The organism is Nonomuraea sp. NPDC050404, assembly GCF_040655495.1.
Classification (GTDB): domain Bacteria; phylum Actinomycetota; class Actinomycetes; order Streptosporangiales; family Streptosporangiaceae; genus Nonomuraea.
The window spans coordinates 279,261-394,603 of sequence record NZ_JBFAKB010000002.1 but is presented as its reverse complement, the minus strand read 5'-3'; the positions used below and the strand labels follow the sequence as shown (position 1 = coordinate 394,603).

The 115,343-nt window shown below is 71.7% G+C and carries 88 protein-coding genes and 1 pseudogene (2 of these 89 cut by a window edge); 50 read left to right on the top strand and 39 right to left on the bottom strand.

All coding sequences use genetic code 11. The features are described from left to right. From AB0I81_RS06990 to AB0I81_RS06970, 5 genes are all read left to right on the top strand, one after another. Window positions 1-1,423: the 3' portion of an SWIM zinc finger family protein gene (locus tag AB0I81_RS06990; RefSeq protein WP_360651263.1), read on the top strand. The gene continues 374 nt to the left of window position 1, outside the view; 1,423 of the gene's 1,797 nt are visible here — the last part of the coding sequence; its start codon lies beyond the left edge, outside the window; the stop codon is at window positions 1,421-1,423. Further along, window positions 1,420-2,901, top strand: coding sequence for a DUF5691 domain-containing protein (locus AB0I81_RS06985; protein WP_360651260.1), 1,482 nt, complete (start codon window positions 1,420-1,422; stop codon window positions 2,899-2,901). Before AB0I81_RS06990 ends, AB0I81_RS06985 begins: the two co-directional genes overlap by 4 nt. Next, complete coding sequence (locus AB0I81_RS06980) at window positions 2,898-3,962, top strand: AAA family ATPase (RefSeq protein WP_360651257.1); 1,065 nt, start codon at window positions 2,898-2,900, stop codon at window positions 3,960-3,962. Before AB0I81_RS06985 ends, AB0I81_RS06980 begins: the two co-directional genes overlap by 4 nt. 341 nt (window positions 3,963-4,303) lie before the next feature. Continuing rightward, on the top strand, window positions 4,304-6,832 hold the full coding sequence (locus tag AB0I81_RS06975) for a DUF5682 family protein (protein WP_360651254.1): 2,529 nt from the start codon (window positions 4,304-4,306) through the stop codon (window positions 6,830-6,832). A gap of 231 nt (window positions 6,833-7,063) precedes the next feature. Then, the gene (locus tag AB0I81_RS06970; protein ID WP_360651251.1) at window positions 7,064-8,242 is read left to right on the top strand and encodes a VWA domain-containing protein; all 1,179 of its coding nucleotides are present in this window, start codon (window positions 7,064-7,066) and stop codon (window positions 8,240-8,242) included. A 62-nt stretch (window positions 8,243-8,304) separates the two neighbouring features. Here the strand turns inward: AB0I81_RS06970 and AB0I81_RS06965 are convergent, their stop codons facing one another. Continuing rightward, entirely contained in the window at window positions 8,305-9,828 is a 1,524-nt protein-coding gene (locus AB0I81_RS06965; protein WP_360651248.1) for an MFS transporter, read from the bottom strand. A 13-nt stretch (window positions 9,829-9,841) separates the two neighbouring features. On the opposite strand from AB0I81_RS06965, the gene AB0I81_RS06960 reads away from it, so the two are divergent. From AB0I81_RS06960 to AB0I81_RS06950, 3 genes are all read left to right on the top strand, one after another. Next, window positions 9,842-10,585, top strand: a complete 744-nt coding sequence (locus AB0I81_RS06960; protein WP_360651245.1) for a TetR/AcrR family transcriptional regulator — start codon at window positions 9,842-9,844, stop codon at window positions 10,583-10,585. Between the two features lie 85 nt (window positions 10,586-10,670). Next, entirely contained in the window at window positions 10,671-12,056 is a 1,386-nt protein-coding gene (locus AB0I81_RS06955) for an MFS transporter (RefSeq protein ID WP_360651242.1), read from the top strand. A gap of 12 nt (window positions 12,057-12,068) precedes the next feature. Further along, entirely contained in the window at window positions 12,069-13,073 is a 1,005-nt protein-coding gene (locus AB0I81_RS06950) for an enolase C-terminal domain-like protein (RefSeq protein ID WP_360651239.1), read from the top strand. On the opposite strand, the gene AB0I81_RS06945 is transcribed toward AB0I81_RS06950, so the two are convergent. Continuing rightward, entirely contained in the window at window positions 13,059-13,820 is a 762-nt protein-coding gene (locus AB0I81_RS06945) for an ankyrin repeat domain-containing protein (RefSeq protein ID WP_360651236.1), read from the bottom strand. The two genes, AB0I81_RS06950 and AB0I81_RS06945, sit on opposite strands and share 15 nt — an antisense overlap. Window positions 13,821-13,830: 10 nt before the next feature. Then, a complete protein-coding gene (locus AB0I81_RS06940; RefSeq protein ID WP_360651233.1) occupies window positions 13,831-15,285 on the bottom strand; it encodes an LCP family protein in 1,455 nt (484 codons plus the stop codon). 191 nt (window positions 15,286-15,476) lie between these two features. Here AB0I81_RS06940 and AB0I81_RS06935 point away from each other — a divergent pair, with 191 nt between their 5' ends. Both AB0I81_RS06935 and AB0I81_RS06930 read left to right on the top strand, forming a co-directional pair. Continuing rightward, window positions 15,477-16,403: an enoyl-CoA hydratase-related protein gene (locus tag AB0I81_RS06935; RefSeq protein ID WP_360651230.1), complete on the top strand. Its 927-nt coding sequence runs from the start codon at window positions 15,477-15,479 to the stop codon at window positions 16,401-16,403. Window position 16,404: 1 nt separating this feature from the next. After that, window positions 16,405-17,325, top strand: coding sequence for an alpha/beta hydrolase (locus AB0I81_RS06930; protein ID WP_360651227.1), 921 nt, complete (start codon window positions 16,405-16,407; stop codon window positions 17,323-17,325). Here the strand turns inward: AB0I81_RS06930 and AB0I81_RS06925 are convergent. Continuing rightward, window positions 17,305-18,798: a prolyl oligopeptidase family serine peptidase gene (locus AB0I81_RS06925; protein WP_360651224.1), complete on the bottom strand. Its 1,494-nt coding sequence runs from the start codon at window positions 18,796-18,798 to the stop codon at window positions 17,305-17,307. The two genes, AB0I81_RS06930 and AB0I81_RS06925, sit on opposite strands and share 21 nt — an antisense overlap. A 107-nt stretch (window positions 18,799-18,905) precedes the next feature. Between AB0I81_RS06925 and AB0I81_RS06920 the strand changes: the two genes are divergently transcribed. The 3 genes from AB0I81_RS06920 (at window position 18,906) to AB0I81_RS06910 (ending at window position 25,061) form a co-directional block, all read left to right on the top strand. Next, the gene (locus AB0I81_RS06920) at window positions 18,906-20,015 is read left to right on the top strand and encodes an exonuclease SbcCD subunit D (RefSeq protein ID WP_360651221.1); all 1,110 of its coding nucleotides are present in this window, start codon (window positions 18,906-18,908) and stop codon (window positions 20,013-20,015) included. Further along, window positions 20,016-24,104: an AAA family ATPase gene (locus AB0I81_RS06915; RefSeq protein ID WP_360651218.1), complete on the top strand. Its 4,089-nt coding sequence runs from the start codon at window positions 20,016-20,018 to the stop codon at window positions 24,102-24,104. It abuts the gene before it with no gap. A gap of 66 nt (window positions 24,105-24,170) precedes the next feature. After that, a complete protein-coding gene (locus AB0I81_RS06910; RefSeq protein WP_360651214.1) occupies window positions 24,171-25,061 on the top strand; it encodes an NAD(P)-dependent oxidoreductase in 891 nt (296 codons plus the stop codon). Here AB0I81_RS06910 and AB0I81_RS06905 read toward each other — a convergent pair. Next, window positions 25,049-25,690, bottom strand: a complete 642-nt coding sequence (locus tag AB0I81_RS06905; protein WP_360651211.1) for a dihydrofolate reductase family protein — start codon at window positions 25,688-25,690, stop codon at window positions 25,049-25,051. The genes AB0I81_RS06910 and AB0I81_RS06905 overlap by 13 nt on opposite strands. A gap of 26 nt (window positions 25,691-25,716) precedes the next feature. Next, window positions 25,717-26,349: an HAD family hydrolase gene (locus AB0I81_RS06900; RefSeq protein ID WP_360651208.1), complete on the bottom strand. Its 633-nt coding sequence runs from the start codon at window positions 26,347-26,349 to the stop codon at window positions 25,717-25,719. A gap of 105 nt (window positions 26,350-26,454) precedes the next feature. On the opposite strand from AB0I81_RS06900, the gene AB0I81_RS06895 reads away from it, so the two are divergent. Next, the gene (locus tag AB0I81_RS06895) at window positions 26,455-27,741 is read left to right on the top strand and encodes an MFS transporter (RefSeq protein ID WP_360651205.1); all 1,287 of its coding nucleotides are present in this window, start codon (window positions 26,455-26,457) and stop codon (window positions 27,739-27,741) included. A gap of 8 nt (window positions 27,742-27,749) precedes the next feature. Here AB0I81_RS06895 and AB0I81_RS06890 read toward each other — a convergent pair whose 3' ends face one another. After that, window positions 27,750-28,964, bottom strand: coding sequence for a hypothetical protein (locus AB0I81_RS06890; protein ID WP_360651202.1), 1,215 nt, complete (start codon window positions 28,962-28,964; stop codon window positions 27,750-27,752). A gap of 71 nt (window positions 28,965-29,035) precedes the next feature. Here AB0I81_RS06890 and AB0I81_RS06885 point away from each other — a divergent pair, with 71 nt between their 5' ends. Further along, window positions 29,036-30,286, top strand: coding sequence for a citrate synthase (locus tag AB0I81_RS06885; RefSeq protein WP_360651199.1), 1,251 nt, complete (start codon window positions 29,036-29,038; stop codon window positions 30,284-30,286). On the opposite strand, the gene AB0I81_RS06880 is transcribed toward AB0I81_RS06885, so the two are convergent. The 3 genes from AB0I81_RS06880 to AB0I81_RS06870 form a co-directional block, all read right to left on the bottom strand. Further along, a complete protein-coding gene (locus AB0I81_RS06880) occupies window positions 30,279-33,419 on the bottom strand; it encodes a chromosome partitioning protein ParA (RefSeq protein WP_360651196.1) in 3,141 nt (1,046 codons plus the stop codon). The genes AB0I81_RS06885 and AB0I81_RS06880 overlap by 8 nt on opposite strands. Window positions 33,420-33,520: 101 nt before the next feature. Continuing rightward, window positions 33,521-34,810: a hypothetical protein gene (locus tag AB0I81_RS06875; RefSeq protein ID WP_360651193.1), complete on the bottom strand. Its 1,290-nt coding sequence runs from the start codon at window positions 34,808-34,810 to the stop codon at window positions 33,521-33,523. Continuing rightward, window positions 34,807-36,009, bottom strand: a complete 1,203-nt coding sequence (locus AB0I81_RS06870; RefSeq protein ID WP_360651190.1) for a hypothetical protein — start codon at window positions 36,007-36,009, stop codon at window positions 34,807-34,809. The genes AB0I81_RS06875 and AB0I81_RS06870 overlap by 4 nt, the downstream gene beginning before the upstream one ends. 163 nt (window positions 36,010-36,172) lie before the next feature. Between AB0I81_RS06870 and AB0I81_RS06865 the strand changes: the two genes are divergently transcribed. The 9 genes from AB0I81_RS06865 (at window position 36,173) to AB0I81_RS06825 (ending at window position 47,395) form a co-directional block, all read left to right on the top strand. Continuing rightward, window positions 36,173-38,308, top strand: coding sequence for a fibronectin type III domain-containing protein (locus AB0I81_RS06865; protein ID WP_360651187.1), 2,136 nt, complete (start codon window positions 36,173-36,175; stop codon window positions 38,306-38,308). A 13-nt stretch (window positions 38,309-38,321) separates the two neighbouring features. Further along, window positions 38,322-39,368 carry a MoxR family ATPase gene (locus AB0I81_RS06860; protein ID WP_360651184.1) on the top strand — a complete coding sequence of 349 codons (1,047 nt, stop codon included), beginning with the start codon at window positions 38,322-38,324 and terminating at the stop codon, window positions 39,366-39,368. After that, on the top strand, window positions 39,369-40,496 hold the full coding sequence (locus AB0I81_RS06855) for a DUF58 domain-containing protein (protein WP_360651181.1): 1,128 nt from the start codon (window positions 39,369-39,371) through the stop codon (window positions 40,494-40,496). Window positions 40,497-40,611: 115 nt separating this feature from the next. Beyond that, a complete protein-coding gene (locus AB0I81_RS06850; protein WP_360651178.1) occupies window positions 40,612-42,744 on the top strand; it encodes a DUF3488 and transglutaminase-like domain-containing protein in 2,133 nt (710 codons plus the stop codon). 40 nt (window positions 42,745-42,784) lie between these two features. Then, window positions 42,785-43,735 carry a winged helix DNA-binding domain-containing protein gene (locus tag AB0I81_RS06845; RefSeq protein WP_360651175.1) on the top strand — a complete coding sequence of 317 codons (951 nt, stop codon included), beginning with the start codon at window positions 42,785-42,787 and terminating at the stop codon, window positions 43,733-43,735. A 58-nt stretch (window positions 43,736-43,793) separates the two neighbouring features. Beyond that, on the top strand, window positions 43,794-44,372 hold the full coding sequence (locus AB0I81_RS06840) for an RNA polymerase sigma factor (protein WP_360651172.1): 579 nt from the start codon (window positions 43,794-43,796) through the stop codon (window positions 44,370-44,372). Beyond that, entirely contained in the window at window positions 44,365-45,132 is a 768-nt protein-coding gene (locus tag AB0I81_RS06835) for a CU044_5270 family protein (protein ID WP_360651169.1), read from the top strand. The genes AB0I81_RS06840 and AB0I81_RS06835 overlap by 8 nt, the downstream gene beginning before the upstream one ends. Window positions 45,133-45,159: 27 nt before the next feature. Further along, window positions 45,160-46,632 (top strand): heparinase II/III family protein, encoded by a 1,473-nt coding sequence (locus AB0I81_RS06830; protein ID WP_360651166.1) that lies wholly within the window; start codon window positions 45,160-45,162, stop codon window positions 46,630-46,632. Window positions 46,633-46,642: 10 nt separating this feature from the next. Next, window positions 46,643-47,395 carry an IclR family transcriptional regulator gene (locus AB0I81_RS06825; protein ID WP_360651163.1) on the top strand — a complete coding sequence of 251 codons (753 nt, stop codon included), beginning with the start codon at window positions 46,643-46,645 and terminating at the stop codon, window positions 47,393-47,395. On the opposite strand, the gene AB0I81_RS06820 is transcribed toward AB0I81_RS06825, so the two are convergent. Beyond that, entirely contained in the window at window positions 47,392-48,522 is a 1,131-nt protein-coding gene (locus AB0I81_RS06820) for an FAD-dependent monooxygenase (protein ID WP_360651160.1), read from the bottom strand. The two genes, AB0I81_RS06825 and AB0I81_RS06820, sit on opposite strands and share 4 nt — an antisense overlap. A gap of 62 nt (window positions 48,523-48,584) precedes the next feature. Between AB0I81_RS06820 and AB0I81_RS06815 the strand changes: the two genes are divergently transcribed. Then, complete coding sequence (locus AB0I81_RS06815; RefSeq protein ID WP_360651157.1) at window positions 48,585-49,037, top strand: MarR family transcriptional regulator; 453 nt, start codon at window positions 48,585-48,587, stop codon at window positions 49,035-49,037. Here AB0I81_RS06815 and AB0I81_RS06810 read toward each other — a convergent pair. The 4 genes from AB0I81_RS06810 to AB0I81_RS06795 all read right to left on the bottom strand — a co-directional run bounded on the left by AB0I81_RS06810 (window position 49,030) and on the right by AB0I81_RS06795 (window position 53,588). Further along, window positions 49,030-49,248 carry a hypothetical protein gene (locus tag AB0I81_RS06810; protein WP_360651154.1) on the bottom strand — a complete coding sequence of 73 codons (219 nt, stop codon included), beginning with the start codon at window positions 49,246-49,248 and terminating at the stop codon, window positions 49,030-49,032. The genes AB0I81_RS06815 and AB0I81_RS06810 overlap by 8 nt on opposite strands. A gap of 167 nt (window positions 49,249-49,415) precedes the next feature. Beyond that, a complete protein-coding gene (locus AB0I81_RS06805) occupies window positions 49,416-50,534 on the bottom strand; it encodes a magnesium and cobalt transport protein CorA (protein ID WP_360651151.1) in 1,119 nt (372 codons plus the stop codon). 19 nt (window positions 50,535-50,553) lie between these two features. Next, window positions 50,554-51,027: a nuclear transport factor 2 family protein gene (locus AB0I81_RS06800; protein ID WP_360651148.1), complete on the bottom strand. Its 474-nt coding sequence runs from the start codon at window positions 51,025-51,027 to the stop codon at window positions 50,554-50,556. Further along, window positions 51,024-53,588, bottom strand: coding sequence for an MXAN_6230/SCO0854 family RING domain-containing protein (locus tag AB0I81_RS06795; protein WP_360651145.1), 2,565 nt, complete (start codon window positions 53,586-53,588; stop codon window positions 51,024-51,026). The genes AB0I81_RS06800 and AB0I81_RS06795 overlap by 4 nt, the downstream gene beginning before the upstream one ends. A gap of 332 nt (window positions 53,589-53,920) precedes the next feature. Here AB0I81_RS06795 and AB0I81_RS06790 point away from each other — a divergent pair, with 332 nt between their 5' ends. Further along, window positions 53,921-54,619 carry a M50 family metallopeptidase gene (locus tag AB0I81_RS06790; RefSeq protein ID WP_360651142.1) on the top strand — a complete coding sequence of 233 codons (699 nt, stop codon included), beginning with the start codon at window positions 53,921-53,923 and terminating at the stop codon, window positions 54,617-54,619. A 47-nt stretch (window positions 54,620-54,666) separates the two neighbouring features. Then, on the top strand, window positions 54,667-56,415 hold the full coding sequence (locus tag AB0I81_RS06785; protein WP_360651139.1) for a protein kinase: 1,749 nt from the start codon (window positions 54,667-54,669) through the stop codon (window positions 56,413-56,415). Between the two features lie 90 nt (window positions 56,416-56,505). Here AB0I81_RS06785 and AB0I81_RS06780 read toward each other — a convergent pair whose 3' ends face one another. Beyond that, a complete protein-coding gene (locus AB0I81_RS06780) occupies window positions 56,506-58,728 on the bottom strand; it encodes a thiamine pyrophosphate-dependent enzyme (protein WP_360651136.1) in 2,223 nt (740 codons plus the stop codon). Window positions 58,729-58,925: 197 nt separating this feature from the next. Here AB0I81_RS06780 and AB0I81_RS06775 point away from each other — a divergent pair, with 197 nt between their 5' ends. Continuing rightward, window positions 58,926-60,257, top strand: a complete 1,332-nt coding sequence (locus AB0I81_RS06775) for a hypothetical protein (protein WP_360651133.1) — start codon at window positions 58,926-58,928, stop codon at window positions 60,255-60,257. Window positions 60,258-60,449: 192 nt separating this feature from the next. On the opposite strand, the gene AB0I81_RS06770 is transcribed toward AB0I81_RS06775, so the two are convergent. From AB0I81_RS06770 to AB0I81_RS06755, 4 genes are all read right to left on the bottom strand, one after another. Then, window positions 60,450-61,304: an ABC transporter permease gene (locus AB0I81_RS06770; protein ID WP_360651130.1), complete on the bottom strand. Its 855-nt coding sequence runs from the start codon at window positions 61,302-61,304 to the stop codon at window positions 60,450-60,452. Window positions 61,305-61,306: 2 nt separating this feature from the next. After that, the gene (locus AB0I81_RS06765; protein WP_360651127.1) at window positions 61,307-62,287 is read right to left on the bottom strand and encodes an ATP-binding cassette domain-containing protein; all 981 of its coding nucleotides are present in this window, start codon (window positions 62,285-62,287) and stop codon (window positions 61,307-61,309) included. Beyond that, window positions 62,288-62,779, bottom strand: a complete 492-nt coding sequence (locus AB0I81_RS06760; protein WP_360651124.1) for a PadR family transcriptional regulator — start codon at window positions 62,777-62,779, stop codon at window positions 62,288-62,290. A 132-nt stretch (window positions 62,780-62,911) separates the two neighbouring features. Then, window positions 62,912-63,514 carry a TetR/AcrR family transcriptional regulator gene (locus tag AB0I81_RS06755; protein ID WP_360651121.1) on the bottom strand — a complete coding sequence of 201 codons (603 nt, stop codon included), beginning with the start codon at window positions 63,512-63,514 and terminating at the stop codon, window positions 62,912-62,914. A gap of 61 nt (window positions 63,515-63,575) precedes the next feature. Here AB0I81_RS06755 and AB0I81_RS06750 point away from each other — a divergent pair, with 61 nt between their 5' ends. The 6 genes from AB0I81_RS06750 to AB0I81_RS06725 all read left to right on the top strand — a co-directional run bounded on the left by AB0I81_RS06750 (window position 63,576) and on the right by AB0I81_RS06725 (window position 72,973). Continuing rightward, window positions 63,576-65,147 carry a carboxyl transferase domain-containing protein gene (locus AB0I81_RS06750; RefSeq protein WP_360651118.1) on the top strand — a complete coding sequence of 524 codons (1,572 nt, stop codon included), beginning with the start codon at window positions 63,576-63,578 and terminating at the stop codon, window positions 65,145-65,147. A 3-nt stretch (window positions 65,148-65,150) separates the two neighbouring features. After that, complete coding sequence (locus tag AB0I81_RS06745) at window positions 65,151-67,154, top strand: biotin carboxylase N-terminal domain-containing protein (protein WP_360651115.1); 2,004 nt, start codon at window positions 65,151-65,153, stop codon at window positions 67,152-67,154. Further along, entirely contained in the window at window positions 67,154-68,059 is a 906-nt protein-coding gene (locus tag AB0I81_RS06740; RefSeq protein WP_360651112.1) for a hydroxymethylglutaryl-CoA lyase, read from the top strand. The genes AB0I81_RS06745 and AB0I81_RS06740 overlap by 1 nt, the downstream gene beginning before the upstream one ends. A 3-nt stretch (window positions 68,060-68,062) precedes the next feature. After that, a complete protein-coding gene (locus tag AB0I81_RS06735; RefSeq protein WP_360651109.1) occupies window positions 68,063-69,199 on the top strand; it encodes an acyl-CoA dehydrogenase family protein in 1,137 nt (378 codons plus the stop codon). 46 nt (window positions 69,200-69,245) lie between these two features. Next, the gene (locus AB0I81_RS06730; protein ID WP_360651106.1) at window positions 69,246-69,680 is read left to right on the top strand and encodes a GNAT family N-acetyltransferase; all 435 of its coding nucleotides are present in this window, start codon (window positions 69,246-69,248) and stop codon (window positions 69,678-69,680) included. A 131-nt stretch (window positions 69,681-69,811) separates the two neighbouring features. Further along, window positions 69,812-72,973 carry an AAA family ATPase gene (locus AB0I81_RS06725; protein ID WP_360651103.1) on the top strand — a complete coding sequence of 1,054 codons (3,162 nt, stop codon included), beginning with the start codon at window positions 69,812-69,814 and terminating at the stop codon, window positions 72,971-72,973. Window positions 72,974-73,012: 39 nt separating this feature from the next. On the opposite strand, the gene AB0I81_RS06720 is transcribed toward AB0I81_RS06725, so the two are convergent. Continuing rightward, on the bottom strand, window positions 73,013-73,594 hold the full coding sequence (locus AB0I81_RS06720; RefSeq protein WP_360651100.1) for a TetR/AcrR family transcriptional regulator: 582 nt from the start codon (window positions 73,592-73,594) through the stop codon (window positions 73,013-73,015). A gap of 370 nt (window positions 73,595-73,964) precedes the next feature. Here AB0I81_RS06720 and AB0I81_RS06715 point away from each other — a divergent pair, with 370 nt between their 5' ends. Next, entirely contained in the window at window positions 73,965-75,470 is a 1,506-nt protein-coding gene (locus AB0I81_RS06715; protein ID WP_360651097.1) for a serine hydrolase domain-containing protein, read from the top strand. 49 nt (window positions 75,471-75,519) lie between these two features. Here the strand turns inward: AB0I81_RS06715 and AB0I81_RS06710 are convergent, their stop codons facing one another. The 5 genes from AB0I81_RS06710 to AB0I81_RS06690 all read right to left on the bottom strand — a co-directional run bounded on the left by AB0I81_RS06710 (window position 75,520) and on the right by AB0I81_RS06690 (window position 82,243). Beyond that, entirely contained in the window at window positions 75,520-76,455 is a 936-nt protein-coding gene (locus AB0I81_RS06710) for a DUF5829 family protein (RefSeq protein WP_360651093.1), read from the bottom strand. 74 nt (window positions 76,456-76,529) lie between these two features. Beyond that, complete coding sequence (locus tag AB0I81_RS06705; RefSeq protein ID WP_360651090.1) at window positions 76,530-79,127, bottom strand: hypothetical protein; 2,598 nt, start codon at window positions 79,125-79,127, stop codon at window positions 76,530-76,532. A gap of 82 nt (window positions 79,128-79,209) precedes the next feature. Continuing rightward, the gene (locus AB0I81_RS06700; protein ID WP_360651087.1) at window positions 79,210-80,139 is read right to left on the bottom strand and encodes a PfkB family carbohydrate kinase; all 930 of its coding nucleotides are present in this window, start codon (window positions 80,137-80,139) and stop codon (window positions 79,210-79,212) included. Beyond that, on the bottom strand, window positions 80,136-81,062 hold the full coding sequence (locus tag AB0I81_RS06695; protein ID WP_360651084.1) for a pseudouridine-5'-phosphate glycosidase: 927 nt from the start codon (window positions 81,060-81,062) through the stop codon (window positions 80,136-80,138). The genes AB0I81_RS06700 and AB0I81_RS06695 overlap by 4 nt, the downstream gene beginning before the upstream one ends. Window positions 81,063-81,181: 119 nt before the next feature. Beyond that, the gene (locus AB0I81_RS06690; protein WP_360651081.1) at window positions 81,182-82,243 is read right to left on the bottom strand and encodes a putative sulfate exporter family transporter; all 1,062 of its coding nucleotides are present in this window, start codon (window positions 82,241-82,243) and stop codon (window positions 81,182-81,184) included. A 70-nt stretch (window positions 82,244-82,313) separates the two neighbouring features. On the opposite strand from AB0I81_RS06690, the gene AB0I81_RS06685 reads away from it, so the two are divergent. Then, the gene (locus tag AB0I81_RS06685; protein ID WP_360651078.1) at window positions 82,314-83,204 is read left to right on the top strand and encodes a LysR substrate-binding domain-containing protein; all 891 of its coding nucleotides are present in this window, start codon (window positions 82,314-82,316) and stop codon (window positions 83,202-83,204) included. Between the two features lie 42 nt (window positions 83,205-83,246). Further along, window positions 83,247-84,761 carry an NAD(P)/FAD-dependent oxidoreductase gene (locus tag AB0I81_RS06680; RefSeq protein ID WP_360651075.1) on the top strand — a complete coding sequence of 505 codons (1,515 nt, stop codon included), beginning with the start codon at window positions 83,247-83,249 and terminating at the stop codon, window positions 84,759-84,761. Window positions 84,762-84,775: 14 nt separating this feature from the next. Here AB0I81_RS06680 and AB0I81_RS06675 read toward each other — a convergent pair whose 3' ends face one another. Further along, window positions 84,776-85,333: a helix-turn-helix domain-containing protein gene (locus AB0I81_RS06675; protein WP_360651072.1), complete on the bottom strand. Its 558-nt coding sequence runs from the start codon at window positions 85,331-85,333 to the stop codon at window positions 84,776-84,778. 86 nt (window positions 85,334-85,419) lie between these two features. On the opposite strand from AB0I81_RS06675, the gene AB0I81_RS06670 reads away from it, so the two are divergent. From AB0I81_RS06670 to AB0I81_RS06640, 7 genes are all read left to right on the top strand, one after another. Then, window positions 85,420-86,622 carry a cytochrome P450 gene (locus AB0I81_RS06670; protein WP_360651069.1) on the top strand — a complete coding sequence of 401 codons (1,203 nt, stop codon included), beginning with the start codon at window positions 85,420-85,422 and terminating at the stop codon, window positions 86,620-86,622. 64 nt (window positions 86,623-86,686) lie between these two features. Beyond that, the gene (locus tag AB0I81_RS06665; protein ID WP_360651066.1) at window positions 86,687-87,385 is read left to right on the top strand and encodes a response regulator transcription factor; all 699 of its coding nucleotides are present in this window, start codon (window positions 86,687-86,689) and stop codon (window positions 87,383-87,385) included. Beyond that, a complete protein-coding gene (locus tag AB0I81_RS06660) occupies window positions 87,382-88,773 on the top strand; it encodes a HAMP domain-containing sensor histidine kinase (protein WP_360651063.1) in 1,392 nt (463 codons plus the stop codon). Before AB0I81_RS06665 ends, AB0I81_RS06660 begins: the two co-directional genes overlap by 4 nt. Before the next feature lie 24 nt (window positions 88,774-88,797). Next, the gene (locus tag AB0I81_RS06655; RefSeq protein WP_360651060.1) at window positions 88,798-89,985 is read left to right on the top strand and encodes a bifunctional glycosyltransferase family 2/GtrA family protein; all 1,188 of its coding nucleotides are present in this window, start codon (window positions 88,798-88,800) and stop codon (window positions 89,983-89,985) included. Next, window positions 89,982-92,201 carry a glycosyltransferase family 39 protein gene (locus AB0I81_RS06650; RefSeq protein ID WP_360651057.1) on the top strand — a complete coding sequence of 740 codons (2,220 nt, stop codon included), beginning with the start codon at window positions 89,982-89,984 and terminating at the stop codon, window positions 92,199-92,201. Before AB0I81_RS06655 ends, AB0I81_RS06650 begins: the two co-directional genes overlap by 4 nt. Before the next feature lie 259 nt (window positions 92,202-92,460). Beyond that, window positions 92,461-92,739 carry a hypothetical protein gene (locus AB0I81_RS06645; protein WP_360651054.1) on the top strand — a complete coding sequence of 93 codons (279 nt, stop codon included), beginning with the start codon at window positions 92,461-92,463 and terminating at the stop codon, window positions 92,737-92,739. A 167-nt stretch (window positions 92,740-92,906) separates the two neighbouring features. Then, window positions 92,907-94,154, top strand: a complete 1,248-nt coding sequence (locus AB0I81_RS06640; protein WP_360651047.1) for a DUF1266 domain-containing protein — start codon at window positions 92,907-92,909, stop codon at window positions 94,152-94,154. 13 nt (window positions 94,155-94,167) lie between these two features. Here the strand turns inward: AB0I81_RS06640 and AB0I81_RS06635 are convergent, their stop codons facing one another. The 5 genes from AB0I81_RS06635 to AB0I81_RS06615 all read right to left on the bottom strand — a co-directional run bounded on the left by AB0I81_RS06635 (window position 94,168) and on the right by AB0I81_RS06615 (window position 97,669). Beyond that, window positions 94,168-94,434, bottom strand: a complete 267-nt coding sequence (locus tag AB0I81_RS06635) for a hypothetical protein (RefSeq protein WP_360651044.1) — start codon at window positions 94,432-94,434, stop codon at window positions 94,168-94,170. A 70-nt stretch (window positions 94,435-94,504) separates the two neighbouring features. Beyond that, window positions 94,505-95,356 carry a helix-turn-helix transcriptional regulator gene (locus tag AB0I81_RS06630; protein WP_360651041.1) on the bottom strand — a complete coding sequence of 284 codons (852 nt, stop codon included), beginning with the start codon at window positions 95,354-95,356 and terminating at the stop codon, window positions 94,505-94,507. A gap of 57 nt (window positions 95,357-95,413) precedes the next feature. Continuing rightward, window positions 95,414-95,785, bottom strand: coding sequence for a hypothetical protein (locus AB0I81_RS06625; RefSeq protein WP_360651038.1), 372 nt, complete (start codon window positions 95,783-95,785; stop codon window positions 95,414-95,416). Further along, window positions 95,786-96,799 carry a phosphotransferase family protein gene (locus tag AB0I81_RS06620; protein ID WP_360651035.1) on the bottom strand — a complete coding sequence of 338 codons (1,014 nt, stop codon included), beginning with the start codon at window positions 96,797-96,799 and terminating at the stop codon, window positions 95,786-95,788. Window positions 96,800-96,862: 63 nt separating this feature from the next. Beyond that, on the bottom strand, window positions 96,863-97,669 hold the full coding sequence (locus tag AB0I81_RS06615; protein ID WP_360651032.1) for a GNAT family N-acetyltransferase: 807 nt from the start codon (window positions 97,667-97,669) through the stop codon (window positions 96,863-96,865). A gap of 73 nt (window positions 97,670-97,742) precedes the next feature. Between AB0I81_RS06615 and AB0I81_RS06610 the strand changes: the two genes are divergently transcribed. Further along, window positions 97,743-98,744 (top strand): ROK family protein, encoded by a 1,002-nt coding sequence (locus AB0I81_RS06610; RefSeq protein WP_360651029.1) that lies wholly within the window; start codon window positions 97,743-97,745, stop codon window positions 98,742-98,744. Between the two features lie 132 nt (window positions 98,745-98,876). Here AB0I81_RS06610 and AB0I81_RS06605 read toward each other — a convergent pair whose 3' ends face one another. From AB0I81_RS06605 to AB0I81_RS06580, 6 genes are all read right to left on the bottom strand, one after another. Then, the gene (locus AB0I81_RS06605) at window positions 98,877-100,970 is read right to left on the bottom strand and encodes an acyclic terpene utilization AtuA family protein (RefSeq protein ID WP_360651026.1); all 2,094 of its coding nucleotides are present in this window, start codon (window positions 100,968-100,970) and stop codon (window positions 98,877-98,879) included. A gap of 4 nt (window positions 100,971-100,974) precedes the next feature. Next, window positions 100,975-101,760, bottom strand: coding sequence for an enoyl-CoA hydratase-related protein (locus AB0I81_RS06600; protein WP_360651023.1), 786 nt, complete (start codon window positions 101,758-101,760; stop codon window positions 100,975-100,977). Beyond that, window positions 101,757-103,727, bottom strand: a complete 1,971-nt coding sequence (locus AB0I81_RS06595; RefSeq protein ID WP_360651020.1) for a biotin carboxylase N-terminal domain-containing protein — start codon at window positions 103,725-103,727, stop codon at window positions 101,757-101,759. The genes AB0I81_RS06600 and AB0I81_RS06595 overlap by 4 nt, the downstream gene beginning before the upstream one ends. A gap of 46 nt (window positions 103,728-103,773) precedes the next feature. After that, the gene (locus tag AB0I81_RS06590) at window positions 103,774-105,309 is read right to left on the bottom strand and encodes a carboxyl transferase domain-containing protein (protein WP_360652033.1); all 1,536 of its coding nucleotides are present in this window, start codon (window positions 105,307-105,309) and stop codon (window positions 103,774-103,776) included. A gap of 166 nt (window positions 105,310-105,475) precedes the next feature. Further along, entirely contained in the window at window positions 105,476-107,932 is a 2,457-nt protein-coding gene (locus AB0I81_RS06585) for a serine/threonine-protein kinase (protein ID WP_360651017.1), read from the bottom strand. A gap of 181 nt (window positions 107,933-108,113) precedes the next feature. Next, window positions 108,114-109,475, bottom strand: a complete 1,362-nt coding sequence (locus tag AB0I81_RS06580; RefSeq protein WP_360651015.1) for an FAD-linked oxidase C-terminal domain-containing protein — start codon at window positions 109,473-109,475, stop codon at window positions 108,114-108,116. 52 nt (window positions 109,476-109,527) lie between these two features. Here AB0I81_RS06580 and AB0I81_RS06575 point away from each other — a divergent pair, with 52 nt between their 5' ends. Continuing rightward, a complete protein-coding gene (locus AB0I81_RS06575; RefSeq protein ID WP_360651012.1) occupies window positions 109,528-110,109 on the top strand; it encodes a hypothetical protein in 582 nt (193 codons plus the stop codon). A 15-nt stretch (window positions 110,110-110,124) separates the two neighbouring features. Here AB0I81_RS06575 and AB0I81_RS06570 read toward each other — a convergent pair. Then, a pseudogene (locus tag AB0I81_RS06570) lies at window positions 110,125-111,339 on the bottom strand (aminotransferase class I/II-fold pyridoxal phosphate-dependent enzyme); the annotation flags it as partial. Between the two features lie 285 nt (window positions 111,340-111,624). On the opposite strand from AB0I81_RS06570, the gene ctaD reads away from it, so the two are divergent. The 4 genes in view from ctaD to sdhB are tightly spaced (at most 38 nt apart) and all read left to right on the top strand, a layout consistent with a single transcriptional unit that may run on beyond the window. Next, window positions 111,625-113,265 carry a cytochrome c oxidase subunit I gene (gene ctaD, locus AB0I81_RS06565; protein ID WP_360652030.1) on the top strand — a complete coding sequence of 547 codons (1,641 nt, stop codon included), beginning with the start codon at window positions 111,625-111,627 and terminating at the stop codon, window positions 113,263-113,265. 38 nt (window positions 113,266-113,303) lie between these two features. Continuing rightward, entirely contained in the window at window positions 113,304-113,537 is a 234-nt protein-coding gene (locus tag AB0I81_RS06560) for a hypothetical protein (protein WP_360651009.1), read from the top strand. 5 nt (window positions 113,538-113,542) lie between these two features. Then, on the top strand, window positions 113,543-115,276 hold the full coding sequence (frdA, locus tag AB0I81_RS06555) for a fumarate reductase (quinol) flavoprotein subunit (protein WP_360651006.1): 1,734 nt from the start codon (window positions 113,543-113,545) through the stop codon (window positions 115,274-115,276). Next, window positions 115,269-115,343, top strand: partial view of a succinate dehydrogenase iron-sulfur subunit gene (gene sdhB, locus AB0I81_RS06550; protein WP_360651003.1) — the start only. The gene runs 687 nt beyond the window's last position; 75 of the gene's 762 nt are visible here — the first part of the coding sequence; it begins with the start codon at window positions 115,269-115,271; the stop codon falls past the right edge of the window. Before frdA ends, sdhB begins: the two co-directional genes overlap by 8 nt.

Sequence of the window (115,343 nt, the reverse complement as noted above, 5' to 3'; positions counted from 1 at the left end):
GGCCGCCGCCTCCCAGCCCCCGAACCCGTCGGACCCGTCGGACCCCTCGGACGCCTTGGACCCCTCGGACCCGAACCTGGACTGCGACTCGGCCCTTGCCGGCAGCGGCCCGCAGCCGGACACCGACCCCCGTGCCGCTCAGCCGGGCGTTGGCTCCGGCGCCGCTCGGCCGGACTCCGGCTCCGGCGCTGATCAGCCGGACACTGGCTCCCGTGCTGCTCAGCCCGGCTCGGGCGGTTCGGGACCGGCCGTCGCGGGGCGAGGCTCCGAGGCCACGGCTGGAACCGCCGGAGGGCCGGTCGGGGCGGAGTCCGTGCGGCATGGGCGGGTGGCCGCCGGGCTGGCCGAGCTGGAGCGTTGGCTGGCCGACCAGTTGCGCCAAGGGCTGGCGGGGGCCGCTGAGCACGACTGGGACGGGCTGGCCAAGCGACTCATCGACGCCCAGGCTCCGGGCGTGGCGGGCATCGTGTCCCGGCTGGCCAGGGTCCGGGCCGAGGAGGGCTGGCCGGGTCGGCTGCTGGAGGAATACGCACTGATCAACCTGCTCGCCATCGCCTACCGCCGGCGGGCCGAGCTGCCGGAGCGCCTCGCACAGAGCGTGCTGATCCGCGTCGGCTTCCCCATCACGAGGGAAGAGGTGCTGGTCGGCCCTCCGGTGCGCGATCACTGGGACGTGCTGGGCAGGCGCGACGAAGCCCAGGACCGGCTGACGGCGCGCCGCGTCTGGCTCAGAGGCCGCCGCACCGGCAGGCCCGCCCTCATCCTGTCGTTCGCACCGCAGGGCCAGCCGCTGGACGCCTCCCTGGTAACGGGCACCACGATCGACGCCGACCTGACGTACTACCCGGGCGCCGCCCCACTGCGCGCCCTCGTCGCCACCCGCCACGCCCCCGCCACCGCGACCCCCGCCACCGCGACCCCCGCCACCCGGACCGCGACCACCGCAACCACCGCCACCGCCTCGACCACCACCCCCACCTCGACCAACCCCACCGCCCCGACCACCGCCACCGCCCCGACCACTCCCACCCCGACCACTCCCACTCCGACCGCCCCCACCGCCACGCTCGGAACGCCGCCCGGGGCGTTGCCAACCGCGCCGCCCGGGGCGTCGCCGCCCGTCGCGCGCCCCGCCACGTCGCCCGCTGTGCCTCCGGGGGTTTCGGCGGACGAGGCGCTCGACGAGGTGGCGCGGGCGCTGGGCGAGGATCCGTGGACCGAGTCATGGCCGCTGGTCCTGGCAGGTGTGGTGCCCGGACGGACCTCGATCGGCGGACTTCCGCTGCATCCCCGCGCGCACGATCTCTGGCGGCTGCTCGCCGTCTCCGGCGGCCACCCGCTCACGGTGGCCGTCGAGTGGACGCCGCAGGGCCTGCGCCCTCTGACCACCTGGGACGACGACGGAAGGGCGGTGATCCTGTGACCGGCTGGGACGACCTGGCCTCGACGGCGCTCGTGGGCACCGATCGCAGGCCGTACCCTGGCGACCTGCTTGAGACGGCGGCCGTCGAGGTGGCGCGGCGGCGAGCGGGACAATGCGTGCGCCAGACGGAGACACCGGCATCCGCGCCCGAACGGGAGAATGTGCCTTCGCCCGCCGAGACGCGTTCGCCCGAGACAGGCGAGGTAAGCGCGCCCGAGACAGGCGGGGCAAGCGCACCCGTGGCAGGCGGGGCAAGCGCGCCCGAGGCGGAGGGAGGGCGTGCGCCTGCGGAGGAGCAGGAGGCCGTTGGGAGGCGGGCGGCCGAGCGGCTGGTGAGGTTGCTCGGTGGTGAGCACGAGCGGCTGATCCCGGAATGGCTGGCCGCGGCTGCCGCCACCGGGCGGAGGGTGCCCGCGTACGCGCTGCCCGAGTTGCTGGATCGCGGCCGTCGAGACCGTTCGATGCGGGTGCATCTCGGGGTGCTGGCGGGGCGGCGCGGACGCTGGCTGGCCGGGCTCAACCCGGCGTGGGACTACCTCCTGGAGGAGCCCACCGGCGAGACGTGGGAGCTGGGCGGCGCCGCCGACCGGCGGGCGCACCTGCGGGCGATCAGGGCCGCCGACCCCGCCCAGGCCAGGCGGCTGCTGGAGGGCACGTGGGAGCGCGAGACGCCCGACGACCGGGCCGAGTTCGTCGAGGTGCTGGCCGACGGGCTGAGCATGGCGGACGAGCCGTTCCTTGAGCAGGCGCTCGACGACCGCCGCAGGGAGGTGCGCCAGGCCGCCGCCAACCTCCTCACCCGCCTGCCCGCCTCGCGCCTGTCCCAGCGCATGGCGGAACGGGTGCGCGCCTGCGTGACGATCGCCGGCGACGTCATCACCATCGAGGCCCCCACGACCTGCGACAAGGCCATGGAACGCGACGGCGTACGTCCCAAGCCGCCCCGTGGCACCGGCGAGCGCGCCTGGTGGTTGCAGCAGATCATCGCCCGTGCCCCGCTGTCCGTCTGGGACCGGCCGCCCGCCCGGCTGCTCGCGATGCGGATCCCCGACTGGGACGCCGAGGTGAAGGCGGCCTGGGTACGCGCCGCGGTGTTGCAACGGGACCCGGAGTGGGCGCGGGCGATGTTCGGCTGGGACCCGATCGCCGACCTGCTCGTCGCCCTCCCGCCCGCCGAACAGCAGGAGTTGGCGGCCCAGTTCGTCCAGAAACATGACCTGGACAGCCAGTTGATCATGGTGCTGGGCGGCGTATCGTCGCACTGGCACGAGGGCCTGGCGACGGCCGTGCTCCGCAAGATCGTGAAGGTGAACACCACGCAGCCGTGGAACCTCGGCGAGCTGGTCAAGCTGGCGGGCGAGCACATCGACCCGGCCCTGTTCGAGCTGGCCGAGGACTACTCGCCGTGCGAGCCCATCCAGAAGGTCGCCGCCCTGCTGCGTTTCCGTGCTGACATGTACAAGGAGCTTTCCCGATGACCGTTCTGCGCCCGCACGCGGAAGACCAGTACGCCGAGGAGCTGGCCGTCCTGGCCAAGGACGACGACCGGACCAGACCGCCGGGCTGGAAGCTGTCGCCGTGGGCCGTGACCGCGTACATCCTGGGCGACGGCGACCGCATCACCCCCAAATATGTGGGTGCGCGGCGCATCGTCGAGGTGGCGGTGGCGACGCTGGCGACCGACCGCGCGCTGCTGCTGCTCGGCGTGCCCGGCACCGCGAAGACGTGGTTGTCGGAGCACCTGGCCGCCGCGATCAGCGGCGACTCGACGCTGCTGGTGCAGGGTACGGCCGGTACCGCCGAGGAGGCCGTGCGGTACGGCTGGAACTACGCCAGGCTGCTGGCCGAGGGGCCGTCGTTCGAGGCGCTGACCCCGTCGCCGGTGATGCGGGCCATGGCCGAGGGCCGGGTGGCCAGGGTCGAGGAGCTGACCCGCATGCCGTCCGACGTACAGGATGCCCTGATCACCGTGCTGTCGGAGAAGACGCTGCCGATCCCCGAGCTGAACCGCGAGGTCCAGGCCCAGCGCGGGTTCAACGTGATCGCCACGGCCAACGACCGCGACCGGGGCGTCAACGAGCTGTCCAGCGCGTTGCGCCGCCGCTTCAACACGGTCGTGCTGCCGGTCCCGGCGACGGCCGAGGAGGAGGTCGACATCGTCTCCCGCCGCGTCACCCAACTCGGCCGCGCCCTGGAACTGCCGGAGACGACGACCGGCCTGACGGAGATCCGCAGGGTGGTGACGGTGTTCAGGGAACTGCGCACCGGCGTCACCGAGGACGGCCGCACGAAGGTCAAGTCACCCAGCGGCACCCTGTCCACCGCCGAGGCCATCTCGGTCCTGACCAGCGGCATCGCCCTTGCTGCCCACTTCGGCGACGGCGTCCTGCGCCCGTCCGACGTGGCCGCCGGGATCGTCGGCGCGGTGGTGCAGGAGCCGGTTTCGGATCGGGTGGTGTGGCGCGAGTACCTGGAGACCGTGGTCCGCGAGCGCTCCGACTGGCGCGACTTCTACCGCGCCTGCCGCGAGGTCTCATGAGCAGCCCCCCGACTCCCAACGAAGCCCCTACGAGCGGCGGCCTTCCAGGCGCCTCTCCGAGTGGCGCCCCTGCGAGCGGCGGTCTTCCGGGTGGCGGCTCTCCGGGTGGCGGCCATCCGAGCGGTGGCTCTGCGAGTGGCGGCTCTCCGGGCGGCGATTCCGCGAGTGGCGGTCTTCCGGGCGGTGGCTCTGCGAGTGGCGGTCCTCTGGGCGGCGGTCTTGCAGGTGACGGCGTTCCGGCTCTCGGCGGAGGCGCCCCGAGCGGTGGTGCCCCGGTTCCCGGTGGAGGCGTAACTCGTGGTGCGTCGACGCGGGGGGCGCGTGCTTCCGGCCGTGGCGACGTGTTCGTCCTGGGGGTGCGGCACCACGGGCCCGGTTCCGCGCGGGCCGTGCGGCGGGAGCTTGAGCGGTTGCGGCCCGATGTGATCCTCATCGAGGGTCCGCCCGAGGCCGACGCCCTCGTGACGCTCGCGCCCGGCCTGGAGCCGCCCGTCGCGCTGCTCGCCCACGTGCCGGGCGCGCCCGCCCGCGCCGCCTTCTGGCCGTTCGCCGCGTTCTCACCGGAATGGCAGGCCATCGTGTACGGCACCTCCGCCGGCATCCCGGTGCGCTTCTGCGACCTGCCCGCCGCCAACTCCCTGGCCGTCGAGCCCGAGGATCCGAATGCGGGATCGGCCGGGCAGCCCGAGGGGCCGGATGCGGGATCGGCCGAGCAGCCCGAGGTACCGGCCGGGACGCCCACAAGGCCGGCCACAAAACCGGCTGGGGTGCCCGAGGAACCGGCCGGGGTGCCCCAGGAACCGGCTGCCGTGCCGGGAAAGTCGGCTGTCGAGTTCGCCGGGGTGTCTGAGGATCCCATTGGCTCGCTGGCCGCCGCGGCCGGTTATGACGATCCGGAACGCTGGTGGGAGGACGTGGTCGAGCATCGGGGCGACACCCCGTTCGAGGTGATCGCCGAAGCCATGGCCGCCGTGCGTGAAGGGTACGAGCCGGGCGAACGCGAGGCCAGGCGCGAGGCGTACATGCGGAAGACCATCCGTGCGGCGCTGAAACAGGGCTTCGGCCGGATCGCGGTGATCTGCGGTGCGTGGCATGTGCCCGCGCTGGCCGGGCCGCTGCCGTCCGCTGCCGCGGACAACGCCGTGCTGCGTGGCCTGCCGAAGGTGAAGGCGGAGCTGACGTGGGTGCCGTGGACGTACGGGCGGCTGGCCTCCTGGAGCGGGTACGGCGCGGGGATCACCTCGCCGGGCTGGTACCACCACCTGTTCGAGGCCCCCGACAGGCCCGTCGAGCGGTGGCTGGCGCAGGCCGCGGGGGTGCTGCGGGACGAAGGGCTGGCCGTGTCGTCGGCGCACGTCATCGAGTCCGTACGGCTCGCGGAGAGCCTGGCGGTGCTGCGCGGACGGCCTTTGGCCGGGCTGGGCGAGGTCACCGAGGCGGCCAGGGCCGTGTTGTGCGAGGGCGACGACCTGGCCGTGGAGCTGATCCAGCGGCGCATGGTCGTCGGCGACCGGCTCGGCCACGTACCGGACGGCACCCCGATGGTGCCGCTCCAGCGGGACCTGCGTGAGCAGCAGCGGCGGCTCAAGCTCAGGCCCGAGGCGCTGGACCGGGAGATCGACCTCGACCTGCGCAAACCTCTCGACCTGGACCGCAGCCACCTGCTGCACCGGCTGCGGTTACTCGATGTGGGGTGGGGCACGCCGGGGCAGGCGCGCGGCAAGGGCACGTTCAGGGAGACGTGGACGTTGCGGTGGTCGCCCGAGCACGACCTCGCGCTCATCGAGCACGCCGCCCTGGGCACCACCGTGTCCGCCGCGTCGGCGCAGCGGGCGCGGGACCTGGCGGGGTCGGCGTCGGCGGCGCTGGCGGATCTTACGTCGCTGGTGGAGCAATGCCTGCTGGCGGAACTGCCGCAAGCGCTGCCCGAGGTGCTGGCGGCGCTGTCGGCCAAGGCGGCGCTCGACACCGACGTCACGCATCTGATGGCGGCACTGCCCGCGATGGTGCGCGCCCACCGCTACGGCGACGTGCGCGGCACGTCGGCGCTCGGGCTGGCGGTGATCGTACGTTCGATGCTGGAGCGGATCTGCGTCGGGCTGCCGGTGGCGGTGACGGGACTGGACGACGAGGCGGCGGGCGACCTGCTCAAGCATGTGGACGCCGTCCACTCCGCCGTCGCCCTCCTCACCGACGCTCCCGACCCGGCGGATGCCTCCCATGCGGCGGACGCCTCCGATGCGGCGGACGCCTCCGGCCTGGCGGATGCCTCCGATGCGGTGGGCGTCTCCGATGCGGCGGGCGTCTCCGGTCCGGCGGATGCCTCCGGCCCGGCGGATACGTCCAGCCCGGTGGGCGTTCCTGGGGATGGGCAAGGGAGTGGCGCGGGTGGTGCGTCGCCGCGGGGGCGGTGGCTGGCCACGCTGGGTGGGATCAGCGACCGGCAGGACCTGCACGGGCTCATCGAGGGGCGGCTGACCAGGATCCTGCTGGACTCCGGCGAGTTGCGGGACGCCGGCGACCGCATGTCCAGGGCCATGTCCAGGGGTCAGCCGCCGGCGCGGGCGGCCGCGTGGGTGGAGGGGTTCCTGGCCGGGGGCGGGCTGCTGCTGGTGCACGACCCGCGCCTGCTGAGCCTGGTGGACGGCTGGCTGAGCGGGCTGTCCGGCGAGCAGTTCATCGACGTGCTGCCGCTGCTGCGCCGCACGTTCGGCGGGTTCGCCGCGCCGGAGCGCAGGGCCATCGGCGAGCGCCTGCGCTCGGCCGGCCGGGATGAAGGCGACGGCGAGGGGGAGCCGGACGTGGACGAGCAGCGCGCCGCCGCGGCCGTCGCGACCGTCCTGTCGATCATCGGGAAGCCGGGCGGATGACGCGGGATATGCCGGGAACGCGGTCGGACGGGCGTGGCGGGTGAGCCGCCAGGCGGGTCGGATGGGCGCGGCGGGTGGGCGGTCAGGTAGTCGGATGGCCGTGGCAGGCGGGCGTCGCAAGTGGGTGGCTGGGCGGGCGCGGCAGGTGAGCGGCCAGGCCAGTCGGATGGGCGCGGGGGATGAGCGGATGGGCGGGTGGATGGGTGTGGTGGACGATGGAAGGGGAGGCTGATGGGTGCGGCGGATGAGCGGTTGCGGCGGTGGCGGCTGGTGCTCGGGGGCGGGGCCGCCGATGGCGTCGGGTTCGGGTTGGAGGGTACGGACGCGCAGATGGACGCCGCGCTGGCCGCCGTCTACGACCAAGGAGGCGGCGGCCAGGGCAGGGGAGACGGGGGCAGGAGCAGCAGGGAGGGCGGGCTGGGGGCGTCGGCGCCGCGGGTGGCGCGGTGGCTGGGCGACATCCGTACGTACTTCCCCTCTACCGTCGTCCAGGTCATGCAGAAAGACGCGATCGAGCGCCTGAACCTCACCAGGCTCCTCCTGGAACCCGAGATGCTGGAGGCCGTGGAACCGGACGTGCACCTGGTCGGCACCCTGCTCGCGCTCAACAAGGTCATGCCCGACCAGGCCCGCGAGTCCGCCAGGACCCTGGTGCGCAAGGTGGTGGCGGAGCTGGAGCGCAGGCTCGCGCAGAAGACGAGGACGGCCGTGAGCGGCGCCCTGGACCGTTCGGCCAGGACGCATCGGCCCAAGCGCGTGGCCGACATCGACTGGGACCGGACGATCAGGGCGAACCTCAAGAACTACCTGCCCGAGCGGAACACCGTAGTCCCCTCGCGGCTGGTCGGCTACGCCCGCAGGCAGCGGTCGGTGCAGCGCGAGGTGGTGCTGTGCATCGACCAGAGCGGGTCGATGGCGGCCTCGGTGGTGTATTCGAGCGTGTTCGGCGCGGTGCTGGCCTCGATGCGGTCGCTGAAGACGTCCCTCGTGGTGTTCGACACGGCGGTGGTGGACCTCACCGACCGGCTGCACGACCCGGTGGAGCTGCTGTTCGGCACCCAGCTCGGCGGCGGCACCGACATCAACCGGGCCATCGCCTACGGCCAGGGCCTCATCACCCGCCCGGCCAACTCGATCTTCATCCTGATCAGCGACCTGTACGAGGGCGGCGTCAGGCAGGAGATGTTGCGCAGGGTGGCGGCGATGACGCAGGCCGGCGTACAGGTGATCGTGCTGCTCGCCCTGTCGGACGAGGGGGCGCCGTTCTACGACCACGAGAACGCCGCGGCGCTGGCCGCGCTGGGCGTGCCCGCGTTCGCGTGCACGCCCGACGCCTTCCCGGACCTGATGGCCGCCGCGATCGAACGGCGCGACATCGCCCAATGGGCCGAACGTCACCTCTCGCATTGAGTTCACATTTCGGTTAAGCCCGGTGCGATTTACGAGACGTTCTTCTGCTGAACCGATGAACCTCAATGTTGTTGCGGCCTGGCGTGGCGCGGCAGCAGGTACGACAGCGCGAACGTCAGCGCCAGCAACCCCACCTCGACCCACACCGTGACCTGCATCGAGGAGCCGAAGCCCCACTCGCTCGCGAGCAGGTTGAAGAACAGCGTGCCGAGCACGGCGGTGCCGAACGCGCCGCCGAGCTGCTGGACCCCGGTCAGCGTGCCGGAGGCGGAGCCGGACTCGTGCGGCTCGACCCCGGCCAGCACGATGTCGAAGAACGGCGCCATGGTCATCCCCATCCCGATCCCGACCAGGGCGAGCCCGGGGGCGAGCTGCCAGGTGGTGACGTCGAGGCTGGTCAGGTGGATGGTCAGGGCGAGCACGGCGGCCCCCGCGGCCATCACGACGGTGCCGATCTGCATCAGGCCGCGGCCGAGCCTCTCCTGCAGCCCCGCCATCGCCACGCCGAAGCCGACGACGCCGCCGAGCGCCTGTGGCAGCGCGGCCAGGCCAGCTTCGAGCGGCGTGAACCCGAGGCCCATCTGTGTGTAGAGGCTGAAGACCAGGCCGAAGCCGGTGAGGCCGGCGAAGAAGGACAGCCCGGCCAGCAGGCCGCCGGTGAAGGCCCGCTTGCGGAACAGGGAGGGGGTGACCAGCGGGTCCCGGCCGGACCTGGCGCGGCGCGACTCGTACCGGCCGAAGAGGGCGAACACCACGACGGCGGCGGCCATCGAGACGAACGTCCAGGCCGGCCAGCCCTCCTCGCGGCCCTGGATGAGCGGGAAGATCAGCAGGAACGCGGCGGCCGAGACGAGCGCGACGCCGGGCAGGTCGAGCCTGGTGGCGTTGGACAGGCGGAATTCGGGCAGGAAGCGCGCGGCGGCCAGCACGGCGGCCAGGCCGAGCGGCAGGTTGATCAGGAAGATCATGCGCCAGCCCGTACCGAAGAGGTCGGCGTCCACCAGCCAGCCCGCCAGGACGGGGCCGCCCACGGACCCGATGGCCATGACCGGCCCGAACAGGCCGAACGCCTTGCCGAGCTCCTGCGGCGGGAACATCTCCTTGATCAGCCCCAGGCCCTGCGGGATCAGCACGGCGCCGAACAGGCCCTGCAGCACACGGCTGGCGATCAGCATCTCCGGGCTGACGGCCAGGCCGCACAGCAGCGAGGCGAGGGTGAAGCCGGAGGCGCCGATCAGGAACATGCGCTTCCTGCCGTAAAGGTCGCCGAGCCGTCCGCCGGTGATGAGCCCGACGGCCATGGCCAGGGTGTAGCCCGCGCTCAACCACTGCACGAGGCTTTCCGAGCCGCCCAGCTCCTGTCTGATCGTGGGGGCGGCGATGGTGGTCACGAGGGCGTCGAGCAGGTCCATGACCTCGGCGGCCAGGATCACGAAGAGCGCGACCCAGCGCCAGCGGTAGGGCTGGACCTCGGTTGCCGCCGCGGCTGCGGTGACGGCCATGAGGATCTCCTTCAAACGGTGTTCCATCAGACGAACGGCGTTCGTCACGAACACCGTTTTATAGACGAACACTGTTCGTGTCAAGTACGCTGTTCGTATGGATCGCAAGGAACGCAGCGAGGACGAGATCCCCGTCCCCCCGTGGCGCAGGTCGCGCAGATCGGCGCCGCCCAGGCGGCAGCTCAGCCAGGACCTGATCGTCGAGACCGGGCTGCGTGTCCTCGACTCCGAGGGGTTCGACGCGCTGAGCATGCGACGGGTGGCCCAGGCGCTCGACACCGGCCCCGCCTCGCTGTACGCGCACGTGGCCGGCAAGGAGGAACTGCTCGAACTGATCTACGAGCGGGTGCTCGGCGAGATCCGGCTGCCCGAGCGCGATCCGGCCCGCTGGAAGGAGCAGCTACGCGGGTACGCGCTGGAACTGCACGGCATGTTCCGCAAGCACCCCGACGTGGCCAGGGCGGCGCTGGCGAGCATCCCGATGGGCCCGTCCTCGCTGCGCGCGGCCGAGTTCACCTACGGGCTGCTGGTCGAGGCCGGCATGCCCCCGCAAGAGGCGTCCCTGGCGATAGACCGGCTCTCGCTCTACCTCGTCGGCGACGCCTACGAGGGCGCGCTGCACGTCGCGCGGATGCGCGCGGCCGGCATGCGGGATCAGGCGGAGTACTTCGAGTCGTTCGTCGCGCAGATCGTCTCCTACTATCGGTCGTTGCCGATGGAGCAGTTCCCGCACCTGGCCAACCACGTGGACGACCTGACCGCCGCCGACGGCGAGGACCGTTTCCACTACGGGCTCGCCCTGCTCCTGGACGGCATCGAGGCGCGCATGCCGAAGTCCTAGACGAGGCCGGGACGGGCCTTAGGCCGAATTGCCTAGGCCCCGGGCCCGATGTGCTGACCAGGTGCTTCGCCATAGTTTTCGGGTCATGACAACGACGATTGAACGACCCACGGCCAAGCCGGCCGGCGTGATGTCCGCGCGGTACCGGGCACTCAGCATCGGGCTGCTCGCGCTGGTCACGTTGCAGGCGTTCGAGGGCATGGCGGTGACCACGGCCATGCCCGTGGTGGCACGCGATCTTGACGGCATGTACCTGTACAACCTGGCCTTCAGCGCCACCCTGGCGGCCAGCGTGATCGCCACGGTGCTGGGCGGGCGCTGGAGCGACGTACGGGGGCCGCTCCAGCCCATCGGCGCCGGCGTGCTGGCCTTCCTGGCCGGGCTTTTGCTGGCCGGTTTCGCGCCGACCATGGAGTTGTTCGTGCTCGGCCGCTTCGTCCAGGGGCTCGGCATCGGATCGACCCAGGTGGCGCTGTACGTGCTGATCGCCAGGACGTACCCGGCCGCGTTGCATCCACGGGTGTTCGCCCTGTTCTCGGCGGCGTGGGTGGTGCCCTCCATGGTGGGGCCGTCCATCGCCGGCTTCGTCGCGGAGAGCTGGGACTGGCGCGCGATCTTCCTCGGCGTCACGGTGCTCGTCATCCCGGCCGCGCTGCTGCTCTGGCGCGGAACCACCGGCGGGGTCGTGGCCGAGGGCATCGACGCCGGTCCCGCCCCCGGCCTGGGCCGCAAGCTCGTCTTCGCCGCGCTGACCGCCGTCGCCGCCGCCCTCATCCAGTACGGCAGCGCACTGAAGCTGGCCGGCCTGCCCCTGCTCGCGGCCGGAGTCGTGCTGCTGGTCGTGTCCCTGCCCAAGCTGCTGCTGCCCGGCTCGCTCAGGGCCGCCCGCGGCCTGCCGACCGCGCCGCTGCTGCGCGGGCTGGCCTTCGGCTCGTACACGGCGGCCGAGGTGCTGATCCCGCTCATGCTGAAGTACGAGCGCGGCCTGAGCGTCACCGCGGCCGGCGTCGTGCTCACCATCGGGGCGCTCGGCTGGTCCACCGGCTCCTGGATCAAGGGCCGCGGCATGATCGGCAACATGGCGGCCCTGCGCGGCGGCGGGCTGCTGATCGCCGGCGGCATCTCGCTGGTGACACTCGTGCTGATCGACTCGGTGCCGCTCCTCGTCGCGCACGTCGGCATGGCGGCCGTCGGACTCGGCATCGGCGTACTGCACCCCACCGTGTCCGTACTGGTGCTGCAGTTGTCGAAGGAGGGTGAGGAGGGCAACAACTCCGCGGCCGTGGGCGTGGGGGAGTCGGTCTTCACCGTGGTGGCCGTCGCGGTCAGCGGCGCCCTGTTCACCGCCACCGCCGAGAACTACGCGTTCGGCCTCATCTTCACCGTCGGTCTCGCCCTTCTGGGCGCCGTGCTGGCCCCGCGTTTCGTGCACTCCGCGACAGCGGGCACTATGGAGACATCGCCGTCATAAAAAGGGGAGTACATGCCGCGCGTGCGGGAGCTAGAGGTGTTCCGGCTGGTCCTGCCCGCCGGCAGGAGGTCGGAGAGCCTGCTCGTCAAGCTCACCGACCACGGCGGCATGACCGGGTGGGGGGAGACCATCTCGCCACCGGTGAAGAGCTGGTCCCGCCTTGAGGAGTCGCTGGCGGCGCTGCTGATCGGGGCCGACTGGGAGCACCCCGACACGGTGGCCAGCGGCGACCCCGCGGTCGACATGGCCTGCTGGGACCTGTGGACCAGGATGCGCGGGGTGCCACTCGCCGAGGCGATCGGCGGCACCCGAACCTCGCTCATGGCGACCGTGCGGCTGGCTCCCGACCCGTCCGTCGAGAGCCTGGTGGCCCGGGTCAACCAGCAGGTCTGCGCCGGCTACGGGCACGTGACGCTGGACATCAGGCCAGGCTGGGACGTTGAGCCCGTACGCGCGGTGCGGCGGGCCTACCCGGCCCTGACCCTGGCCGTCGACTGCGACAACGCCTACACCGACCTCGGCCAGCTCGTCGCGCTCGACTCCTACGGCCTGGAGGTCATCGAGCGCCCCTTCGCCACCGCCGACGTCACCGCGCACGCCTCGCTCCAGGACCAGGTGACGGCCTCGGTCGCGGTCGAGGCCGGCTCGTCCGCCGAACTGGACGACTACCTGACGCTGCGGGCGGCGCGCGTGCTGCTGCTGCGTCCCGCCGCGTTCCCGTCGCTGTCGGAGGCCAGGCGCGCGCACGACCGGGCCGCGGCGGCGGGCTGGGACATCCAGTGCACGGGTGGCCAGGGCGCGGGGCTGGCCAGGGCGGCCACGGTCGCGGTGGCCAGCCTGCCGGGGTGCACGCTGCCCTGCGACGTCACCCAGCCGCCCCGGCAGAACCAGATCGTCTCGCCGATCGTGGGCGCGAACGCCGGGGTCATCGCGGTGCCGTTGACCCAGCCCGGGCTCGGGCACGACATCGACGAGGTGCGGTTGCGGCGGCTGGCCAAGGAGTCATTCCGTTCGTGAGCCCTCCAGCAGGCGCACGATCTCCGCGTGGCCGGTGCTCAGGAAGGTCTCCGAGCGGAGCTCGCCCGTGCTCTCGCGCACCTCGGCCACGACCCGCACGTCGCCGCCTTCGGTCTCCTCGCGCCGCACGCTGATCCGGGCCCCCTCGGGCGCGTACTCCCTTGCCCGCGCGCGTACCTCGGCCTCGATGTCGCGATCGGCGTAATGCCGGGCGCGGTCGATGGGCCGGAGGTCCTGGTGGTCGGTCGGCGCCGGGTGTGCGCCGGCGTCGAGCAGCGCCCGCACCATCGCCGTCGCGCCGCGTTCGGCGGCGTGGAAGAGCGGGGTGCGGCCGGTGGAGTCGCAACGGTCGGGGTCGGCGCCGCGGTCGAGCAGCGTACGCACCACGGCGAGGCGCTCGTTCGAGACCGCCCACACCAGCGCCGTCATGGCGGTGAGCGCCGCGTCCTCCCGCCGGTCGGGGTCGGCGCCCGCGTCGAGCAGCGCGCTCACCACGTCGTGGTGGCCCCAGCACGCGGCCGCGCACAACGGCAGCCCTTCGCTGTCGCCGCCGCTCTCCCGGTCGGGATCGGCGCCGGCGGCCAGCAACATCCGCACGATGGCGGCGTTGCCACGCACGGAGGCCCGGTAGAGCGCCGTGTCGCCGTACTCGCCGGGCTCGTCCGGTGGCGTGCCACCGTCCAGGAGTCGCCTGACGTCCGATTCTTCACCGAATGCCGCCGCCGACACCAGGTCTTCCGTGCTCATGTGCTCCCGTTCAGCCCTTCGCGGAAGAGGTCCCGCACCCCTCCGTGAGGCCCTTCGTCGGATCGTCACTGCCCTGCTTCTTCGCCGGAGTCTTCTTCGGCGAAGGCGACAGTGTGGAGGAGGGGGAGGTGGTGGGCGGGGCGGAGGCGGCGACGGGCGCCTTGGTACGTGCCGAGTCCCGCACCGCCTTGGCCGCGACGTCGCGGATCTTCTCCCAGTCGGGGTAGCCGGTGTTGATCAGCGGCGGTACGAACTGCACGCTCGCCACCTCGGCGTTCTTGACCTTCAGCGCCAGCGGCACCAGGTGCTGGAGCATCGGACGCGGGATGTCGGTCCTGATCAGCTCCTTGGTGGCCAGCGCGACCTGGTTGAACCTGGTGAGCACCGTCGCCGGGTCCGCCTGTTCGAGCAGCGCGCCGAGCACGCATCGCTGGCGGCCCATCCGGGTGTAGTCGTCGCTGTTGGTGCGCGAGCGGGCGTACCACATGGCGTCGGCGCCCTTGAGCTTGCGCGTGCCGGCCTTGACCAGGCCCTCGTTGTACTTGCCGAACACGACGTCCTGCTCGACGCTGATGGTGACGCCGCCGATGGCGTCGATGAGGCGGGCGAAGCCCCACATGTTGACCAGGGCGTACCAGTCGACCTTGAGGCCGAGGGTGTAGCCGATCGTGTCCATCAGGACCTTGGGGCCCTGGTGCTGCTTGCCGCCGAAGATCTCGGGGTGGGCGTCGGCGTACTCCCAGACGCTGTTGAGCAGGTCGCTGGAGCCGCCACCCGCGTCCTTGGGCAGGTCGAAGCCGGCCGGGAAACGGCGGGCCATCGGGGTGCCGGGGCGGAAGCGCACGTCCTCGAGGTTGCGGGGGAGGCTGAACAGGACGGTGTTGCCGGTCTTCACATCGACGCTGGCCAGGTTCATGCTGTCGGTACGCACGCCGGTCCTGTTGTCGTCGGCGTCGCCGCCGAGCAGCAGGATGTTGACCCGGTCGCGGCCGGCCCAGGGGTCCTCCGGCTTGGGTTCGGGGGCCGGGGTGCCCCCTTCGTTCTCGGGTGCCTGGAAGATGCCGTCGAGCGCCTGCCGCGAGGTCTGGGCGGTCTGTGCCGCCCACCCGAACGGCACCACGACGGCGACGGCCAGCAGTCCCGCGACCGTGCCGGTGAGGATCTGCCCGGCCTGTGCCAGCCGTCCCGGCCGCAGCACCACGAACGAGTGCACGATCAGCGTGAACCAGGCCAGTCCCAGGACGATCGTGCCGACCATGATGGCGGTGAGCGTGGAGTCCTGGGTCGCCGTGCCGGCCAGGGTGCCGAGGTCGTTCATGAGGATGAAGGCGAGCAGGGCCAGCAGCAGGGCGGCGTAGCAGGAGATCAGGGTGAGGCCGGTCTTGCGCCAACCGGCGCGCAGATGGGCGGACCCGGGTGCGAGTGCCGCGAGCACCAGCCACCCGAGGACCGCTCCGGCGCTCACTGAGTTCTTAGCCTGCCGCACGCCTTCCCCGTTTCCCCGCGCAAATCCACCATAGGCGCAAAGTCCGCAACCTGTGGTGAACCGCGGGAAACGCGGTCGCCTCAGGCGTCCATAGACGCGGCAGCCTACGCACTAGATCGAAATATGTCTTTATCGGAGGGTGAACATCTGTAACCGAATAAGATTCGGGCATGGGCTTCTCAGAGATCGAGTACCGGGTGATCGATCGCGTCGCCACCGTCACATTGAAGCGTCCCGAGCGGCTGAACGCCTTCACCTTTGCGATGCGTGGAGAGTTGATCGAGGCGTTCGACCTCGCCGACGCCGATGACGACGTGCGCGCGGTGGTGGTGACGGGCGCGGGCCGGGCCTTCTGCGCCGGGGCCGACCTCGGCGGCGGAGGGGGCACCTTCGGCCCCCGTGCGGCGGAGGAGACGGTGGACGGCGCGCCGCGCGACGGCGGCGGAGGAGACAGCTTCGGCCCCCGTCCGGCGGAGGAGACCGTGGACGGCGCGCCGCGCGACGGCGGTGGCACGGTCGCGCTGCGGATCGCCCGCTCGCTCAAACCCGTCATCGCCGCCATCAACGGCCCGGCCGTGGGCGTCGGCCTCACGATGACGCTGCCGATGGACGTCAGGCTTGCCTCCGACACGGCCAAGTTCGGGTTCGTGTTCGCCAGGCGCGGCATCGTCACCGAGGCCGCGTCGAGCTGGTTCCTGCCCAGGATCGTCGGCATCGCCCGGGCCATGGAGTGGGCGGCGACCGGCCGGGTCTTCCCCGCCGCGGAGGCGCTCGAAGGGCGGCTGGTCTCGCGCGTGTACCCGGCGGAGGAACTGCTGCCGGCGGCGTACGAGCTGGCGCGGGAGATCGCCGACAACACCTCCGCCATCTCCGTGGCCGCCGTCCGCAGGCTGATGTGGTCGGGCCTGTCGGCCGCCTCGCCCTGGGAGGCGCACGCGGCCGACTCGCGTCTCATGGCCGAGCTGGGCGGATCCGCGGACGCGATCGAGGGCGTCACGGCGTTCCTGGAGAAGCGGCAGGCCGAATTCCCGATGAAGGTCAGTGAGGATCTGCCGCCCGGTGTGCCGTCCTGGCCGGACGATCCCTATCGTGTCTAACATGTACGAGCTCACCGTGCTGCCCCTGCCCGACGACTTCGAGGGCGAGGTCGTGGCGACCCTGGTGACCAGGAGGGCCGAGGCCGCCTCCCGCAGGGCCGTGCTGTACCTGCACGGGTTCACCGACTACTTCTTCCAGGACCACCTGGCCGAGCACTACATCCAGCGCGGCATCGACTTCTACGCGCTCGACCTGCGCAAGTACGGCCGCTCGCTGCTGCCGCACCAGACCAGGGGCCTGATCAGGAGCGTCACCGACTACTTCCCGGAGATCGACGAGGCCGTACGGATCATCCGCGAGGACCACGACGAGCTGACCATCAACGCCCACTCCACCGGCGGCCTGATCGCGCCCCTGTGGGCCGACCGGGTTCGCGGCCGGGGCCTGGTGCAGGGGCTCGTGCTCAACAGCCCGTTCTTCGACCTCAACGTGCCCACCCCGCTGCGGCTGGCGGCCGACCTGCTCAGGACGCCGATGTCGTACACGAGCAGGGCGCTGCCGCTGGGCGCCAGCACCGTCTACGGGCAGACGCTGCACAGCAGCGAGGGCGGCGAGTGGGACTACGACCTGGAGCTCAAGCCGCTGACCGGCTTCTCGGTGCACGCCATGTGGCTGGCGGCGATCAGGCGGGCGCAGCGGCGGCTGCACGCGGGCCTGGCGGTGGACGTGCCGGTCCTCGTGCTCGCCTCCACCACCGGGCTGCGGGTACGCGACTTCGTGCCGGAGGCGCGCTCGGCCGACATCGTGCTCGACCCGCGGCACATCGCCCGCTGGTCCACCATGCTCGGCCCGCACGTGACGTGCGTGCGCATCCCCGACGGGCTGCACGACCTGGTGTTGTCGGCCGAGCCTGCCCGCAAGCAGGTCTTCGCCGAGCTGGACCGCTGGATGAAGGCGTATCTACCAGGGGAAGGAATATAGGCCGTAGTAGGCGGCGGCGACGAGCAGCAGGCCGGTGCCGCCGAGCACGCCGCCGACCGTCACGTGTTGCCACCGGCTCGGCTGCAGGCCCTCGCGCAGCGCCGACACGAACGCCGCCACCGCCGTGACCTCCTGGATCAGCATCAGCACGGCCAGCACGCGGATGACCAGCCAGCCGGCCAGCACGGCGGGCCAGGCGCCCGCCTGGTTGATCGAGAACAGCACCAGCAGCGTGATGAACGCCAGCACCGAGACCAGCAGGCCGAGCCCGGTCCAGGCCATCCTGCTGAGCCTGCGCCTGATCGGCGGCCACAACCTGGCGTTGGTCTCGACGGAGGTCTGCTTGCGGTGGCGCAGCCGTACGACCATGGCGGCGACCGGGCCGGCCACGTAGCCGACGGCGGCCAGGCAGATCGTCAGCCCGAGCATCGTGCCGCCGGCGTACCAGGGGGCGGCCGGCACGTCGCTGGCCTCGAACCGCTGGACGGGGGTGGCGCCGGCCATGTGCACGGTGGGTTCGGCGGTGCCGGGCAGGCCGAGTATCCAGTTGCCGAGAGTGTTGAGATAGCCCTCGGTGAAGGGGCCGCCGTGGATCCGCATGGCGTGATCGCCCTTGTCCATGAAGCGGATCGTGTAGTTGTCGTTGCCCGCCCTGTCCATCGCGGTGAGCAGCGCCTTGGTGGACTCGACGAAGGGGATCGAGGGGTCGGTGGTGCCGTAGAACGCCAGCACCGGCTGCTTGACCTGGCTTAACGCGGGCATCGCGTCGTAGCGCAGGAAGTTGAACCCGATCCCGCCCATCGCCCTGGTCAGCAGGTCGCGGGAGCCGGCGGGGGCGTGCAGCCGCAGGAGCTGCTCGTTCAGCGCCCAGGCGACCTGGCGCAGCGGGGAGACGTTCGGCGAGGACACCAGCACCATGAAGCCGACCGCCGAGCTCTTGGCCGCCGCGATCGGCGCCACCCAGCCGCCCTCCGAGACGGCCCAGATGCCGACGCGGGCCGGGTCCACCTCGGGCAGCGTACGCAGGTAATCCACCATCCGCAGCGCGTCGTCCGCCAGCAGCCCGAAGTCGCGGTCGCGGAAGTTGTAGCCGATCGTGCGCTTGTCGAACGCGATCGTCGCCACGCCCGCCTTGGCCAGGAACTCCGCCTGCGGCGTGAACTCCGTGCGCGAGCCGTTGCCCGAGCCCGACACGAACACCATCGCCGGATGCCGGCCGGGGGTGAGCGGCATCCGCAGCGTGCCGTGCAGCCGCTGGGCCTCCGCCGGGACCGAGATCTCCTCCCGGCGGATCGGATCGACCGCCACCACGGGCTTCAGCTCACCGGCCGGCTGCGCCGGGATGGCCTGGAACGCCGGATCGGCCTTGAGTGGTGGCGGGTCGAACGCGGGTGGCAACACGTATCCGACCGTCGCGAGCGCCACCAGCACCAGGCCGGCGGCGACGCTTAAAGTGCCACGGCCAGTGCGCATCGGCCTCCCCATGTGCGTTGATTTGCCCGCCGATCTTTAAGCCTACTCCCGGCGGGTGAGACAGGTGGGGCCACATTTGTCGGTGGGAGCTGTTAGCTTCCTGCGACATGCGGATCCTGCACACCTCCGACTGGCACCTCGGGCGTTCCTTCCATCGGGAGAGCCTGCTCGCAGGTCAGGCGGCGTTCGTCGATCACCTGGTGGAGACCGTGCGGGCCGAGCGGGTCGACGTGGTGGCCGTCGCGGGCGACGTCTACGACCGCGCGCTGCCCCCGGTGGACGCGGTGGCCCTGCTCGACGAGGCGCTCGGGCGGCTGCGCGCGGCCGGGGCGCGGGTGGTGCTGATCAGCGGCAACCACGACTCGGCGCTGCGGCTGCGGTTCGGCTCCGCGCTGTTCGAGGCGGCGGGGGTGCACGTACGCACCGCGCCCGAGCAGTCCTGGGAGCCGGTGCTGGTGGACGACGTGGCCTTCTACGGCATCCCCTATCTGGAGCCCGAGCTGGTACGCGCCCCGTGGGAGTTGCCCGACCGCAGCCACACCGCCGCGATCTCGCACGCGATGACCCGCATCAGGGCCGACGCCGGGCGGCACCGCGCCTCGGTGGTGTTGTCGCACTGCTTCGTGACCGGCGGCGAGGCCAGCGACAGCGAGCGCGACATCAGCGTGGGCGGGGTGGCGCACGTGCCGCTGCGGGTGTTCGACGGGGTGGACTACGTGGCGCTGGGCCATCTGCACGGGCGGCAGCGCATGTCCGAGACCGTGCGTTACTCGGGCTCGCCGCTGGCCTACTCCTTCTCCGAGGTGGGGCACGTCAAGGGGTCGTGGCTGGTGACGCTGGGTCAGGAGACGGAGTTCGTACGGGCTCCGGTGCCGCGCCCGGTGGGCCGGTTGCGCGGAGACCTGGAGGACCTGCTGACGCTTCCGCAGTACGCCGACCACGAGGACCACTGGCTGCAGGTGATCCTGACCGACGCGGTGCGCCCGAAGTCCGCCATGGAACGGCTGCGCGCCCGCTTCCCGCACACCCTCGCCCTCTCCTTCGACCCGGTCGGTGCCACCCCCGCCACCGCCCCCGTACGGGTGAACGGGCGCCCCGAGTCGGAGGTCGCGCTCGACTTCGTCAGGGAGGTGCGCGGCGAGCCTGCCGCACCTGAGGAGGAAGACCTGCTAAGACAGGCCATCGAGGCGTCGAGGGTGAAGGAGACGATGGCGTAGATGCGGCCGCACAGGCTTACGCTCACGGCGTTCGGGTCGTTTCCCGGCACCGAGACGGTCGACTTCGACACCCTGTCGCAGGCCGGCCTCTTCCTCGTGCACGGCCCGACCGGGGCGGGCAAGACCACGATCCTCGACGCGTTGTGCTTCGCCCTCTACGGTCAGGTGCCCGGGCAGCGCAACAGCGCCCGCAGCCTGCGCTGCGACCACGCCGCGCCCACCATCGGGCCGTCGGTCACGCTGGAGGTGTCGATCCGCGGGCGGTTACTGCGTATCCAGCGCTCCCCTGCCTGGCAGCGGCCCAAGCTGCGGGGGACCGGCGTCACGGAGGAGAAGTCCAAGGTCGTCCTGTCGGAGTGGCGGGAGTCCGACTGGCATGGCCTGACGACCCGCCTCGACGAGGCCGGTGATCTGGTGGGCGGGCTGCTCGGCATGAACGCCGATCAGTTCTGCCAGGTGGCGATGTTGCCGCAGGGGGACTTCGCGCGGTTCCTGCGTGCGGACGGGGACGAGCGGTCGAAGCTGCTGGAGCGGCTCTTCACCGTCAAGATCTTCACTACGGCTGAGTCGTGGCTGGCTGAGAACCGCAAGAGTGCTTGGCGGGAGGCGCAGGAGCTGCGGCGGCAGGTGGACTTCGCGCTCAAGCGGGTGGAGGAGGTGGCGGGCGACGACCTACCCACCGCCCTCACCACCTCACCGGCCCCGCCCACCACCTCACCGGCCCCGCACATCGCCCCACCGGCCTCGCACACCACCTCACCGGCCCCGCACACCGCCCCACCGCCCTCGCACACCGCCTCACCCGACCAGAACACCGACGCGGGGGACACTGATGCGGGGGGCCCGGGTGCGGGTGCGGCGTCGCCGACGCTGTTCGACCTGCCTGGTGCCGACGTGCCCAGTGCCGACGTGCCCAGTGCCGACTTGCCGGGTGCCTCCGACGGGCCTTCGGGTGCCTCCGACAGCCCTGGTGACGGTGGCGAGGTGCCCACGGCCGAGACCGACCCGCTGGGATGGGCGGGGGCGCTGCTGGAGGCCGCGCGGGCCGTCGTGAAGCGGACGGATGACGAGCACGTCGGGGCCGGTCACGCGTTGCGGGAGGCGCGGGTGCGCTTCGAGCGGGCCGCGGCACTGGCCGACCGCCAGCGCCGCCATGCCGAGGCACTCACCCTGCGCCGCACCCTCGACGAGCGCGCCGACGAACGCGCCGACCTGCAGGCCATCCTCGACGATGCCGCCAGGGCGGACCGCGTGGTCCCGCTCATCAGGGCCGCCAGACAGCGCGCGGAGATCGCCACCAAGGCCCGCACGATGGCCGCCGACGCCCTGGCCCGCGCCCGCCCACTCCTGACCACCACCTCCACGACCACCCCACCACCCACCATTCCCACGACCACCCCACCACCCTCCAGCTCCACGGCCACCCCGTCACCCTCCAGCTCCACGGCCACCCCGTCACCCTCCAGCTCCACGGCCGCCCCCTCAACCGGCAGCTTCACGGCCGTCACCCCCACGGCCGCCGAGTTGGCCGCACTGGAGCGGCGGCGGCAGGACGAGATCGCCCGGTTGTCGGAGCTGCTCACCGAGGAGGCCAGGCTGTCGGTGGTGCGCCGGGACCTGCTGCGGGTCGAGGCGGAACTGGCCGAGCTCGTACGCGCCGACGAGGCCCTGACCGAACGCCTGGCCGTACTGCCAGGGTTGCTCGAACGCGCGGAGGCCAGGCTCGCGGAGGCCCGGGTGGACGCCGCCAGGATCCCGGCGGCACGTGCCGTACGAGATGCCGCCGCGCACCTGATCGAGATCGACGGCGAGCTGGCCGGGCTGGCGGTGGAGCTCGACACGCTGGCCCAGCGGGAGGCCGAGCTGTCGGCCGCCGAGGCCGAACTGCCCGCCCGCCTGGCCGACGCGAACGCCGCGCTGGCCGAGACCCGGACACAGGCGGCGGCCATCCCCGCCGCGACCGCCGCCCTCGACGCCGCCAGGACCGCCCTGGAGGCCGCACACCGGCGTGAGGCGCTGGCCGCGGAGCTGGAGGCCGCCGTCGCCGCGCACCAGGTGCTCGTCGATCAGGCCCAGGCCGTCCGGGAACGCTGGCTGGACCTGCGGCAGGCCCGCATCGACGGCATGGCGGCGGAGCTGGCGAACGATCTGGCCGACGGGCAGCCGTGCGCGGTCTGCGGCTCGGAACACCACCCCGACCCGGCATCTCCGGCCCCGAGCGCCCCTTCCGCCGACGACGAGCACCAGGCCGAGAACGCCCACGAAGCCGCCCTGGCCGAGCGCGAGACCGCCGAGCGCACCCTCGCCTCGCTGGAGTCCCGGCACGCCGACGCGGTCGAGGCCACCGGAGGGCTGGACGTGGCGACGGCCGGCGATCGGGTGGAGCTGGCCGAGCAGGAGGTGGCCGGCCTTCAGACGGTGGCCGACCGCGAGTCCGCCCTGGCCGCCACGCTGGAACGCGTCGAGACCGAGCGCGAACGGGTCAGGGACCAGGCAAGGGAACTCGCCGAAACCCTCGCGGGCCACCGCGCCCAGCGCAGACACCTTGAGTCCGAACGCACTCGCGTACGCGACCAACTCGCCAACACCTTCCCGGGCGCCAACCACGAACCTCGGCCCGTCCCCTCGTCCAGCGACCCCGCTGCGGCGGGCAGCTTGTTCGACGGTCCTGGGCCCGACGTCTCGTCCGGCGGTCCTGCTGCGGGCGGCCTCCTCAGCGGCCCTGAGCCAAACGCCTCGGCCAGTGTCCGTCAGTGGGATGACTCGTCCGAGGGCCGTGAGTGGGATGACTTGTCCGAGGGTCGTGAGCCGGAGGCGAGTCCTGAAGAGCACGCCGAGATGCTGGCCACGGCCGAGCGGGAGTTGCGCAGGCTGGAGGCGTCGGCCGCGCGGGAGGCGGGGCTGGCCGAGGAGGCGGGGCGGCTCGGCCGGGAGCGGCAGGAGTTGGAAGAGCGCGGCCGAAGGGTGACGGCGCGGCTGGCGGCGGGACGTACGCGGCAGGAGGAGCTGAGCGGGGACGCCGGACGGCTCGGTGCGCGGCTGGACGCGGCGCGCGGCGGCGACGCCACCCTGACCGACCGCCTGTCCAGGCTCAGCGACGAGGCCGAACTGCTGCGCGAGGCGCTGGAGGCAGCCCAGGCGGAGGTGACGGCCGGCGAGGAGCGGGCCAGGGCGAAGGCGGCGGCGGAGGAAGCGGCGGCCGAGGCGGGGTTCGCGGATGTGAGAGAGGCGGAGGCCGCGTACCGGAGTCCGGCGGAGCGGGAGGCCAAGGCGGAGCTGCTGCGCAGGCTGGACGACGAGCATGCCGCCGTCAGCGGCGTGCTGGCCGACCCCGAGCTGGTGGCGGCCGCGGCCGAGCCCCCGCCCGGCCTGGCGGCGATCGAGGCCGAACGGGACGAGCTGGAAGCGGCGTACACGAGGCTGTCGAGCGCCCGCGACCGGGCGGCGGCCAGGGCGCGGCGGCTGGAGGAGTTGCACGGCGAGTTGTCCGCGCGCATCGAGCACTGGCGTCCCGCGGCCGACCGGCACCGGCTGGCCGAGCGGATGGCGGCGCTGGCCAGCGGCACCTCCAGCGACAACCAGTGGAGCATGAGCCTGTCGTCGTTCGTGCTGGGCGAGCGGCTGCGCCAGGTGGTGGCCGCCGCGAACGAACGGCTCGACCACATGTCGGGCGGGCGTTACCTGCTCCGTCACGACCTGCGGAAGACGGCGGGCTCGCGCGGGCGCGCGGGCGGCGGGCTGGGCCTGCGGGTGGCCGACGGGTGGACCGGCGTCGACCGCGACCCCGCCACGCTGTCGGGCGGCGAGAGCTTCATCACCTCCCTGGCGCTGGCGCTCGGGCTGGCCGACGTGGTGACACAGGAGGCAGGCGGTACGGAGCTCGGCACGCTGTTCGTGGACGAGGGGTTCGGCACGCTCGACGAGGACACCCTGGACGGCGTGCTGGACATCCTGGACGGGCTGCGGAACGGCGGCCGGGCCGTGGGCATCGTGAGCCACGTGGCCGAGCTGCGGTCGAGGATCACGGCGCAGCTCAGGGTCACCAAGACGCGCACTGGCTCCACGCTGGCCGCGACCGGCGTCGGCTGAGGCTCGTATTCCGGGAACAGACGTTCGCGTAGATTGCTCGCACCAGAACTTCCGTAAGGAGCGCTCATGCGCGTCGTTGTCACCGGAGCTCACGGCAAGGTGGGCAGGGCGGCCGTCAAGGCCCTGGCCGAGGCGGGTCACGAGGTGACCGCCACCGACCTCACCCGCCCGGTCTGGGAGCGGCCAGAACCCGGTACGCCCCGTTACGTGCAGGCCGACCTGACCGACGCAGGCCAGGCGTTCGCCGTGACGCACGGGGCCGAGGCCGTGGTGCACGCGGCGGCCATCCCCGACCCCAGCGCCAATCCGCCGCAGGTGGTGTTCCAGAACAACCTGATGGCCGCGTTCAACATGATCGAGGCCGCGGTGCGGTTCGGCGTCTCGCGGTTCGTGAACATCTCCAGCGAGACCGTGCCGGGCTTCTTCTTCCCCGAGCGGCCGTTCCTGCCGGACTACGCGCCGGTGGACGAGGAGCACGCGATCCGGCCGCAGGACCCGTACGCGCTGGCCAAGCACTTCGGCGAGCAGCTCATGGACGCCGCGGTGCGCCGCTCGGACATCAGGTGCATCTCGCTGCGCCCGAGCTGGGTGCAGCACGAGGGCAACTACGAGCGCAACCTCGGCCCGCAGGTCCGTGACAGCTCCGAGGTCGGGGCGGGGTTGCTGAGCTACATCGACGTGTACGACCTGGCCGACGCGATCGTGCTGGCCACCGAGTCCGCCCTGCCCGGTCATGAGGTGTTCTACATCGCCTCCCCGGACAACGCGGGCGGGCACGACTTCGCCGTCGCGCTGCGCCGGGCCCACGGTGATCGGATCGAGTTGCGGGCGCTGGCCCGTACCGACGCGTCGGGCATCTCGTGCGCCAAGGCCCACCGGCTGCTGGGCTGGGAACCGAAACGGTCGTGGCGCGACTACCTCGACGAGGACGGCCGGGCCCGCCGTCAGGAGGCGTGATCCGGCTGGTAGCGCAGCCAGACCAGACCGTCGGACAGGCTCTGCGCGGCGACGAGGGTGAGCGGGGCGGCGGCCGGGCGGTCGCCGTACCAGAAGCGGGTGGCCTGCTCACCGGCGAGGTACGGGTGCACGAGGAGGCTGATCTCGTCCACCAGCCCGGCCGCCAGCAGCGCCCCGATGAGCCGCCCGCCGCTGTCCACCCGTACGACGCCGATCCCTTCGTCGCGGACGAGGGTGCGCAGCGCGTCGGCGAGGTCCACCCGGTCGGGGCCGGCCACCAGCTCGCGCACCGGCCGGCCGGGCGGGCGCGCGGGAGTGTCGCGGCAGTGCAGGGCCACCACCTCCGACCAGTGACCGGCCTCGCGCAACTCCCGCCACTGGCTGACCCGGCCGCGCCCGTCCACGACGGCGAGCAGCGGCCCGTCGGCGGCCGGGCCGGGACGCTCCGCCTCGGCCAGGACCTGCGCCTGGGCGAGGATGGTGTCGGCCCCCGCCAGTGTCAGGTCTTCCTTCCAGGTCTGGGCGAGCTGGTAGAACCGGGCGACGTCCGGCCGGAATCCCGTGGTAGCTCCGTCGATGGACACGGCCACGTGCGCCACCACGTAAGGACGTTGCGTACCTGAAGGCATGGCTTCACGGTACTTAACATGCGGCCTCAGTCGAGAGAGGCGATCAGCCCGGGAAGTTCGGCGGGGTGGTGGAAGAGCGTCGCGCCCAGGCCCCTCAGGCGGGAGACGGGCGTGAGGCCGCCGGCGAAGGCCAGGCAGCGCATGCCGGCGCTCATCGCCGCCGTCACGCCGAACGGGCTGTCCTCCACCACCACGCACCGCGCCGGCTCGACGCCCATCGTGGCGGCGGCGTGCAGGAACAGGTCGGGCGCGGGCTTGCCCCGGGTCACGTCCTCGGCGCTGAACACCCGCCCGGCGAACCGTTCGGCCAGACCAGTCATCTCCAAGCTGTGGCGAATCGTGTGGTGGCGGCCGTTGGAGGCCACGCAGAAGGGCAGGCCGAGCCGGTCGATCGCCTCCTCGATGCCCGCGACCGTGCACAGCTCGGCCTTCATGGCGGCCGTGTAGTCGGTGCGGATCTGCTCGCGCCACCCCGGCGGGGTCTGGCCGATCTGCTCGTCCCAGTACTCGTTGCTGCAGCCGACGAACCGCTCGATGTACTCGGCCTCGTCGATCGTCCAGCCGAGTTGCCGTACGGCGGCCAGCCCCACGCGTACGGAAATGCGCTCGCTGTCCACGAGCACGCCGTCACAGTCGAAGATCACCAGGTCGATGGCCAAATCGTGTTCCTTTCAGGATGGATCATCAGGTGAAACGTAACATTACGCAGGTGGTAGCGTCTTTGTATCGCTTCACAAGACGCTAGTCCGCATAGTGAGACATCGATGACATCATCCCCCCAGACGGCGGCGCCCAGCCGATCGCGGATCGCCGCGGCCAGCCTCATCGGCACCGCGATCGAGTTTTACGACTTCTACATTTACGGCACCGCCGCGGCCCTGGTGCTCAACGCCGCGTTCTTCCCCGGCATGGACCCGGTGGCGGGCACGCTGGCGGCGTTCTCGACCTTCGCCGTGGCGTTCATCTCGCGCCCGCTCGGCTCGGCCGTGTTCGGACACTGGGGTGACCGGGTCGGCCGCAAGTCCATGCTGGTCGTGTCGCTGCTGGTGATGGGGCTCTCGACGGTGCTGATCGGGCTGCTGCCCGGCTACGCCGCGATCGGCGTGGCCGCGCCCGTGCTGCTGGTGCTGCTGCGCTTCACCCAGGGCATCGGGCTCGGCGGCGAGTGGGGCGGCGCGGCGCTGCTGGCCACCGAGCACGCGCCACAGGGCAAACGCGGCCTGTACGCGATGTTCCCGCAGCTCGGCCCGGCGGTCGGGTTCATCGTGGCCAACGGACTGTTCCTCATCCTCGGTGAGACGCTGACCGAGGAGCAGTTCGACAGCTGGGGATGGCGGCTGCCGTTCGTGGCCAGCCTGCTGCTGGTGGTCGTCGGCCTGTACGTGCGGCTGAAGATCTCCGAGACGCCCGTCTTCCGGGAGGCGATGGAGGAGCGCAGGATCGCCAAGGTGCCGCTGGCCGGGCTCATGCGCCACCAGTGGCGCAGGGTGCTGCTCGGCGCGGGCGCCATGACGATCGCCTACACGCTGTTCTACACCGCCACCACCTACTGCCTGTCCTACGGCACAGAAACCCTGGACATCCCGCGGACCACGATGCTCGGGCTGACCATGGTCGGGGTGCTGTTCATGGCGGCGGGCACGGTCGTCTCGGCCATGGTGTCCGACCGGCTGGGCCGCCGCCGCACGCTCATCACCGGCACGGCCGTCGCCATCGCGTGGGGGCTGGTGATGTTCCCGCTGATGGAGACCCGCTCGGTCGTCCTGGTCGGGCTGGCGCTGGCCGGGGCGCTCGGGCTGATGGGCCTGGTGTTCGGGCCGATGGGCGCGTACCTGCCCGAACTGTTCAAGACCGAGTACCGCTACACCGGCGCGTCCGTCGCCTACAGCCTCGGCGGCGTGCTCGGCGGCGCGGTGCCGCCGCTGGTGGCGACCGGCATGCAGGCCGGCGGGCTGGGCGTGATGGCGATCGGCGGGTACGTCTCCGCCATGGCGGTGCTGAGCCTGCTCTGCCTGCTCGCCCTGCCCGAGACCGGCGACCAGACCCTCTGACCCACCGCTCAGTAGCCGGGGAACATCAGCGACAACTCGCGCGGGTAGGCCGCGATCAGGCGCAACTCGTCGTCTGTGAGCGGCCTGCCCGTCATCGCGTTGCCGAGCTGGACCAGCCGGAACGACAACTCCTCGTCGGCCACCTCGGCGCCGAGTCCCTCCATGACGTGGCGGAAGCCGGCCTTGCCGCCGTACTCGCCGCTCAGCACCACCCGCCCCTGCCGGGCGTGCCAGTCCTCGGGGAACGGGCCCAGCGTCGCCTCGTCGTACAACTCGTAGTTGCCGTGATCCTTCAGCGCGCCGTCGGCGTGGATGCCCGACTCGTGCGCGAACGCGTTGCGCCCCACCCCGACCTGGTTGTACGGCAGCGGCTGCCCCAGCGCGTAACTCGCCCACAACGCGAACCTGCGCGCCCACTCCATGTTCAGCGCGTCCCCGATCTGCGCCCCTTCCAGCCCGAACCCGTGCCGGAAGGCCAGGATCGTGGAGAGCAGGTCGGCGTTGCCCGAACGCTCGCCGATGCCGTTCACGCAGGTGTTGATCCACGCGTCCTGACCGGCGTCGAGGTCGCCGAGCGCGCCCGACACCGAGTTGGCCACGGCCATGCCCAGGTCGTTGTGGCAGTGGGTCTCGACCGGCATCGCGGTGCCCGCCGCCAGCTTGGCGAAGCGCTCGCGGATCCGGTCGGGCGTGTCGCCGCCGATGGTGTCGCAGTAGCGTACGCGGTCGGCGCCCGCCTGCTTGGCCGCCAGCGCGAACTCCAGCAGGAACCCGTCATCGGTACGCGAGCCGTCCTCGGCGTTCACCCCCACGGTCAGCGCGCCCGCGTCCTTGGCCACCCGTACCGCGGCCGTCATCTCCCTGATGATCGCGTCCCTGTCCAGCCGGCCGCGGAACTTGTTCTGGATCATGTAGTCGGACGTCGAGATGGACAGGTTGTAGTGCTTCAGCCCGAGCGGCGCCGCCTTCTCCACGTCCTGCGGCACGCCCCGGCACCACCCGGACAGCCGCAACTCCCCGAACGCCCCCGCCTCCGCCAGCGCCACCTGCGCCCTCACGTAGGGGACCTCGTGGAACAGGAACGGGAAGCCGATCTCTGACTGCGCCACCCCGAGCTTGGCCAGATAGAAGTTGACCATGGTCTTGCCGAACTTCGACAGGCCGGTGCGCGCGGTCTGCACGCCGTCTCGGTTGGTGACGTCGAGGAAGTGAACTTTTGGCATGTCCTCACGTTGACACGCCCTTTCAACGTGGATCAATATTGATTTTCATCAACTATGGAAGGGTGGTCGGGGTGGAGTGGATCGACGCGGCCACGGCGGCGGAACGGCTCGGGATCAAACCCGCCACGCTGTACGCGTACGTCAGCCGGGGCGTGCTGCGGCGGCGGCACGGCGAGGACGGACGGCGCAGCCTCTTCTCGGCCGAGGAGATCGAACGCCTCGCCCGCCGCGGCCGGCCCCGCAGCCAGCCTCCGGAACTGGTCATCGAGTCGGCCGTCACGGCACTCGGCGTGGACCGGCCCTATTACCGGGGGATCGACGCGCTCGGGCTGGCGGGGACGGCGTCGTTCGAGACGGTCGCGGAATGGTTGTGGACGGGCGACCGCGACGTCTGGCAGGCCCACCCCCGCGAGCCGTGGCGCTGCGAACCCGAGGACGGGCTGCGCGCCGCCATCGCCGCCCAGCGCGCACTTCCCCGCGACCTGCTACCCCTCGACCGCCTCCAGGTGATCGCCACGGTCCTCGGCGCCTCCGACACCCTCCGCTACCAACTCGACTCGGCCTCAGTCGCCGCCACCGGCCGCCGCCTCATCGCGGGCCTCGTAGACGCACTACCTCCACCCACACCCCCCGGGCCCGCCTCGGCCACCGCTTCCGGGCCCGGTTCGCCCGCCGACTCCAGGGGTGGCTCGATCGCCGAGCGGCTGTGGTCCCGTCTGTGTCCGCGGCCCGCCACGCCCGCCCTGCTCGGCGCCCTGCAAGCCGCGCTCGTGCTGCTCGCCGACCACGAACTGGCCGCCTCGACGCTGGCCGCCAGGGTCGCCGCCTCCGCCAGGGCCGACCCGTACGCCGTGGTCCTGACCGGGTTCGGCGTGCTCGGCGGTCCGTTGCACGGCGGCGCGTCGTACGGCGCGGAACGCCTGCTGGCCGAGATCGCCGAGCCGGGCCAGGCCGCCCGCGCCATCGCCGAGCGGGTACGGCGCGGCGAGCGCATCCCCGGCTTCGGCCACAGCATCTACAAGAACGGCGACGCCCGCGGCGCCACCCTGCTCGACCTGGTCAACCAGGCCGCGCCGGGACACGAGCGCATCGCCGCGGGACAGGCCGTGCTGGCGGAGATGCGCCGCCGCCACCTGCCCGACCGCAACATCGACTTCGCCCTGGCCATCCTCGCCGCCGTCAGCGGCATGGTGCCGGGCGCGGGCGAGGCCATCTTCGCCGTGGCCAGAACGGCGGGCTGGCTCGCACACGCGATGGAGGAGTACGAACGCGGCTCCCTCCTCCGCCTGCGCGCCTCCTACACAGGCCCGCCCATCACGTGAGGGCGGGGGCGCCCCGGTCCACGTATGCGGCCAGGGCACGCACCCGCTCGGCATGCTGATCATGCCCGACGATCACCGGCGGCTCGTTGTACGGCATAGCGTCCGACGAACGCCGCAGCTTGACGTACTGCCCGCAGGCGTCGATCGCGTACGGCTCCATGTCGTCCTGCAACGCCCCGATCACCGTGATCCCGTACGTCTCCCCGATCCTCCTGAACAGCGCCACCGCCTCCCGGCGATGCTCCTTGCCCAGGTTGCGCCCCAGCTCGTCCAGCACCAGGCACAGATGCCCGCCCCCGGACGAGGCGATGGCCGCCGCGCACACCAGCTTGACCGCCTTCTCGTCCATGAGCGCCGTGTTGGCCCGCCGGTTGTACGGCACGAACCCCTGCCCCTCGCCCCGCCGCCACTTCGGCGTCACCCGCCACTGCCAGCGCTGCTCGGGATCGGCGGGAGCGGGCGGCACCGGGAACTCCAGCGTCGCGCCGTACCCGCCGTAGGAGGTGTCGAGCTTGTCGAACTCCTCGGCCACCCGCGTCAGCCGCGCCTTGATCGCCGCCGTCAGCGCCGCCCGGTGCACGGCCGTCGACTGCGCCGCCTCCTCCGCGCCCGTGGCGGCCGCCGCCAGGTCCCGCTGCCGCGTGACGATCTGCGCCTCGATCTGCCGCCGCTGGTGCCGTTCGTACTCCTCCTGCCCCCGCAGATACGACCCCAGCGCCCCGCAGACCGCCGCGAACGTCGCCTGCTCGCGCGCCGTGCTGCCCTCCCGCTCGCTCAGCAGGAACCGCAGCTCCTCCGGGATCTCGCTCTCCTCCTCCGACGGGAACGTGTCGCGCCGCGCCTGGTCGAGGTGGCGCTCGGCAACCCGCCACCACTCCTCGGCCGCACGTGGCCGCTCCTCCTCGGGCAGCGCCTGCAGCCATTCGCGGGCGGTCTCGACCGTGCCGCCCCAGTCGGCGGCCAGCGCGCCGAGCTTGAGCGCCTCACGCTCCGCGCCGACCTTCGCCTCCTGCCCGCTCGCCTGCGCCCGCTCGGCGTCGTGCCGGTGCCTGCGGCCCTCCAGCCGCTCGACCTCCATGTCCCTGGTACGCGCCCGGAAATCCAGCGCACCCGTCTGCCGCTCGGTCTCGGCGACCTTCGGAGCCAGCTCCTCGATGGCCGCGTTCAGCTCGCCCAGCCTGGCCCGCCGCTCGGCGAGCTTGGCCTCCAACTCGGCCAGCCGCACCCCTGCCCTGGCCCCCTCCAGCCGCCGCTGCGCCTCCGCGACGGCTTCCTCCCCATCCCGTACGGCCTGCGCCGCCGTCTCCTGTACGTCCTTGGCCCGGTTCAGCCGCTGCTCGGCGGCCTTGATACGGGCCTCCCGCCCGGTCGCCACCCCGTCGAACGCCCCGACCACGCTCACCCCGGCCGCGCTCACCAGCACGGACCCCGGCAACCCCGCCAGGGCGGCGGCGGCCGCGTCGAGCTGCGCGCCATCCACGATCACGGCGTGCTCATTGGGCCACCCCCGCAACTCCCCGAGCGCGAACCCACCCGGCCCCCCGCCGGCCACCTTCCCAAACCGCGCCCGCAACGCGTCCCCCAGCGCAGCCCCACCCTCCGCAGGTCCGCCGCCCGAGGGCCTGGCATCCGAGGGCCCGAGGCTCGCGCGGCCACCTCCGGACACGGGTATGTGGGCGTCGTCGCGGGCCTGTTCGGCCACGTCGAGGGCGTCCAGCAGGCCGGTCGCACCGATTCCGGCCGCCGCCAGGGCGTTGAGCTGGGCCGCGGCCGGGCCGCCCTCGGCGTCGTCGAGCGCGGCCTGGGCCGAGGCGACCTCCTGGTCGGCCACGCCCAGCGCCTTGAGCGACTCGTTGAGCCGCAGCCGTACCTCTCCCAGCTCCCGTTCGGCAGTCGGCACGTCGCGCCCGTCGGCGAACCGCCGCGTCTCCTCCAGCGCCGGGATCCTCCCGCGCAGTTCGTCGGCGGAGTTCTCCGCGACGGCGCGGTCGGCGTCGAGCTTGGCCGCGCGCGCCTGCATGGTGGCCAGCTCCTTGCGGGCCTGCGAGACCTGCCTGTCGAGCGTGTCCTCGCGCAGCGTGGCGATCTCCGCCTTCACCATGGCGATCGCCTCGGCCGCCGCCTCACCGGCCGCGCGGTGCCGCTCCAGCTCGGCGGCCAGCGCCTCGTCCTTGCCCGCGGCGTCGGCCAGCTTGCGCGCCTGCCGCCCGCGCCAGCACCGCAGCGCGTCCGCCAGCCGGATCCGCGCCTGGTCCCGCCGGTCGAACGTGGTCAGCAGCGCCTTCGACTCCGCCTCGAACTCGGCCAGCCGGTCGGCCGCCTGCGCCGCCCGTACCCGCTTGGCGTGCTCGTCGCGGCGGGCCTCGCGCTCCTGCTCCAGCTCGGCGTCCAGGGCGGTGAGCGCGGCGATCGCCTCGAAGACCCGCTCGGGGGAGATCTCGTTGAGCGGCTGGGAGAGCAGGTTGGTGGCGACCTTGCTGCGTACGGACGTGGACAGGAACGACACGCACCGGACCCTGTCGCCGTAGAGCACCTTGGTCAGGTCGCGGGCCACGACATCGCGCCGCCCGGCGGACCTCGGCAGCGACGCCCAGATCTCATCGGCCCGCGCCACCCGCTCGGCCTCGGACGGCGACGCCGCCAGGTGCACGCCCTCCCGCCAGCGGATCTCCAGGTGCGGCGCCTCCTGGTTGACCTTCAGCCACACCGTGAGCGCCCCGCCCGAGGTGTCGGGCACCTCGAACAACTCCCCGTCCTCCCCGGCCTCACCAGGCTCGGTCTCGTCGGCGGGAGGCTCGAAGCCGTCCATGCCGGGCGGGCCGAAGACGCCCACGATGTACCCGTGATCGGCGCTCGCCCACTGCCGGGCGCCCGCGCCGCTGGCCAGCTCGGCGTTGAAGAGCAGCTCGGAGACCGCCTTGGCCCCCGAGGCGAAGCGCCACTGCTCGTCACCCAGCAGCGCCGTGATCGAGGCGATGAACGAGGACTTGCCCGCCCCGTTGGAGTCCTTGGGCCCCGCACCCGCCACGACGATCAGCGTGCCGGGCACGGTGGGCACCGGATGGGTCGAGAGCCGAGAGATGTTGACCGCCTGCATGGCGATCAGCACCCGGTCCCCGACGACGTTCTCCACCTGCGACACCTCTAACCCCCGTAACCCTTCCATCCGAAAAACCCGTGACTGCCGTGAGAGCCGCGCGAAGGCCGCGACGTACCCTGGCCTACGTCGGTGCCTCATCTGGCCGATCTTCGAGCCAGTACGGCCGCCGCCAGCGGCGTGTTCGGCCCCGCTGCCAGGATCAGCTCCTCCTGCAACCGCCGCCGCGCAGCCGGGGTGAGCCGGTGGAACTGCGGCCCCGGCACGTAACCACCCGCCTCCTCACCCGCCTTCACCTGGCCCAGCAGCCCCGCGTGCCGCAACGTCCGCAGCGCCGCTTCCAACTCGCCGATCGGAAGCTGGGTGTGGCGGCGCAACTCGTCCGCCGGGGTGGGATGCGGCGACAACCACGAGTCCTCCGGTAGCAGCCCCTCGGCCCTCGGGATGGCCACGGAATGCACCAGCACCAGCGCCAGCACCGCCCGCTCCCCAACCCCGAGCCGCCCACCGGCCACCTCATCGGAGTCCGGCGTCTCCAGCGCGCCGATCGTGGCGGCGACGGCGTCGTCGTAGCCGGAGGTCCAGCGGTCGCGGTGCTGGATCAGCGTGCGGCCCCTCCTGGCCAGCATCTCGCTCAACGTGTGGCGCAGGGCGGGGTCGCGCAGGGCGGCGAACCGCACCTCCTGTACGGGCTCGGCCGCATGCTCGACCACCATGAACGCCGCCACCAGCTCAGCCCGCCGCCGCTCGTCATAACCACCCAGCAGGTCGTCGAACTCGGCAGCCCCACCCTCGACCCGCCCCCCGACCACGACGGCCTCGGCAGCCCCGGCGGGCTCGGACACCGAGGTCGTCGGGGTCGCGGAGGCCGCTGAGGCCGCGACGATGTCGGCGTCGCCCACCAAGGTCAGCTCGGGTCGTTCCGGCTCGGGCAGGCGGCGTACCAGCTCCTGCAACTGAGCGTGCGCCTCCACCGGCCACAATGCGCAGCGCGGGCCGAGCAGCACCACCCCGTCGTCCATCACCACCCAGGCCGAGTCGTGCAGCCGCCGCAGCGCCCCGCGCGCCCAGTTGCGCATCAGGTCGTCGGTGCGCCCGATCAGCTCCCGGTAGGTGTCGAGCACCAGCTCCACCGGCGCCGGCTCGCCCGGCCACGGATCCACCGACAGGTCGCGCCAGCAGCACTTGAGCACGGCGGCCAGCACCCGGCGCGTCTCGCCGGACCGCTCCACGGGCACGGCCGCCACCTGATGCTCCTCCAGCAGGGAGGGCGTCACCCCGTCCGGCCACCCCGGCAGGGCGTCGCCGGTGGCGTCGGGCCTGGTCAGCCGCAGCATCCCGGGCTCCGCGGGCACGCCGGCCGCCAGCCGGGCCGGCCCGTACGCGCGGACCAGGGCATGTCCGACAGCCGCTCGCCGCATGTTCATGAGGTGGTCCGCTCCAGATGGCCGTGGGAGAGCCAGGAGGGCTCGTGGGCGGGGTCGATCGTCAGCCCGTCGGACCAGACGAGCCGGTAGGGCAGCTCGGGCCGCAGGTCCACGGTCGTCAGGTCGGCGAGCACGCGCCGCGCCACGACCCAGTCGGAGCCGAGCACGTCGCCCAGCGCCACCCGCGAGGCGTCGCCCAGCAGCGACTCGGCCACCTGGGTGAGCCGTTCGACGGCCGCGCTGGGCGAGGAGTCGAGTGCGGAGCCGGGCCCGGGGTCGGGGAGGTTGGAGCGCGGGGGAGTGGGCTGGGCGGGGACGGGGCGCGGGGCCTCGTCCACGGCGCGGGCGATGGCGGCCGGATCGTGCCACGGCGCGGGCGCGTCGAAGACGAACCCGTCGAGGACCGCCGCCAGCCGCTCCTTGGACGCCGTCTGCGCGAACGTCCGCCACGTCTCCGTCGGCAGCAGCGTCAGGTTGCGGGTCATGCCCGCCGAGTCGGCCAGCCGCCCCGCCGCGCGGCGCGAGGCGTCGCTGTAGGCGTAGATGGCCGCGCGCAGGTCGGTGCAGACCCGGTCGAGCTCGGGCCAGCGGGTCAGGATCGTGCCGTGCAGGCTCTGCGCCCGCCGCGCGATCTCCTCGGTGCCCCACAGCTTGGGCGCCTGCTCGCGCAGCTCCTCGATCGTGCCGGTGGTGAGCGTGATCAGCTCCAGCGCCCACAGCCGGAAGGCCCGCGCCAGGTTGAGCGCGCTCTGCCTGGCCTCCTCCATCGTGGTGCGCGGGTCGGCGACGTTGAGGTCCTCCAGGGCCAGCAGCCGGTGCATCTCGGACTGGCCGCCGTCGTCCATCATCCGCCGGATGAACATCAGCCCCACGACGCTGGTGAACGAGGCGCGGTAACGCAGCTGGTTGGGCTTGGGAAACACCTCGCGGATCGCGCCGAGCCCCTTGAGCACGCGCAGCCGGTTGTCGAACTGGTCGGTGGGGTAGGCCCGGCAGGCGAAACGCATCTGCTCGTGGGTCAGCCACTCCTCGCCCGCCTCCGCGAACGCCCCGAACAGCGTCTCGGCGATGTCGACCAGGGCCGGGTCGTCGACCACCGCCCCGCTGTCGCGCGCCAGCGCGGCGAACATGCGGCGGTAGGTCGACAGGACCGCCTCGTCGGTGAGGACGGAGTCGAGGGTCAGGGGCTGTTCGGACACGGGCACTAAGGTACGGCGTCGCACCGACACTCTTGGCACCCGCGCCCCGTCACCCCCATGGCTACCAGCCAGTACGTCAGCGTAAGGGACTCTTGGGCGCTAGTGTGATGCCCGTTAACGTGCGGGCGAAAATCTGCGTAATCGTACAAACAGGTGGGTAACGGTGCGGATTCGCGTGCTCCGAGGCGATCGGACCACGGCGCTGGTCGCCGGCGCGACAGCCGTGGTGCTGGTCGCCGCGGCGGCGTGGCTCGGCGTGGGCGTCTCCAGCGCCAATCCCAAGCTCGCCGACGTCGGGGCATGGTTGTGGACCAAAGCCCGCGGCAAGGTCGTGCACGTCAACGGCCTGTCCGGCGAGGTGGACGGCTACCTCGACGACAAGGCGGGCCGCCGCCTGCGCGTCGTGCAGGACGGCGGCAACGTGCTGCTCGTGGACGACCGCACCGGCTACGTCAGCCGCGTCGAGCCGAGCCAGCTCAAGGTGGCCCAGACCCGCGACTTCGGCGCGGCGGGGCTGCAACTGGCCGTGTCCGGCAACATCGGGTACGCCGTGGACCCGGCCTCCGGCAAGATCCAGCAGATCGACCCCGCCACGCTGAACACCCTCGGCACCCCGGTCACCCTGCCGGCCCCGCTCGGCGCGGCCCGCATCGACGGCGGCGGGCGGCTGTGGGTTCCGGTGACCGCCAGGGGTGAGGTCGTACCGGTGTCGGCCGGCGCCGCGGCGGAGCCGGTCAAGGTCGGCGAGCCCGGCGAGGAGTTGTCGGTCACGATCGCCGGCGGGCTGCCCGTCGTGGTCAACAGCCGCGCCGCCACCGCCACGATCATCGGGGAGGACGGCGGCGTCGGCGAGATCACCCTGCCCAAGGGTGTCGCCCAGGCCACCGAGGGCGGCGCGCTCACCCCGCCCGCCACCGAGGGCTCCCTGGTGCCGATCCTGACGCCCGGGGACTCGGGCCTGCTCGTGGTGATCGACACCGCGTCCAACTCCGTGCTCAGCACCAAGATCGCCGCGGACGACCCCGCCAAGCTGGGGGTGCCGCAGACCCTGGGCTCCAAGGTGTACGTGCCCGACCAGGGCAGCGGCTCGCTGATCGTCTGGGACAGCGCGGCCGGCGGCCGTCCGACCACGCTGCGGGTGGCCCAGCGCCCGGGACCGGTGGACGTGTTCGTCAAGGACGGCCTGCTCTGGGCGAACGACGAGAACGGCGACAAGGCCGTCGTCATCGACCCGGAAGGCCGCAAGCACGACATCGACAAGGACGACTCCGACGTACCGGGGCCCAGTAACACCCCCAAGCCCAAAGAGACCCCGCGCACCGACCCCACGCGCACCGACACCCCGCCCGACGGCACCACCTCGGACCCGAACCCGGATCCGGTGCCCGACCCGGTCAGGACGACCGAGCGGCCCCGCCCCACCCCGACACGCGAGCCGTCGAGGACCCCGACGCCCACGTCAACGCCCACGAAGCAGGCGAGCGCGCCGTCCGCGCCCGGCGCCGTCACCGCCAGGTCGGGCCCCGGCAAGATCACGGTCACCTTCAGCCAGTCCAGCGGGGGAGAGGTCGAGCGGTACACGCTGCGGACCTCGGGCGAGGGCAACGCCGTGCCGCAGTCGGTGGAGCCCGGCGGGCCGTTCAGGTTCGAGTTCACCGGCGGGAACTGCGCCAACGAGTACACCTTCACCGTGGTCGCGCACTGGTCGGGTGGCGAGGTGGAGTCCGAGCCCAGCGCCGGGATCAGGCCGTGCGTGGCGCCGGGCGCGCCGAGCGGCTTCGCGGCCAAGGCCAAGAACCGGGGCGCCGAGCTGACCTGGTCCGCCCCGGAGGGGGCCGACGACGCCACCACGTACGAACTGACCGGCGCCGCCACCAACAGCGGCATCAAGGGCGAGTCGTTCACCGTGGAAGGGTTGAAGAACAACCAGAAGCACAGCTTCACGCTCAAGGCGAAGAACGCCGCGGGCGAGAGCCCCGAGGCGGTCACGGCCGACGTCGACCTGGCCTACCCGCGCCAGCAGTACCAGAACGCCAGCAATGAGGACACCAACACCATCATCCGCCCCGGGCCGTCGGGCAGCGGCGAAGCAGGCAAGATCCCTGCCAAGCAGTACATCACGCTGACGGTGATCTGCCAGGTCAAGGGCACCTCCTACAAGGACCCGTCGACCGGCAAGACCAGCGACATCTGGAACAGGATCGAGAGCCAGTACGGCAACGGCTATCTGAACGACACTCTGGTGGCCACTCCGGACGGGGGCTTCCCCGAGGGACCGCTCTTCGAGTGCACCGACTGAGAAGGGGACTCAGTTGACCCAGTACAACTACCAGGACCAGTTCGAGCTGCAGCCATACCAGCAGCCGCAACAGCAACCGCCACAGCAGCCGTCGCCGCCGCAGCAGTCCGCGCAGCTCGCCGGCCAGTTCGCGCAGCGTTTCCAGCTCCTGGCCGGCAACATCGAGCGCATCATCCGGGGCAAGCACGAGGCCATCGAACTGGCTCTGATCTGCCTGTTCTCCGAGGGGCACCTGCTGCTGGAGGACGTCCCGGGCACCGGCAAGACCACCCTGGCCCGCTCGCTCGCGGCCAGCGTGGACGCGGAGTGGCGGCGCATCCAGTTCACGCCCGACCTGCTGCCCAGCGACATCACCGGTGTGTCGATCTTCAACCAGGCGCAGCAGAAGTTCGAGTTCCACCACGGGCCCGTCTTCGCCAACATCGTGCTCGCCGACGAGATCAACCGCGCCTCCCCGAAGACGCAGGCCGCGCTGCTGGAGGTCATGGAGGAGCGGCGGGTGACGGTGGACGCCGAGCCGCATCCGGTGCCCAGGCCGTTCCTGGTGGTGGCCACGCAGAACCCGGTGGACATGGACGGCACGTACCCGCTGCCCGAGGCCCAGCTCGACCGGTTCCTGATGAAGATCTCCGTCGGGTACCCGGACCACGTGTCCGAGGTCGAGGTGCTCAAGGGCATGCCGACGGGGCCGCAGGTGGAGCGGCTGCCGGTGGTGGCGCGGGCCTCCGATGTGGCCGGGATGATCGACTTCGCCTCGCGGATCCACGTGGCCGACCCGGTCTACGACTACATCGTGGCGTTGTGCGGCGCGACCCGTACGAATCCGCACCTGCGGCTCGGCGCCAGCCCCCGGGGCAGCCTCGCGCTGCTGCGGGCCGCGCGGGTCAAGGCGGCCGCGGCCGGGCGGCACTACGTGGTGCCCGAGGACGTCAAGGCGCTGGCCGTGCCGGTGCTGGCGCACCGCCTGATCCTCACGCCCGAGGCGGAACTGCGCGAGGTCACCGCGGCCGCCGCGCTCGGCGAGATCCTCGCCGGGATGCCGGTGCCGCAGGCGGCCTAAGTGCGAGCCCACCCACCCACCGCCACGCCCCGGCTGCCCACGGTGCTCACGCCGCTGGGCTGGGGCACGCTCGCCGGGGCCGTGGTGCTGTACGCGACGGGGTTCGCGCTCGGCTACCCCGAACCCGTCGTGCTCGCCACCGGCGCGCTGCTCGCCCTGGCCGCCGCCCTGGCGTGGACCGCTCCGAAGCCCAGCCTGGAGGTGCGTAGGGAGGTCACGCCGCTCAAGGTGCCGCGCGGCGAGGCCGCCGTGGCCGTCCTGAACGTGACCAACCTCGGCCGCCGCGCCCTGTCCGGCCTGCGCGCCCAGGACCGCATCGGCGCCTCCGAGCACACGATCGACCTGCCCAGACTGCCCAAGGGCGCGGTGCGCACGGTGTCGTACCCGCTGCCCACCGACGCGCGCGGACAGATCCCGGTGGGGCCGCTGGTGCTCGTGCGCGCCGACCCGTTCGGGCTCACGCGCCGCGTGCGCGCGTACGGCCTGCCCGCCACCCTCCTGGTACGCCCCCGCACCGTCCCCCTGCCGGTCCCGCCCTCCGGCAAGTCCCACCACCTGGAGGGCCCCACCAGCGACAACGCGCCCAGCGGCACGGCCACCTTCCACACCCTGCGCGAGTACGTGGTGGGCGACGACCTGCGGCACGTCCACTGGCGTTCCAGCGCCCGCACCGGGACCCTGATGGTCCGCCAGCTCATCGACGCCAGCCTGCCCACCACGACGGTCGTCCTCGACACGCGCGCCCTGACCGAGCCCGCGGTGGACGCCGCCGCCTCGGCCGCCGTGGCCGCCGCCAGGGCCGGCTTCCCCGTACGCGTCCTCACCGGCGACGGCCCCCTGTCCGACGCCAGGACGGACGCCGAATCCATCCTGGACCGGCTCGCCCTGGTCGGCCCCGGCACGCCGGGCGTCGCCGAGGCGCTGCGGATGGCGCGCGGCGGCGGCTCGCTGGTGCTGGTCACGGGCGACCCGCAGGAGGCGGGACGGGCCGCCGCGGTACGACGCCGCTTCGACCGCGTCATCTGCGTGTACGTGGGCACCGGCCCCACCCCGGCCGGCGCGCCCGGGGTGACGGTCATGGGCATCTCCTCCCTGGACGACCTGCCGCCGGCGTGGGGCACCCGATGAGCAGCGGCCAGAACGCCCCGGTTTGGGGCGCCCGATGAGCCAGGGGGCCTGGAGCGGCCAGGACTTTGGGGCGCCCGATGAGCCAGGACGCGCGGACGCCGGCGTGGGGCGCCCGATGAGCCAGGCGTTACGGACCGGTGCGCCGTCGCGTTCCGCCCGCCACAACCGGCGGGCCGCGAAGACCCGGGCGCCCGGTGAGCAGGCCGGGCCGGGGTGGCGGTGGGGGGCCGGGCTGGCCGTCGTCGCGGTCGTGTGCGGGGTGGCCGGGTGGGGGTTTCATCGGGTCTTCCCCGGCACCGAGCTGCTCCTGGCCATCGTGCCCGCCGCCATCGCCCCCGCCGTGGTCGCCGCGTTCACCCGCACCCGCCCCCTCTGGCTGGCCCTGGCCCTGGACCTGGTCCTCTGGCTGGCCGGCACCATCCCCCTCTACGGAACCCTCTCCCCGGCGGTCGCGGCGGACGTGGCCAACTCCTGGCACGCCCTGCTGACCACCCTCCTGCCCGCCCAGCCGGACCCGGAGCTGCTGGTCCTGGTCCACACCCTGGTCTGGGCGGCGGCCACCGTCGGCGCCGAGACCCTGACCCGCACCCGTACCAGGATCGCCGCCGCCGTCCCAGCCCTGGCCGTCTATGGAATGGCGCTGCTGCTGGGCGTGGACGGCGAGGGCTCGAACCTGCCGGTGGCGGCGGCCCTGTTCGTGCTGATCGCCGTGCTCGCCCTGCTCCGCGACGACCGCTCGCCGCTGTGGCTGCTGGCCGGCATCCCGGCGGCCGCGGTGCTGGCCGCGCTGGCGCTGGTGGCGGGCCCGCTGTTGCCGATCGCCGCCGAGCCGTACAACCCGAGGGCGGACGCCGACCTGCCGCCGCCGAAACGCGTGGACAGCGTCAGCCCGCTCGACCGCGTCTCGGCGTGGTTGCAGATCCCCGACCGCGACCTGTTCACCGTCAAGGCCGGCAAGCCGCTGAACTGGCGGCTGGCCGTGCTCGACCGCTACGACGGCGTCCGCTGGACCTCCGGCGCCCGCTTCCAGCCCACCGGCGGCCGGGTGCCGGAGGGGGAGTGGACGGGCAAAGCCGACGTCGTACGCCAGTGGGTGACCTTCAACGGACTGCCCGGCACCTGGCTGCCCGCGGCCGAGCGGCCGCAGGAGGTCACCGGCGTGCGCGGGCTGGCGGTGGACCCCGCCAGCGGGTCGCTGCTGGCAGGATCGAAGCCGGTCAAGGGGTTCAGGTACGAGGTGGTCTCGCGGGTGCCGAGGCCGTCCAAGCAGGACCTGCTGGCCGCCGTCCCCGTACCGGACAAGGACCTGACCGCCTTCCCCGACAGCCCTCAGGAGCAGCTCTTCGGCAGGCTCGCCCGGCAGGCCACCAAGGGCGTGAACTCGCCGATCAGGCAGGCATACCGCCTGCAGAACTACCTTCGCACCAACGCCCGCTACGACGTCACCGCGCCGCCCGGGCACTCGCTCAAGGGGCTGGAGTTCTTTCTGGAGACCACGCGCAGGGGGACGTCGGAGCAGTTCGCGGCCACGTTCGCGCTCATGGCCAGGACGCTCGGGCTGCCGTCGCGGGTGGTCGTGGGGTTCCGTCCGGGGCAGACGTCCGGGGGCATTTATCACGTTAAATCGGGGCATGTGATGGCGTGGGCGGAGATCAAGTTCGAGGGGCTGGGCTGGCGGCCGTTCTATCCCACGCCGGGCCGCAGCGGGGCCAAGGACGACCACGAGGTGGCCTCCTCTGCGATCGAGGAGAGCGAGCAGTTGGAGGGCGAGTTCTCCCAGGGCGGCAGTGACCGGCCCAAGACCTCCCGGCCGCAGGCCACGGGCGAAGGTGAGCAGGCCACGGGCGGGGTGAACCCGTGGCTGGTGGCGTCGTCGGTGGCGGGCGGGCTGCTGGTGGCGTACGCGGTGGCGATGGCGGCGGTGCCGTGGTGGCGCAGGCGCAACCGCCGCACGGCGCCGGGGGCCGGGCAGCGGGTGCTGGGCGCGTGGCGGCAGACGTGCGACGACCTGGGGCTGCGTGGCGAGCACGCGCTGACGGCGGGCGACGTGGTGTCCGGCCAGCCGGGCGAAATTTCAACACATCTCACTCCATTGGCTGAAATTTCCAATTTCGTCCGGTACGCGCCCGAGTCCGTCACCGAGTCCGCCGCCACCGACGCCTGGCGGCACAGCGACGCCATCCGCCGCGCCGTACGCGCCCGCACCCCCTTCACCACCCGCCTGCGCCACCGCCTCCTCCTGCGATAACGCGACAGTGCGACAGTGCGATGATGCGATGATTCGGGCCATGAGAAGCGTCGAGGCCCAACTCCTGCACCGCCCGCCGGGCCTGACCGCCGGCGAGATCGTCAGGAGCCTGGCCGCGATGCAGGCCCAGGACGTGCCCGCCGCGCTGCTCGCCTTCCGCGCCCGCTCCACCAGCCTCACCCCCGCCGACGTGGAGGCCGCCTGGCAGTCCCGCGAGATCGTCAGGACGTGGGGCCCGCGCGGCACCCTCCACTTCGTACACGCCGACGACCTCCCCTGGATCCACGCCCTCGCCGGCCCCGCCACGAACACCCTGCGCCGCCTCGCCGAGGAGGGCGTCACGGGCGATGACCCGCTCCCGCTGATCACCCGCGCCCTCGAAGGCCAGGGCCCGCTCACCAAGGCCGACCTGGAGGAACGCCTCGGGGGCCGGGCCCGTGGCCAGGGCGTCGTGCACCTGGTGGCGCTGGCCGCCCATCACGGGCTGGCCGTGCTGGGCCCGTCCCGCGCGGGCAAGCCCACGTACGTGCACGCCGCCGACTGGCTCGGCGCCCCCATCACCCCCGAGCCCGACCGCGAACGGGCCCTGCGCGAACTCGCCACCCGCTACCGCCGCGCCCACCACCCCGCCGACCTGGCCGCCTGGTCGGGCCTGCCGCTCGGCGAGGCCCGCACCGCCTGGGGCCTGAGCGCCGCCCACCCGCCGCCGCGGCCGGAGGAGCCGCTGGTACGCCTCGCGCCCGCCTTCGACGAGTACGTGATGGGCTGGCGGAGCAGGGACCCCGTCCTGGCGCCCGAGCACGCGAGGAAGGTCTTCCCCGGTGGCGGCATCCTGCGGCCTGTCGTGCTGGTGGACGGCCTGATCAGGGGCGTGTGGAGCCGCAGGGGCACGCAGGTGACCGTCCAGCCGTTCGACGACGAGGTGCCCCCGCTGGAGGAGGAGATCGCGGACGTACACCGTTTTCTGCGGAAATTTTCCCGCAAAGCGTGAAAGTGAATCGATGTATCGGGTGATACGACATGACCACTGATACGTCGGAAGGTGGCACATGACGGGGGAGAGCATCGCGGCCACGGTGCCCTGGGCGGCGCGCGCGCCAGGAAGGGCCCTGGACGACGCGGACGCGTTCGCCGCCGTCTTCGACGCCCACTTCGGGGAGATCCACGGCTACGTCGCCCAGCGGCTCGGCCCGGACCACGCCGAGGACATCGTGGCCGAGACGTTCCTCACCGCGTACCGCAAGCGTGCCCAGTACGACCCGTCCCGCGCCGCCGTGCGCGCCTGGTTGTACGGCATCGCCACGAACCTCATCGGCAAACACCGCCGCCTGGAGGCCCGCACCCTGCGCGCGCTGGGCCGCTGCGGCCCCGACGGCGACGCCCCCGGGCACGAGGAGTCCGTCGCGGTACGGGTCAGCGCCCAGAGCCTGCGCCCGGAACTGGCCGCCGCGCTGGCCGGGCTGGACCGGCGCGACCGCGACGTGCTGCTGCTGGTCGCGCTGGCCGGGCTCAGCCACGAGGAGATCGCCGCCGCGCTCGGCATCCCGTACGGCACGGTCGGCTCCCGCCTGAGCAGGGCCAGGAAGAAGCTGCGCGCCCGGCTCGGGGAGGTGCGCGTCGATGGATGAGCTGATCCGCGACCTGTACGGCGAGCCGAAGCCCGACCCGCACGCCGCTGCCAGGGTGTGGCGGCGGATGGCGGCACGGCGGCGGCGCAGGCGGCTGTCGTGGCTGGCGATGATCCCGGCCGTCGCGGCGCTGGCGCTGGTCCTGGTGAACGTGCTGCCCGGGGAGCAGCCGCTGGAGGAGGGCCGTTCGATCCTGCTGACGGCCGCCGCCTCCGCCGAGAGCTCGGCCACGGCCGGCACGTACTGGCACGTCAGGAAGTCGCGTGACGGCACCGAGAGCGAGCTCTGGGTGACCCGCCAGGGTAAGGCGTGGACCGCCGAGCGGGGCGGGGCCGCCCGGATCGCCGGACGGTCGCCGTTCAGCATGGCCGGGCGGGACCTGACGTACCAGCAGATCCAGGCCCTGCCGTCCGACGCCGGCGAGTTGCGCGAGCGGGTGAGCGCGATGTTGCCGCCAGGCTCGCAGGGGCTGCTCGCCGACGCGCTCGCCGGACTGTTGTGGACCAAGCCGTCACCGCCGGGCGTGCGCGCCGCCGCCTACCGCGCGCTCGCCGACCTCCCCGGGGTCCGATACCTGGGCGTGGTCACGGACGAGCACGGGCGCAGGGGAGAGGCGTTCCTCTTTAGCCTGCCCTCCGGCGTCCAGCGCACGCTGACCATCGATCCCGCATCGTCGCAGGTGCTCTCCTCCAAGGACGGCACCGGGCGTTCCGAGGTCGTGCTCGCCGCGGGCTGGACCGACGAGGGACCCCGGCCCTGACGCATCCCCCCGAACAGGAGCCATGAGGTGTTCTGGCGTGCCCGTACGACCTCAGTCAGGGCCATCTGCCTGAGCGACCAGTTCCCCACGATCAAGCCGGAGGAGGTGATGGACGGCCTGGTGACGTTCGTCGGCCTGCCGCCCGTGCGTCTCGGCCCGGAGATCGACTGGACCGCGAACCCGCACGGCAACCGCTCCTGGGCGCTGAACCTGCACTCCCTGCGCTGGGCGGGCCGCCTGGTCGCCGAGTACGAGCGCACGGGCGAGCGGCGCTGCCTCGACCGCGCCGCCACCGTGGCCGACCACTGGATCCGCTCGAATCCGCGCCACGGCCGCGGCGTCAGCGAGTGGGCGTGGGCCGAGCACGCGGTCGCGCTGCGCGCCCCGGCGCTGGTGTGCCTCAGCGAGCACATGCACACCAAGCTGCTGTGGGACGCCCTGGCCGAGCACGGCGAGATCCTGGCCAGCCCGGTCCTCTACCGCGAAGGCCACAACCACGGCCTGGACCAGGACATCGCGCTGCTGGTCGTCGGCTGCCGCCTGGGCCGGGCGCGCTGGCGGGACCTGGCCGTGCGCAGGATGACGGCCTCGGCCGAGGTGGCCATCGACGCGCAGGGCGCGCTGCACGAGCAGGCTCCCCGCTATGGCCTGTACGTGCACCGCCGCCTCGGCGTCGCCCTTCGCGCGATCCGCGAGAGCGGGGCGGAACCGCCCGAGCGGCTGGTGGCCAGGCGGCGGGCGCTGGAGTCGTACGTGGCGCACGCGACGCAGCCGGACGGCCGCCTCGTCCCCATCGGCGACAGCCCGGCCGACGCCCGCGCGGACGGGTTCCCGCATGAGGGGCCGGTGGTGCGGGTGTTCGACGGGGGATACGTCTTCGGCAGGACCGCGTGGGACGATCCGCGGGCCGCGTACTACTCGATCAGGTTCGGGCCGGGCCGGCGGCTGCACGGCCACGAGGACCACCTGGGCCTGACCTACTCGGCCAAGGGGCGCAGGATCCTGGTGGAGGCCGGGTTCCACTCCTACGAACGGACCGGGTACGTGGACTGGACCCGCTCGCCGGAGGCCCACAACGTGCCCGTGCCGACCGCTGGAACGTTCCGTCCCGGCACCGCCACCCGCCTGACCGGCTCGTCCATCGGTGCGTCGAGCCAGGAGTTCGAGCTGGCCGACGACGCCTACGGGGTGCGCAGGACCCGGCACGTGCTCGTCCACCACGGCGCCGACCTGCTGGTCGTACGCGATCGTGTGGCGGAGGGGACGCTGCGCAGCCTGTGGCACTTCGATCCGGCGCTGAAGGTGGTGTCCCGGCGGGAGGGGGCGGTGGTGCTGGGCGACGACGACGGGTTCCGGGTGACGGTCCTGCAGTTCCCCGGGGACGGGCAGGCGGTGCGTCCCGCGCTGGTCTCGACCGGCTACCTGCGCACCGCCGAGGCCGTCACCGTCCTGTCGCCCGAGGCGCCGGGCGTGCTGACCGTGATCGTCCCGTCGGGCTAGCATTCTGCCCGTGAAGAACAGGCCCCCGTACGCGCTGGGTTCGGTGGACAACGCGCTGCTCATCCTGCACATGTTGCGTGACAGGGGGCGGGTCAAGGTCACCGACGTCGCGGGCGAGCTGGGCATCGCGCGCTCGACCGCGCACCGGCTGCTGGCCATGCTCGTCTACCGCAACTTCGCCGTGCAGGACGAGCAGCACACGTACCTGCCGGGCCCGTTCCTCGCCTCCGCGCCGCCCACCCCGGGCGGCCCGGCCCTGCGCGAGTTACGCGCCCGCACCAGACCCGCGATGGAGGCGCTCTGCACCCGGATCATGGAGACGGTGAACCTCATGGTCAGGGTGGGTACGGAGGTGCGCTTCCTGGACAGCGTGGAGTCCACGCAACCCCTGCACGTGACCGACAGGCGCGGCACGATCCTGCCCGCCCACCTGGCCTCGGGAGGCAAGGTCCTGCTCGCGGCCCTGCCCGAGGAGCACCTCTGGGAGCTCTACCCCGACCTCACCGAGGCGGAGCGGGCGACCCTGATCCGCGAGCTGGACGAGGCCCGCGTCCTCGGCCACGCCCTGAACGTCGAGGGCACCGAGCAGGGCGTCGCGGCCATCGGCGCCGCGTTGCGCAACGGCCGCGGAAACCCGGTGGGCGCATTGTCGATCTCGGTGCCCATGGCCAGGTTCTGCCTGGAGCGGGTGGGGCCGTACATCTGGGAGCTGCACCAGGCCGTCGCGGAGGCCGAGCAGGCGCTGATCGACTTCCCCGGCTAGCGCCGGCCGCCCTGCGTGAGGCGGTTGCTGAAACGGGCGAGCAGGCCGGTCTGCATCGTCTCCGGGAACAACCGGGCCAGCATCGGCGGGGTGCGCCAGTTGGCGGGGTTGCGCTTGGCCAGCCTGGAGACCAGGGAGATGTGGGGATAGCGCGCCGTCTCGTACGCGCGCAGCCGGGCCGCCACGTCGCCTCCCCCTCCATTGGCGAGCTCCCGCCCGAGCACCCACGCGTCCTCCAGGGTCTGGTTGGCCCCCTGCCCCAGGGTGGGCGGCATGGTGTGGGCGGCGTCGCCGGCCAGCGTGATGCGGCCCTCGCCCCACACGCGGCGGATCCTGTTCCAGTGGTGGCCGAAGAACTCGAGGTCGTCCTCGGTGGCGGCGGCCAGCACCTCGGGTACGGGCGAGGCCCAGTGCCCGAAGCGGCGGCGGAGTTCGGCCAGCGGCGCGGCGGGCCGCGGGTCGGCGGGGGACCAGCGCGTGTCGAACCACCACTGCAGCAGGCCCTTCCCGGCGGGCATGAGCCCGCAGGCCCCCTCGCGTCCCGAGATCATGAGGTGGCGGGAGGTGTCGGTGATCTCGATGTCGATCGGGCTGAGGCCCTGCCAGGTGCCGAAGGTGGCCGGCTGGACGGCGCCCTCACCCCACAGGGCACGCCGTACGACCGAGTGGTGGCCGTCGGCGCCGATGAGCAGGTCCGCCGTGGCCGTGGAGCCGTCGGTGAAGGTCGCGGTGACCCGGCTGTCGTCCTGGGCGACGCGTTCACAACCGACGCCGTACCGGATGAGGTCGCCGGGGAGCCCGGCGGCCAGCCGGTCGAGCAGGTCGCGGCAGGCGATCGACTGGGTGACGAACCCGTAGCGGTCGGCCGCATGGGCGACGTTCATGCTGGTACGCACCTTGCCGCCGGCGGTCAGCGCGTCGATCCTGTCGATCCGCGCGCCGGCGCCGTCCAGGCTGACACCGAGGTCGCTCAGAACGGCGTTGCCGTTGCTCCAGATCAGCACCGCCTTACCGCCCGTCCTGCGGGCGGCCGCCCGCTCGAAGATCCGCACCCGATGCCCGGCGGCCAGTAAGACTCGCGCGACGGCCAGGCCACCCACGCCGGCGCCGATGATGAGAGCGTCCATATCCTCTCCAATTCAGAGTATCTCCGATATGAAGATACATCGGCATGGAGTAGGTTGCGTGGGTGGGTCACGCACAACCAGAAGAAACGATCTTCAGCGAGTTCCTGATCGCGGTCATGCTGCACAACCAGGCCGTCGCCGACCGCCTCGGCCTGCAACCGGTGGACGTCGCCGCCGTCATGCTGCTGGAGATGCACGGACCGCTCGCCGTGGGCAAGATCGCCGAGGAACTGCGCCTGCCGTCCGCCTCGACGACGCGACTGATCGACAGACTGGAAAGGGCGGGCTACGCCCGGCGCGTACGCGGCGAACGCGACCGGCGCACCGTCACCGTGGAACTGGTCGAGGACGGGCTGGACGCCTACATCGCCGCCTGCCGGACCTCCCGGCGCCACCTGGACGAGATCGCCCGGCACTACGGGGCCGAACAGGTTCCGCTCCTGCTGAACCTGCTCTTCCGCGTCGGCGCCGCCTACCGCTCGGCCGCCGAGGACCTACGCGAGGACGCTACCTGAATCGGCCCTGGGGTCTCGCCGGGGGCGGATCGTCCACCATCGCCAGAGCCTGGGCGAACAGCCCCTCGAACGCCCGGTCCCACGCCAGGAAATCGGCCATCAGACGGTCCCCCTCGGTGCCGTCGATCAGACGGTTCAGGGTGGTCACGTCGTCCGCGTGCTCCTCGCGCAACCGCTCGATGCGCCGCCTGGCCGTGTCGATTCGCTCCATCGTCGCCCGCTCTCGTCCTGGAGCCGATTTTTCTGACGGCCGATGTGGCGGGAGGGGACGCCGGGCCGATGGCATCGTATTCGCCCGCAGGAGGCGGAGGGAACGGAATCCGGCCGACTTGGCTAAACGGTTATGGATGGACCGCCACGGCCGATCCCACGGGCTCGCTAGAGCCAGTCGCGGCGTTTGAAGACCGTGTAGAGGGTGATGCAGACGGCGGCCATGAGGACGATGGAGAATGGGTAGCCGAAGGCCCAGTGGGTTTCGGGCATGACGTCGAAGTTCATGCCGTAGACGGTGCCGACCAGGGTGGGGGCGAAGAGGATGGCGGCCCAGGCGGAGATCTTCTTGACCTCCTCGCCCTGCTGGATGCTGGCCTCCGTCATCCGTGCCATCTCCTCGTTCTGGGCCTGGGTCACCAGCGTGGAGTTGACGATCAGGATGTTCTGCAGCATCTGGCGGAACGACGAGATCCGCTCCGTGACGGTGATCGCGTGGTCGGCCACGTCGCGCAGGTAGCTCTGCAGTTCCTCGGTCACGCCGTACTTGCTCGCCCCCGCGATGAATCCGTGGATCATGCCGACCAGTGGCGCCGTGGCCCGCTGGAACTCGATCACCTCGCCCGACAGGTCGTACACGCGCCGCGACACCGACGGGTCGCCGCCGAAGACCTCGACCTCGATCTCCTCGATGTCCTTCTGCAACCCGGCCACCACGGGCGCGTAGCCGTCGACCACGGCGTCGAGGATGGCGTACAGGACGGCCTGCGGGCCCTGGCGCAGCAGGTCGGGGTCGGACTCCATGCGTTTGCGCACGGCCTGCAGGTCGGGGGCCTCGGAGTGGCGTACGGTGATCACGAAGTTGGGGCCGACGAAGACGTGCACCTCGCCGAAGGCGACCTCCTCCACGTCGTCCAGGTAGCGCGCGGCCCGCAGCACCACGAACAGGGTGTCGCCGTAGCGGTCGGCCTTGGGGCGCTGGGAGCCGACGATGGCGTCCTCCAGGGCCAGCTCGTGCAGCTCGAACTCCTCGCCGAGCTTGACCAGCTCCCATTCCTTCGGCCGGTAGAGCCCGATCCAGGCCATGGCGTCCGGCATCTGCTTGAGGCGTTCGAAGGCGTCGGCGAGCGAGCCGGGGTTGTCGATCCGCTCGCCGCCCTGGTAGATCGCGTTGTCGATGACCGTCGGCCGGTAGGGCCGCTCCTCCAGGGCGCGCGGGTCCATGGAGTGCTCGGGTGCCTGCTGGCGTACGTCCCGGCCCCGTTTGAACCCCTTCACCCTGGCCATGGCCCCTCCCGGAACCGGCCTACGCCGGACTCAAGCCGTTGAGCTGCGCGGCCGCGCGATCCCTGATGCTTTTGCGCCACATCGGTGTCCATCCGAACAGAAGCCCGTGGGGTCTGCCAAGAGCCATCTTCGACCAGCGTTTGAAGTCGAACTCGTCGTGGTGGCGCACGATCAGGTCGTCCTCGAACCTGAACAGCGCGTCTATCTCGTTGACCACCGGGCGTCCCGTGCTGGAGAAGGTGTAGCCGGAGGTCCAGTGCGCCGTCCCGGAGAAGTCGTCGGCGGTCACGTCGCAGTAGGTCGATCTCAGCCCGTCACGCACGCCGAGCTGCAGCCGCCACATCCTCATCACTCTGTCGCGCCCTTCGACCTCCTGGAAGATGGGGTCGCCGAAGCTGGCCTCGGGGTGGTAGCAGCGCTCCATGGCCGCGAAGTCCCCGCGGCCCAGAGCATCGTAGAAAGCGCTGATGAGCGCCACGTGCCGATCGTTCACGTCTCTATCAGATCACGTCCTGAGCGCCGGCTCGGCATGCGGTCCGGGGACAGGTCGGACAACAGGTCGGCGGCGTCCATGAGGCGGGCCGGGCCAAGGTCGTACGGGTGCAGCGCGTACACCCGCGCGCTCTCCGGCACCTCGACGTCACCCGACACCAGCACGGCCAGGTCCACGTCGGCGGGCGGGCCGGGCAGCGGGGGCGCGTCCGCGCGGGCGGTCAGCCGGGCGGCGAAGCCGGCGACGTCCTCGCCCGGCCGGCGCTCGTACCGTACGAGGCCGCCGTCGCGCCGCCGCACCACGACCTCGGCGGCACGGGCGGCGGCATGCCAGCACGCCACCTCCCACAACGTCACCCGATCGCCGAACGCGCTCTCCAGCGCCGCCCCCAGCGCGGCGAGCTCGTCGGTGTTGCCCGCCACGTTGTGCCCGTAGCCGGCGGCCGACAGGTTCAGGTCGGCCCAGCGCATCGTGCGCGTCCACAGGTCGGCCACCAGCGGCACCAGGATCTTGGCCGGCCCCGCCAGGTCGAACCGCTGCCGCACCGCGAGGGGGTCGAACAGGCCCTCCGGCCGCTCCATGAATCCGGCGTAACCGCGTACGAGCCGCTCGTACGGCACGTCGTTGTAGCTGAACACGATCGGCACCAGGTAGCGGCCCCGCAGCGCCCGCACGTCCACGTCGATGAACTCCGAGGCCCCGAGCGGTTCGGGCGCCGAGGTCAGGTCGCCGGAGTGGGTCAGGCCCCGGCCCGGCCGCAGCCGCGTGTAGTCGCACAGCATCTCGAAACGCCAGTTGCCGTCGAACACCGCCACCGACAGGTCCAGGTCCACCCGCGTGTCCTCGGGCTCGGCCCAGTGCAGGAAGAAGCGGAGCCGGTCGTGGTGGGGGATGGGCTGGACGCTGCCGCGGGCCAGGCGGACCAGGGCGGCGCTCGCCGTACGCTCCGACGTCGGCGCGACCAGGTCGGCCAGGCCCTCGTCGAGCAGCGCCCGGCGCAGCGGCGGCAGCAGGGCGGCCCGCCGCAGCAGCTCGCCGGTCAGCACCTGCCCGGCCTCCAGCACCACGCCGTCCGGTGCCGCCGGCCGCCGGTCGGGCGCGGTCCAGAAGCGGGCCGTGCCGCCCCGGGGCAGGAACAGCCTGGTCCCGCCCGGCGCGGTCCTGATCTGCCCGAGCGCCGCCAGCAGCACACCGGGCGCCACCCGCTCGGCCGCCTCACGCAGGAGCTGCGGCTTGGCCGTGTCCGGGGCCTGCCTGAGCAGGTGGGACAGGCGGCGCAGCAGCTCGCCCGGCCGCGTCGCCAGCAACTGCCAGACCTCGTCGTAGGCGCCCCGCGCCAGTGCCGACTCCACGCGGGAGGCGAAGGTGGCGGCGCGCAGCCGTCCGTCGTCGCGTACCTCCACGTCCTGGTGTTCGGCCGCGCGCTCCAGCAGCGCGCGGCCGAACGCGGTGCCCGCGTCCGGCCGGGTGCCGCGCAGGGCCGCGAACGCCAGCGCCGTCCCGGGGAAACGGGCGTGGTGCTCGTGCGGGTGCAGCGTCTCGGCCATGTGCTGCCACTGCGCCCGATGCCGCAGCAGGTCCTCCACCAGGTACGGCATCGCCTCCAGCCGCCCGAGTACGGCCCTGCGCACCGGGCGGGGCAACGACCGGTGGCGTACGGGCGGGGTGCGCAGGCCGGGGTCGGCGCCCATCAGCGCGTACAACACCCGCAACACGTCGGTGGCGGTGTCGGCGTGGCGGTCGAGCAGTTCGCTCGCGCCCCTGCCCAGCCCGTACGCCACCACCGCCGCCCTGGTTTCCTTCACCGGGATCGGCTTGGGCAGCCACGACAAGGACTGCGGCCAGTAGGTGTCCAGCAGGAGTTCCAGCTCGGCGCGTTCGTGCCCGGCCATGGGCGTGCGCCGCTCCAGCAGGGCCGTGGCCAGCTCGCGGCAGTCGGCGGCCGGGTCGGCGGACAACCGCAGCAGCGCCGTCGTGGTCACCGCGTCCCGGTCCACCGAGGCATGCCGCTCCGAGGGCCGCAGGAAGGGGTCGCCGAGGGAGATGCGGCGGTGGCAGATCGGGCAGGCGCTGAAGTCGGAGCCGTCCCAGCAGGCCCGGCACACCAGGTGCGCGCAGGGTGAGACCGGATGCACGGTCTCGACCTGCCCGCACAACACGCACGGCCGCACCCGGGTCTGCAGCAGCAGGCTGAACATCCGCCGTACGTAGAAGTCCTCGGTATCGACCGGCACACTGTCCGGAAATTTCCGGAAAAGGGGTACGTGCGAGTCGCTCGCCCCCAGCTCCTTCCGCAGACCGTGCAGCAGCAGCCGCCCCACCCGCGTCAGCCCCGCCACGTCCAGCCCGGCCAGCGCCCGGTACAACTCCCCGGACACCAGGAACCCCAGCTGCAGCAGCTCGAACTCCAGCGCCGCCACCCCTGAGGGCACATCGGCGTTCACCATGCCCAGCCGCCTGGGCAGCTTGCCCACGGGGGGAGGCGTACGGGACTCGGCCGCCAGCAGCGCGGGCGCGACCAGCCTGCGGCGGCGCAGCAGGACCTCACCGGCACCGTTCACCCGAACTCACCCCCGTCGCAACGAACGAAGAAACGTCAGGCCGCGCGGGAGATCCCGCGCGGCCTGGGCCGGCGGAGAGCGGGCACGCTGTTCATCCAAAGTGAAAGAGAAGGAAGCGCACCCAGGAGCCGCCTGCTCGGCACCCTACCCGGCGAGATCGCCAAATTCCCCCCAATTACCGCCCCGCCCCTCACCCGTCCGCCCTGCCAACGCTCGTCCGCCGCCCCTCGGCCACGGACCATCCGCCCGCGACGGACGTGTCGTCGCCTTGCCGGTACATCCCGACTTTCCGTGCACCGCCGAGCACGCCGACCGGTTAGGGTTTCTCCTCGATGGACAAGTTCTGGGCCCAACTGATCAAGGTTCAGTCAGACCCCGACCCCCGGGTCGTCCTGGGTGCTGCTCTGGCCGCGCTGCTGGTCGTCAGCTTCCGTATGCCCTGGCAGGTGTCCAGGGGGCTGATCACGATCGCCCACGAGGGCGGCCACGCCCTGATGGCGCTGCTCACCCGGCGCAAGCTCGAAGGCATCCGCCTGCACTCCGACACCTCGGGCGTGACGCTGACCAGGGGCAGGCCCACCGGTCCCGGCATGGTGCTGACCGCGCTGGCCGGCTACGTGGCGCCGCCGCTGCTGGGCCTGGGCGCCGCGTGGATGACCGAGCAGGGCCTCATCACGCTGCTGATCTGGGGCGTGCTGCTGCTCCTGGTCTGCATGCTGCTGCTGATCCGCAACCTGTACGGCGCGCTGATCCTGCTGGTCACGGGCGGCGCGGTGTTCGCCCTGATCATGTACGCGCCCGCGGTCGTCCAGCAGGGCGTGGCCCTGGCCGCGGCGTGGTTCCTGCTCTTCGGCGGGGTCCGGCCGATCATCGAGCTGCAGCGCAAACGGAGCAGGCGCCAGGCCAGAGACTCCGACGCGGACCAGCTCGCGAGGCTGACGTTCCTGCCCGGCGGGTTCTACGTGTTCTTCTTCCTGGTGGTGGCGCTGGCGTCCATCGCATTCGGCGCATACCTCATGAACCCCCTCTAGTCGCTGCATTTCCCATTAAGCTGCACAGGTAACCAGGGGAGAGTGCAGTGCTGCCAGTCGAGGACGCACCCGGCTACCGGGTACTCGATCAGGCCGGCCAAGGCGGATTCGCCGTCGTGTACCGCGCCTACCAGGAGCGCCTCGACCGGGTCGTGGCGCTGAAGGTGCTGTCCGTGGACCGGGTGGACCAGCGCACGATGCGCAGGTTCCAGCGCGAACTGCAGCTCACCGGCCGCCTCACCGGCCATCCGAACGTCGTGACCGTCTTCGACACCGGCGTGACCAGCTCCGGCAAGCCGTACATCGCGATGGACTTCTTCGAGAACGGCTGCCTGCGCGACAAGGTCCGCAAGGAGGGGCCGCTGCCGGTGCCCGACGTGCTGCGCGCGGGCGTGAAGCTGGCCGGCGCGCTGGCCGCCGTACACGAGGCGGGGGTCCTGCACGGCGACATCAAGCCGCAGAACATCCTCATCTCCCGGTACGGCGAGCTCGCGATCGCCGACTTCGGCGTGGCCAGGGTCGTGGACGCCGCGGAGGTCTCGCTCACCTCGCAGGCGTTCACCCCGCTGCACGCCGCCCCCGAGGTGCTCACCGGCCGGCCCCATTCGGCCTCGACCGACATCTACTCGCTCGGCTCGACCCTCTACCACCTGCTGGCCGGTCAGCCCGCCTTCCACAACCCGTCGGACCCGTCGATCGCGCCCCTGATGTACCGGGTGCTCAGCGTCGATCCGCCGCCGATCGACCGCCAGGACCTGCCGCCGGTGTTGTTCGAGACGGTCGCGCGGTCGATGGCCAAACAGCCCGAGAGGCGGTTCGGGTCGGCGCGCGAGCTGGCCAGGCACCTGCAGGCGGTGCAGGCGGAACTGGGCCTCCCGGTGACCGACCTCGTCGGCCAGGACCCCTCCCCGGCACCCACCACCACCGGCCACCAGGCCACACCCACGACCGGTCACCACGCCGCACCTACCACCGGCCACTACGGCGCGCCCACCACCGGCCAGTATGGCGCGCCCACGGTCGGCCACCAGGCCGCACCCACGACCGGCCACCACGCCCCGCCCACGTCCGGCCACCAGGCCATGCCCGCCGCAGGTCACCACGCCATGCCGGGCAACGGCCAGTTCCCGGTCACGGGCCAGCACCTCCCCCGGGCACAGACCGGCTCGCCCGCGACCCAGCCTCCGGCCCCCAGCCCTTACGCACCCGCGCCTTACCCGGGACCGGAGCAGCAGCACCCGCACCAGAACCAGCCCACCGGCGACCCGGCCCGGCCATCCCCGACGATCCCGCCCGCCGGCTCCTCTCGCGTCAAGAAGGGCATCCTGGTCGGCGGCGCGCTGGCGGTCGTGGCCAGCATCGGCACGGCCGTGACCGTCTATGTCTCACTCCGGTCCGCCACCACCACCCAGCCCCCGCAGACCGGCACCACCGCAGAGCCGTCCGGCGACCAGAACAACACCTCGGCCCCCATCGACAAGCAGGACGTCGCAGCCCTGAGCCCGCGCCAGGTCAAGGTGACCGCCGACCAGGGACAACTGGTGGAGCTGCGATGGTCGCTGCCCGCCGCCTCCCGCACCTACCCGGTGGTCCTCCAGCGCTCCCCGGCCGAAGGGGGCAACCCCACCATCACCGCACTCGGCCAGGGCACGACCACCACCCGCGTCGCGGGCCTGGACCCGGACAGCGGCTACTGCTTCCTGGTGGGTGTCCCGCTGGAGATCTCCCAGAAGTCCACCGTGGCCTGGTCCAAGCCGACCTGCATCAGAGGCGCGGTCGCAAAACCGACCCCGTAACCCCGATCGCAAACCGACCCCGTGACCCCGGTCGCAAAACCGACCCGTAAGCCCGGTCGCGACACCGACCCGGTGAGCACGCACCCAGGTTCAGCCCAGCAGCTTGCGTGCCGCCTGCTCGATCTCCTCCTCCGACAGCAACACATGATCGGCCGCCCCGCCGAGCGGAATGAAGCTGTCGGACGAGGTCACCCGCGCCACCGACCCGGTGAACCCGGCATCGAGCAGCTCGGCCACGATGCCCTCCGAGACGCCCCCGGTGCGTCGGGTCTCGTCGGCGATCAGTACGTTGCCGGTCAACTCGGCGGCCCGTACCAGATCCTCGACCGGCAGCGGCGACAACCAGCGCAGGTCGAGCACGCGGCAGCCGTACCCCTCCTGGGTGAGCCGCACCGCGGCCCGCAGGCTCATCCGCACCCCGTTGCCGAACGTCACGATCGTCAGATCGCGCCCGTCGCCGTAGGAACGCGCCCGCCCGATCGGCACGTGCGTCTCCGCCCACCGCGCGGGCGGCGCGTAGGGGGCGGTCCAGCCGTTGTCGCCCGCGTCGAACAGGTCGCGCGTGTTGTAGAGCGCGATCGGCTCCAGGAACACGCACACCGACCCCGCGGTACGGGCCGCCGCCAGGCACGTGCGCAGCATGGCCGAGGCGTCGTCGGGCCGCGCGGGCGAGGCGATGACCAGCCCCGGGATGTCGCGCAGCGCGCCCACCGCGTTGTCGTTGTGGAAGTGGCCGCCGAAGCCCTTCTGGTAGGCGTACCCGGCCACCCGTACCACCATCGGGTTGGTGTAGGCGCCGCGCGAGAAGAACGACAGCGTGGCCGCCTCGCCGCGGATCTGGTCGAGCGCGTTGTGCAGGTAGGCCAGGTACTGGATCTCCGGCACCGGCAGCAGCTTCGACACCCCGGAGCCGAGCGCGAGACCGAGGATCGCCTGCTCGTCGAGCAGCGTGTCGAACACCCGTCCCGCGCCGAAGCGCTTCTGCAGGCCCCTGGTCACGCCGTACACGCCGCCCTTCTTGGCGACGTCCTCCCCGAACACCGTCATTTCCGGATAGACGGCCAGCGCGTCGGCGAGCGTGCGGTTGATGGACTGCGAGAGCGTCATCGGCTTGTCGTTCTCCGGCAGCGCGCCGGCGAACGCCTTGTCCCTGACCGGGGCCGAGGCCGCCATCGGGCTGATCTTGGCGATCAGCTCGGGCCTGCGCGGCGCGATCGGCTCCATGATCTCCTTGGCTGAGCCGAGCCGCGGGCTGCGCGAGGTCTCAAGCGCGATCCGCAGCACGTGCTCGCGTGTGGACTCGTACGTCTTGAGCAGCCCTTCCGGCGTCTCCAGCCCGGCCTCCACCAGCAGCGCCGCCGTACGCAGCAGCGGGTCGCGCACGAGATCGGCCTTGATCTCCCGCTGCGTCCGGTACGAGGACTCCACGTCGGACCCCGCGTGCCCCATGAGCCGCACGGTCGACAGGTGCAGGAACGCGGGGGAGCGGTGCTCGCGTACGTGCGCGGCGGCGCGGGCGGCCGCGTCGTAGGCGTCGGCCAGGTCACAGCCGTCCGCGGCGAAGTACTCGAAGCCGGGCCGCCGCGCCGCCGCCTCCACCCACCCCTTGGGCGTACGCACGCTGATGCCGATGCCGTTGTCCTCGCACACGAGCAGCAGCGGCAGCCCCTGCCCCTGGTAGGTGGCGTAGGCGGCGGTGTTGAGGCCCGACAGGGCGCTGGCGTGGTTGAGCGAGGCGTCGCCGAAGCTGCACACCGCGACCGCGTCGTGCGGCCAGGCCGCGCCGCGGATGCCGAGCGCCCGCGCCCGCTCGATCGCGAACGCCACGCCCACGGCCCTGGGCAGGTGGCTGGCGATCGTCGAGGTCTGCGGGATGACGGCCAGGTCGGGATGGCCGAACACCTTGTGCCGCCCGCCCGCGATCGGCTCACCCGCCGCCGCGGTCAGCCCCATCAGCACGTCGCGGATGCCCTGCTCGGGCACCCGTCCCGCCTGCTCTGACCTGGTCAGGTAGAAGGCGCCCGAGCGGTAGTGGAGCAGCGCGGGGTCGGTGGGGCGCAGGACGGCCGCCACGGCCGCGTTGCCCTCGTGGCCGGCCGAGCCGATCGTGTAGTAGCCCTCGTCCCGCGCACGCAACCAGCGGGCCGCGATGTCGAGCAGCCGGCTGTCGAGTTGACGCCGGAACAGCGCCCGGCACTGCTCGCCGGTCAGGGATGTGCCCTCGTGGAGCGGTTGCCCCGGATCTCGCGCGGGGCCCGCCTCAAGCGTCGCAACCGCCTGGGTGAAGTGAGTCTCAACAGTGTCGCGCGCCACACACCGATTATGTCTTTGATCGGGGCTGACGTCTGCCGGACGCCGGTGACCGTTTGTGGAGCGGTCCGTTTGACCCCCGCCTATAACCATTTGTCAGAATCCCCAACCTTCCCGGCCGTACGCACGTCTACTTAGATGACACACGTGGCACCCTCAAGGCCGCGTTGAACCACTGGGGTCTCCAGAAAGGAACCCGCATGTTACAACGCATTCGTGTCGCCGCCCTCGTACTCGCGCTCGGCGCCGGGTCACTCGCCCTGGCCCCGACCGCGGCGACGGCGGCCGTCGCCCCGACCATCTCGGACGTGGGCATCAGCCCGAACCCGCCGATCGTCGTCTTCGACAACGACGTCAGCGTCACGTTCTCGTTCACCACGACGAACACCGACGCGGCCAGTCTCAAGCTCAACAACGACTCGGTCGCCATCAAGTCGGAGCCGGTCACCGGCGGGCTGAAGTGGACGGGCAGCAAGTCCTTCGGCGCGGGCGCCGCCGGCAAGTGGACCTACACCGCGACCGCCGCGGGCGAGGGCAACCCCGCCAAGACCGGCACGTTCGAGGTCGCCAAGGCGCTCACCACCCAGGTCGCCGACTTCGGCGCCAGGCCCGGCCTGGTCGACAAGGGCGACACCATCAGGGTTTCCGGCCGGCTCGTCGCCGATGGCAAGGGCTACGACGGCCAGAGCGTCTCCATCACCTTCCGCGATCGCGGTTCTGCCGACTACGGCGAGGTCACCAAGGTGACGACCGGCCGCGGCGGCTGGTTCGCCGCCCGGGTGGAGGCCAAGTCCACCGGCTACTGGCGCGCCGCGTTCGCCGCCACCGCCGTGGCCAGGGGCTCGGTCAGCGACAGCGACAGAGTGAACGTCAGGCGCGGCAACCTCGGCAGCCGCATCGTCGGCTTCGACGCCCGCCCGGGACGCGTGGACAAGGGCGACAAGATCACCCTCAGCGGCGCCCTGCGGGTCGAGGACCGCGGCTCTCTGCGCGGCCAGCGCGTCGGTATCTTCTTCAAGGCCGACGGCTCGCGCAGGTGGGAGTACGTCACCAGCGCCGTGACCGGCCGCCACGGCTTCTTCCGCGCCTCCGCCGAGGCCGTGACCTCCGGCTGGTGGCGCGCCGAGTACCGCGGCACCCGCGGCGTCAACGGCGCCGTCAGCCGGGCCGACCGGGTACGGGTCGACCAGCCCGCCCCGCCGCCCGCGGAGGAGAAGGCGGACACCCGCCTGATCAAGTTCAACGCCTATCCGGAGCCGGTCAAGCGCGGCAAATACCTGAGGTTCAGGGGCGTGCTGCAGGTCGATGACGAAGGCTCGTGGGAGGGCTACTCGGGCAAGGTGGCGCTGTTCTTCAAGCCGCTTGGCTCGCGCAAGTGGCAGTTCGTGAAGACGACGTGGGCCGGTGACAGCGGCCGGCTCTACACCAAGGCCAAGGCCTGGAAGTCCGGGCACTGGCGGTTCGTGTTCGGCGGCGACGAGGACACCCACGGCGACGACAGCGCCAGGGACTACGTCCGCGTGAAGCGCTGACCACCTGCCAAGGAACGAGGCCCACGGGACACCACCCTGGGCCTCGTTTCCTTCTGCGCCTTTAGTTGGGCAGTTTGGCGTCGATGCGAACGAGCAGGCCCTCCAGCCGGTCGAAGCGCCCGGGGAGGGAGAATTGTGAGCCGCGCGGCACATCTCTCCGTACAAGATCCACCGCAGTCGCGAAAGTCAGTTTCATTCGGCTTTTCTGAACTGCGCGACCGCCACCCCAAGCAACACCACCCCCAATCCCGCCACGATCCCCAGCTCCACCCCCACCGGCACCTGATAGTCGAACCACCGCACCCCCGGGTTCAGCATCGCCTCGGCCGCGGCCGGAACCTCCAGGTGGGAGAACACCGCCTGGCGCATCGGGTCCACCGCGTACGTCATCGGGTTGACCACGGTAAGCAGGTGCAGCCACGAGGGCAGGCCGGCAAGTGGGAACATCGCCCCGGACAGGAACATCATCGGCATGATCGCCATCTGCATCAGCCCGAAGAACGTCTGCATGTTCTTCATCCGAGCGGCCAGCGTCACCCCGAACGCCGTGATCGTGAACGCGGCCAGGAACATCTCCGCCAGCAGCGTGAGAAGGAGCCGGGGCGAGTAGGGCACCCCCACCAGGCCCGCCATCGCAAGGATGATGATCCCCTGACCGACGGCCACGAGGGCGCCGCCCAGGCACTTGCCGACCACGATCGCCCAGCGGGAGACCGGCGCGACCAGCATCTCGCGCAGGAAGCCGAACTCGCGGTCCCACACGATGGATCCGGCCGAGAACATGGCCGTCATGATCACGGTCATGGAGATCATGCCGGGGTACATGAACGTCCGGTAGTCGACGCCGGGGATCGAGCCGCGTACCAGCGACCCCAGCCCGGCCCCCATGACGAACAACCAGAGCACGGGCTGCACGAGCATCGACAACATGCGCGTGCGGTCGTTGGCGAAGCGCAGCATCTCGCGGTGCAGCACGATCTTGATGGCCCGGAGGTCGTGCCCGGCGCCGCGGGCGGGGATCCGGACGCTGATGGCCTCTGTCGCCATGACTACCGCCTCGCCATCGCTCTCATCCACGCCAGGTTGCCGTCGTCGGCCTCGGCGTCGCGGATCGTGGAACCGGTGTAGGAGATGAACACGTCATCGAGGGAGGGCCGCGACACGCTCACCGACTTGATCGGCATCCCGAGGCCGGCGAACAGCCGGGGCACGAACTCCTCGCCGGACGCCACCGCGAACGTCACCGCGCCCTCGCGCACGGCCGCCTCCAGCCCGAAGCGCTCCTGCAGCGCCTTGATCGCCTCGGTGTCGTCGTCGGTCTGGATCTGTACGCGGTCCTTGCCGACGCTGGCCTTCAGCTCCTCGGGCGAGTCGATGACGACGATGCGCCCGTGGTCGATGATCGCGATCCGGTCGCAGTACTCGGCCTCGTCCATGTAGTGGGTGGTCATGAAGATGGTGATGTCCTCGGTGAGCCGTAACTGGTTGATGTAGCCCCAGATGGCCGACCGGGTCTGCGGGTCGAGGCCGACGGTCGGCTCGTCGAGGAAGAGCACGCGCGGCGAGTGCAGCAGCCCGCGGGCGATCTCCAGCCGCCGTTTCATGCCGCCGGAGAACGTCATCACCTTGGCGTCCTTGCGGTCCCACAGCGCGACCATCTCCATGACCTGCCGGATCCGGTCGGCGACCAGGTGCTTGGGCACGCCGTACAACTCGGCGTGGAAGCGCAGGTTCTGCTCGGCGCTGAGGTAGCCGTCGAGGGTGGGGTCCTGGAAGACCAGGCCGATGTTCCTGCGTACCTCGTCGCGTTCGCGGACCACGTCGTGCCCGGCGACCGTGGCGCTGCCGCCGGTCGGGTTGGCCAGCGTGCAGAGCATGCTGATGGTGGTGGTCTTGCCGGCGCCGTTCGGGCCGAGGAAGCCGAAGACCTCGCCGGGGCGTACCTCGAAGTCGATGCCCTTGACCGCCTCGATCTTGCCGTACGCCTTCTTCAGCCCGCTCACGGTGATCGCCGGGTCCGTGGCGGACATTCAGTCCTCCGCGAGGATCTGGAAGACGGACTTGCGCGTCTGCTTGATCAGCTTCTTGGCCTCCGCCAGCTGCCGGTCGTCGCCCGTGCGGACCAGGTGGCCGAAGGCCTCGTTGAGCTGGGCCCACAGCAGGCGCAGCTCGTGGTGGTCGTCGGGGATCGTGCGCGCGACCTCTTCCCACGGGGCCTCTTCGGCATGCCTGGCGGCGCTCCCGCGGCCCTGGTCGGTCAGTCTGTACGTACGGCTCCCGCCCGACTCGTCCCCCGCGACCAGGCCCTCGTCCTCCAGTTGTTGCAACGCCGGATAGACCGACCCGGGGCTCGGCCGCCACACTCCGCGGCTGCGCTCCTCGATGCCCTGGATCATCTGGTAGCCGTTCTGCGGGCCCTCGTGCAGCAGGGCGAGCAGCGCCGCCCTGACGTCGCCGCGGCGGATCCGGGGGGAGGGCCGCTCGCCGGGGAACGGCGGCGCCTCAGGCGGCAGAGGCGGCATTGGGGGGAAGAGGGGTGGAGGGGCTTCCCAGAACTCGTGGTCGCGCATGATCGCCTCCAAACTATCGAGATAGCGCGACGATATATCTAGATAGTTGAGGCAACAAGGGCCCAAAAATGGGCTCCGCGAAAGTTAGTGATCCTTAACAGAGGCGGCGATGGCGGCGCGTGCCATCGCGCGCAACATCGGCCGCATGTCCTGCGCCGGCAGTTCCCCCGCGCTGTGCGGCGTCGAGTTGAGCAGCCCGAACACCGCGTGCGTGGCCGCGCGCAGCCGGGCGGCCGGGCAGCGCGGGTGCAGCTCGGCCAGCACCGTCACCCACTCCTCGACGTAGAGCCGCTGCAGCCGCCTGATCCGCCGGCGCGCGGGCTCCGGCACGTTGCCCAGCTCCCTGTCGTGCACCGTGATCAGCGCCGGATGCTCGATCGCGAACACGATCTGCACGTCGAGCAGCGCGTCCAGGACCTCTTCAGGGCTCTCGGACGCGGAGGTGGCGACCGTGACCGCCGACTCGCGCAACCGCGAGCTGACGTCGAGCAACATCTCCGACAGCAGCGCGTCCTTGCCGTCGAAGTGGCGGTAGAGGGCCGGGCCGGAGACGCCGACCGCGCCGCCGATGTCCTCGATCGAGACGCCGTGGAAACCGCGCGCCGCGAACAGCCCCGCGGCCGCCTCCAGGATCTCCCCGCGCCTGTTGCGCCGGTTGCGGGTAGGTGTCGCGGAGGCGGTGTTCACGTCTCACATGCTAGACGACCGCGTTAATGATGGCTAACATCCGTGCCATGGGAGGGGACGCATGAGCAGCGACTGGCCGGTGCTGAAGTCGGCCGCGGATCCCGGGAGCGAGGCGTACAAGGGCAACGCCGAGCTCAACGAGCGGCTCGCCGCCGAGTTGCTCGACCGGCTCGCGACCGCGGCGCTCGGCGGCCCCGAGCGGTCGCGGCGGCGTCACGTGGAGCGGGGCAAGCTGCTGCCGCGCGAGCGCGTGGACGGCCTGCTCGACCCCGGCTCCCGCTTCCTGGAGTTGTCGCCGCTGGCCGCGAACGGCCTCTACGACGACCAGGCGCCCGCCGCCGGCATCATCACCGGGGTCGGCCGGGTCTCGGGCCGCGAATGCGTGGTCGTGGCCAACGACGCCACCGTCAAGGGCGGCACGTACTACCCGATCACGGTCAAGAAGCACCTGCGCGCGCAGGAGGTGGCGCTGCTCAACCACCTGCCCTGCGTCTACCTCGTCGACTCCGGCGGCGCGTTCCTGCCCAGGCAGGACGAGGTCTTCCCCGACCGCGAGCACTTCGGCCGCATCTTCTACAACCAGGCCACGATGTCGGCGCGGGGCATCCCGCAGATCGCCGCCGTGCTCGGCTCGTGCACCGCCGGCGGCGCGTACGTGCCCGCCATGAGCGACGAGGCGGTCATCGTACGCGACCAGGGCACGATCTTCCTGGGCGGCCCGCCGCTGGTGAAGGCGGCCACCGGCGAGGAGGTCACCGCCGAGGAGCTGGGCGGCGGCGACCTGCACGCGCGCGTCAGCGGCGTCACCGACCACCTGGCCGAGGACGACGCGCACGCGCTGGCCATCGTCCGCGACATCGTCTCCACGCTGGCCCCGCGCGCCCCCCGGCCCTGGGAGACGATCGCGCCCGAGCCGCCCCGGCACGACCCGCGCGACCTGTACGGCATCGTGCCCGCCGACACCCGCCGGCCGTACGACGTGCACGAGGTGATCGCCAGGATCGTGGACGGCTCCCGCTTCCTGCCGTTCAAGGCCGAGTACGGATCGACGCTCGTCACCGGCTTCGCCCACATCCACGGCCACCCGGTCGGGATCGTGGCCAACAACGGCATCCTGTTCGGCGAGTCGGCGATGAAGGGCGCGCACTTCATCGAGCTGTGCGACCAGCGCCGCATCCCGCTGCTCTTCCTGCAGAACATCAGCGGGTTCATGGTCGGCAAGGCGTACGAGGCGGGCGGCATCGCCAAGCACGGCGCCAAGATGGTGACGGCCGTGGCGTGCGCCAGGGTGCCCAAGTTCACGGTCGTGATCGGGGGGTCGTTCGGGGCGGGGAACTACGCGATGGCGGGGCGGGCGTACTCGCCCAGGTTCCTGTGGATGTGGCCGAACGCCCGCATCTCGGTCATGGGCGGCGAACAGGCCGCCAACGTGCTCACCACCGTTGGCGACGCCGACCCCGACGCGATCAGGGCCCAGTACGAGAACCAGGGCAATCCCTACTACTCCACGGCCAGGCTCTGGGACGACGGCGTGATCGACCCGCTCGACACCCGCACCGTCCTCGGCCTGGCGCTGTCCGCGGCGGCCAACGCGCCGCTCGAACCCGCCGGTTTCGGCGTCTTCCGGATGTGACGCATGTTGTTCGACCGTGTTCTGATCGCCAACAGGGGTGAGATCGCCGTACGGATCGCGCGCACGCTGCGCCGGCTCGGCATCGAGTCCGTGGCCGTGCACACGCCGTCCGACGCGGCGGCCGGGCACGTGCGGGAAGCCGACATCGCCCTCGAAGTGACGAAATATCTTGATATTGAGGCGATTGTCGGGGCGGCGCTCGCCTCGGGGGCGCGGGCCGTACATCCCGGTTATGGTTTCCTCGCCGAGAACGCCGCGTTCGCGCGGCGCTGCTCGGAGGCGGGGCTCGTGTTCGTCGGGCCTTCCGCGCGGGCCATCGAGGAGATGGGCGACAAGATCCGCGCCAAGGCCACCGTGTCGGCCGCCGGGGTGCCCGTGGTGCCCGGCGCGACCGAACCGGGGCTGGAGGAGTGGCGCGACTTCCCCGCCCTGATCAAGCCGTCCGCCGGGGGCGGCGGCAAGGGCATGGTGCTGGTGCGCTCGGCCGCCGAACTGCCCGAGGCGCTGGAGTCCGCCCGCCGTACGGCACGGGCGGCGTTCGGCGACGACACCCTGCTGATCGAGCGGTACGTCGAGAACCCCCGCCACATCGAGATCCAGGTCCTGGCCGACACCCACGGCAACACCGTGCACCTGGGCGAGCGTGAGTGCAGCCTGCAGCGCAGGCACCAGAAGATCATCGAGGAGGCCCCGTCGCCCTTCGTCGGCCCGGAGACGCGGGCCCGCATGGGGGCGGCGGCGGTGGAGGCCGCGCGGGCGGTCAGCTACGTGGGCGCGGGCACGGTCGAGTTCATCGTGGACGGGACCACCGGCGAGCACCACTTCATGGAGATGAACACCCGGCTGCAGGTCGAGCACCCGGTCACCGAGCTGGTCACCGGCCTGGACCTGGTGGAGCTGCAGCTCAGGGTCGCGGCGGGGGAGCGGCTGCCGTTCGGGCAGCGGGACGTGCGGCTGGACGGGCACGCGGTGGAGGCCCGGGTGTACGCCGAGGACCCCGCGCGCGGCTTCCTGCCAACGGGCGGCCGGGTCCTGGCACTGCGCGAACCGGGCGACGCGGGACCGGACCCGGGGAGTGCGGACTCGGGGCGTCCGGACTCGGGGCGTCCGGATCCGGGGCGTGCGGTCGTCCGGGTGGACTCGGGGCTGGTCGAGGGCGGTGTCGTCGGCAGCGAGTTCGACCCCATGTTGTCCAAGACCGTGGCCTGGGCGCCCGACCGGGCCTCCGCGCTGCGGGCGCTGGACCGGGCGCTGGCCCGTACGGCGGTGCTGGGCGTGGTGACCAACGTGCCGTTCCTGCGGGCCCTGGTCGCGCATTCGGCCGTCGCGGCGGGCGAGCTCGACACCGGCCTGGTCGAACGGGTCCTGCCCGAACTGCTGCTCCCCGAGGCGGAGCCGCCGGGGGAGGTGGTGGCCGCCGCCGCGCTGGTCTTCCACGCCATGCCCCAGGGCGACGACCCGTGGGAGGTCACCGACGGCTGGCGGGTCGGCGAGCGGGCGTGGACGACGTGGCGGCTGGAGTCCAGGGACGGCGTGCACGCGGTCCAGGTGCGCGGCCTGCCGGAAAAATCCGCCGAAGTCGTGATAGACGGCCACGTGGTGCCCGCGCGGATCCGGCTCGACGGCCGGGAGTTGGCCGTCACGATCGCCGGGCGTACCGAACGCCACCTGTGCGTACGCGACGGCGACACCCTCTGGCTGGGCCACGACGGCGCGTCCTGGTCGCTCACCCGCCACCACCTCGGCGACCCGGGAGACCGCGCGGACGCCGCACAGGCGGCCGACGGCGTGGTCAGGAGCCCCATGCCCGGCACCGTCCTGGTGGTCAAGGCCCAGCCGGGCGACCGGGTCGACGCGGGACAGCCGCTGGTCATCGTCGAGGCCATGAAAATGGAGCACACCGTCACGGCCCCGCGCGACGGCGTGGTCTCTGAGCTGCCCGTGCAGGCCGGCCAGCCGGTCGACATGGACGCCGTGCTGGCCGTGATCACCGCTGAGGAGCCGTGATGCCGTACCCCATGCGAGATCTTCCGCACCAGGTCACGATCTACGAGGTCGGCCCGCGCGACGGGCTGCAGAACGAGTCCTCGGTCGTGCCCGTCGAGGTGAAGGCCGAGTTCATCGGCCGGCTCGCGGACGCGGGACACAAGGTGATCGAGGCGACCAGCTTCGTGCACCCCAAATGGGTGCCGCAACTCGCCGACGCCGACGAGCTGCTGCGGCTGCTGCACAGGAAGCCGGGCGTGCGCTACCCCGTGCTGGTGCCGAACGCGCGCGGCCTCGACCGCGCGCTGGACCTGGGCGTGGACGAGATCGCGATCTTCGCCAGCGCCACCGAGACGTTCGCCGCCAAGAACCTGAACCGCAGCCTGGAGAGCCAGTTCGACATGTTCGAGCCGGTCGTGGCCAAGGCACTGGACAACGGGATCAAGGTGCGGGCGTACGTGTCGATGTGCTTCGGCGACCCCTGGGAGGGGCCGACGCCGATCGCGCAGGTGGTCACGGTCGGGGAGCGGCTGCTCGGGCTCGGCTGCTACGAGCTGTCGCTCGGCGACACGATCGGCGTCGGCACGCCCGGCCACGTCACCGAGCTGATCGGCGCCTTCCGCCGGCCGGAGCGGCTGGCCGTGCACTTCCACGACACCTACGGGCAGGCGCTGTCCAACACCCTGGCCGCGCTCAGAGCGGGCGTCACCACCGTGGACGCCTCCACGGGCGGCATCGGCGGCTGCCCCTACGCCGAGTCGGCCACCGGCAACCTCGCCACCGAGGACCTGGTCTGGATGTTGCGCGGACTCGGCATCGAGACCGGCCTCGACCTGGGCAAGCTCGTGTCCACCAGCACATGGCTGGCCGGGCTGCTCGGCCGCCCCAGTCCGTCCCGCGTCGTACAGGCGCTGTCGAAAGGCTGAGACATGCTCACTGACGAGTACGAAGAGCTGCGCAAGACGGTCGAGGCGTTCTCCCGCGAGGTGGTCGCGCCGGTCATCGGCGGCTTCTACGAGCGGGAGGAGTTCCCGTACGACATCGTGCGCCAGATGGGCGCGATGGGACTGTTCGGCCTGCCCCTGCCCGAGGAGCACGGCGGGATGGGCGGCGACTACTTCGCCCTCTGCCTGGCACTGGAGGAACTGGCCAGGGTCGACTCCAGCGTGGCGGTCACGCTGGAGGCCGCGGTGTCGCTGGGCATGATGCCGATCTTCCGGTACGGCACCGCCGAGCAGCGCGCGGCCTGGCTGCCCCGGCTGGCCTCGGGGGAGATGCTGGGCGCGTTCGGGCTGACCGAGCCGGGCGGCGGCTCCGACGTGACGGGCGGCATGCGCACCACGGCCACCATCGACGGCCGCGAATGGGTGATCAACGGGTCGAAGGCGTTCATCACCAACAGCGGCACCGACATCACGGGCGTCATCGGCGTGGCCGCGCTCACCGGCGAGCGGGAGATCTCCACGATCCTCGTGCCGAGCGGCACACCGGGGTTCACCGTGTCGAAGAAGTACTCCAAGGTCGGCTGGAACGCCTCCGACACCCGCGAGCTGTCCTTCACCGACTGCCGCGTGCCCGTGGAGAACCTGCTGGGCGAGCGCGGCCGCGGCTACGCCCAGTTCCTGCAGACCCTCGACGAGGGCCGCGTCGCGATCGCGGCGATCGGCGTGGGGCTGGCGCAGGGCTGCGTGGACGAGTGCCTGAAGTACGTCAGGGAACGCCGGGCCTTCGGCCACCCGATCGGCCACTACCAGGCCATCCAGTTCAAGATCGCCGACATGGAGGCCCGCGCGCACACCGCCCGCCTGGCCTACTACCACGCGGCGGAGAAGCTGCTGGCCGGGGTGCCGATCAAGAAGGAGGCGGCGATCGCCAAGCTGGTCTCCTCCAACGCGGCGATGGACAACGCCCGGGAGGCGACGCAGGTCTTCGGCGGGTACGGCTTCATGAACGAGTTCCCCGTCGGCCGCTTCTACCGCGACGCCAAGATACTGGAGATCGGGGAGGGCACCAGTGAGGTGCAGCGCATGCTCATCGCCCGGCAGCTCGGGCTCGGTGACCTGTGAACGGGTGTTTGCATGAGCCGGGAGCGACGATCTAGTGTCGTTGTTCATGACGGCTGACGATCTTCTCATCAGGAGGGCGGAGAAGGCGGACGCGGACGAGGTGTTCGCGCTGGCCAGCGAGTTCGGTCTGACCTTCAGGCCGGAACGCGAAGCCTTCGACGCCGCGCTGCCCGCGCTGCTGGCCAACGACGACGCCCTGCTGCTCGCCGCCGTCGTGGGCGGGCGGGTACGCGGTTACCTGCTGGGATTCGTGCACCTGACGCTGTTCGCCAACGGGCCGGTGGCCTGGGTGGAGGAGGCCATGGTGCAGTCGGGGTCGCGGCGGCAGGGGATCGGGCGGGCGCTGCTGGAGGAGTTCGAGCGGTGGGCCCGGTCGCGCGAGGCCGGGTACGTGGCGATGGCGACGCGGCGGGCGCCGGAGTTCTACCACGCGCTGCAGTACGAGGCGTCGGCCACCTTCTTCCGCAAGGTCCTGCGCTGATCCCTTCCCTGGGCTTTTCTGGGGCGGGCGTTTCCGCCGTGCGCCGATCATTCTGGGATGAACGGTTCCGCCGTGCGCTGATCCCCCACGGGACGGACGTTTCTGTCGTGCGCGGATGGCATCCTTAGGGCGTGAGTATCCATGCCGTGAGCCCCCTGTTCGTCGGGCGTGCCCGCGAGCTCGCCGCTCTCGGTGACGCCCTGGTCAGAACGCGCGCCGGAGCCTCCTCCACCGTGCTCGTCGGCGGCGAGGCCGGGGTCGGCAAGACACGGCTGATCAACGAGTTCACCCGGCACCGGGCCGACGACGCGCGTGTGCTCGTCGGCGGCTGCCTGGAGCTGGGCACCGAGGGCCTGCCGTTCGCGCCGTTCACCGCCGTGCTGCGCGGGCTCGTGCGCGAGCTGGGCAGCGACGGCGTGGCCGCGCTGCTGCCCGGCGGCAACGCGCGCGGGCTGGCGAGACTGCTGCCCGAGTTCGGTGAGCCGGGCAAGGACGGGGCCGAGGCCAGGGCGCGGCTGTTCGAGCAGGTGCTCGGGCTGCTGGAGCGGCTGGCGGAAGAGCGTCCCGTGGTGCTGATCGTGGAGGACGCCCACTGGGCCGACCGTTCCACCCGCGACCTGCTGACGTTCCTGGTCCGCTACCAGCGTACGGCGGCGCGCCTGCTCCTCGTGGTGACCTACCGCACCGACGAGCTGCACCGCACCCACCCGCTGCGCCCGCTGCTCGCCGAGCTGGGCCGGGTCCAGTGGGTGACCAGGGCCGAGCTGCGCAGGCTCACCCGCAGGGAGGCGGTGGCCCTGGCGGCCGGCATCCTGGAGCGCGAGCCGTCCGCCGGCGACATGGATCTGATCTACTCGCGCAGCGAGGGCAACCCGCTGTTCGTCGAGGCGCTGCTCAGCGAGTCCGGCGGCGGCGCGCCGCTGCCCGAGTCGCTGCGCGACCTGCTGCTGGCCAGCGTCGAGCGGCTGCCGGAGGAGACGCAGGAGCTGCTGCGGGTGGCCAGCGCCGGCGGGCAGCGCATCGAGCACGACCTGCTCAGCGCCGTCGCGGGGCTCGACGAGGCCGCCCTGTCCCGCGCGCTGCGCCCGGCCGTGGCCGGCAACGTGCTCGTGGTGGACGGCGAGGGCTACGCCTTCCGGCACGCGCTCATCCGCGAGGCGCTCCACGACGACCTGCTGCCCGGCGAGCACATCCGCCTGCACACCCGCTACGCCGAGGCCCTGGAGCGCGACCTGTCGATCCTGCCCGCCCCGCGCGGCGCGATCGAGCTGGCCCACCACTGGCACTCCGCCCACGACTCCACCTGGGCGCTGGTCAGCGCCTGGCACGCGGCCGACGCCGCCCGCAGGTCCACCGCCTACGACGAGCAACTGCGGATGCTTTCCAGGGTGCTGGAGTTGTGGGACCAGGTGCCCGACGCGGCCGAGCGCATCGGCACCGACCGGATCGGCGTGCTCAAGCAGACCGCCACCGTCGCCCACCTGGCAGGCGAGTACGAACGCAGCATCGCCATGGCCACCGCCGCCCTGGACGCCCTCGACCTCGACGCCGACCCGGTCACGGCGGCCATGCTGCTGCGCCAGCGCGGCCTGACCCGCTACGACCTGAGCCGCCCCGGCCACCTCGAAGACCTGCGCCAGGCGGCCGGCCTCGTGCCCGACGACCAGCCCAAACTCCGTGGCCAGGTGCTGGAGAGCCTGTCGCGCATGCTCCACCGCCGTGCGGAACTGCCGGAGCGGCAGGCCACCGCCAGGCTCGCCATGGAGATCGGCCACGCGGTGGGCGACCCGAGCGTCGAGGCCCACGCGCTGATCAGCCTCACCTGGGGGCACGCCTGCTACTCCGACATGGACACGCAGCTCGAAGCGTTCGCGGAAGCCCGCCGGATCGCCCAGCGCGACGACGCCTACAACGCGCTGATGCGCTGCGCGATCTCCGAGTCCGACGCGCTGGAGGGCGCCGGCCTGCACGAGCGGGCCGCGCGGGTCGCCCGTGAGGGCGTCGAGGAGTCGGCGCACTACGGCCTGGCGCGCACCTCCGGCACGTTCCTGTCGATCAACCTGGCCGAGCCGCTGGTGTCGCTCGGGCGCTGGGACGAGGCGCTCCAGGTGGTCGAGCACGCCCTCGACCTCGCGCCGCCCGCGCCGTACCGGGCCAGCCTGCAGGGGTTCGGCACCGACATCGCGATGGCGCGGGGGCAGTTCGACCGGGCGGAGAAGCTGCTGGAGTCCTCGCGCAGCGTGTTGTCGCGTGGCTCCTACCGGGATCAGACGGTGTTGCCGCATCTGTGCAGGGAGATCGCGCTGTTGCAGGCGCGGGGGCAGCTGGAGCAGGCGGTGGAGATGGCGGCGCGGGCGCTGGAGGAGCGCGACCTGCTGAGCAGTCCGCGTTACTCCTGGCCGGTGCTGGTGACCATCGCGCAGCTCATCTGGGCCGTGGTGCCGTCACCCCGCCCCCACGACGCCTTGGTGGCCGCCGAACTCGGCAGCACCGGCCTGGACGGCAGCGTCCCGGACGGCAGCGTCCCGGACGGCGGCGCTGCGGCTGGCGGTGCTGCGGCTGGTGGCGCTGGGGCCGGTGGTGCAGCGATTGGTGGTGCCAGGGCTGGTGCTGCCGGGGCCGGTGGCGTTCCGGAGGGCAGCGTTCCGGACGGCGGAGGGCTCGGGGCGCTGGCGCGGTATGCGTTGTCGCTGGTGACGCGGCTTCGGGAGCTCGGGCGGGAGCTTGAGGTGCAGGGCGGGCTGCAGCAGGCGCACCGGCTGACCTTCACCGCCCTGACCGGCCCCGAGAAACTGTCGGCGGACACGGCGGTGCCGGTTGGCTGGCGGTTTGAGGCGTGGGACCTGGCCGTGGGGGCGTGGGAGGCGCTGCGGCAGCCGTACGCCGAGGCGCGGTGCCTGGTGGCGGCGGCGCAGGCGGCGCTGGCGGCCGGTGACCGGCAGGGTGCGGCGGCGCGGCTGGCGAGGGCCCGTGAGCTGGCTCGCGAGCTCGGTGCCACGCCGTTGCTGGAGCAGCTCGACGTCTTCGGACGGCGGGCCAGGATCGGCGGCGGGAGCACCTCCTCGGAGGAAGGTGCCGAGGGGCAGCCTCTGGGGCTCACTGCCCGGGAGCTGGAGGTGCTGCGCGAGGTGGCGAACGGGCGGAGCAACCGGGAGATCGCGGAGAAGCTGGTCATCTCGGTGAAGACGGTGAGCGTGCACGTGTCCAACATCCTGGCCAAGCTGGAGGTCGCCACGAGGGGCGAGGCGGCGGCCAAGGCCCACCGCCTGCACCTGTTCGACGCGGCACCCTGACCCAGGAGTAGCGTCCCGTCGGCGGTGCGGCGGTGCGGCTCAGGGTTGGGGGCGGGAGCCCATGCCGGCGAAGACCACGTGGAGCACGCGGTCGAAGTAGGCGTGCGTCATCGGCTCGTGTGTGATCAGCAACCTGAAGTAGAGCGGTCCTGAGAGGATCTCGTAGGCCAGCTCCAGGTCGAAGTCCGGAGCGAGTTGCCCCTGCTCCCTGGCGATCTTGAGCCGGGCCAGCGTGTCGGCCGCCTGTGGCTGGATGAAGCGTTCGTTGAGGGCGGCGGCGACCTCGGGATTGTGCTGCGCCTCGCCAATCAGGTCCTGGTACAGGGGCCCCCACGGAGGCCGGGCCAGTAGGTCGACGGCCCGGATCATGATCGTGCGCAGATCGGCCACGACGTCGCCCGTGTTGGGATGCTCCAGGTCCGCGACGGGCAAGCTGAGGACCGCGTCGAGGAACAGCAGGGCCTTGGAGGACCAGCGGCGGTAGATGGTGTCCTTGCCGACACCGGCCCGGGCGGCGACCGCCTCCATGCTGAGCTTGGCGTAGCCGACTTCTCCTGCCAGGTCGAGCGCGGCCTGCATGATCGTTTCGGTTCGGTCCGCGGAGCGGCGGCGGGCGTTCATGACACCACCATACCTAAACGGGACGTCCCGTTTGACAATCGACGCGCGCGTCCCGCACTCTTTGCATAGCCATACGGGACGTCCAGTCCCGTTATGAATGCCGTTCCGTGAGGAGAGTGATCGCCGAAGTGATCATCTGTGGGGACGTCTCATGCCGGCGGGTGTCAGCGACGGCGTCAGTACGGCGGCGGTCCGGTATCAGGGCCGTCGGCCATCGTGAACGTCATGAGCGGTTCAGCGATCGAGGCGCCGGATGAAATCTCCTCGGGAGACCCGGCCCGAGCGATCCGGACCCCTCGGCCAGCAGCAGGACGGTCCTCGACCGGCCGTCAGTAACAACGAATTTCAGAATGTGAAGGAGCGCACCATCATGTCCGTCACCCTTTCCGACCAGGACAAGAACACCCTGCGTATCGCCGCGTGGGGCGCCGTCTCGCTGATGTCCGCCGCCGGCGCCGCCGGTTCGGCGCACAGGGTCGCCACCGAAGGCTCCATCGCCCTGACCTCCGCGACCGGCCTGGCGGGGCACGTGATCGCCAAGGCCCCCAAGGACGTGAAGTGGGGCAAGACGGTGGCCGAACTCGCCGACCAGGTGCTGCCGGCCCTGACGGAGGCCATGAGCCTGCTGCGGAAGCAGGACCCGGCCGAGGCCGACAACTTCCGCCGCACCGTCGTCGTGGCCATCGACGCCGCCGCCCGTATCCACCAGGGCCGGCCCAGCCCGACGCTGGCGGAGATGGCCCGCAAGGTCACCGAGGCCCTGGACGCCGCCTCGGGCGCCTCCGGAGCGGTGCGGGAACGTCCGGAGCTGCAGAAGGTCATGCAGGAGATCATCGACTCCGGTTTCACCGGGGTGACGGTGCGCGTACATGATGAGCGGGGTGAGTGGGTCGGCGGCGCCGGGGTGCGTGAGCTGGGCGGAAGCGCCGAGCCGCCGCTGGACGGTCACGTCAGGATCGGCAGCAACGCCAAGACCTTCACCGCGACCATGGTTCTGCAGCTGGTGGCCGAGGGCAAGGTCGGGCTGGACGTACCGGCGGACGACTACCTGCCCGAGTTCGGGCTGGACCGGCGGATCACCGTGCGGATGTTGCTGCAGCACACGAGCGGGGTGTTCAACTTCACCGGCGAGTACTACGAGGACGGGACGTTCGCGCCCGGCATCCCCGCCACCCCCGCGGGCAAGGAGTGGGTGGACAACCGCTTCAAGACCTACCGGCCCGAGGAACTGGTACGGCTGGCGCTGTCCAAGCCGGCCCGCTTCGAGCCGGGCACCGACTGGAGCTACTCCAACACCAACTACGCGCTGGCCCGGCTGCTGATCGAGAAGGTCACCGGCCGTACCTACGCCGAGGAGATCCAGCGGCTGATCCTGGGCCCGCTCGGACTGACGGGCACCGTGGCGCCGACCACCCAGACGGAGATCCCCCAGCCGCACCCCCGCGCCTACTACCGCTACGAGGAGGACGGCGAGCAGCAGACGGTCGACGTCACCCTCCAGAACCCCTCCTGGATCTCCAGCGGCGGTGACATGATCTCCACCAGCCGCGACCTGCAGACGTTCATCTCCGCGCTGGTGGGCGGCAGGCTCCTGCCGCCCGCGTTGCTGGCCGAGATGTGCACGCCCGAGGCCAAGGCCGGTTACGGTCTGGGCGTCTTCGTTCAGGAGGCCCCGGGCGGCGGCACCATCATCACGCACAACGGCGGCATGGCCGGTCACGGTGCGCTGATGTACAGCACGCCCGGCGGCGGCAAGACCCTGACCGCCACGCTGAACTACGTGGACGACGCCGCGCTGTCCCTGGGCCTGGCGTTCCAGCAGGCGACGCAGAAGCTCGTCAGCGAGGTGTTCGGCGGCGGCAAGGCCGCGAGCTGACCGGGCCGCCGAGCCGGCTCAGCCGCCGATCTGGCAGGGCTGAGCCGGTTCAGCCGGTGGGTGCGTTGAAGGTCCATACGGCTTTGGCGCCCGGGCCGACGACCAGGGTGGACTGCCCGATCTGTTCCACGTGCCGGCGTGGGACGGGGCGGTTGAGGGCCAGTTCGACGCGCTTCAGGCCCACCTCTTCGACCGGCACGGCGTCGAGGCGGATCGTGGTGCCGCCACGGGTCGCGACGACGCCGCCGGGCACGGACCGCACGTGGAACCCACCGGCCGACAACAACGGCACGTTGCTGTCGAGATCCCGCCGGGTGAGCGCGATCCGGACGCCCGACACGTCGCGCATCAGGTGATCGCGGTAGGCGTCGGACTGGTACCGTTCGCGGCTGATGTCACCGGGGAAGGCCGGGGGCTCGGTCTTCTGGCTGCGCGGATCGGCGAAGTACTCCGGCCGGTACTCCATGCTCCACATGCCGAACTTGTCGTAGTCGGTGCTGATGAAGAACCCGTCGAACCACGGCACCGGCACCCCGTCGCCGAAGTCGCGCGTCTGGCTCAACGGGGTCGGTTCGATGCCCCGGTCGCGCAGCCGCTGGCGTACCGGCTCCAGGTCGCCTGCGCGCTCGACCGACACGGCCACCGCGGCGGTGCCGAACTCGCCGTCCCGGCCAGGCAGGTCACCGACCCCGAACAGTTCCAGGTAGGTCTCCCGGCCGTACAGGTAGCGCCCCGTCCAGGTCTGCCCGCCGCCGGTCGTGGTCCGGACCTCGAAGTTGGCGAACTCCCGCAGGTAGGCGGAGTGTTCGATGGCGTCGGCGGTCTCGCGGTCGAGCACGCCGTAAGCATGGTTGTAGAACAGCAGTTGCCGGTCGGACGCCGACTCCAGTCTCTCGGCCTGCGCCGCCACCGGCCCGCTCGCGATCACCCCGGAGAGGGCGACAGCGAGAACGGCGATCGTCCGCACCGTCCTGGATAAGAACATGCGGTGATCCTAGGTCGGGCCGGAGAGGCCCGCCAGTGGCTCGCTTCCGGAACGGTTCGACGATTCACGAACCGTCAGGCGGTCAGCTGGGCCTCCAGGCGGTAACCGTCCACGGTGACGTACACCTGGTCGCCCGGACGGGCGTTCAGGCGCATGAGGACGGGCTGGAGCGAGTCGAAGACCGGCGTGTTGCCCTGCCAGACCAGCACGATGGCGTTGTCGCCCGGCCCGGTCACCGACAGCAGCGTGCCCGGGCGCATGCCGAGCTGCGCCGCGTACCCCTCGGGGACCGCCACCGGGCCGCCCCTGAGGTGATCGGGCGTGACCTCGATGCGCTGCCAGCGGCGCGGGTCGGAGGACGGGCTCGGCAGCGGCGGCGGTGGCGTGGACGGGGCGCCCGCCAGGCTGGGGCCGGGGAGCATGCCCGAACGGCCGCCAGACAGCGCCGACAGCGTGGCCAGCGCGGCGGACGGGTCGATCGACTTGTTCGTGGCCGCCGGGATGGGCTGGCCGCCGCGGTGATGGTGGCCGTTGGCCCCCGGTGTACGGCGGGGCAGCGGCTGGGCGGGGCCGGGGGCCGCGGACACCGGGTCGGGGGCAGTCTCGGCGGGCAGGGCATCGAGCCAGGCCTTGGCGGAGTGGGTACGGATGCCCAGCTCGGCCATCAGCTCCACCATGTCGGTGTCGGCCGGGGCGGAGGCCAGGAGCTGCCTCGTACGGGCCTGGAGACCGTGGATGTCGCCCACGACGAGCCAGCCGTCCTGGAGGCGGCGGTCCGGCATCAGGGTGACCAGCACGCGCCACAGAGGCGTGCGCAGCGACGGCACCGTCACCGGGTGGGCCGGGTCCGCGCCGATGAGCTGGTCCTCGGTGGCCGCGGCGCCGAGCCACTCGGTCAGCCGGAACATGTGGCCGGTGACCGGGGCGGACTCCGAGGAACGCAGCCAGTGCAGCACGCGCTCCTCGGCGGTGCGCTGGGCGTGGGAGAGCGCGTCCCGCTCCACCAGCATCTTGTGGGCCAGGGTACGCAGGCTGACCGGGTCCTCGGCGAACAGCCGGTGCACGGCCACGGCCAGCTCCAGCTTGTCCAGGCTGCGGAACAGGTTGTCCACGACCCGGACCATCGCGTGGTCGGTGTCGGAGGGAACGGGGCTGGGGCTGGGAGTCGCGTACGAGGGCGCGCCCTTGGCGGCCTCGGAACCGGGAACCGGCGGGATCGAGCCGGTGTGCGGACCGCCGGAGGCAGAGCCGCCAGGGACCGGAGGCATGGAACCGGTGTGCGGGCCGCCCGGGACCGGTGGGATGGAGCCGGTGTGCGGGCCGCCCGGGATCGGCGGGATGGAGCCGGTGTGCGGGCCGCCGGGACGGGTGGCCGCGGAGCCGGGGCGGGAGGGCGTCGCACCGGGAACGGACGGCGTGGAACCCGGGCCGGCCGGTCCGGCGCCCGGAGCGGCCGGAGCGGCGCCGGGGGCGGACGGGGCGGAGGAGACGGCGCCGGGCGAGGACTGGGCGGCGGCGGGATCCTGGCGGCCGGACTGCGGGCCGGCGGGGCGCTGCGGAAGGCGTTCGGACTGGCCTGGGGTGGCCGGGCGCTGCGGCAGCCCGCCCTCACCGGCGAAGCCCTGGCGCGGCCCCTCACCACCCGGCGGCTGCGCCTGGAACGAGCCGGTCTGGGGCTGCGCCTGGAAGGAGCCGGTCTGAGGTTGTGCGAGCGACGAGCCGCTCTGGGGCTGCGCGGGGAGCGAGCCGTTCTGAGGTTGCGCGGGATTCCCGGCGCCCTGGCCGGGCGCGGACTGAGGGCCGCCCTGACCGGGCGTCGGCTGAGGGCCGGCCTGACCTGGTTGAGCGCCGGGGCGCGGGCCGTTCTGGCCGGGGAACGAGCCCGTCTGCCGCTCCGAGGGCGGCACCGCGGGGAACGAGCCCGTCTGAGGCGGGCCGGAAACGTTGTCGGCCACGGCGGGGAAGGACCCGGTCTGCCGCGATCCGGGCTCGCCCGCCACCGCCGGGAAAGAGCCGGTCTGGCGCTCTGAGGGCGGCTGCACCGCGGGGAACGACCCCGTCTGCCGCTGGGGAACGCCGGCGGCCTGCCGGCCCGCCAGCGGCCCCGTGGGCGACGCCTGCGCGGCGGCCTCACCCTGGACGGGAAAGGCGCCGCTCGGGGAGTTGAAGGCGCTCTGGGGCGACTGGCCGCGCGGCAGCGGGCGGGTGACCTCGGGATGGCCCGCCTTGACGGCGGCGGACAACTCGCGCTGGACCGGAATGCGCCCGAGTATCTCGCGGAAGACCGAGCCGATCACGACCTCGGGCGAGGCCGACGGGGTGCCCAGGTCGCTGGGCGACAGGCGGCGCAGCCGCTGCCATCCGCCGAGGCCGGCGATCGCCGTACGGGTGGCCTCGGGCCAGCCGGGCAGCGAGGGGTCGATGTGGTGAACCGCCAGCGCGGGCAGCAGATCGCCCAGCGGCAGATGATCCCAGCGGGCGGAGGCCAGCCGGGCCAGGCGGTCGCAGATCCAGTCGAGGCCCGCCGTGCCCAGTGCCTTGGACAGCGCGAGGGAGGACCACCATCCGGCGGGCAGGCGCGGATCACCCAGCGCCTCGGCCACCTGCTGCGGACGGCTCCAACGCAGCGCAGGGACTAGGTCGCTCAGGCAGATCGATGACTCGACTTCCATCGGCGGACCTTATCCTCCCCAGTGGGCCGCGTGGCGCTGCCCGTACGCATGTGGCTAATGGTGCAGCCTACGCGGCAAGCTATCAATCAGTGTGAATAGGGTAAAGGCGGTTCAGATCCAAACCGTACCGTGGACGGCCGCCCACCTGGGCCACACATTCGGCACCGGCACGGCAACCCGCCTCCAAAGCGGCCTGTTCATCGGCGCCCGAGAGGGTCGCGGTGAGGAACCCGGCGGCGAACGCGTCACCGGCCCCGGTCGAGTCCACCACCTCGGCCGACACCCCATCCGCCGTCGCCACCACGGCGCCGTCCACGGCGGCCAGCGCGCCGTCCGCGCCGAGCTTGACCACCGCTGTGCCATATCTCTCACTCAGCAGCACGGCGGCGTCCCGCGCCGTCGCGGCGCCGGTGAGGAGCAGGGCCTCGTCGAGATTCGGGATGACCAGGCCGGCGCGGGCGGTCTCGCCGGTGAAACGTTCGACGCCGAAGTCGCGCAGCGGGCCCGTGGAGGCCGGATCGACGCTGATCGCGACGCCCGCGGCCGCCGCGTCGGCCATGGCACGCGCGGCCAGGCCCAGGCCCGCCTCGGCGAACAGCACGTACCCGGACAGGTGCAGCCGGGCGACGCCGTCGAGCAGGGACGGGTCCCAGTCGGACTCCGAGATGAGACCGCCCGCGCCGCGGTTGGTGAGCATCGAGCGTTCGCCGCTCTTGTCCACCATCGCGATCACGACGGCCGTGGGGTGGTGGGGGTCCACGGCCATGTGCGGTTGTACGCCCGTCTTGATCAGCTCGGTCGTGTGCCACTCGCTGCTGTCGTAGCCGAGCTTGGCCAGCAGGCGGACCTCGGCGCCCAGGCTGGCGGCCCAGGCGGCGGTGTTCGCGCCGGAGCCGCCGGGCCGCAGGACGATGTCGGCGGAGGTGTCGATGCCGGACATGACCGGGGAGCCGTGCAACGCCACCACATCGGTGACGACGTCGCCGATGACCAGGAGGGCGTTGCCCGTCACGACCGGGCCCAGGCCACGGAGATCCGGGCGGCCAGGGCGGTGTTGCCGCGCACGGCGGCCAGGTTGGCCTCCAGCGAGGCGCCGGCGGTGCCGTCGACCAGGTAGCCGAGCAGGAACGGGGTGATCGCCTGCCCCTTGACGCCCTCGCGTTCGGCGGCGGCCAGCGCCTCGGCCAGCACGCGGTCGTGCAGCTCGGGATCGAGCTGCAGGTCCTCGGCGACCGGGTTGGCCACGATGAGCGCCGTCTCGGGGCCGCCCAGCGCGTCCTGGCCGCGCATGATCCCCGCGGCCTCCTCGGGCGTCTCGATCCGCCAGTCGATCGGCTGGCCGGAGGAGTGCAGGTAGAAGCCGGGGAAGGTGTCCGTGCCGAACCCGGCCACGCTCACGCCCCGCGTCTCCAGCCGCTGCAGCGTGGCCGGCACGTCGAGGATCGACTTGACGCCCGCGCAGACCACGGTGATGCGCGTACGGGCCAGCGTGTCGAGGTCGGCCGACTCGTCCTGGTCCTCGGCCCAGCCGCGGTGCACGCCGCCCAGCCCGCCGGTGGCGAAGACCCGGATGCCGGCGCGGGCGGCCAGGAACGAGGTGGCCGACACGGTCGTCGCGCCGCTGGCCTTCAGCGCCGCGGCCACGGGCAGGTCCCGCTGGCCGAGCTTGCGCAGGCCCGACTCGGTCGCGATGCGCTCCAGCTCCACCTCGTTCAGCCCGATGCGGGGCACGCCGTCCAGCACGGCGATGGTGGCCGGGGTCGCGCCCGCCGCCCGTACGATCCCCTCCAGCTCACGCGCGACCTCCAGGTTGCGCGGCTGCGGCAGCCCGTGGGAGATGATCGTGGACTCCAGCGCCACGACCGGCGCGCCCGCAGCCAGGGCCTCGGCGACCTCGTCGGACGGCTGCGGAAGGGAGTCGGTGGTGCTGCCCATGGTGAGGTTTGTGCTCCTTGTGTGGTCCTGGCCCTGCTTACGGGGAACGGCCGCTTTCGCGGGATTTGTTCCAAACTGAGCAGAGTACGGGGCCATGGCGTGGCCGTCCACTCCGAGGATCACACGAGCAATGCCACCCCTGCCAGAGACGTGGCCATGATGATCGCCGTCGCGATCCCGCCGAGCAGCGCCGCCCGGCCGCCCCGGAGCAGTTTCCGCACGTCGATGCCGGTGCCGAGACCGAACAGGGCGGCGGCCATGAGCACGTTCGTCACCCCCGGCGCCGCCTCGGTCACCGCCACGGGAACGAGGCCGGTGCCGCGCACGGCCACCATCGCCAGGAACACCACCACGAACAGCGGCACGATCGGCGGTCTCGACGCCCGAACGAAGGGCGACCGCCGCCGGTACGACGTCAGGGCGACGATCGGGGCCAGCAGGATCACGCGCGCCAGCTTGACCGTCACGGCGGCGGCCAGCGTGCCCGAGGCGGCGCCGATCGCGGCCACCTGGGCCACCTCGTGCACGGCCGCGCCCGTCCACACGCCGAGCTGGGCCTGGGTCAGGCCGAGGAGGGAGGCCAGCAGGGGGAGCAGGCCGATGGCGGCGGTGCCGTACAGCACGACGACGCTGAGCGCGCTCGCGGCGGCTTCCTCGTCGTCGGGCAGGTCGGTGCTCTCGCGCATGGCGGCGATGGCCGCGGCGCCGCAGATCGACACGCCCGTCGCGATGAGCAGGGACGTGCCGGCGCTCAGCCCGAGCCTGCGGCCGATCGGCGGCGTCACGGCGAACGTGATCCCCGTCGCGACCAGCACCACGGCGAGCGTCTGCCAGCCGAGCGTGAGCACCTGCGGAACGGCGATCTGCAGGCCGAGCAGCGCGACCGCCACGCGCAGCACCCGCCGCGACACGAACGCCAGCCCGGGCCGCAGCCGATCGCCGACGGGCACGAGGTTGGCCATGGCCGCCCCGGCCACGACCGCGACGACCGCTGGGCTGAGCGCCGGGACGTGCCGGTTGACGAACATCGCCAGCGCCGCCGCCACGCCCGCTGTGACGACCCCGGGCCCGAGCGGGCGCATCCGGGCGGCGGCGGTGGTGAGCCGCGCGGTGGGGGCTTGAAGGGACCGGGACAGCGTGGCGTCGGGTGTGCCCGGCGGTTCATGCGTGCTGGTGCGCATGATTCCAGTCTTCTGACCGGTGGAAACGGCCGGTAGCCGTGGATTGCCTGTGAGGTCATAGCCTGTGGCTATGAGTGCGCTGCCCGATCTCGACTCCCTCAAGCTCCTCGTCGACGTCGGCGAGCTGGGCAGCCTCGGACGCGCCGCCAGGGCGGCGGGGATCGCGCAGCCGTCGGCGAGCAAGCGGATCGCCCAGCTCGAACGCCGCCTCGGCCTGCCGCTGATCGAGCGCACCCCGCGCGGCTCCACGCTCACCTCCGAGGGCAAGATGGTGGCCGGCTGGGCCGCGCAGGTGCTCGCCGCGGCCGAGGAGCTCATGCGCGCGGTGCAGGCCGTACGCCACGGCGAGGCCGCCCACCTGCGGGTGGCGTCGAGCATGACGGTGGCCGAGTACCTGGTGCCGCGCTGGCTCGGCGAGTTGCAGCACCGCGAGCCGGACATCCAGGTGGGCCTCGACGTGGTCAACTCCGCGGACGTCGCGGCGCGGGTGCTGGGTGGTGAGGTGGAGCTGGGGTTCGTCGAAGGCCCGAGCGTGCCCGACGGGCTGGCCGGGCGGGTCGTGGGGACCGACAGGCTGGTCGTGGTGGTGGCGCCGGGACATCCGTGGGCGCGCCGCCGTACGGCCCTGCGGGGGCCTGAGCTGGCCGCCACGCCGCTGGTGGTGCGTGAGCCGGGTTCCGGTACGCGGGAGACGCTCGACGTGGCCTTCGCGGACCTGCACCGGGCCAGCCCGCGCCTGGAGCTGGGGTCGAACTCGGCGGTCAAGGGCGCGGCGCAGGCGGGGGCGGCGCCGGCGGTGCTGAGCGGGTACGCGGTGGAGGCGGAGGTGGCCACCGGGCGGCTGGTGGAGGTGCCGCTGACGGGGGTGAACCTGGTCAGGAGCCTGCGCGCGGTGTGGCGGCGTGGCCGCCCCCTGACCGGCCCCGCCGCCACGCTGCTGGCCATCGCGGGCCGCCCGTGAGGCATTGACTTACCGGACGGGACCGGTCGTAAGGTGCGGAAGGTGAGCTCGTATGACGTGGTGGTGGCAGGTGGCGGGCACAACGGGCTGGTCGCGGCGGCGTACCTGGCCGGGGCCGGCCGGCGGGTGCTCGTGCTGGAGCGGTACGCGCACGTCGGCGGCCTGGCCATCTCGGCGCGGGCCTTCCCCGGCGTGGACGTGCGCCTGTCGCGCTACTCCTACCTGGTCAGCCTCCTGCCCTCCCGCATCGTCCGCGACCTGGGACTGGACCTGGAGCTGCGCCACCGCCGGTACGCCTCCTACACGCCGAAGGGCGGCACGGGCCTGCTCGTCGACAACGAGGACGAATCGCGTACGGCGGCCTCGTTCAGGAGCATCACCGGCGGCGAGGCCGACCACGAGGCGTGGCGGCGCTTCTACGGCATGACCGCCGAGGTGGCGCGCGCCCTGGCCCCCACCCTGCTCGAACCCCTGCGCACCCGGGCCGAGGTCGAGCGGCTGGTCGGGCCCGAGGCGTGGCGGGACCTGTTCGCGCGGCCGATCGGCGAGACCGTGGACGAGCGGTTCGGCGACGACACCGTGCGCGGGGTCGTGCTCACCGACGCGTTGATCGGCACGTTCGCCGACACCGCCACCGACCTGGCGGCCAACCGGTGCTTCCTTTACCACGTGATCGGCGACGGCACGGGCGAGTGGAACGTCCCCGTCGGCGGCATGGGCGCGGTCTCCGGCGCGCTGGAGGCGGCGGCCGTGCGGGCGGGCGCGGAGATCAGGACCGGCGCCGAGATCGTCGGCATCTCGCCGTCCGGTGAGGTGACGTTCGTGTCGCAGGGCAGGGAGCACACGGTGCGCGGCGGGCACGTGCTGGTCAACCTGCCTCCCGCCGTGCTCGACCGGGTGATGGGGCGGGACGCCGGAGTGCCCGAGGGCGCGCAGCTCAAGGTCAACATGGTGCTCACGCGGCTGCCCCGGCTCAAGGACGCCTCGGTGGATCCGCACGCGGCCTTCAGCGGGACGTTCCACATCAACGAGGGGCGTGACCGGCTCGCGGTCGCGTACGGGCAGGCGGCGCGCGGCGAGATTCCTGAGCTGCCGCCCGCCGAGGTCTACTGCCACTCGCTGACCGACCCGTCCATCCTCGGCCCCGAGCTGCGGGGAAAGGCCGAGACGATGACGTTGTTCGGCCTCCACATGCCCGCCCGCCTTTTCCGGAAAAATCCGGACAAGGCGCGGGAGGCGGCGCTGGAGGCCACCTTCGCCTCCATCAACTCCGTCTTGGCGGAACCCATCCAGGACTGCCTGCTCACCGCCCCCGACGGCACCCCGTGCGTCGAGGTCAAAACCCCGGTCGACCTCGAACGGGACGCGGGCCTGCCCGGCGGCCACATCTTCCACACCGACCTGAGCTGGCCGTACGCGGACGAAGGCGGCTGGGGTGTGGAGACCGGGCATGAGCGCGTGCTGATGTGCGGCGCGGGCGCCCGCAGGGGCGGCGGCGTCAGCGGCATCGGCGGCCACAACGCCGCGATGGCCCTCCTGCGCCCCGGCCCCTCCTAGTCTTCCCGCACGAGCTAGTCGTCCTTCACGAGCTTGCCGGCCACCTCCAGCGCCACGTTCGCCCGCTCGCTCTCGTCCAGATCCATGTCGAGCAGGAACGGCACGTTCCCGAAGATCACCGCGAGCACCGCCAGCCTGGCCTCGAACTGCTTGACCGCGCTCGCCTCCGGCACCGCCAGCACCGACAACATGCCCAGCAGCCCGTTGCGCAGGCGCTCCCCGGCCGCGTTGTCCTGGATGGCCCCCTGGTTCACCTGCGCGAACTTGAACAGCGGCCGCCACTGGTCCTCCAGCAGTCCCGAGATCCGCCGCAGGATCTCCAGCCGGGACTCGGCCGTCTTGGACTGCTGCCCGGCCCACGCCACCAACTCGTCGATCGACTCGCCCAGCCGCTCGACCACGCTGGCCAGGATGTCCTCCTTCGTGCGGAAGTGGTAGTAGAGCGCGGGCCTGGTGATCTTCAGCCGCTCCGCCACCTCCTGCAGCGAGGTCTTGTCGTATCCGCGCTCGGCGAACAGCTCCAGCGCGACCTGCTGGATTCGTTCCCGCGTGTCCGTCCGCCGCCCTGCCATCCCGCTCCTGCCCCTTGACGCCACGTCCCACCATTGCTTACTTTCGCGTAAGTAAGCAATGGGGCTGACTACTTGGGGGCAAGACTATGGCGAGATCCTTCCCAACTCTGCGTACCTGCCCGTTCGCGCCACCGCCCGAGTACGAGCGACTGCGCGAGCAGGCTCCGCTCGTCCGCACCGAGCTCCCGGGGGGTGAGATCTGGCTGGTCACCCGGCACGCGGAGGCCCAGCAGGTGCTGAGCGGCAGCGGCATCAGCACCAACCCGTTCACTCCCGGGCATCCGAACGGCCTGTTCAGGGCCGAGCCCTACACCGCCGAGGAGAGGGCCGAGGCGGCGAAGTTCGCCGCCGGGCACTTCATCGACCTCGACCCGCCCGAGCACAGCAGGTTCCGGCGGCAGCTCATCCCCGAGTTCACCGTCAAGCGCGTCAACACGCTGCGGCCGGGCATCCAGGCCCTGGTGACCGAGCTCATCGACGACATGCTGGCCCAGGGCTCGGAGGCGGAGCTGGTGGAGGCGTTCGGGCTGGCGCTGCCGTCGCTGGTGATCTGCCAGCTGCTCGGCGTGCCGTACGCCGAACGCGAATTCTTCCAGTCGCGAACCCGCCAGTTGCTCACCTTCGACAACAACCCGGAGGCCCACCACAAGGCGCTGGTCGAGATCAGGGAGTTCCTCAGCCGGCTCATCACGGAAGCCGAGCAGGCGCCCAAGGACGACCTGCTGGGACGGCTGGTCACCAGCGGGCAGCTCACCCACGACGAGCTGGTCGGCGTCGCCTTCCTGCTGCTCGTCGCCGGCCACGAGACCACCGCCAACATGATCCCGCTGGCCGTGCTCACCCTCCTGCGCCATCCCGACCAGCTCGCCGCGCTGCGCGAGGAGCCGGGCAAGTGGCCGATGGCGGTCGATGAGCTGCTGCGCTACCACTCGATCGTGGACTGGGTCGCCTTCGACCGGGTCGCCACCGAGGACCAGGAGATCGGCGGGCAGCTCGTCAGGCAGGGCGAGGGCATCTTCGTGCTCGGCGCCTCCGCCAACAGGGACGAGCGGGCGTTCGAGCGGCCCGACGAGTTCGACATCGAGCGCGGCGCCCGCCACCACGTGGCCTTCGGGTACGGGGTGCACCAGTGCCTGGGGCAGAACCTGGCGCGCGCCGAGCTGGAGATCTCGCTGCGCACCCTGTTCGAGCGCATCCCCACCCTGCGGGTCACGGTGGACGACGAGAACGTGGCCGCCAAGTACGATGGAGCCATCTTCGGGCTCAAGTCGTTGCCGGTCGCATGGTGATCCTCATAAAACCCTCGTAAGCCCGTTCATCACGTTCTCATGATGTTCCCTTAGCGTTTGCTGTATGAGTGAGCCCGCACAGTTGCTGGTAGTGGACGACGAGCCCGCGTTGCGCGAGGCGCTGCAGTCGAGCCTGGAGTTCGAGGGCTACAAGGTCGTCACCGCCAACGACGGGCAGGAGGCGCTGGACGCGCTGGCGGCCGCCTCCTACGACGCGGTGCTGCTCGACGTCATGATGCCGCGGCTCGACGGGCTCACCGCGTGCCGCCGGCTGCGCGGGTCGGGCGACCACACGCCCGTCCTCATGCTCACGGCCCGCGACGCGGTCGGCGACCGGGTCTCGGGCCTCGACGCCGGGGCCGACGACTACCTCGTCAAGCCGTTCGAGCTGGACGAGCTGCTGGCCAGGGTGCGCGCCCTGCTGCGGCGGGGCGCGCTCAGCGCGGGTGCCCAGGAGGGCGACACGCTGACGTACGGCGACCTGCGCATGGACCCGGCGACCAGGGAGGTCACGCGCGGCGATCGGGTCCTCGACCTGACCAGGACCGAATACCTGCTCATGGAGCTGTTCCTCGCGCACCCGCGCCAGGTGCTGACCAGGGACCAGATTCTGAGCGAGGTGTGGGGCTTCGACTTCGAGCCGACCTCCAACTCGCTCGACGTGTACGTGATGTACCTGCGGCGCAAGACCGAGGCCGGAGGCGAGTCGCGGGTGATCCACACCGTGCGCGGGGTGGGTTATGTGCTCAGGGCGGCGCAATGAACGATGCCGGCCTGCGCGTGCGTCTCATCGCCCTGTCCAGGCGCGGCAGCCTGCGCACACGGCTGACGCTGCTGGTCACGGTGGCGGTGGCGCTGGCCATCGCGATGTGCGCGGCACTGTCGTACGGCTTCCTGGCGGACCGGCTCCGCGGGAACCTGGACGTGAGCATCGTGCAGTCGCTGAAGGAGAGCGACGGGCCGTGGCTCGAACGCAACTGCAACGCCATGGGCTCGCCGGGCATGTTCGACGGCATGGCGACGCTGCTCTACCCCAACGGCTCCACCTGTTCGGTCGGCACGCCGATCAAGCCGGACTTCGAGCAGGACTCGGTGGCCTTCGAGAAGTGTGATCCGGTCTACCGCTACGGCACCACGCGCGAGGGCAAGCAGGTCCGCGTGGTGACGATCAACTTCAGGCCCGGCGTGGCGGTGATGGAGGCCAGGCCGCTCGGGTACATCCAGAACACGCTGCAGAAGGCGGCGTTGATGCTCGGCGGCATCGTCGTGCTGGGCGTGCTCGGCGCGGCCTGGGCCGGGCTCACCGTCTCCCGTGCCGCCCTGCGCCCCGTGGGCAACCTGACCAGGGCGGTCGAGCACATCGCGCGTACCGAGGACCTCGACACCCGCATCCCCGTCACGGGCGACGACGAGATCGCCCGCCTGTCCTCCTCCTTCAACGCCATGACCGCCGCCCTGGCGGGCTCAAGAGAACGCCAGAAACAACTCGTCGCCGACGCGGGCCACGAGCTGCGCACGCCGCTCACGACCCTGCGCACCAACATCGACCTGCTGCTGCGTAGCGAGCAGACCGGCCGCAGCCTCGACCCAGGCGCCAAGGAACGTCTGCTGATCAATGTGAAGGCGCAGTTCGCCGAGCTGTCCACGCTGGTCGCCGACCTGCTCCAGCTCGCCAGGGGCGACAACGACCACGAGCCGCACGCCGAGCTGGGCTTCCACGAGGTGGTCACGGCCGCCGTCGAGCGGGCCAGGCTGCGCGGCGCGGAGGTCACCACCGACCTGCGGCCCTGGTACGTCGTGGGCGGCGCCGCCTCGCTCGAACGCGCCGTGCTCAACCTCATCGACAACGCCGCCAAGTTCAGTCCGGGCGGCCAGGTCGAGGTGAAGCTGCGCGACGGCCTCCTGACCGTCCGCGACCACGGCCCAGGGCTGCCCGAGGAGGAGCTGCCGCACGTCTTCGAGCGGTTCTGGCGCTCCCCTTCCGCGCGCGGCCTGCCCGGCTCCGGGCTCGGGCTGGCGATCGTGGCGCAGTCCGTCGCGGAGACCGGCGGAACGGTCACCCTGGCCAACGCGCCCGGCGGCGGGGCGATCGCGACCATGGACCTGCCGGGAACTCTCATCCGCAGCTCAGAATCGGATAAGTCACCTTAAAGACCCAAATCATGAGCTGAGTGCATGGAGACAACAGCAGTGCGGACCCGCCTGGTCGAGGTGGTCGTCCCGGTCTACAACGAGCAGCGGGCGCTGCATGCCAGCATCACCCGGCTGCACACCTACCTCGACAGGAACTTCCCCTACGGCTTCCGCATCACGATCGCCGACAACGCCAGCACCGACAACACCTGGTTGCTGGCCGGAGAGCTGGCGCGGGAACTGCCGCACGTACGGGCCGTGCACCTCGACGAGAAGGGCCGCGGGCGCGCGCTGCGCTCGGTCTGGTCGCAGAGCGAGGCCGACGTGGTCAGCTACATGGACGTGGACCTGTCCACCGATCTGGACGCGTTCCTGCCCCTGGTGGCACCCCTGCTGTCGGGCCACAGCGACCTGGCCATCGGCACCCGGCTGGCCAGGGCGTCGCGGGTGGAGCGGGGGCCGAAGCGGGAGTTCATCTCCCGCTCGTACAACCTGCTGCTGCGCTTCGGCATGGGCGCCGGGTTCTCGGACGCGCAGTGCGGCTTCAAGGCCGTCCGTACGGAGATCGCCCAGGCTCTGCTGCCCGGTGTCGAGGACGAACAGTGGTTCTTCGACACCGAGCTGCTGCTCCTGGCCGAACGCCACGGGCTGCGCATCCACGAGGTGCCCGTCGATTGGGTGGACGACCCGGACAGCCGGGTGGACATCGTCCGGACCGCGCTCGACGACCTGCGCGGACTGGCACGGGTGGCGCGCAAGGCGTTGTCCGGGGCCGCCCGCATCCCCGTGCCCGCCAGGGTCGAGCGGGCCGAACTGCCCAAGGGCATGGCCAGGCAACTGCCCAGGTTCGCGGTCGTCGGCGCGGTCAGCACGCTGGCCTACCTGCTGCTGTACTCCCTGCTGCGCCAGGTCGTGCCCCCGCTGGCGGCCAACGCGGTCGCGCTGCTGGTCACGGCCGTGGCCAACACCGCCGCCAACCGCCGCTTCACCTTCGGCGTCAAGGGCTCGGGAGGGGCGATGCGGCACCAGCTCGAAGGGCTGATCGCCTTCCTCGTCGGGCTGGCGCTGACCTCGGGCAGCCTGTCGCTGCTGCCCGCCGGGGTCTCGCACGGGACCGAACTGGTGGCGGTCGTCCTCGCGAACGCCGCCGCCACGCTCGTACGGTTCCTGCTGCTGCGCGTCTGGGTCTTCAACCCGAAGCGGCGGCGCGAGGGGAGTGACGCCCGATGACCGCCACCACGGCCCGCGCCCCCGGCCACCGCGCCGCCACCGCACGCGGCCCGCTCGCCCGGACCTTCCTCGGCACGGAGGGAGATCCGCGCTGGTCGCGGCCCGCGATGTGGGCGGTGCTGGCGATGGCGTCCGTCCTGTACGCGTGGGCGCTGAGCGGCAACGCCAACGAGTACTACGCCGCCGCGATCCTTTCCGGCACGCAGAGCTGGAAGGCGTTCTTCTTCGGCGCGATCGACGCCGGATCCTTCATCACCGTGGACAAGCCGCCGCTGGCGTTGTGGGTGATGGGGCTGTCGGCGCGGATCTTCGGGTACGGCACGTGGAGCATGCTGCTCCCGCAGGCGGTCGCGGGGGTCGCGGCGGTCGGGCTGGTGTACTCGGCCGTGCTGCGCGCCTTCTCCTGGCCACGACCCTCGGACGGCGCCTTGTCCGGGGCACGACCCTCAGACGGTGCCTTCTCCGGCGCACGGAACTCGGACGGCGCCTTCTCCGGGGCGCGAAGCTCAGCCGGTGCCTTCTCCGGCGCACGGAGCTCGGAGGATGCTTTCTCCGGGGCGCGAAGCTCGGGCGCGGCTTCGTACGGGCATGTGGCCGCGCTGGTGGCGGCCGTCGTCATGACGCTCACGCCCATCACCGTGGCGATCAACCGGGACAACAACCCCGACACCGTGCTCGTGCTGCTGCTGGTCCTGGCGGGGTGGTTCTGCCTGGAGTCGCTGCGGACGGGGCGGCTGCGGCCGCTGCTGCTGGCGGCGTTCTTCGTGGGGCTGGGGTTCAACGCCAAGATGTTGCAGGCGTACCTGGTGGTGCCGGCGTTCGGGCTGGCGTACCTGGTGTGCGCGCGGGGGACGTGGCTGCGGCGGATGGGGCACCTGCTGGCGGCCGGGGGCGTGCTGGTGGTGTCCAGCGCCTGGTGGATGGTCATCACCGACCTGTGGCCCAAGGACTCGCGCCCCTACATCGGCGGCTCCACCGACAACACCGTCTGGGACCTGGTGATCGGCTACAACGGCCTGGGCCGGATCTTCGGCCAGAACCGGGGCGGCGGTGGCTTTACCGGCGGTGGAGGTGGTGGTGGTGGTGGCGGTGGTGGCGGTGGTGGCTTCGGCGGGGAGTCCGGGGCCGGGCGGCTGTTCAACGACATTCTCGCGGGACAGATCTCCTGGTTGCTGCCGTTCTGCGTGCTGGTGCTGCTGTTCGCGATCGCCATGCGGCTGCGGCGGCTGGACTCCCTCGGCGGCGGGCCCTCGGGGGCGGCCTGGCTGGTGTGGGGCGGCTGGCTGGTCGTCCACTACGCGGTGTTCAGCTTCTCCAGCGGGACCTTCCACCCGTACTACACCACCGCCATGGCCCCGGCGGTGGCCGCGCTGTCGGGGATGGGCGTGGTCGTGATGTGGCAGGCGTACCGGCGCTCGTGGGTGTGGGCCTGGGTGCTGCCGCTGGCGGTGGCGGTGACCGGCGGGTGGTCGTTCGTGGTGCTGCGCCGTACGCCCGAGTGGACGCCGTGGCTGGCCTGGGTCGTGCTCGGGGCGACCCTGGTGGCCGTGGTGGGGCTGGTCCTGGCCAGGGTACGGGCGCGGGTGGCCGTGCGGATCGCGGCCGTGGCGCTGGCCGCCTCGGTGGTGGCCGGGCTGGCCGGGCCCGCCGCGTACGCCGTCACGCCGCTTCAATCCCCGGTCAACGGTACGAACCCGACGGCCGGCCCTTCGACGGGACGCATGGGCGGCTTCGGCGGCGGTCCTGGGGGCGGTGGCTTCGGAGGCCGCGGCTTCCCCGGCGGCGGACAGGACCGGCCCGACGGTCAGGCCCCCGGCCGGAACGGACAGGCGGGCACCGCTGAGCGCGGCGGCAGACCCGGTTCCGGGGGGCGCGGCGGGCCTGGGGGCGGGGTCAGCGACGCGATGGCCAAGTACCTGGTGGCGAACCAGGGCAGTGCCACCTGGCTGGCCGCGGTGAACAGCGCCCAGCAGGCGTCCGGGCTGATCCTCTCCACTCACAAGCCCGTGATCGCCATGGGCGGCTTCACCGGCAGCGACCCCGCCATGACCGTGGACCGGCTGCAGACGCTCATCTCCTCGGGGGAACTGCGTTACGTCATGTCCGGCAGCGGTGGCGGCGGGCCCGGGCGGGGGAATGCGGAGGTGTCGAGCTGGGTGCAGGAGAACTGCTCGGCGGTGGAGGGCCAGGACGGCCTTTACGACTGCTCAAAATAGGCGAAAGCGGGGCATTGAGACAGTGCCCCGCCTTTCGTTGATGAAGACAGAATACTGTCGGGTATAACGGCGAAAAAACTTCGCCTCGATAAAAGAGGATCCGTCCGGATTTATGTTCCCATTCTGGCTCTGACCTGGGAAGCTATTTTCGTTCTCTGGCCCACACTCGACGCCCGGAGGCGTATTCTCTAGGCAAAGAAGCGGGACCGGAGATCGCTAACATCCCCGGTCCCTTACCTCAAAGGTAGGGGAGATCAAAGTGAGCTTCAAGGATATCGGCGCGCGGGTTGGCGCGGAGCTGGACAACGAGTTCGTCAAGCTCCGCGCCGAGCAGATCGCCATGGGCGAGCAACTCACCGAGAAGATCGACGGCGTGGCCGAGCAGGTTGCGGCCCTCGACGCCAGATTCGACGCCAGGGTCGGCGACTTGGAGACTAGGTTCGACAGGCTAGACACCAAGGTCGACGGACTGCAGGACAGCCACACCGAGATGATGCACATCCTCATCGCCATCCAGCGCAAGCTCGACATGAACTAGCCAAACTCCTTCGGCCGGGCGGGGACACGCATCACGTGGCCCCGCCCTGCCGGGCGCGTACCCCGGACATCTCCCGCCACCAGCGCCAACCACCAGCGCCAACCACGAGCGAACCACCAGCGCCCTGCAAGGTGCTTTGGCAGACTGCGGCGGTAATGTACTCCGGCATGGGGACGGGGAATGATCTCACCGCAGATCGGGGTGCACCCCCGTGGGACGGAGCAGCGTCCTGGCAGGCACCCACCGAGGTCGAGCGCGGCCTGTACGAAGCCAAGATGCGTGGCGACTGGCCCGCCTACTTCGACATCGTCGCCGACGCGGACCTCTATCACGCGATGTCCCGTTCGCAGGCCGACTCCCAGCCCGGCTGGATCCACCTCAACGCCACCTACTGGGGCCCGGGGCCCCGTTCCAGGTGCCTCGCCTTCCACACCGGTGGCGTGCTCCCGGTGCCCGTGCCCGATCCGGTCTTCTTCACGACCCACCTGGGCAGGCTCGTACGCGACTGGCCCCGGGACGACGAGTGGCTGGCCATCAACCCGGGCACCCCGTGCGAGGCGTTCTTCCCCGCCACGGCCGCCCACCGGCAGACCTGGCTGCGGCACACCGAGCGCCCGCCGGAGCCTCGCCGCCGGCGGCTGCGGACGCTGTGGACGGGAGGCCCGCTGCACGGGCCGGTCGCGCACGGGCTCGCCTGCGGCGCGCTCCTGTGCGTCAGCAACTCCTCGCTCTGGAACGCGATGGGCTGGCACGGAACCGGCTACGTACGCGAAAGGCGACGCCTGCGGGAGTGGTGGGACATCACCGACAGCCAAGGGTGGAGGAGCACGCAGGAGACGCTGCTCAGCGGGCGGATGAGCAGTTCGGTCTGGGAGCTGGTGCTGCGCGTGCGCCGGTCCCTGGCTCTCGACTTCGGCGGCACGGTCGAGGTTGACCACTGGCGGCAGGTGACCTCGCGCGTACTGCGCAGCCTGGCGAAAGAGGGGACTGCCCACGGTGATGCCGAGGCGGGGGCCGAGGTGGAGGCGGAAGTGGCCGGGGCGCAGCGGCTCATCGGCCGCATCGCCAGGTACGAGGCGCGCTTCCGCGCGGACGGACTGCTCGCCGACGGCAGGTTCGTCGGCTCGGTGGAGGCGTGGGACTACGGGCGGGCCTCGAAGATGGCCAGGTGGGGTCTGGGGGCGCGCTTCTGCACCCTGCAGGAGGCCGAGTCGGCGGTCGTGCGTGCGGGCCGGGTCAGCCGGATCAACTACCGGTCCTGGGAGGACTTCTCGGCCGCCTACATCCTGGGACGCTGCCTGCACTTCGACGAGGAGGAGTTCGGCGACTGGTACGGGGAGATGCTCGAAGCCCACCGGATCCTGACGACCGACCCGGACAGCCCTTGGCTCAACATCCCGTTCAAGCTGTCCTGACCCTCGATAACGGCTAGGCCGGAAGGGCGGCCAGGAGGAAGGCGAGGCGGGCGGCGGCGGACTCGACGTCTTCCGTGGTGCCCAGGCGGTAGCCCCACGAGGTGACGAAGGCGCCCTCCTCGGAGCAGGTGACCGTCTCCACGAGGGTGGCCGAGAAACGATTGCGGACCGATACGTACGCCGGGTCGCTGGCCAGGGCCAGGTTCTGGACCGACAGGTCGGCGTGACGACCCGCGTGCCAGGCGAACCGCTCCAGGCTGAACGCGGTATCAAGCATCATGCGTCACCTCCGCAACGTCTCGCGCCAGAATTGCACGATCTTGCGGGGTCTGGCAAGCAATTGCTGCGGGTTAATGTGGGGATTGTTTTCGGTATTCGTGAAGAATGTCGATGATGACCTCCCGTCCGGATTCGCCGAACTCGGCCACCTTCGCGTAGTCGTCGAAGGCCCTGACGTAGAAGGCGATGTCGTCGGGATCCCTCAGGATCAGGTCTTTCGTCATCGTGGCGACCGCGACCATGGCCTCGTTGTAGATCCAGAAGCCGTTGATCGGGTTGGCCGGCAGCTCGCTGGCGAACGGGATCACGCCGAAGTCCACGTTCGGCAGCGTGCTGACCGCGAGCAGGCGGTCGAGCTGGCCGCGCATGACCTCGGGCGGGGCCAGCGACATGCGCAGCACGCCCTCGGTCACGACGAACCTGAAGGTGCGCGTGCGGTCGTAGAGGATCTCCTGGCGCTGCATGCGTACGCGCACCGCCGCGTCGATCTGGTCGGCGGCGCTGTAGAGGCGCTTGACCTTGCGGAAGACGTGCCTGGCGTACTCCGAGGTCTGCAGCAGGCCCGCGATGATGCCCGGCTCGAAGGCGCGGAAGACCTTGGTGCGGGCCTCCAGGTCGCGTACGTCCTCCTGGATCGCGGCCAGGCCGCTGCGGTGCCGCTGTTTCCAGTCGTCGTGCCGCTCCAGCAGGGCGATCGACTGCCTGATCAGCTCGTCGGTCGTGTCGGGCGAGGCGCCGACGGCCTGCGCCCACACGACCACGTCGTCCTCGGTCGCGGTCTGCCGGGCGTTCTCCAGCCGGGAGACCTTGGACGGCTGCCAGCGCAGCCGCTCGGCCAGTTCCTTGCCGGACAGCCGGGCGGCCTCGCGCAATTGGCGCAATTGGCTGCCGAGGTCTATGCGCGCCTGCTGAAACGACGTCACGGCGCAGAAGGCTAGCCGCGGCAGCGCCGATCATGCCAGGGCCTGCCGCAATTGTGATCAACCGGTTGCCGACGGTGTTCCATCACTGGTCGGGAAAGCGTTTGCCGAGCCTTCCGGCAGGACGCGACGGGCGATTTCGGTGAGAAGTTCGCGGGGAACCTCCACCGCGGCCTCACCGTCGAGGACGTCGCGGAGGTCGGCCAGCGCCTCCGCGTCGGTGACCTGGAGACCTTGGACCACGATGGTGCCGCGATCGGTCTCGTACAGAGTGGGGCAGGCGCCCGCCTCCGAAGTGGAGCCTAGGAACCGCATTCGCATGTCGATCCTTCCCCGATGACAGTGCAATTGCGCGCAATTGTACGGCCCGGGGGCCAGCGTGAGATCGTTTTCCCGGAAATCATGCCAGGGGCCGGACCGGAAATCCGTCACTCAGTCGAGGGCGCCCTCCATGAACTCCCGCGCCCGTGCGAACAGGCCCAGAGTCGTCGCGTGCAGCAGATCCCCGATGTCCTTGGGCGCCTTGCCGGCGAACGCCCGCGCGTGGCTGCCCTCCAGCACGATGCCGAGCTTGAAGCAGGCCATGACCGCGTACCAGTCGATGGCCGACATGTCCCGCTCCGACAGCGCCGCGTAGTACGCGATGATCTCCTGCGGCGGCGGCAGCCCCGGCACGTGGCCGTTGTTGGTGGTCCAGGTGGCCAGCAGCCAGCCGAGGTCCACGAGTGGGTCGCCGATCGTGCACATCTCCCAGTCCACGATCGCGGCCACGCGGGGGCTGTCGGGGGCGAACATGAGGTTGGCGAAGTGGTAGTCGCCGTGCATGATGCCCGGAGTGAACGCGCGGGGCAGGCGCCGGGTGAGCCAGTCGGCCGTCTCCCGCAGGCCCGGGATGTCAGGGCCGGGGTAGCCGTCGAGCTCGCCGTAGGAGTCGAGTTCCTTGAGCCAGCGCGGCACCTGCCGTTCCAGGAAGCCGTCCGGCCGCCCGAAGTCCGGCAGCACCGCCGGATCGACCCGCCCCAGCTCGGCCAGCGCCGCCGCGGCCTCCAGGCCCATGCGGTGCCTGATCGCCGGGTCGGAGGCGTGCGGCTCGGGCAGGCCCGTCGAGGGGTTGAACCCGTCCACCGGCTCCATCAGGTAGAACACCGGCTCCAGGCTCGTCTGCGCGGCCACCAGCCTGGGCGCGGCGACGGGCGTGTCACGCAGCGCGGCCAGCACCCGCGCCTCGCGGCGCAGCACCTCGTTGCTCTTGCGGCGGGCGTGGATGGGGGGACGGCGCAGGATGTACGGGCGGCCGCCGCGCTCGAAGCGGACCATGACGTTCTGCGTGCCGCCCAGGACCGGCGCCGTACCGGTGATCGGGCCGCCGGGCAGCCCTTCCGCGTCCATCCACGCACCGAGCGCGTCGAGGTCGATGGCGCCGACGTCGATGTGGGTGGAGGTCATGTACCGTCCTTCGGCAGAACGATGTTCTAGTGAGAGGACCCTATGAGAGCGCCGCTCCCACGGTCAACCCAGGGCCTGCATGTACGGCAGGAAGAGGGCCGGCCGGTCGCCCGGCAGCTCGCCGCCCCTGACCATGATCGAGACCTCCCACGGGTCGCCCATGCCGTGCTCGACCGCCCATTCGATCAGTGACCCGCGGGACAGGTCGAGGTCCATCCGCACCTCGCCGCCCACGTGCAGCGCCAGATCGCCGATCAGTGCCCTGGCGGTCGCCTCGTCCCTGGCCACGACCGGGCCGATCACCACGTTCTCGTCGTTGCGCCAGCAGTGGCCGAAGCCGCCGTCGGCGACGCGCACCTGCTCACCGAACCCGAACATGCGCCGCAGCGCCGCCGACCGGTCCGTGCCGAACAACTCGGTGTCGAGCGCGAGGATGCCCGGCAGGTCCGCCTCCGTGGCCGGGGCCGTCCTTCCCGAGGGGACGCCGCGGAAGACGCCTGTGTGCTTGGCGGCCCGGCCGACGACTGTGAAGCCGAGCTGTTCGTACAGGGGGCGGCCCTGGTCGGTGGCGTACAGGGAGACCGTGCGGTCGCCCGCCTGGTCCAGGGCGTGTTCCATGAGCCTGCGGGCCAGGCCCTGACGGGCGAACCTGGAGGCGGTCAGCACCATGCTGATCACCGCGTGGTCGTCGCCGTAGCGGGTCAGGATGTTCGTGGCGGCCAGGCCGTCGCCGTCGGGGGCGTCGATGCCGTACGGGGTGCCGAGCTCGAACAGCAGGCGCCACTTGTGGGGCTCGGGCAGCCAGCCGCGGTCCTTGGCCAGGCGGGCGCAATCGTCCAGGTCGGATGGGGTCAGTTGGCGCACGGTCATGGGGGCATTCTTCTGGATGGTGGAGATTGATCTCAAAGGGGTTGTTGGTGCGGGGTGGGGCGAAGATGGTCGGATGGACTATGTCGTAGCGGTTGATGTCGGCGGCACCACCATGAAGGGCGGATTTGTCGCCCGAGACGGGACGGTTCTTGGTTTCGAGCGCCGACCCACCCCGCGCGCCGACGGTCCGGAACGCGTGATCGCCGCCATCTCCACCTTCGTCGCCGACCTCGCCGCCCGGCCTTTGGAGGGTGGCCGGCCTTGGGAGGGTGCGCGGCCCTTGGATGGCGTGCGGCCCTTGGATGGCGTGCGGTCGTTGGATGGCGGGCGGCCGTTGGCTGTGGGGCTTGCGGTGCCGGGGCTGGTCACGTCGACGCACGCCGTCTTCTCCGCCGCCTTCGGGTGGCGGGACGTGCCTGCCGCCGCGTTCACGGGCGATGTGGGGGTGCCGGTGGTGCTGGGGCATGACGTGGGGGCCGCGGGGGAGGCGGAGATCGCGTACGGGAGCGTTGGCGAGGTGGCCGATGGTGGCCCGGTGGGGCGGCACGGTGGCGGGGACGTGTTGTATTTGCCCATTGGGACGTCGATTTCCGGGGCCCTGATGTTGTCGGGGGAGTTGTACCGGGGATCGGGTGGGTGGGCCGGGCAGGTTGGGCACATTCCCGTGTGGCCGGACGGGCTGGCCTGCGGGTGCGGGCAGCGGGGATGCCTGGCGGCGTACGCGGGAGGTGGGGCCGTCGCGGCGCGATGTGGTGCCGGCGGGGCCGAAGAGGTGGTCTGGCGGGTTCTGGCGGGCGACGATCGGGCCGTGGCGGTGTGGGACGAGGCGGTGGAGGCGCTGTCGGTGGCGCTGGCCACGTACACGCTGCTGCTGGATCCTGCGGTCATCGTGATCGGCGGCGGGGTGTCGCAGGCGGGGGAGACGCTGCTCGGGCCGTTGCGGGAGCGGCTGGCCGGGCGGCTGGCGTTCCGCGCGGCGCCGGAGGTACGGGCGTCTTCGCTCGGGACCATGGCGGGGCTTCTGGGGGCCGGGCTGCTGGGCTGGCGGGCGGTGCCGGACGGGCAGGCAGGTTAGCACGGGGTTCTCGTCGGGCGAGCCGGTTGGGCCGGGTGGGCTTCAGGGGAGGCTTCCGGTCGGGCGGGCCGGTTGCGCGGCGAGGGCTTCAGGAAGGGTTCCCGTCGGGCGAGCCGGTTGGCCGGCGGTGGATCAGGGGCGGACGGCTTTGGGGTCAGGGCGGAGGGCTTCGGGGATGTCCATGAGCTGGGCTCGTAGCTCCTCGCCGAGGGCTTTCGCCTGGGGGTCCATCCGAGGGCTGGCCGCCACGCCCCTGCCCAGGAGGCCGTGGATGACGAAGTTGAGCGCCCTGAGGTTGGGGAGGTCGTGGCGGTCCACGCGGTGATCTGCCAGGGCGGGGAGGAGGCGTTTGAGCGTGTCGGGGGTGAGGTGGGCGGCCAGCCAGTCGTAGCGGGCCTGGTTGTCGGTCCAGATGCCCAGGTTGGCGTTGCCGCCCTTGTCGCCTGAGCGGGCGCCGGCGATACGGCCCAGGGGGATGGGCGGTAGGGCGCTGAGGTGCGGCGGGAGGGCGTCAGGAGGGGGTGCCGGGTGCTCGTCGGCCTGGAGGGGGTGTTCGCCCGTTTCGCTTACGTCTGAGGCCGGTTGAGCGCCGTTCATGAGCGCCGGGCCCCGCCGCACCTCGTCCCGCCGACGCGGCGCGGGAAGTGGGCCGGGCTCGGCGGGTGAGCGGCCCTCACGCGCTGCCTCGGGTTGGTCCGTGCGCGTGTCGTCGGGTCGGCTCGCGTGCGTGGCGTTCGGCTGGCTCGCGCGTGTGGGGTCCGGTTGGTCCGTGTGTGTGGCGTCGGGTCGGGTCGCGTGCGTGGCGGCCGGTTGGCCTACGTGTGGTTCATGTAGGTGGGTTGTGGGTGGGGGTGGTTTGGGTTGGTGGGGTGGGAGGGGGTTGCCGTTCAGGAAGATCTGGGGGTGGACGTCTGTTGCCGGGATCAGGACCGGCCAGTACACGCCGTACGGTGAGGCGTTGCCCGGTGGGGAGAGGGCGTAGAAGCCGGGGTAGCTGGCCAGGCCCGTTTCCACCACGGCGGAGGAGAAGGCGCGGCCTGCGGTGCGTTCGTCGGGTGACATGACCGTGATCCGGAGCAGGCCCGTGTCGGTCAGGGTGACGTCCACCTTGTTGAAGGAGTCCTTTGGGATCCGGGCCCAGATGGCCTCCTCCGCGATGCGGGCCTTGGCGGCCACGTCCAGGCCCGTCAGGACGAGTGTCATCGTGTTGCGGTAGCCGGCCAGGTAGTTCACGGCGACCTTGAGGGTGTCGGGGGGTGGTTCGCCGCGGACGCCCGAGACCAGAACGCGATCGGGGCCGTCGTCCGACAGGTGGATGGTGTCGAAGCGGGCCACCACGTCGGGGCCCAGATAGCGCGGGCTGTCCAGCTCGTACACGAGTTGCGCCGTGACCGTGCCGATCGAGACCAGGCCGCCCGTCCCGGGGTGTTTGGTGATCACGCAGGAGCCGTCGGCGCGCAGCTCGGCCAGGGGGAAGCCGCAGTGGGCCAGGTCCGGTACGTCCTGGAAGAACGCGTAGTTTCCGCCCGTCGCCTGGCAGCCGCATTCGATGATGTGGCCCGCCACCACCGAGCCCGCCAGCGGGTCGAGGTCGTCGGGGCCCCAGCCGTACCGCCAGATGCCGGGGCCCGTCACCAGGGCCGCGTCCGTCACCCGGCCGGTCACCACCACGTCCGCCCCCGCCGACAGCGCCGCCGCGATCGGGCGGCCTCCGAGGTAGGCGTTGGCGGTCAAGGGGGTCGTGTCGAGGAGGTCGAGGAGTTCGCCCGTGTCGGCGTTGCGCAGGCCGAAGGGGCGGGTGGTGGGGTTGTCGCCGGTCTCGGGGGAGAGGTCGGAAAGGGTGGAGTCGGTGCCGGTCGTGGGGGAGAAGGTGGGGTGGGTGATGAGGTTGTCGCCGGTGACGTGGGCGATGGTGGGGGAGAGGCCGAGGCGGGTGGCCAGGTCGTGTACGGCCTGCGCGCAGCCTGCGGGGTCGAGGCCGCCCGCGTTCGTCACGATCTTGATGCCTCTGTCGAGACAGGTGCCCAGGACGTCCTCAAGCTGGCGCAGGAACGTCGTGGCGTAGCCGGGACGGCCCTTGAGGCGGTTGCCGGCCAGGATGAGCATCGTCAGCTCCGCCAGCCAGTCCCCGGTCAGCACGTCGATCGGCCCGCCCGTCACCATCTCCCTGGCGGCGGAGAGCCGGTCGCCGTAGAAGCCGCTGCAGTTCGCGACGCGCAGCACCATGACCTCACCCTTCGGACGAGGGCGGGACCCACTTGGGCGGTCGCTTTTCCATGTACGCGGCGATGCCCTCCTGACCCTCATCGGAGGTGAAACGTTCGGCCGACAGCTCGGTCATCCGCTGGAGCCCTGCCGAGAAGGGCATCGCGGGCACCTCCCGCACCAGCCGCTTGGTGATGGCGAGGGCTTCCGGGCCGCCCTTCATCAGCATCTCGGCGTAGCGGGCGACGGTCTCGTCCAGTTCCTCCGGCGGGACGGCGGCGGACAGCAGGCCGATCTCGGCGGCCCTCGCCGCGTCGAACACCTCGCCGGTCAGGAGGTATTCGGCCGCGGCGCGGGAGCTCAGCCTTCTGAGCACCGGTACGGAGATCATGGCGGGCGCCACCCCCAGCCGTACCTCAGTGAACGCGAACGACGCCGTCAGCGGCGCGATCGCGAAGTCGCACGACGCCACCAGCCCGAGGCCGCCCGCCCGCGCGGTGCCGTTGAGGCGGCAGATGACCGGTTTCGGGCTCTCCCAGATCAGCTCCAGGACACCCGGGAACGACGCCGTCACCGGCGCGCCCTGCTGGGTCGGTGAGGTGCGCTGCTCCTTGATGTCGGCTCCCGAGCAGAACACGTGCCCCGTCGCGGTCAGCACGATCACCCTCGACTCCGGCTCGTCCAGCGCCCAGCGCAGGCCGTCGGACAACTCGCCGAGCAGGCGTACGGACAGCGCGTTGCGGTTGGGCGGCGAGTCCAGGGTGAGCGTCGCGATGCCGCCCGCGAGATCCCTGTGCACCAGGCCTGTCATGAGTTCTCCTCCTGGATGATCGCCAGCACCGCTCCCGCGTCGACCTGCTGGCCCTTCTCCACGTGTACGCCGGACATCACGCCGTCGGCCGGGGCGGCGATCCAGTGCTCCATCTTCATCGCCTCCAGGACCAGGACCGTCTGGCCCCTGGTCACCCGGTCGCCGGTCGTCACCTCGACCCGCAGCACGTTACCCGGCATGGGGGCCAGCAGGGATCCCGGCGCGACGTGCTCGGCCGGTTCCGGCAGGCGGGGGATCGGGGTCAGCTCGGCCCTGCCCTCGGCGTGGTCCACGTAGATCTTCGCGCCGCCGTCGTCCGGATACTGGGCTATCTCGTACGTACGCCGGACTCCGTCGTGTTCCAGGATCACCCGGTCCGGCTCCGCGCTGACGACGGTGACGCCCTCCGGGAGCGGGTCGTAGATGACCTCGGCCTCCTCGAAGCGGGCACGGCGGGGCTGGGAGCGGACGTTGCGCCAGCCGCCGGGCAGCCCGGACAACACCCGGGCCCGCCGGCGATTCCCGGCCGCGACCGCCAGGGCGGCGGCAAGCTCTGCCGACGCGACAGACGCGACAGACGCGACAGGCGCGACGGCCGGGGCCGACTCACCGGTGCCGGTGCTGGTGCCAGCGGCGGTGTCTGGAGCTGCGGTGGCGCGGGCACGGGTGGCGGGTCCGTGGACCGGGCCGTCGGGGGCGAGGAAGGCGGTGTGCGTGTTTCCGTTCACGAATTCCGGATTTGTCAGGACCCGTAGCAACAAATCGCGATTTGTCGTCAGGCCGTGGAGCTTGGCCCGGCCCAGCGCCGTCACCAGCTTCCGCACCGCGCTCGCCCGCGTCGCACCATGCGCCACCACCTTGGCCAGCATCGCGTCGTAGTACGGCGACACGACCGACCCGGACTCCACCCCCGAATCCACCCGCACCTCACCCGGAATCTCAAACCGCCACAACACTCCGGCCTGCGGCACATGAGCGGAGTCCTCGGCGTACAGCCGCGCCTCGACCGCCCACCCATCGGGCGCGGGCGGCGCGGGCGGCAGCGCCGCCCCCTCGGCCAGCTCGATCTGCAGCCGTACGAGGTCAACGCCGTACACCAGCTCGGTGACCGGATGTTCGACCTGCAGCCGGGTGTTCATCTCCAGGAACGCCACCCGGTCCCCCTCGACCAGGAACTCCACCGTTCCGGCCCCGACGTACCCGATCTTGCGCGCGGCCCGGACGGCGGCCCCGTACAGCAGCTCCCGCGTTCCGCCGGAGATCCCGGGTGAGGGACACTCCTCCACCACCTTCTGGTGCCGCCGCTGCACGCTGCACTCGCGCTCGCCCAGCGCCCACACGGTGCCGTGCCGGTCGGCGAGCACCTGGACCTCCACGTGCCTGGCCCGCTCCAGCAGCGGCTCGGCGAACACGGTGCCGTCGCCGAAGGCCGCCAGCGCCTCCCTCCGCGCCGACTCGACCGCCTCCGCCAGCTCCCCGGCCGCCCGTACCACGCGCATCCCGCGTCCGCCCCCGCCGAGCGACGCCTTCACCAGCACGGGGAACTCCCCGGGGCCGGCCGGGTCGAGGGAGGGCAGGACGGGCACCCCGGCCTCCGCCATCAGCCGCTTCGCCGTGATCTTGGCGCCCATGGCGGCGATGGCCTCGGGCGGCGGGCCCACCCACACCAGTCCGGCCGCGAGCACGGCCCGCGCGAACTCCGCGTTCTCCGACAGGAAGCCATAACCCGGATGCACGGCGTCCGCGCCCGAGGCCCGGCAGGCCGCCAGGATGTGATCGGCGTTCAGGTAGGTGTCGGCTGGACGGTTGCCCGGCAGGCGTACCGCCAGGTCGGCCTCGGCCACGTGCGGCGCGCCCGCGTCGGCGTCGGAGAAGACGGCGACCGTGGACAGGCCGAGCGAGCGGCAGGTACGGAAGACCCGGCGGGCGATCTCACCCCGGTTGGCCACCAGCAGGCGGTTGATCACGGCCGGAACACCTCCTCACCCCGGTTCGCGACCGGCGGGCGGCGGGTCACGGCCGGAACACCCCGTAGCCCGCCGCCTCGGGGACGGGTGCGCTGTTGATCGCCGACAGGCACATGCCCAGCACGGTACGGGTGTCGCGCGGATCGATCACCCCGTCGTCGTACAGTCGCCCGGACAGGAAGAACGCCGACGACTCGGCCTCGATCCGGTCCTCCACCATCGCCCGCATCGCCGCGTCCGCCTCCTCGTCGTACACCTGCCCCTTGGCCAGCGCCGAGGCCCGCCCCACGATGGACAGCACCCCGGCGAGCTGCGCCGGCCCCATCACCGCCGACTTGGCGCTCGGCCAGGAGAACAGGAAGCGGGGATCGTACGCGCGCCCGCACATCCCGTAGTTCCCCGCCCCGTACGAGGCCCCCATGACCACGGTCAGGTGCGGCACGGTCGAGTTGGCCACCGCGTTGATCATCATGGCGCCGTGCTTGATGATGCCGCCCTGCTCGTAGTCCTTGCCGACCATGTAACCGGTCGTGTTCTGCAGGAACAGCAGCGGCGTGCGCGACTGCCCGGCGAGCTGGATGAACTGGGTGGCCTTCTGCGACTCCGCGCTGAACAGCACGCCCCGCGCGTTGGCCAGCACGCCCACCCGATAGCCGTGGATCCGCGCCCACCCCGTCACCAGCGAGGCCCCGTACAGCGGCTTGAACTCGTCGAACTCGCTGCCGTCCACCACCCGCGCGATCACCTCGCGCGGGTCGAACGGCACCTTGAGGTCCTCGGGCACGATCCCGAGCAGGTCATCGGCCGGATACGCCGGCTCGCGCACGTCCGCGCCGGGTTCGCGGCCCAGCTTGCGCCAGCCCAGCGAGGCGATGATCCGCCGCCCGATCCGCAGCGCGTCGTACTCGTCCCTGGCCAGGTGGTCGGCCAGCCCGCTGATCTTGGCGTGCATCTCCGCGCCGCCCAGCGACTCGTCGTCGGACTCCTCCCCGGTCGCCATCTTCACCAGCGGTGGCCCGCCCAGGAACACCTTGGCCCGCTCGCGCACCATCACCACGTGGTCGCTCATCCCCGGCACGTACGCGCCGCCCGCCGTGGAGTTGCCGAACACCAGCGCCACCGTCGGTACGCCCGCCGCCGACAGCCTGGTCAGGTCGCGGAAGATCTGACCGCCGGGGATGAAGATCTCCTTCTGCGTCGGCAGGTCCGCGCCGCCGCTCTCGACCAGGTTCACGTACGGGAGCCGGTTGCGCAGCGCGATCTCCGCCGCGCGCAGGGACTTCTTCAGCGTCCACGGGTTCGAGGCGCCGCCGCGCACCGTGGGATCGTTCGCGGTGATCACGCACTCGACGCCCTCGATCACCCCGATGCCGGTCACCACGCTGGCCCCGACGGGGAAGTCGGTGCCCCAGGCCGCGAGCGGTGACAGCTCCAGGAAGGGGGAGTCGGCGTCGACCAGCAGTTCGACGCGCTCTCTCGCCGGCAACTTGCCGCGGGCGCGATGCCGCTCGACGTACTTCTCGCCGCCGCCCGCCACGGCTTTGGCGTGCTCGGCCGTCAGTTCGGCCAGCTTGGCCAGCATCGCCTCGCGGCGCAGCCGGTGCTCCTCGCTCCCGGTGTCCAGCCTGCTCGTGATCACGGCGTCCTCCCGGCGATCATGTCAAGCACGCTAGCGCAGGTCCGGGCTCCGGCACAGAGCGAGCCGCCGCCCGGTGGCGGGCGGCGGCTCGGCTGTCACTCGGATCGGGTCAGGTGCAGTGGCTCCAGCCGGACTTCCAGCTGGAGGTGCCCCAGGAGCCGCCCCAGATCACGCACTTCTTCTTGGCCGCCAGGCGCACCGGGCCGGCGTAGGCGGTGAACGAGCCCGGGTTGCTGCCCGTCGAGCCGCTCTTGACCTGGAGGGTGGCGTTCATCTTCATCTTGCCCGGCCACACCAGGCGCGACATGGTAACCACGCAGTTCTTGCCCGCGCTGCTGTTGTACAGCAGGTAGATCACGGCGCTGCTGCCCAGCGCGTGCTGGTTGATGACCTTGTAGCCGGAGCCGCACACCTTGGTCGCCGAGTACGGATTCGTCTTCGGCGCGGCCTTGGTCGTCTTCGGCTTGGATGACTTGCGCGACATGGGCCGGTTCGTGTAACCGACGTCCGGCGCGGCCGTCGTACCGTAGTCCGGTTCGACGAGCGTCATCTTCTTCTTTTTCTTCTTCTTCGTGGGTGTGGGCGTGGCCCGCCTGGTCGGCTGCGTGACCGGGTTGGGCACCTGGGCGCTGGGCTCCCTGGTGCGCTTCCTGGTCGGCTTCTTGGTCTTCTCCGGCTCGATGTCCACGGTGGGGACCGGCACCGCGGTGTCCGTGGGAACGGCCGGGGGCTGGGACTGGCTGGCAGGCTCGCCGTTACCCGCGCCCGCGCCGCCGTCCGGGGTGCGGGTCACGTTAACGACCGGCGTCTCGCTCTTGCTGTTGGCCTGCACGACGACCGCGCCGCCGACCACGAGCAGCGCCGCGGCCGCGGCGCCCGACAAGGCGATGGTGAGGGTACGGCGCTGCTTGGCGGGCACACCGTCAACCGGCCGCGTGGCGCCCGCCTGGGGGCCGCCGGGCCTTCCGGGCTGGTGCGCTCCAAACGGGACCCCCGCCTGCGGGCCACCGTGCGGCGCGTTGCCGGGGCCCTGCTGCCCGGGACCACCCTGGGGCATGCCGACCCCTGGACCGCCCTGGGGCATGCCAAGCTGCTGGCCGCCGTGGGGAGCGTGCGGTGCCGCACCACCAGGGCCGCCCTGACCGACGCCGCCCTGACCTGCGGGACCACCCTGACCGGGGCCGCCGTGACCGGGACCGCCTTGGGGGAGGCCCGCCTGAGGATGGACCGGCTGGGGGCCGTGCGGGGTGTGTCCCGCGGGACCGCCTTGACCTGCGGGGCTGCCCTGGCCGGGGCCGCCTTGGGGGAGGCCCGCCTGGGGGCCGTTCTGGGGATGGACCGGCTGAGGGCCGTGCGGGGCGTGACCCGCGGGACCGCCCTGACCGGCAGGAGCGCCCTGACCGGGGCTGCCCTGGCCTGCGGGGCCGCCCTGGCCGGCGATGCCCGGGGAGAAGACCAGCTTGGGGACGTGGGGTGCGTTACCGGCGGCACCGCCCTGGCCCTGTGCCGCGGCGCCCGCCGCGTGGCCGTAGTCGCCCGTCTGGTGCGGGCCGGGCTGCGGGCCGTTCTGGAGCCCCACGAGGTGCGGCCCGGTCGGCTGGGTCCACGGCCCGGGGTAGCTGCTGTCCATGTCAGGCACGCCGCCACCGGCACCGGGAGCGTCGGGACCCGCCTGGGCGGCGGCGGCAGCGGCAGCGGCGGCACCGGCCGCCGCCATGTTCTGCCCCGCCACCGGCTCAACCGCCGCCTTGGGCGCGGGCTGGCCGGTGAGGTGCACGATCAGCTCGTCCGCGCTCGGCCGCTGCGCCGGGTCCTTCGACAGGCAGGCGGCGACCAGGTCGCCCAGCACCCCCTCCATGGTCCCGAGCTCCGGCTCCTCGTTGAGGATCCGGTTCATCACCACGGGAATGGAGTCGGCGCCGAAGGCGGGCTTGCCCGTCGCCGCGAAGACCATCGTGACGCCCCACGCGAACACGTCCGCCGCCTCGGACACGGCGGCCCCGCTGAGCTGCTCGGGCGCCAGGTACGAGGGCGTGCCCATGGCCATCCCCGTGGCCGTCGCCCCGGGGGCGTCCAGCGCGCGGGCGATGCCGAAGTCGATCACGACGGGCCCCTCGGGACCCATCAGCACGTTGGCGGGCTTGAAGTCGCGGTGCAGGATGCCGGCCCGATGGATGGCCGCGAGGGCGGTGGCCGTACTGATCGCCAGCCGCTCCAGGGCCGCGCCCCGCCGCGGCCCCTCGTTGATGACCAGCTCGCGCAGGGAGGGCCCCGGCACGAACTCGCTCACGATGTACGGCCGGCTCCCGTCAAGGTCGGCGTGCAGCACGGGCGCGGTGCAGAACCGCGCCACCCGCTGCGCCACCGCCACCTCACGCAGAAAACGTGTCCTGGCGTCGGCGTCGGCCACCAGGGCGTGGTGCAGCAGCTTGACGGCGACCTGTTCCCCCGAGTCGCTCTCGCCCAGATAGACAACGCCCTGGCCGCCCTCGCCGAGCCGGGCGACGATGTCATACGTCCCCAGCCGCCGCGGATCGTCCGCCGCCAGCGGCTGGAACTGATTCACGTCGGACCCCCATTACAACCCAATAGATGTGGCGAAACGCTACCAGCGGGATCATTGGGCCGTCTGCCGGACCTGTCAGAAGTTTCACCGTTTGACGGGACGTGTCAGCCTTCGCCGCAGGTCGTGTAGGCCACGAAGTCCAAGGTCACGGCTTGGTCAAGGCAAGATCAAAATCCGGGCGTCAGATCGCCTTGCCTGGGTTGAGCAGGCCCAGGGGGTCGAAGACGGCCTTGATCTGTCCCTGCAGCTCGCCCGACACCGGCCCGGTCTCCAGCGCCAGCCAGCGCCGCTTCAGCAGCCCCACGCCGTGCTCGCCGGTGAGCGTGCCGCCGAGCTCCAGGGCGTCCTTGAACACCTCGTCCGCCGCGGCCCACACCTCGGGCGGCGGCTCCACGGTGCCGTGCTCGAAGATGAAGACCGGGTGCAGGTTGCCGTCGCCGGCGTGCGCCACCGTGGCGATCCGCACCCCGTGCCTGGCCGCCGCCGCCTCGATCCGGGTGATCATCTCGGGCAGCGCGGAGCGCGGCACGCACACGTCCTCGACCAGGCACGCGCCCTGCCGCTCCTTGGCCCCGTACGCCAGCCGCCGCAGCCCGATCAGCTCCTCGGCCTCCTGCGGGGAGGAGGAGACGGCCACGAACGAGGCGCCGTTGTCGGTGCAGATGCGCTCCATGCGCTCGGCCACGGCCTGGCCGTCGGCGGCGTCGGACTGGCCGATCAACATGGCCTGCGTGGTGGGTTCGAGCCCGATGTTGCGCCAGTCGTCGATGGCCTCCAGCGTGGCGCGGTCGAGCAGTTCCATGAGCGAGGGCTGGCAGCCGGCCGCCATGATCGCCGACACGGCGGCCCCCGCCTCGCGCAGCGAGCCGAACTCGGCGGCGAACGTCGCGGGCGGTACGGCGGGCGCGCGGCGCAGCCGTACGGTGGCGGCGGTGATCACGCCGAGCGTGCCCTCCGAGCCGACGAACAGCCCGGTCAGGTCGTAGCCCGTGACGCCCTTCATCGTGCGCCGGCCGGTGTTCAGCACCCGGCCGTCGGCCAGCACGACCTCAAGGCCGAGGGCGGAATCCCTGGTGACGCCGTACTTCACGCAGCGCAGCCCGCCGGCGTTGGTGGCCAGGTTGCCGCCGATGGTGGAGATCTCGTACGAGGACGGGTCGGGCGCGTACATGAGCCCGTGCTCCCTGGCGGCCTTGTCCAGGTCGGCGGTGATGACGCCGGGCTCGACGACGGCGATCTCGTCGGCGGGGGAGAGCTCCCTGATCGCGGTCATCCTGGCCAGCGACAGGACGATCGAGCCGTCGCCGGCCACCGAGGCGCCCGCCAGGCCGGTGCCCGCGCCGCGCGGCACGACCGGCACCCGGTGCTCGGTGGCCCACTTCAGGGTGGTCACCACGTCGTCGCGGGAGGCGGCCAGCACGACGCCGAGCGGTTTGCCGGGTTCGAGGAAGGTTCGGTCGCGGGCGTAGGAGTCGATCACGTCGGGGTCGGTCACGACGCGGGCTTCGGACAGGGAGTTCACCAGGGCATCAATCGGTCTCACGTGCCTCAGCCTATGGTTTGCGCAGTACGTTCCCAAAGGGAAGACTGCCCAGGTGAAACTCGGGTGCCCGCTGTGTTCGGAGACTGACCAGGTTGTAGCGGTTCCGGGTGCGGTCGCGGCCGGGACCACGTACAGAATCGGGCGGGTCAGGTTACCGGGCACGCGGGAGATCGCCGACCTGCCCACCGCCGCGTCGCTGGGCGCGTCCAAGCACGTCATGAGCCGCACGCAGCTCGCGGTGTGGTTGTCCTTCCCCAGCCGTCACTACACGCCGTGGGCCAGGAACCAGGGCTACGTCCTGCTGCTGGTCGCGGGCCTGGTGCACCTGGTCGTGTCGCTGGTGATCGCGATGGGGCAGGACCCGAACTGGGGCGAGGTGCTGCTGGCCCCGTTCTGCCTGACCGGCATCTTCTGGGGGCTGGGGCTGCTGAACGTGCTCGGCGCGTACGGCGCGCGCAGGCGCGACACGCAGGAGGGCCCGGCCAGGGAGAAGGCCCTGGCCGTGTGGGAGGGCCTGTACTACTGCGCGCGCGACAACGTGGTCTTCGAGCCCGGCGTGGACGTGTGGTTCCACCCGAGCGAGACGCGCGAGTACATCTTCGGCTTCAGGAACGGCGGCCCCCGCCTCACATAGCGGGGGCCGACCGGGTCAGCCCTGCTCCTCCGCCACCAGGCGGACGCAGACGGCCAGGCCGTTGATGGCCTGCTCCAGCTCCTCCATTTCGGGGAAGGTGGGCGCGATCCTGATCGTGCGGTCGTCGGGGTCCTTGCCGTACGGGTGCGTGGCGCCGGCAGGCGTCAGCGCGATGCCGGCGGCCTTGGCCCTGGCCACCACCTCGGCGGCGTGCGGCACCTCCAGGCTGATGAAGTAGCCGCCCTTGGGGCTCGTCCAGGTGGCCAGGTCGCCGAGCCGCTCGGTCAGCACCTTGTCCACCAGCTCGAACTTCGGCCCGATCAGCTCGGCGTGCCGGCGCATGTGCGCGGCCACGCCCGCGCCGTCACGCAGGAACTCCACGTGGCGGAGCTGGTTGATCTTGTCGGGGCCGATGGACTGCTTCGAGGTCTGGTGCAGGAACCACTTCACGTTCGCCGGCGAGCCGCCGAAGAACGACACGCCGGAGCCCGCCAGCGTCACCTTCGAGGTGGAGGCGTAGACGAAGACGCGGTCGGCGTTGCCCTGCTCGGTGGCCAGGGCGAGCAGGTCGGCCAGCTCGTCGGGGGTGTCGGTGAGGTGGTGCACCGCGTACGCGTTGTCCCAGAAGATCCGGAAGTCGGGCGCGGCCGACGGCATGGCGGCCAGCCTGCGCACGGTCTCGTCGCTGTAGGTGATGCCGGACGGGTTGCTGTACTTCGGCACGCACCACATGCCCTTGACGCTCGGGTCGGTGGCCACCAGGCGCTCGACCACGTCCATGTCGGGGCCGCCGGCGTTCATCGGAACGGGCACCATCTTGATCCCGAACCGCTCGCAGATGGTGAAATGCCGGTCATATCCGGGGACCGGGCAGAGGAACGTGATCTCCGGCTCCTCGACCCACCGGCGCGCGGCGCCCGGCACGGGCGTCAGCAGCGCGTGCGCCACGGTGTCGTGCATGAGGGCCAGGCTGGCGTTACCCCCGACGACCAACTGCTCCGCCGGCACGTTCAGCAGCGGCGCGAACAACTCGCGCAGCTCGGCCAGGCCCTGCAGGTTGCCGTAGTTGCGGCCGTCCGTGCCGTCGGCAGCCCGGAACGACGACGGCAGTTTGAGCAGGTCGTTGGAGAGGTCGAGCTGGCGCGGCGACGGCTTGCCCCTGGTGAGGTCGAGCGAGAGCTTTCGCTGGACGAGGTCGGCGTAGTCACGCTGGGCGGTCACGAGCATCTCCTCCGATTCTGATGCGGCCTACGAAGGATAGAAGATCCGACCAGGTACGCCGGTACGTATCCGCATTCTGGACAGCCCTCGAACCGGCGTTTTCGGCGTCGGAGGGCAAAGAACGGGCGAAGAACTGTCGAAGAACGACTTCCCCCGCGGCGATCGTTGGCGTGGAATGGGTAGATCGGGGCAGCCACAACTCCGCGCTGGAGGGGAGCAGCCGTGACGACTGTTCGAGAGACCTCGATCGAGCAGGTCAGGCGCCGTCGCACCGGGACCGTCATCGCCTCCTGGATGTCGACGACCGACCACAAGGTCATCGGGTACCTCTACCTGATCACCTCGTTCGGGTTCTTCCTCGTCGCGGGCGTCATGGCGATGATCATCAGGGCCGAGCTGGTGTCGCCGGGCATGCAGGTGGTCACTCAGCAGCAGTACAACCAGCTGTTCACCATCCACGGCACGGTGATGCTGCTGCTGTTCGCCACCCCGCTGTTCGCCGGGTTCGCGAACGTGGTCATGCCGCTGCAGATCGGCGCGCCCGACGTGGCCTTCCCGCGGCTGAACGCGGTGGCGTACTGGTTGTTCCTGTTCGGCGGGCTGATGGTGGTGGCCGGGTTCTTCACCCCCGGCGGCGCGGCCGACTTCGGGTGGTTCGCCTACACGCCGCTGTCCGACGGGATCTACTCGCCGCAGGTCGGCGCGGACCTGTGGATCATGGGCCTGGCCCTGTCGGGCCTGGGCACGATCCTCGGCGCGGTCAACTTCATCACCACGATCATCGGCATGCGGGCGCCCGGCATGACCATGTTCCGGATGCCGCTGTTCACCTGGAACGTGCTGCTGACCAGCATGCTCGTGCTGATGGCCTTCCCGGTGCTGGCCGCCGCGCTGCTGGTGCTGGAGGCCGACCGCAAGCTGGGCACCCAGGTCTTCCTGGCCGAGAATGGCGGGCCGCTGCTCTGGCAGCACCTGTTCTGGTTCTTCGGGCACCCCGAGGTGTACATCATCGCGCTGCCGTTCTTCGGGATCATCTCCGAGGTGATCCCGGTCTTCAGCCGCAAGCCGCTGTTCGGCTACATCACGCTGGTCGGGGCCACGATCGCGATCGCGGGCCTGTCGATGACCGTGTGGGCGCACCACATGTTCCCGACCGGGCAGGTGTTGCTGCCGTTCTTCTCGTTCATGACGTTCCTCATCGCGGTGCCGACCGGGGTGAAGTTCTTCAACTGGATCGGCACGATGTGGCGGGGCCATCTGAGCTTCGAGTCACCGATGTTGTTCTGCGTGGGCTTCCTGGTGACGTTCCTGCTGGGCGGACTGACGGGCGTGATCCTGGCCTCGCCGCCGCTCGACTTCCACATCAGCGACACCTACTTCGTGGTGGCCCACTTCCACTACGTGGTGTTCGGCACCGTCGTGTTCGCGATGTTCGCCGGCTTCTACTTCTGGTGGCCGAAGATGACCGGCCGGATGCTCGACGACCGCCTGGGCAAGGTGCACTTCTGGACGTTGTTCATCGGCTTCCACACCACTTTCCTCATCCAGCACTTCCTCGGGCAGATCGGCATGCCCAGGCGTTACGCGGACTACGGCGTGGGCGACGGCTTCACCCTGCTCAACCAGATCTCCTCGGTGGGCGCGTTCCTGCTGGGCGCCTCGACGCTGCCGTTCCTCTACAACGTCTGGAAGACCGCCAGGCGGGCGCCCAAGGTCACCCTCGACGACCCCTGGGGCTACGGCAACTCCCTGGAGTGGGCGACGAGTTGCCCGCCGCCGCGGCACAACTTCACCAGCATGCCGCGCATCCGCTCCGAGCGGCCCGCCTTCGACCTGCACTACCCGCACGAGACGAACGAGAAGCCGGACGAGACGCCCGAGGTCGAACAGGACGAGACCCCGCAGGTGCCGCGGCGCGAGGACGAACCCGGCTGAACCGCCCATGAGGTTTCGCCTATCTAAGGAGATCGGCGATGACAGGCACGAAGATCCCCTTCGACCCCGAGACGGCCCCCTGCGGCAAGAAGTCCGGCGGTGAGCGCCTCGTTGACGACGACGGCTACGGGCTGCTGATCCGTGACCAGCTCTTCGACTGCGGCTGCCGCAGGATCCGCCACGAGTACCACGACGGAAGCATTCACCTGTCCTCCGTCCGCCACGACGGCAAGCGTGTCAAGGACCCCATACAACCTGACCACGGAGTGTGACCTCAATGATCGATGTGCTCATCGTCGGGGGAGGCGGAGCGGGTCTGCGTGCGGCCATCGCGGTCGCCGAGACGGACCCCTCGCTCAAGGTGGCGGTCGTGTCGAAGGTCTACCCGATGCGCAGCCACACGGTCTCCGCCGAGGGCGGTGCCGCCGCGGTGATCGGCGCCGGCGACACGCTCGACGAGCACTGTTACGACACGATCTCCGGCGGCGACTGGCTGTGCGACCAGGACGCGGTCGAGGCTTTCGTGGCCGAGGCGCCCAGGGAGCTGATCCAGCTCGAACACTGGGGCTGCCCGTGGAGCAGGGAGAACGACGGCCGGGTGGCGGTGCGCCCGTTCGGCGGCATGAAGAAGATGCGCACCTGGTACGCCGCCGACAAGACCGGCTTCCACCTCCTGCACGCACTCTTCCAAACAACCCTGAAATATCAGGACATCATCAGGTACGACGAGTGGTTCGTCACCAAGCTCGTCGTGGACGACGGCCGCGTGCACGGCGTCGTGGCCGTGGAGATCAGGACCGGCCGCATCGAGACCATCCCCGCCAGGACCGTCATCCTGGCCACCGGCGGTTGCGGCAAGATCTTCCCCTTCACCACGAACGCCGCCATCAAGACCGGCGACGGCATGGCCCTGGCCTACCGGGAGGGCGCGCCGCTCAAGGACATGGAGTTCGTCCAGTACCACCCGACCGGCCTGCCGTTCACCGGCATCCTCATCACCGAGGCGGCCAGGGCGGAGGGCGGCTGGCTGATCAACAAGGACGGCTACCGCTACTTACAGGACTACGACCTGGGCCTGCCGACGCCCACGCCGAAGTTGCGCAGCATGGAGCTGGGCCCGCGCGACCGGCTCTCCCAGGCGTTCGTGCACGAGCAGCACAAGGGCCGCACCGTGGACACCCCGTACGGCCCCGTCGTCTACCTGGACCTGCGCCACCTCGGCGAGTCGAAGATCGACAGCCGGATCCCGTTCGTGCGCGAGTTGTGCCGCAGCTACCAGAACCTCGACCCGGCCACCGACCTCATCCCGGTGCGCCCGGTCGTGCACTACATGATGGGCGGCGTGCACACCGACATCGACGGCGCCACCCCGATCGCGGGGCTGTTCGCGGCCGGTGAGACCGCCTGCGTGAGCATCAACGGCGCCAACCGGCTGGGCTCCAACTCGCTGCCGGAGATCCTCGTCTTCGGCCGCCGGGCCGGCCTCGCCGCCGCCGAGTTCGCCAGGTCGCACCCCGGCGGGGAAGTGGGGGCCGTACGGCACCAGGGCGCGGACGAGCGGCGGCGGCTGGAACGCGGGCGCGAGCGCAGCGGTCACGGCGAGCGGATCGCCGACCTGCGCGAGCAGATGCAGCACACCCTCGAAGGCGCCGCCGGCATCTACCGCACGGGCGACGTGCTGACCAAGGCGGTCGACACGCTCGCCGAGCTGCGCGAGCGGGCCGGGAGCGCCCGCGTCGAGGACACCAGCACCGCCTTCAACACCGAGCTGGTCAACCTGCACGAGCTGCACGCGATGCTGGAGATCGCGCAGACCGTCGTGGCCTGCGCGCTGAACAGACAGGAGTCGCGCGGCGCGCACCAGCGCACCGACTTCTCCGCCAGGGACGACCAGACGTACCTGGCGCACTCACTGGTGCACCGCGCGCCCGACGGCACGCCGTCCGTCGGGCTGCTGCCCGTGACGATCACCCGCTGGCCTCCGGGAGAAAGGGTCTATGGACGTGACTGACACCACAGAGTCGGTACGGCAGGCGTCGGGCACGAGGACCATCCGGATGGAAGTGGCCAGGTATCGC

What these genes read in the sequence shown, in the direction of transcription:
- AB0I81_RS06840 (WP_360651172.1), top strand. Translation starts at nt 43,794, where the DNA reads ATGACGGGGGAGAGCATCGCGGCCACGGTGCCCTGGGCGGCGCGCGCG.
- AB0I81_RS06770 (WP_360651130.1), bottom strand. Translation starts at nt 61,304, where the DNA reads ATGGCGACAGAGGCCATCAGCGTCCGGATCCCCGCCCGCGGCGCCGGG.
- AB0I81_RS06650 (WP_360651057.1), top strand. Translation starts at nt 89,982, where the DNA reads ATGACCGCCACCACGGCCCGCGCCCCCGGCCACCGCGCCGCCACCGCA.
- AB0I81_RS06675 (WP_360651072.1), bottom strand. Translation starts at nt 85,333, where the DNA reads ATGGCAGGGCGGCGGACGGACACGCGGGAACGAATCCAGCAGGTCGCG.
- ctaD (WP_360652030.1), top strand. Translation starts at nt 111,625, where the DNA reads ATGTCGACGACCGACCACAAGGTCATCGGGTACCTCTACCTGATCACC.
- AB0I81_RS06970 (WP_360651251.1), top strand. Translation starts at nt 7,064, where the DNA reads ATGGGTGCGGCGGATGAGCGGTTGCGGCGGTGGCGGCTGGTGCTCGGG.
- AB0I81_RS06730 (WP_360651106.1), top strand. Translation starts at nt 69,246, where the DNA reads ATGACGGCTGACGATCTTCTCATCAGGAGGGCGGAGAAGGCGGACGCG.
- AB0I81_RS06590 (WP_360652033.1), bottom strand. Translation starts at nt 105,309, where the DNA reads ATGCTGGCCAAGCTGGCCGAACTGACGGCCGAGCACGCCAAAGCCGTG.
- AB0I81_RS06955 (WP_360651242.1), top strand. Translation starts at nt 10,671, where the DNA reads ATGACAACGACGATTGAACGACCCACGGCCAAGCCGGCCGGCGTGATG.
- AB0I81_RS06735 (WP_360651109.1), top strand. Translation starts at nt 68,063, where the DNA reads ATGCTCACTGACGAGTACGAAGAGCTGCGCAAGACGGTCGAGGCGTTC.
- AB0I81_RS06835 (WP_360651169.1), top strand. Translation starts at nt 44,365, where the DNA reads ATGGATGAGCTGATCCGCGACCTGTACGGCGAGCCGAAGCCCGACCCG.
- AB0I81_RS06760 (WP_360651124.1), bottom strand. Translation starts at nt 62,779, where the DNA reads ATGCCGCCTCTGCCGCCTGAGGCGCCGCCGTTCCCCGGCGAGCGGCCC.
- AB0I81_RS06660 (WP_360651063.1), top strand. Translation starts at nt 87,382, where the DNA reads ATGAACGATGCCGGCCTGCGCGTGCGTCTCATCGCCCTGTCCAGGCGC.
- AB0I81_RS06845 (WP_360651175.1), top strand. Translation starts at nt 42,785, where the DNA reads ATGAGAAGCGTCGAGGCCCAACTCCTGCACCGCCCGCCGGGCCTGACC.
- AB0I81_RS06950 (WP_360651239.1), top strand. Translation starts at nt 12,069, where the DNA reads ATGCCGCGCGTGCGGGAGCTAGAGGTGTTCCGGCTGGTCCTGCCCGCC.
- AB0I81_RS06685 (WP_360651078.1), top strand. Translation starts at nt 82,314, where the DNA reads ATGAGTGCGCTGCCCGATCTCGACTCCCTCAAGCTCCTCGTCGACGTC.
- AB0I81_RS06615 (WP_360651032.1), bottom strand. Translation starts at nt 97,669, where the DNA reads ATGACCGTGCGCCAACTGACCCCATCCGACCTGGACGATTGCGCCCGC.
- AB0I81_RS06620 (WP_360651035.1), bottom strand. Translation starts at nt 96,799, where the DNA reads ATGACCTCCACCCACATCGACGTCGGCGCCATCGACCTCGACGCGCTC.
- AB0I81_RS06600 (WP_360651023.1), bottom strand. Translation starts at nt 101,760, where the DNA reads ATGACAGGCCTGGTGCACAGGGATCTCGCGGGCGGCATCGCGACGCTC.
- AB0I81_RS06765 (WP_360651127.1), bottom strand. Translation starts at nt 62,287, where the DNA reads ATGTCCGCCACGGACCCGGCGATCACCGTGAGCGGGCTGAAGAAGGCG.
- AB0I81_RS06705 (WP_360651090.1), bottom strand. Translation starts at nt 79,127, where the DNA reads ATGGAAGTCGAGTCATCGATCTGCCTGAGCGACCTAGTCCCTGCGCTG.
- AB0I81_RS06740 (WP_360651112.1), top strand. Translation starts at nt 67,154, where the DNA reads ATGCCGTACCCCATGCGAGATCTTCCGCACCAGGTCACGATCTACGAG.
- AB0I81_RS06935 (WP_360651230.1), top strand. Translation starts at nt 15,477, where the DNA reads ATGGGCTTCTCAGAGATCGAGTACCGGGTGATCGATCGCGTCGCCACC.
- frdA (WP_360651006.1), top strand. Translation starts at nt 113,543, where the DNA reads ATGATCGATGTGCTCATCGTCGGGGGAGGCGGAGCGGGTCTGCGTGCG.
- AB0I81_RS06560 (WP_360651009.1), top strand. Translation starts at nt 113,304, where the DNA reads ATGACAGGCACGAAGATCCCCTTCGACCCCGAGACGGCCCCCTGCGGC.
- AB0I81_RS06670 (WP_360651069.1), top strand. Translation starts at nt 85,420, where the DNA reads ATGGCGAGATCCTTCCCAACTCTGCGTACCTGCCCGTTCGCGCCACCG.
- AB0I81_RS06745 (WP_360651115.1), top strand. Translation starts at nt 65,151, where the DNA reads ATGTTGTTCGACCGTGTTCTGATCGCCAACAGGGGTGAGATCGCCGTA.
- AB0I81_RS06695 (WP_360651084.1), bottom strand. Translation starts at nt 81,062, where the DNA reads ATGGGCAGCACCACCGACTCCCTTCCGCAGCCGTCCGACGAGGTCGCC.
- AB0I81_RS06720 (WP_360651100.1), bottom strand. Translation starts at nt 73,594, where the DNA reads ATGAACGCCCGCCGCCGCTCCGCGGACCGAACCGAAACGATCATGCAG.
- AB0I81_RS06790 (WP_360651142.1), top strand. Translation starts at nt 53,921, where the DNA reads ATGGACAAGTTCTGGGCCCAACTGATCAAGGTTCAGTCAGACCCCGAC.
- AB0I81_RS06915 (WP_360651218.1), top strand. Translation starts at nt 20,016, where the DNA reads ATGCGGCCGCACAGGCTTACGCTCACGGCGTTCGGGTCGTTTCCCGGC.
- AB0I81_RS06930 (WP_360651227.1), top strand. Translation starts at nt 16,405, where the DNA reads ATGTACGAGCTCACCGTGCTGCCCCTGCCCGACGACTTCGAGGGCGAG.
- AB0I81_RS06820 (WP_360651160.1), bottom strand. Translation starts at nt 48,522, where the DNA reads ATGGACGCTCTCATCATCGGCGCCGGCGTGGGTGGCCTGGCCGTCGCG.
- AB0I81_RS06945 (WP_360651236.1), bottom strand. Translation starts at nt 13,820, where the DNA reads ATGAGCACGGAAGACCTGGTGTCGGCGGCGGCATTCGGTGAAGAATCG.
- AB0I81_RS06910 (WP_360651214.1), top strand. Translation starts at nt 24,171, where the DNA reads ATGCGCGTCGTTGTCACCGGAGCTCACGGCAAGGTGGGCAGGGCGGCC.
- AB0I81_RS06690 (WP_360651081.1), bottom strand. Translation starts at nt 82,243, where the DNA reads ATGCGCACCAGCACGCATGAACCGCCGGGCACACCCGACGCCACGCTG.
- AB0I81_RS06710 (WP_360651093.1), bottom strand. Translation starts at nt 76,455, where the DNA reads ATGTTCTTATCCAGGACGGTGCGGACGATCGCCGTTCTCGCTGTCGCC.
- AB0I81_RS06655 (WP_360651060.1), top strand. Translation starts at nt 88,798, where the DNA reads ATGGAGACAACAGCAGTGCGGACCCGCCTGGTCGAGGTGGTCGTCCCG.
- AB0I81_RS06890 (WP_360651202.1), bottom strand. Translation starts at nt 28,964, where the DNA reads ATGCCAAAAGTTCACTTCCTCGACGTCACCAACCGAGACGGCGTGCAG.
- AB0I81_RS06775 (WP_360651133.1), top strand. Translation starts at nt 58,926, where the DNA reads ATGTTACAACGCATTCGTGTCGCCGCCCTCGTACTCGCGCTCGGCGCC.
- AB0I81_RS06715 (WP_360651097.1), top strand. Translation starts at nt 73,965, where the DNA reads ATGTCCGTCACCCTTTCCGACCAGGACAAGAACACCCTGCGTATCGCC.
- AB0I81_RS06875 (WP_360651193.1), bottom strand. Translation starts at nt 34,810, where the DNA reads ATGAACATGCGGCGAGCGGCTGTCGGACATGCCCTGGTCCGCGCGTAC.
- AB0I81_RS06640 (WP_360651047.1), top strand. Translation starts at nt 92,907, where the DNA reads ATGGGGACGGGGAATGATCTCACCGCAGATCGGGGTGCACCCCCGTGG.
- AB0I81_RS06960 (WP_360651245.1), top strand. Translation starts at nt 9,842, where the DNA reads ATGGATCGCAAGGAACGCAGCGAGGACGAGATCCCCGTCCCCCCGTGG.
- AB0I81_RS06750 (WP_360651118.1), top strand. Translation starts at nt 63,576, where the DNA reads ATGAGCAGCGACTGGCCGGTGCTGAAGTCGGCCGCGGATCCCGGGAGC.
- AB0I81_RS06810 (WP_360651154.1), bottom strand. Translation starts at nt 49,248, where the DNA reads ATGGAGCGAATCGACACGGCCAGGCGGCGCATCGAGCGGTTGCGCGAG.
- AB0I81_RS06980 (WP_360651257.1), top strand. Translation starts at nt 2,898, where the DNA reads ATGACCGTTCTGCGCCCGCACGCGGAAGACCAGTACGCCGAGGAGCTG.
- AB0I81_RS06920 (WP_360651221.1), top strand. Translation starts at nt 18,906, where the DNA reads ATGCGGATCCTGCACACCTCCGACTGGCACCTCGGGCGTTCCTTCCAT.
- AB0I81_RS06605 (WP_360651026.1), bottom strand. Translation starts at nt 100,970, where the DNA reads ATGGTGCTGCGCGTCGCGAACTGCAGCGGCTTCTACGGCGACCGGCTC.
- AB0I81_RS06805 (WP_360651151.1), bottom strand. Translation starts at nt 50,534, where the DNA reads ATGGCCAGGGTGAAGGGGTTCAAACGGGGCCGGGACGTACGCCAGCAG.
- AB0I81_RS06905 (WP_360651211.1), bottom strand. Translation starts at nt 25,690, where the DNA reads ATGCCTTCAGGTACGCAACGTCCTTACGTGGTGGCGCACGTGGCCGTG.
- AB0I81_RS06635 (WP_360651044.1), bottom strand. Translation starts at nt 94,434, where the DNA reads ATGATGCTTGATACCGCGTTCAGCCTGGAGCGGTTCGCCTGGCACGCG.
- AB0I81_RS06665 (WP_360651066.1), top strand. Translation starts at nt 86,687, where the DNA reads ATGAGTGAGCCCGCACAGTTGCTGGTAGTGGACGACGAGCCCGCGTTG.
- AB0I81_RS06850 (WP_360651178.1), top strand. Translation starts at nt 40,612, where the DNA reads ATGAGCCAGGCGTTACGGACCGGTGCGCCGTCGCGTTCCGCCCGCCAC.
- AB0I81_RS06895 (WP_360651205.1), top strand. Translation starts at nt 26,455, where the DNA reads ATGACATCATCCCCCCAGACGGCGGCGCCCAGCCGATCGCGGATCGCC.
- AB0I81_RS06610 (WP_360651029.1), top strand. Translation starts at nt 97,743, where the DNA reads ATGGACTATGTCGTAGCGGTTGATGTCGGCGGCACCACCATGAAGGGC.
- AB0I81_RS06925 (WP_360651224.1), bottom strand. Translation starts at nt 18,798, where the DNA reads ATGCGCACTGGCCGTGGCACTTTAAGCGTCGCCGCCGGCCTGGTGCTG.